We start from the raw sequence: 115343 nt of genomic DNA, 5'->3' as shown, positions 1-115343 counted from the left end.
CACGTAAATTTGCAAAGCACGCTCTTCGGGTGAAGCGGTATGGTACTTAGATAAACGGGCCTTAGAGCTTGTTCTGATCACTTCCATGCCTTGTGATTCCAAAGCCTTTTTCATCAGCTCTGGCTTTTCTGATTCAGAAGTATTGTGCTGTTCGATTAACACTTTAAATGGCTTACGTTGGGCGATTCTTTGCGCCCAAGGGTTTGCGACACTTCTTAAGTGTTCGTGCAGGCGGTAATCGTTATAGTGCGTGTACTGCTCGATATCCCCAGGTAAAACGAAGGTACAGTCTGGGGATGTGAGATAACGATTCAGCATTTCTTCATAGATAATGCTTTTGTGATGGCAATACACCATTAAATGCATGTGATGGCGGGAAATCAAAAAGTCATCGAAGGAATAAAGCGCACGGCGGTTTAAGGCTAGGTACATTCTATTGTCGCGACGGTGGAAGGTCAGATTCTGAATCAACCAAGCTACGTCGATCTTGCCGTAGTTAGTTCCACAGAAGTAACTGTCTCTTTCAAGATAGTCCATGCGGTCCACATCAAGCTCGCTAGACACTAGCTGACTTAGTACCGGTCTAAAATCAACTCCACCATCGATAAAAAAATCATCAGGGCAGTGCAGGGCTTTATCAATTAAGCAGGCTACGTGAATAGGTTGGATGTCCGTGAACTGCTTCGAAATTGTTTCAGCGATTGTGGAATCAGTAACGTACTTAATTGTGTAGTCTTCGTGATTCGCGCGACGGTTGTGGTTCATTACCGTATGCGCTTCTTCGCCATACTGCTCTTGCTCTTTATAAAGCTTGATATTCAGCTCTGAAAGGTGAGGCATCACTTGTTCAGTGGTGTGGCTTAGTGGCCCGTGGCCCACATCGTGAAGCAAAGCTGCTAAACGCAGAACTTGGCGATAGCGAGTTTTCACAGAGGGTTTAGAGAATGGATAAACTTTAAAAATAGAATCAAAAGTTTCACCAGCAAGATGACCTACGCCGACAGAGTGAATGTAACGATTGTGTGTGGCACCTGGAAAACTAAATTCAGCATAACCAAGTTGTTTGATTGCGCGAAGACGTTGATATTCAACTGTATCTAATACAGCCACCTCTTGATCAGAATAAAAAATTGAACCATGAACAGGATCTCTGATCTCCATAACGTCCTCCGCGAGTGCACCAGTGAGATATCTGGCTTCATAAGACTATGTCAATTAGGTTGCAAGGGCAAAGAACGGTGCTCAATGAGGCTTTCTATATATAGTGTTGGTGGGTTTTACAGGATCTACATCTAGAGAAAACCGCAGTTAAGGCTTGATTCCCACAGAAAAAGTTTTCATTTTGAGAATTTTTTTGGGGGATTTGATACACTATTAGAGTTTTTGAAGTAGGCCCATAATCCCTCGTGATTTCGGTATCTTAACTTACTTAAGCGGGTGTTTCTGAAGTGATTTTGCACCTGGGCCTCGGCCCAGATTTGTAAAAAAATGAGACGTATCACTTTAGGAATTTTCAGACACACCGATCAGTACAGTAAGCAACCGCCCATCAGCACCAAGTAAGGTGCTCTGAGTTTCAAGGATCGAAACTCAGCAAATCTTCAAGGAGGAGGAATTATGGGTTTACGTATTAACACGAACACTGCTTCGTTAAATGCTCAGAGAGTTCTCTGGGGGACGAAGATCGGTCTAGATAAAAGCATGGAAAAGCTTGCTTCTGGATTCCGAATCAACAGAGCCGGTGACGATGCCGCTGGTCTAGCGATCTCTGAGAACTTAAAAGCTCAAGTTCGCGGTCTTAAACAAGCTTCAAGAAACGCCCAAGACGGTATCTCTCTCGTGCAAGTAGCCGAGGGTTCGATGAACGAGATCTCTTCGATCTTGATTCGTTTAAGAGAATTGTCTGTACAAGCCGCTTCTGACACCGTTGGACCGACAGAACGTCAGTTCCTAAACGTTGAGTACGATCAGCTTGTATCAGAGATCGACCGTATCTCCGAAGGCACAGAGTTCAACGGAACTCAGTTGCTAGCAGGTGTGGGTTCTATCCTGGACTTCCAGGTAGGTACTAGAAATAATCCTGAAATCGACCGTATCTCTTTCGACGCATCAAAAGCTGACGCTAACTCAGCAGCACTTGGTGTAAACTTGACGTCTGTTGCTGATAAAGCTTCTGCACAAAATGCACTAGCAGCAATCGACCAAGCGATCGTAAGTGTTTCTGCGATGAGAGCAGACTTCGGTGCGATCCAAAATCGTCTTCAATCTACAGTTTCAAACATTCAAGTGTCTGTAGAGAATATGTCAGCCGCTAACTCTCGTATCAGAGATGTTGACGTAGCTGAAGAGACGTCTGAAATGACTAGAAATAATATCTTGTTGCAAGCAGGTACTAGCGTACTAGCACAAGCCAACCAACAAGCTAACGTAGCACTTGGACTCTTGAACAAATCGTTCTCTTAATAGGGGAGTCTCCGGTTAACTCCGGAGCGCCCGACTACTTGACTGAATGATTTAGGTTCATGATCTAATCTTCAATGATCAGATCACCCTCAAGTGTACCCGAGGCTCTACGTGTAATGTAGAAGCTGACAAATGATCTCTGTTTCCTGCGAGTCAAACCCGCCGAGCAATCGGCGGGATGATTAAGGAAAATGGAAAATAGATCTGGAAAATGGATTTGTCTTTGCGACAGTCTTTATATGTTCGTGGACTTGTTTTTGAGACTCTGACTGGAGTCGGTGAGTGGAGATATTTCACTCTGTGGTTTAGAGAATTTCGTTCTCTGATTGTGTTATAAACATCGTTCTTGATGTGTTTTTCTTTTTGTTCTTTCGTGCGCACTTCGCACTCGTTCTGCAAAAAAATTTCCTTCAAATAAAAATAAAATAAAAAATAAAAAATCTGGACTCGAGCAGTTGTTTGTTTTTTCCGAAAAGTTAAGTGGAACTATGTATTGCAAGTTCCGAAATTTTAATTAACAGGTGCACGGATCGCGCCTAAAGCCAATGGATGGCAATTTTTCAAGGAGGAGAAGAGAGTATGCAGGGAGGATAGAATGGGATTAAGAATCGGTACCAACGTGGCAGCATTGAATGCACAAAAAAATCTGTACATGACAAACATCAATGCTAACAAATCAATGGCAAGATTGGCTTCAGGAATGAGAATCAATCAAGCAGCAGACGATGCCGCGGGACTTGCAATCAGTGAAAACCTCAAAGGTCAAATTAGAGGTATTCGCCAGGCAAACAGAAATGCCAACGATGGTATTTCACTTGTCCAAGTCGCTGAAGGTAGCTTGAACGAAGTTTCAAATATGCTCATTCGTTTAAGAGAATTGGGTGTACAAGCTTCATCTGACACGATTGGTGAAACAGAAAGAAAGTTTTTGGATGTTGAGTATCAACAATTGAAATCTGAGATTCAGCGCGTGACCGAATCAACTCAGTTCAATGGTTATGAGTTACTTAACGGTACTGGCGGAAACATTGATATTCAAGTGGGCGTGAACAACGACCCTTTCCGCGACAGAATCAGTTTTAACTCCGGGGCAGCCAATTCATCAATTGAGGCTTTGGGATTAACAGCTGAATCCGTCGGAACGAAAGAGTCAGCGCAACTAAGTTTGAATACGATCGACAGTGCAATGACATCGATCAACGCGATTCGCGCGAATTTCGGTGCCCTACAAAATCGTCTAGTATCAACATCGAATAACTTGTTGATCGCGGATGAAAACTTGTCGGCAGCAAATTCTCGAATCAGAGATACTGATGTCGCAGCAGAGACGTCTGAGATGACAAGAAATAATATCTTGTTGCAAGCAGGGGTTTCAGTGCTTGGCCAAGCTAACCAAGGACAACAATTAGCTCTTAAACTATTGGGCTAATTAGACAGATTCTTCGAGGGCGGTTTCTAAATGGAACCGCCCTTTTTTTATTTTTAAGTCTTAGATTGAAAATTTCAGTTCCAAATTGGATCGCGCAGCTCGCAATTTAATAAGATTGCAAATACGAAATTAGGTATCTGAGGTCCCATCGAATATAAACACTCCTGTATAAATACATACTTTAGGAGTTATTATGAAAACGCTTATTTTCGCAGCGGCACTTTTACTTTCACTTTCTGCCCAAGCCCACGATCAAATCACAACAGTTCTTTCATGTACGCAAATCCATTCAACGGCTGATAACAATTTCGATCTTGAACTTCAAGAAGGCGGCATCGCTGGATTGCTAAGAATCGTTATAAAAAGATATGGTGTGGGATATAACTCGACCGAAACACATTTTGTAAGACGCGGAATTTCTTTAACCTGCGTAGGTTGCCCTGAAGTTTACGAAAACAAAAATATTCAATTCATTTATAGTCCTTTATCAGGTCTTGGCGATTTACGAATTAAGTATGAAGCGGGCTTTGTAACTGAAGAACTTATGTGTGCAGAGGCCGTTACTTCTCAAGCTCCAGCGTATAAATAGTTGACAGCGTTTTTTCTCGAAGTCTTTAAAAGACCAACTTCCCCGTGAAGTTGGTCTTTTTTTTTGCTCGCTCTTTGAATAAAGATGTTTGAGAAAAACTCGGTGGCCGGCAACCGGACAAGTGTCTTTTTGAGTGACAGTGCCAAGTTGGGCCTCCAATTTGAATTATTTCTTATTACGAATCAGTAGGTGGAAATTATTTTTTTGCTCACTTATAAAAACTCTCGAACGCAATTGTTCATAACTTTCAAGAAAAGGAGTTTCTATGAAAAAAATGTTTTTACCTGTCGTGATCACTTCAACCCTTATCGCGAGCGTCTCATTCGCTTCACCAATTAAATGTTATTCGGTGAATCGCCCCGTGGATGACGGTGTTTCCGTCGACGTCATTGAAGGTCAAGAAACTGTGCTAACGGTGCACCACCATGGTTTCTTTGGAAAAAGAATGATCGGTCAATACCTAGTACATAGAACAGTAGGGCTTACAGTTCTTGGTGCTGGTGTGAATTTCGTAAATGAAGAAAGTGGTGTGAATCTTAAAATCAGCCCAACTGTTTATTACTCAGCACCAACCAGTCAGCGTCCAGCAACATTGGTTGTTCAAAGTGATGATAAAGAAAAACCATATCGCACAGCTCTTATCTGCAAGGGCTTAATTCCAAAAAAAGATTCAGAATCAGATCTTAAGTAATTATCTTTCGATCGCCGCTGTGATGTTTTCCCAAAGCACAGGGCTTAATAATTCAGATCCAATCATAAGGACGGGTTCAGCATCCTTGGCCCGTCCTTTTTTTGCTTCCGTGGGCACGTGTCCTGTGCCGCCATGGTTTTCTAACCAAGATTTTCTCATAGCTAAAGAGTTAGAAACAAAAAGGTGGGGATAATCCTCAAGTTCTTTTTTGTTGGCTCTGCCGTATTCAAAGGTACTTAAAACAGCAAAGTTAGTGTTGGATTCAATTTTTTCAAGCTTTTGAAATCCAAGCTCTTCAAGATATTTGAATTTCTGACGTCCAGGGGTCTTAGAAGTGAAAATCAAATCCAAATTGCCCGAAAGAAAATTGGCTTCTAATTCATTTAAATCAAAAATATCCAAAGTAATTTTCTTTACGCCCACTTCTTCAAAACACAGTCGGCAAGTTTTTAGTGCAAAGTCGGAAAGACCTTCTAAGGTACCGATATGCAGTTCTGCGACCATTTGATTATTGCTGATACCTTGCATTTCAAGTTCAAGGCGACGGATGGATTTTTCAAAGATCTCTGCTAATTGAAAAGCCACGCCAGTCCAACCCGATTTGCGCTTTGCTGAACGATCTAATAAAACAATTTTCAATTCATCTTCGATCTTAGCAATAATTCTTGAAAGCTGCGGCTGGCTTAAGCCGACATGCAGGGCCGCCGCCGAAAGATTTTTAAAATGCACAGCTTTAGATAAAACGCTTAGTTCATAATACAGTTGTTGCACTTAAAATCTCCGTTAGGGTTTTCGAATGTAATTTAGAAAAGCAATCATGCCTAAGGTCATAGCGGTCACATAGCCAATAAAGCTTAGCGTAGGAAATCCAGCTATATGTTCGCGGGTATCATGTACAAAAATATAAGAAGCACTTAAGATCAGCGCTGCAATGATAATTCCCAGGAACAATAAGTTTGATGAACTTTCAATGGACCGTTTCAGCTCAATGATTTCACCAATCTTAAGACGGAACGTGTGGTCGGGGCTGTTTATTTTGCGTAAAAAGAAAGTCAGTTGCCGAGGAAGAGCATCAAAAAAGCTTTTTGATTCCCTGGCCACTTGGGCCATGTCGTTAGCGATCCGTTGGGGACCATATTGTGTTTTAGCTAACTCGCCCGCGTATTCAATCGAGTGTTGCAGAAAATCGAAGTCATTTAAAATTTTACGACCCATGCCTTCAATCGAAACTACGGATTTAAAGAAGAGCATCAGATCCGTCGGTACTTGTAGATGGTGACTTGCGGCGATTCCTGCGGACTTCATAAGGATCTTACCTAGGTTGACGTTTTTAAGGGTCAAACCAAAGTAAGGTGCGATCAGTTCTCGTAAATCTTTAGCGAACATATCGACATTCACCTTGTCAGTGAAAGGGGCTAAGTCGACATATTCATAGGCTAATCGTTCATAGTCTTCTTTAGATAAAGCCAAAAGCATATTAGCGATTGCTGATTGAGTTCGAATATTAAGTCGTCCCACCACGCCAAAATCGATCAAGCCGATTTGATTATTTGGCATGATAAAGAAGTTCCCTGCGTGAAGATCGCCATGGAAGATACCATCTTCAAAAACCATTTTTAGGTAAGCTCTTAATCCACGCCGAATAATCTCGTTGGGATCTGTGTTTTCCTGGTTAAGCGCACCATCTTGGGTCAGAGGAATGCCGGGAATCGCTTCCATGACAAGGACTCTTTCGGTCGTATAGTCTAAGTAGACCTTGGGAACTTTAATATATTCCACAGCCGCAAAGTTTTCTTGGAAGCGACGGATGTTGTTCGCTTCAACCACGAAGTTCGTTTCAAATTCCAAGGTTCTAAAAAACTCATCGACGATTCCACGGGGATTGTATGGTCGAGTTTCAGGCATGTACGTGATTAAAAGATCTGCTAAAAGATAAAGAACATTCAAATCATCATTGATAGTTTGAATAATGCCGGGACGTTGAACTTTAATTACGACTTCTTCGCCGGTTTTTAAGCGGGCCTTGTGAGCTTGAGCGATACTTGCAGAACCTAAAGGTTCTTTATCAATGAAGGCGAATTTTTCATAAAGGCTTTCACCGAATTCGTCTTTTAGAACCTCTTCAACCACGTTGAATGAAAGCGGTTGAACGCGATCGTGCAACTTTTCAAATTCAAAGACATATTCTTCAGGAACCAAATCGGGACGGGTGGCAAGCAGCTGACCTAATTTAACAAACGTCGGACCCAGCTCTTCAAAACTAACGCGCATCCTTTCTGCCATCGACAATTTTTCGATGTCAGCGGATGCGCTTATTCTTTCAATGATAAATTTACCGAGCTGAACCTTTTCCGCGACCTGGTGAAACCCGTGTTTTGCGAACACCCCTACTATCGTTCTTAGGCGTGCTGCGTTTTTTAGTGTCTTTCCGATCTGGGTTCCGGTCTTCAGAGGTGTCATAGTCCTCATTATCTCGGAGTTTAGACTTTTCGGCAAATATCAATTTCTTACTAAGCTTTGGCTTGTCCTTAGCAGAGGTTTCCTTGCCAGTATTTTTAGCCACTTCTTTACGTTCTTCACCGTTGTTTTTGCGATAAGCATCTGGGCCTAGAATCATTCTTAAAAGATTTTCATCTGGTTTGCTTTCGCGATCTTCACGCGGTTCAGGTTTAAGACCCATAGATCGATGTGCTTTTTCGATTTTTTGTTGTTGGCCCCGTTCTTCTTGTCGTGAATCGCGGAAGAAAGCGGATTTTCCACCCTTACCGTGGTGTTGTTGTGGCTCACGCTCTTTGTTTTTTCCAAAACCAAGTTTTTCTGGGCCGCGACGCTCTGACTGACGACGATCTTCGCCAGAACGGCGGTCTTCACCGCGACGTTCATCACGGTGACGTCCTTCGCCTGGTTTACCAGACTTTTTCCCGCGAATTTCTTCATCTTTACGATGCAGTTTCTTAAGGAAGCGACTTGCTGATATCTCTGCAGAGGTTTCTTTTTCATAGCCTCCTTTGCGAGCTTCTAAACCGGGGATTGCAAAGTTGATTTGCCCTAGTTCTGGATCAGCAGCAGTCACTTGAATTTTGATGGCATCACCGATGTTGTATGAAAAACCTGATTTTTTAGCTACCAAGCGCAGACTTTCTTCATCGAATTCGAAACGTTCGCCACCTAAGTCTTCTAGACGAACTAAGCCGTCAATATCGTATTCACGAAGTAAAACAAAGATACCAAACTTAGCGACCGAGCTGATCATTCCATCAAACTCTTGGCCCACAAACTTTTGCATGAAGCGGGCTTTTTTAATCGACTGAACTTGGCGTTCGGCTTTCGTTGAACGTTGTTCTGCTGCTGATAAAATTGTACCGGCACTTGCTAAGTCATCTTCACTCATCAGTCTGTACTTCGAATTCGGCATCACCTGATTCTTGATAAGTCTATGTACAATCAAATCAGGATAACGACGGATCGGCGAAGTAAAGTGAGTGTAATCTTCAAAGCCCAAACCAAAGTGACCCACATTGTTCATGCTGTATTTGGCTTGGCTCATCGCTCTTAAAGTTAAGATATTTAAGATCTGTGCTTCAGGACGGTTCTCAAATTCTTCAAGAGCTTTGGTTAAACGCTTTTGCAATTTACCTTGGCCCAGTTTGGTTTTACCGCCAAAGCTTGCCAGGTATTTTTCAAGCAATCGAATGGCCATTTCATTCGGAGGTTCATGGATGCGGTAAAGGGCTGGGATTTCTCGGCTCATTAAGAATTTAGCGACGGCGACGTTGGCCGCCAACATCATTTCTTCAATCAAACGGTGAGAAAAAAGTCGTTCCGAACGTTGAATGTCAATAGGAACGCCAGCTCCATCGATCACCAGTTCTGTTTCGGGGATTTCAAGATCTAAAGATCCTTCTTTAAATCTTTTAACCATTAAGATTTTTGCTAGATCCGACAGGCGAAGAATATTTTCTTTAACGTGGGCGAATTTTTCAATATCGTTACCGTCGATAATTTCTTGGGCTTCACCGTAAGTTACTCGCGCCTTGCTTTCCATCACACCTTCGTAAAAGCGCGATTTTTTCATTTCGCCAGTATAATCAAAAAGCATCTCAGCAACTAAGCATAGGCGAGGTACGTGGGGATTTAACGAACACAGTCCATTACTTAGAACCTCAGGCAGCATCGGCACCACAAAGTTTGGGAAGTAAACGGATGTTCCACGTTCGTAAGCGTCTTTATCAATGGCGGTACCAATTTTTACGTAATGGCTTACGTCAGCGATTGCGACATATAATAAGAAACCTTCTTCGGTCATTTCCACATGAACGGCATCGTCGAAGTCTTTGGCAGTAGCTCCGTCGATGGTGATAAGATTTTTATCACGCAAATCGACGCGGTCTTTAAAATCTTTTTCATCTGGAAGTTCGCTAAATTCTTCAGCTTCTTCTAAAGTCGCGCGAGAAAAATTCTGTGGAATATTATTAGATAAAATGACTCGTTTGATGTCCGTTAAAGGATCTAAGGCATCACCGATGACTTCAGTGACTTTACCGGTGAACGATTTTCCTTCTTCGGGATACGTAATGATTTCGGCTGCAACTAACTCTTTATCTTTGGCACCTTGGGAATCTTCAAGTTTGATTTTAAGGTCCTGGCCCCAGCCTTTTCCTTCATCACGGATGGCGCCGATTCTGTCGTTCATTTGATAAAAACGGCCTACAACAGTTTTAGTTCCTCTAGAGATAATTTTAACGATTTCACCACGGAAACGGTCCGTTCCCTTTTCTGGAAAGACTTCGATGGACACCTTGTCGTTCGTCATCACGCCTTCCATGCTATGGCGTGGGATATAGACATCAGGATGTTCTACGTCTTCAGGAATAAAAAAGCCGAATCCGTCTGGATGTCTTTTAATGGTGCCGTTCAGGAGTTGTTTCTTTTGCATCTTCTAGTTGTTCTTCCTTGTGAGGTTCGCAGGACAAAGCCTGAAACATGCCTTCCCGGCATTACCAATAAGACTAACACAACTTAAGAAGTGGGAAAAAACATTATTCTCGCAAAGATTTCTTAAAAAAAGATCTGCAGCGAAAAGGCGGTTAACTTAAACACTTGTGATTAATAGAAATTTATCGAACTGAAAAGGCAGGCGGTAAGAAAACTTGAAAGGGGACACTGGGCCCCCTTTCACCATTTTTAGAAGTAAGCTAAGCCCGTGATTGAAAGGACGCCCGCGTCTTCTTTCATAAGAGCCACCCCGTCTTCATCAGGGAAGATCATTTCGTTGGCTTTATCTTGGCGATATTCCACGTAAACATTTAAATTTTCTGATACTGCGATTTTGTCAGAGACTGTGATTGAATTGATCTCGTCTGCAGGCCCGTAGCCAATTTCATTTGCGCCGCGAACTTGTTCATAACGGATACCCAAGTTGTGTTGACCTAATCCATAAACCAACCATAAAGAAGTCGAATCAGCCCAGCGTGTATGGGCTTCAGCTTCAAACTTTGAAGTTTTAGATTCGTATTCAAGTGCTGTGGTGAAGTTGTCAGCTAACTTATAAGAAGCATAAACGCTGGCAGCAGATTTGTCTTCTTTGGCTCCGCTAACGGCATTTGTGTCAGTACCCATTAAGTAACCCGCGAATAAAGAAGCGCGTCCCATCGTTTGGCTAACTGAAAGCTCTGTTGTTTTTGTAGTTTTGCGATCATCGCCGTAAGCTACGTACGGAGCTTTATTATAGGATGTCAAAGACACCGTCATATCATTATATATGTATTTGGCGCGCACACCTTCACCAAAGGACGGAACAATTTGAGAAAAAGCAATAGTCGTCAGATACATCAAGTTGTCCATACGGGTGGAGGATTCAAAACCTAAAGTAGTTAAAAATCTTCCGAAGCCAATATATAGATAGCTACTAGGCTTATAATAAAGTTCGATCTGCTCAAGGTTGCCGAAGTTTGAATTTTCATTTTCAGTGGGTGAAGTAGCATATTCAGTCGGAGAAAAAGCGATACGAGCCATAAAAGCCATTTTCTCGGTTTCTTTAGACAATAAGATTTGTGCCTGGTTAAGGCTGTAAACTTGATCGTCGCCGGCACTCGAATTCGGAAGTGAATCATTGCCAGGTGTAAGCATCGAATAGTTAAGGGCTGCTTCACCACGGACAGTAATACCGTCAATTTCTACAGCTTGTGCAATAGATGTCGTACCAAGAAGCATCACTATTAATAATGACGTATTAAATAACTTGTTCACGTAATCTCCTTTAATTCATTTGGAGCGCTTAGTGTTAGACAAAATTAGGGGCAAGGTCTAGCTGACTTGTTACATAACTTCGAAGATGACTAGACCTTAATCCAGTGAACGGGGTTACTTTTGCAAACTCGCGTCAATGTCCAAAATAAACCGGAAAAGTGGACCGAAAAAAATAAAACCCCGTCAAAAAAACTTAATCAAAGAAAAATTTCCCGTGCTTCATTTGACTTAACGGAAATCCAAGGCTGGTGCGGTTTTCATGTAATTATAGAGCGAAAAAAATCGCGCTGAATTTTTCAAAAAAACTTACTCAAAGAATTTTTTTTCGCGAACGCTTTTTTTGCGATCAAAATTGATGAGATTGGATCGAACAGAGGTACGAAATTTTTTTGTTGTTGATCTTAGGCTAGGTCGTCATTAGCATTTTTTATGTACAGGCTTAGAACCTTTAATGGATTAAAAAATATGCGGCCGCAAGGTCGCAAAGAAACGAAAGGATGCAACAATGAAAAAACTTTTAGTACTAGCAGCTTTGACAGTTGCGGCTACTCCTGCTCTTGCTTCTAAAGCTCGTTTGACAGCTTTGGGCAATGCAGCTCACTTGATCGATACTCAAACGATCTTCGTAAACTCTGCAGACATTCACTATCTTGGTGATTTCGCTACTCTTGAGTTCGGCGCTGCGAACAATGCAGGTGCTGTACCTCACGCTGAAGGTGGATTCGTAAGATCTTCTGCAATGGGTAAATGGGGTGCTTACCTTGGTCGTCAAAGCGCTACTGTTAGCGAATTTGTAAAAGCAGTTAATGACAATGCTTTGGTTGGTCCAGACCTTTTGAATGAACAAAATGCTCTTGATCTAATGTATGGTACTGAACTTGCTGGTTTAAAATGGGGTTTCGGATTCCATTACTCTGCAGCTAAAGATGAATCTGATGCAGCTGCAGGCAATAGAAAAATTGGTACTATGGGAGCTTCTGCCGGTGTTAGAACTGACATCTGGGATGCATACGTACGTTTCGGTTTGATGGGTAAATCTGAGAACGATCTTGCTCCAGTTGCTCCAGAACTTGAACAAAAAGGTCTTATCGATCTTGGTGGTGGTTACTGGATGGATTCTATGTACGTTTATGCAAAATACCTCACAACAAAAGGTACTTTGACCGCTGGTGGAACTGACACTGACATCGAGAAAAACGAATACTCTATCGGTGCTATCGATACAGTAAAAGTTGACGGTGGAAGCTTCTTCTATGGTGCTTCTTACGCTTCTTCTGAATTGAAACAAGGACCTGCTACGAGAACTGCTACTGGTCTTCCTGTACTTGTTGGTATGGAGCTAGATGCAACTTCTTGGATGGTTTTACGCGGTTCAATCAAACAAACAGTTCTTTTAGGCGATGTTAAAGACGACGCGAACGATGGCGATACTCAACTTCTTAACGACACTACAGTTGCTGCGGGTGCTGGTTTGAAATTCGGTAAATTGACTCTTGATGGAACTCTAGCTGGTTCTACAACTGGTGATGTTAACGCAAATACATTGCTAGCTAACGCTTCTATGACTTACATGTTCTAATCGGAACATCTAAGAAATTAGAATAAAGAAGCCCAGGGTAACCTGGGCTTTTTTTTGCTTTTTTTAAAAGGTTGAATTGCTGAAAATAGGTCATATGCAAGGCGGAGGTCTTTACCGCAGCGAAGCCGTGGCAGCGCCACGGCGGAGAGAGGACAAAGGCCGACAACGCAGTCAGATGACCTATTTGCAGCGATTCAAAAGGGAAAAGCCCAGAAGTTGGGGGAAACTCCTGAGCCTTTTTGGGGGCTATTCAAATATTCTGTCTGCTAGAAATTAACGAACACCAGCTTTAACCACTTGTTTGTCTGTCTTAACAGCGTAAGTAGCTTTTGTAGGATTCGTGTTAGCAAAAAGACCACCGTTGCCTTTGTGATCACATTTCGTAGTCGCGAAAGAAGTTGAAGCTGTTAGTGCGATCATTGCTGCAGTGATGATTTTTGCGAATGTCATTTTGAACTCCTTCGTAGCAAACGGTATATATATCCCTAATGCTATGACCGTGCCGAAAGAATCGTTTCATTCTGGGAAAGGCCGAACCAGATATCGCATAGTTAGCAGGGCTAAAACACCCTGATGCCAAAGTGTGCCCTTGGGCGCGCGCGACTGTCAGCTTTCTAACAGAAGGATCGTAGATTATGCGCCAACATCTTTTACCTTTGGGTTTGTTATTGATAGCAATGCTTTCAATTCAGTATGGTGCTTCGATTGCAAAGCAATTCTTCCCACTTGCAGGTGCCGCCGGAACCACTGCTTTACGCGTTTCATTTTCAGCCATCATGTTATTCATCGTCGGCAGGGCTTGGAAACATAATATTTCCAAGGGAAACTTTTTTATCCTTCTCGCGTATGGTCTTTCCCTAGGTTTGATGAACCTGACGTTCTATTTTGCCCTAGAAAGAATTCCTTTGGGAATTGCAGTGGCGATTGAGTTCATTGGTCCATTATCAGTAGCAGTTTTAGCTTCTAAAAAGCGAGTGGACCTGCTTTGGGTCGCCTTGGCAGCCCTAGGAATATATTTAATTCTTCCAACATCAGAATATAGCGGAAGCTTAGATCCCATCGGCATCCTCTTTGTCTTATGTGCAGCTCTATTTTGGGCGCTTTATATCGTATTTGCCAAAGCCGCAGGTAAGCACGGCTCTAGTTTGCAAGTATCAGCATGGGGAATGGTGTTCGCAGCACTTTCAGTGTTACCCTTTGGAATCTTCTTAGAAGGGGACAGGATCAAAAACCCAAGCCTGTGGCCAATGGGTTTAGCCATCGCTTTATTATCAAGCGCCATTCCCTATTCGCTAGAAATGAAGGCGATGAGAAATATCCCCGCAAAAACCTTCGGCATTCTAATGTCGCTAGAGCCAGTGGTCGCAACAGTAATAGGAACTATTTTTTTAAAGGAAACATTAGAACCGATACAGTGGGCTGCGATTTTTTGTATTGTTATAGCTTCGGCAGGAACTTCTTTAAGTCATAGTTAGAATCAAAGAAATTTGATAACAGCTTTAAATTTTTCAATAACTTCATTTGGGATCGAATCGCATTCTTTATCTAAAATTGCATTTGCATTCCTGCAAACAATCTTTTCGGCAAAATCCGTGTTCGATTCTAGTATCTCTAAAGAGTCTTTAAAGCGCAGCAGATAGGTTAATCCTGCGTGAGTTAATGAGATACCAAAATGGTGATCCAAGTTTTCAAACTTTTTATCCGTGAAGTTTCGCATCAACAGAAGACGGCCGCTTAAACGAACAGAGTCTTCACCCAGTGATCTGGTAAGATATACAGAGTTATCGTCAGAAAAATTTAGTCCCAAGATTTCTTCTTCGAATTTGAGATTAAAAATTTGAGAGAGAATTTCATAGCTACCACGTTTTCTTTCTAACATTTTTAATTCATAATCCTGTAATTTGAATTCATTAAACAAACGCGTAAATCCAGTAACTGTATTGCTTCTAAGAAGTTTATAAAACGCCAGTAAACTGTTGAGCTCAAAATCATAAAGCGAAAAGCGGTTAAGCTTCGACAAGATATCTCTAGTTTGGGATTCATTGGGGATGACGTCGCTTTTTTTGAAGTATTCCAGTAGTGATGAGCATGTATCCATTTTAAAGCAATTATTTATCTCTTGTGATGAAAATATGTGAAGAAAGAGACGCGCACTGCTTGTCGATACGAAATCTTTTAACGGATAATCTATCTTTTCTGCCATAGCTAAAGAATAAAATTTATTCTCGGCCTTAGGAAAAGCAACTTCACCTAGTTTGAACAAGTTTTTATCATTTCTTTTTACGGCAGTGGCAATGATATGACCCAAATTAATCGATGATTTATCTTCGTTGTGAATTAGAAATCCCGATTCAATTGCACTTGCCACGTATGATATTTCACTTGGATGGACAAGTTTGGCATATATCTGTCGTTGATATACTAAAGTGCTTGCCGGAAAAGTGGTTTTGCATATTTGTAAAGTCAGTGAAGTAGCGGCGCCCAGTGAGCGAGACTTAAAAATATTTTTCAGATGATCTTCTTTACAGATCTCGGCTAAGGACGTCTTTTCGGATAAGCGGGAAAAGTATTGTTCATACTGATTAAGCGTTAATTCGTCTGTTTTGGCGAACGGAAATAAGCCTGAGCTCAAAAAATCTTTATTAAGTATCTTTACGTTGTTAAGTTGATTAAAGGTTAAGTTATTTAAGCTAATTAAATCTTGGTTAATAGCTTTATTCTTAAACCCGTATTCTGTTGCCCAGTTCAAGAATTTATTCAGATAAGCCTTTTTTTGTTCAGATGACATAGTTTCTGAAACTAAAAAGAGCGATCTTAAAAGGTTAGTAAAAACCTTATTGTGATAAGGGAGTATATTTGATTCGTTGGTTTCTTTTTTAAGAAGTGTCCAGGATAAGCAAAGGTCGCTCTCAATTTGGCTCGAGCTTAAGCTTAGCATATCTCCGTTGGTATCTTCAGAAGTGTCCTCGTGACAGAATTCCGGCAAGGTCTCTTTTGTTTCAAATTGGTGTACTGTCGCATCAGATTTGTTAACTGAGTCTTTTTTGAATGAACAAGCCCCCATGGAACCCATGTAGATGAGGGCAATCAATAATGAGAGCTTGTTCGTGCGAAGCATCTTTTATTCCTGAATTTTGCAGTCTTGCTGATCTACTTTAGCAATTGAGCATGCAGTTCTTGCTAAAATTTTTACTTGCTCTAAAGTCTCATCGACTTTTAAACCATCTGAATCTGCATTAAGGTCTTTAGCTAAGATAGTAGCTTCTTCCGTAAGCTTGGTGATTTGTCCAACTGTAGAAGTTTCGCCCTCTTGGTATTGAAGATCAGCTAGGTCTTTAAGGCCTTCCATCAGTTTAATATTATCTTCGATTTTATTAAGCTGAACGGTGTTTATGATTGCTAATTGATGAGCATGATCGAATTCATCCATCTCTTCAGCCATCGCTTTAACGGAACCCAAAAGCATCACGATTGCCATTGCTAGCATAAATTTCTTTTTCATAGTCTCTCCTCTATGGTTTTAATCCGAAGACTTGAAATGCGAGATTTATGCCCGGGCGGGCTGCAATATAACCCGGAAGGTAGTGTCTAAGAAAATGACAGCGGCCCTACAAGGGCCCAAGACTCACGAATTAAAGAAGTGCGTAGTTTCTTACATACTTACGAAATTCTTGTCTTAAGGAAATCGCAGTTAACCAGGAGTTTGTGACTTGTTCTGGAGTTTTTGCATTTTGCGCCTGAACTAACAACACAGTCGCATGACTTAAATAGTGCTTTAGGTTTTTTTGATGGCCCGGTTTGATTTTGATTTTTTTCACTTCGTCGACAAAGTCGCTGATCTGCGCAGTCATCATCAAAGTGTCGTCATATTCGTGAGTTGCGGCTTTTTCAAAAGGATTGTATCCAGGTCGCGAGGGATAAGCATGGGCTGCAGGTAAAATTGCGCAGCTAAGTGTAAATAGAAAAAAGAGATGCATGATTTTGTTTCCTTGTATCAGCGAACGTACCGTTTAAGGGACGGCCTAACTAACAAGAAAACAAAATCTTGTGAAGAAAAATTAACAGCGAAGCTTCATTCGTAATGTAACCGCCAAATCTTTTCTTAATTCATTTCAGTGACGTAATATTAGGGAGTGCCGCAGACGCTAAATCGGACTTCTTAAATGATTTGAGTAAAAGATTCGTTTAGCGGTATCTGCTTGAGCAACGAAGACTTTAGGTCTCGGCCTAAATTTAAATTTGGCTTTTCTGTTATACCGAGAACTTAATTTGCTGATCGCTTCCGCCAATGCAACATCACCTTTGTGTTTGTGAAGCGCATGTTGTCCTAAAGGATTATAGTAAGGGCGAATGGGTTTACCGTCTGCCATCGAGAAAAGTACAAGAGTTGTAGCTAAAACAGCAAATGCAAAACGTAGCATGGTTTTGTTTCCTTTAATTAATCCGCCCCAGTATATGGGAAGCCTCTTAACTGACAAGGAAACAAAACACTGTAAAGAAAAATTATCACAGAGTTTTCACTCGAAAAATGAACTCTACTTCTTTTCTTCTTTCACTTCAGTTGGGTAGTAATCTGGAGCGACAAAATCCACCGTGAACGGATATTTGTAGGATTTGTAAGCTCCGATCTTAGGACGACCTGCTTTTACATAAGCTTCATCCCAAAGATTTGCTAACAACACAGAAGCGCGCGCCATTTCAGTGACAATAAGTGGTTTCATCTTTTTAAATGCCACTTGGGCTGGTTCACGTTCAGCTGCAGTTTTAATCTCCATGCCTTTTTCTTTTACCAAGGTAGATTTCTTTTTGATCGGATCCATTTTCAAAATCTTTGGGATCTCTTCAAAAGAAATTTGGCTTAGAGCTTTCATTTTTTCAACTGCAGTCGCAGGTTTTAGGAAGCTAGGATTTTTCATCCCCCGCGCTTCTTTTAAAATCAATGCTTCAAGATCGCCATCGAACTGACCAACAACGGCATCTTCAAAGTAAGCATGGATGCCACCGTGACCCACAGCATATCCATCATAGTCTGCGGAAGTGTGAAAGGGTTGAGCGTTATCACCAACAAAGTGACCCATCAATCCCATCGCCACAATCATGTCATATGAAAGTTTGTTGTAAGGAAGTTCATTGTTCTGCTCTTCCTTAAAGTTTGCTGGGGCCACAGCCGAAGCAAAACCTTTTGCAAGGCCTTCAATCATCCGCATGAACTGATCGGCTCTCCACCAAGAAGAACCAAATTCGTTGGGGATGGATTTGATAGTAGAGCCATCGTTTTTAAATTTATTGGGTCTGCCTGTGAATTCATCAACGATCTTTTTATAGTCCGTCGGAATGTCTTTCACTTTTAATCCAATCACTTCAATATCAACAAAGTGCGTAGGATTACCAAGTTTGTTCGCTTCAGAACCCAAACTTTTCCAATAAAAATCAGGCATGTTGCAAAGGTGCCCCATCATCTGTGGTTTGTGCTGAAGGTATTCTTTTAAACCTGGCTCTTTTACCAAAAAGCTAGCAGCACTGCAGATCGAATGATGACCGCGGCCACCCCAGGCAAAAGCTTGTGATGAAATCAAAAGTGCACCAACAATAATCAAACTTTTCATTTGAAACCTCTTTTAAAAATCTTCTTTACCTAACGCTTTAGGTGCACGGCTTTTTCCAATGAATCCAGCAAGCGCCACAATAGTTACTAGGTATGGAAGAATTTGAACAAACTGAATCGGAACTTTCATATCGCCAATGGAAACACCCTGCAGGCGGATTTGCAAAGCATCAGCGAATGCAAATAGTAAGCAGGCAGCCAATGTTGGAAGCGGCTTCCACTTTCCAAAAATCAAGGCCGCCAACGCCATAAATCCACGGCCCCCTGTCATTAAGGGTGAATAAGAAGACGCTAAGAACAAAGATAAACTTGCGCCACCCCAGGCAGCAAAGGCACCGCTAGCACAAACACCCATCCAGCGCACTTTTCTTACACTAACACCACTTGCTTGCAAAGCTTCCGGGTGTTCGCCGGCAAATAACAACCACAAACCAGAACGGGTTTTATAAAGCCAGAAAGCAATAAGTAGAACCAAAGCAAAAGCCATTAACACAGGTTCAAATGCAAAACGGTCTTCAACTAACAATGGAGGAGTAGATCCGGTAGAGCTATAAAAAATTTTAGTCAGAAAAGGAATTAAACCCATTACCAATAGATTAAACGCCATACCTGTGATGATTTGATCTGCTTTTAAAGTGATCACAAAAAGTCCATACAAAGCACCGATAGCTAAGCCAACAATCAGTGCTGTACCCCAGCCTGCCCATGCAGATGCATAGGTGTGACCGACAGCTGCGCCAGCAAAAGCGCCTGCTAGCATGAAGCCTTCAAGGGCGATATTCACAACACCGGAACGCTCACTCATTAAGCCGCCCATCGAAGCAAAAATCAAAGGACTGGCAAGTCTTAAGGTCGCAAGAAACAATGAAAGAATCAGGGTCATCATTTCCATACTAACTCTTTCCCTTTTTCTGCTTCCAAACCCAATAACCTTGAACAGCGGCTACGGCCAAAATAATCAAAGCCTGGATGATACGTGAAAAGTCGCGAGTGATAGTCGTTGTTTCAAGATCCAAATCCGAAGCGCCTTTATGAAGGGCGCCCATTAAAAATGCCGCCACCACGACCCCTAAAGGATTATTGGCAGCCAATAATGCCACAGCAATTCCGATAAATCCGTAATCAGGCGAAAAACCAATGCGATACTGACCAGCACTGCCAAGAACTTCAGAAAGTGCCACGCATCCCGCCAAAGCACCTGCTGCAGCCATCGCTAACATTTGTACTTTCTTTTCAGAAATACCAGCACGATGGGACGCTTCAGGGTTAGAACCCACAGCACGCAATTCAAAGCCCCATGTGGTTTTCCAAAGGAAGATCCACATAAGCACCGCAAAGAAAATAGCAAAACCCAAAGACGCATTCGCCGGAGTATCCGGGAACAAACGCGCAATCAGGTCATAATCTTTAAACATATAATTCGCAGAAACCATCGCTGTTTCAGGATTTTGTGAATGCGGATTAGGAATAATATTTAAAGTAAACCAGCTGGCCAATCCCGCCGCGATAAAATTAAGCATGATCGTGATGATCACCTCATGACTGCCACGGTATGCGCGCAACCATCCGGCGATCCAACCCCACAAGGCACCAGCAAATATAGCTGCTACGAAAGCCAGGATCGGCGCCAAAGGAAAGGGTACATTCGGGAAAAGTACACCCATTGCGGCAGCCGTTAATACGGCCATCGTCATCTGCCCTTCAGCCCCGATGTTAAATAGTCCGGCATGAAAACCCATCGCCACCGACAGGCCGCAAAATATTAACGGAGTCGTATAAGATAACGTCAGTCCTAAATCATACATCGATCCAAAAGCACTGCGCATAAGGATCATAAAGATGTCGAGAGGGTTTTCGCCTGCCAACAAAGTCAGGGAAAGCGCGACAACTAAGCCGATGACAAAACCTAGGATGCGCTTCATTGCAAACCACCCATGGCCTTACCTAAAGCGATTTCATCAAACTCATGTCGGTTAAATTCAGCAACCAAACGGCCTTTGTATAAAACTAAAATACGATCAGAAAGGGTCATCAATTCATCAAGCTCTGAAGAAATAAGTAAAACCCCAGCCCCTTCATCACGGGCCTTACGAATTTCATTGTGAATGAATTCGATAGCACCAATATCCACCCCACGCGTCGGTTGAGCAGCAATAATGAAGTCCGGTTTTTGCGACAAAGCTCGGGCTACGACAAGTTTCTGCTGATTTCCACCAGACAACTTTTCAAAAGGCAAAAGTGGATTGTGGGGACGAATATCATAGGTGTTCATAGCTTCTTGAGTTTTCGCTATGATCTGTTTACCTTTTAAAAACAAACCTTGGGCAAATGAAGGTTTACGTTGCTGACCCAAAATAAAGTTTTCGTAAACGGGGCGCGACGGTAAAACACCAAAACGCAATCGATCTTCCGGAAAAGATCCCAAGCGACCGTGCAAAGCGACTTCACCTTGAACAGCAGTTTTCTTTAACTTGTGACGATCTAAAAGGGCACGGATCAAAGCGTCTTGGCCATTGCCTTCAACACCAGCGATACCGACAATTTCTTTTGAACACACAGAAAGATTTAAATCTTCAAGAGTTTGTCCTGCAATATTGGCATTTACGTTTTGCATTTTTAATAGTTGCACAGTGTGAACTATTTCTGACTTACGCTCTGAAGGTTTTTGCAGGCGACGGCCCACCATCATTTCAGCCAAATCTTCAGATGTAGTTTCAGAAGTCTTCTTATTGCCAATCACACGACCCGCTCTAAAGACTGTGACGAAGTCTGTAAGATTCATCACTTCTTTAAGTTTGTGTGTGATGATTAAAATGGTCTTACCTTGATCGCGTAACAAACGCAGGTTCTTGAAAAGATCTAAAACTTCTTGCGGAGTTAACACGGCTGTTGGTTCATCTAAGATTAGAATTTCTGAATCCTGAGAAAGGATTTTTAGAATCTCTAGGCGCTGCTGTTCGCCAACGGAAAGATCTTCGACCTTGGCGTTAAGGTTCATGTGAAAACCGTAGCGGGCAGCGATGCCATCGATTTTCTGCTTTTGTTCTTTTCTAGGTAAAAGTGAAAGCGGCGAACCTTTTTGCTGAAGTAAAATATTATCTAAGGCCGAAAGCGTTTCCGCCAACATGAAGTGTTGGTGAACCATGCCGATTTTAGCGGCCATAGCATCAATCGGGGATTCGAAGTGGATTGCTTTTCCGTGAACCAAGATTTCGCCACCGCTAGGACGATACAGTCCGAAAAGCATTTTCATGGCGGTGGATTTACCGGCACCGTTTTCACCCACGATGGCGTGGATGGTGCCTGGCGCTACAGAGAAGGAGATATCCGCATTGGCGCAACAGTCGCCAAAATATTTGGACACTCCTTTAAACTCTACAGCAGGAATCGTCATGATTATTTCTTTTTGTAGTAATCAGGAACTTGGATTTGACCTGCGATGATTTTCTTTTTCAGGTCTTCCACTTTTTTCTTCATATCAGCAGTGATCAATTTTTCGTTATGTTGATCAAGAGTGTAATCAACACCTTTGTTCGCTAGACCGAAACGAGAAATGCCGCCCGTGAATTTGCCTTCTTGAGTTTCTTTAATCGTATCAAAAACCGCAACGTCCACGGCTTTCAACATACTAGTAAGGATAATCCCGGGTTTCATCCAGTTTTGGTTTGAATCCACACCGATCGCAAATTTCTTTTTTTCTTCAGCCGCATCGAACACGCCAGAGTTTGAAGCGCCTGCAGCAACGAAAATCACATCAGAACCCGCAGAGTATTGAGCCAATGCTAGTTCTTTTGCTTTTGCAGGATTGTTCCAAGCTTCACCAGTCACACCGATATAGTTTTCAGTGATTTTGATTTTTGGATTGATGTGTTTAGCACCCGCTGCATAACCCATAGCAAAACGGCGGATCAAAGGAATATCCATTCCGCCGACGAAGCCAACTGAATTTGTTTTTGAAGCCATTGCCGCCAACGCACCAACAAGGAATGAACCTTCATGCTCTTCAAAAAGAAGCGAGCGAACGTTTGCCGCATCGACTTCACCATCAACGATGGCGAATTTTACTTTTGGGAATTGAGCTGCGATTTTTTTAACAGCATCTTTTTGCGCAAATCCAATACCGATGATCAAATCAAAGTTTTTTCTAGCAAACGCACGGTGCAAGTTTTCGATCGCGTTTGTATCTGTCGCTTCGACATATTTAAGGTCAATTTTTAAATCTTTTTCAGCTTTTTTGGCGCCCAGGTAAGCGGCAGAGTTAAAAGATTTGTCATCTTTTCCGCCTTTATCTAAGACCAGGCCTACTTTTAGGGGTGCTGCGATGGATACGATGCTGAATAACATTATTAACAAGGCAGTAAGGGTAAAATTTACCATGGTCGAACCCCCATTTTGACGCTTAACTTTAGTGATAATTAGCACGGATTAAGCGGTTGATTTTACAAAAACTTTTTTAAATTTATGTGGGCAGAAGGTAAGGGCCGAGACTTTTTGAGTCAAGTCAAACCTTTCTATGTTAAAATGAAAGCCCGTTACAAGTCAGTTATGTCTAAATTTCAATTAGGCGGGTGTTTAATACCAGGTTTAGGATGGCTTAAACATTTAACCCAATAGAAAGAACTCGGAGGAATTAGAGTATGGAATCTCAGACAATACTCAACGGCGGAGTAAACTCCCTTGGTTTTATGGGTAATCAAAACCTAAACATTCCGAACACTTCAAATGTTCCCTACGAAGTGATTCATCTTAAAGAAGAGGAAATGATCTTCAAAGAAGGTGAACCTGCGAAAGGACTTTATTATGTTCAGTCCGGATGCGTTAAGGTTGTTGTTAACCGTTCACACGCACGGGGCCGCACAACGACAAACGAATATGTCACTAAGCTGGTTTCGCCTGGTGAATATTTTGGATACAAGGCGCTAGTTAAAGGAGCTACGACTTCTTGCCATGCAAAGGCAGTGAAATCGACAGTACTTTGGCTATATCCTCGTGAACTAATTCAAGTTGCTATGGCACAAGCAAGTCCACTTGTTAAACTTCTTCTTAATCAAGCAGTGAACGACCTTGAGTCTTTTGAAACTATCAGTCAGTTGCACTATTTAGCCTCTGTGCAAGAACGCATCGCTTATCAACTAGTTTTGCTAGCTGATAGATTCGGCGTTCAAACACCGAACGGAATTTCTCTGAACTTAAAACTGACTCGCAACGAATTTGCTCAACTAGCAAGTACGATCAACGAATCACTTTCTCGTCATTTAACAGAGTTTAAAAACGAAGGTCTAATCGATCTTAACGGTAAAGAGATCATCATCAAAAACAAAGATGGTTTGATGAGAAGATCTGGAAATTTCTAAAAAAGGATTTTTTCTTTTAGAAATCAAAAAACCCACGACACCATCGTGGGTTTTTTATTTTCATCTGACACTTTGAGGTGTCGGTGGAGGTACTTCCTCATCGTCATCATCAAAGTCGCAGGGTTTAATGCGGAAATAATTTTGCCTTCTGCCATTGTCGCGGCAAAGACCTGCCTCTAACGGTCTTTGGAAAAGTTCAATTGCTCCCGGTGGAATGTATCCAAAGCGCGGAAAAATTCCGTATCCACCATTTGGCATTGCCACAATCATATCATTAGGAAATTGGCGTTGCAGACCCTGGCAAATTTGCAGCGGATCAAACGGCATCATCACGCGAATTCCGGCAGTGGTTTGCACCGGGACCCCGCCGCGCATCACTGCTTCGCCAATAGAATAAGGCATTGGATTTAGATAAATATCAAAAAAGCATCCAGGTCCCGTATATCCAAAACCTAATTGGTGAAGTGAAAGTCCTTGGGACAAATCAGTAACAGCATGAAGCAAATCAATTCGAGTCATGCGCGGTTCATTGGATTTTAATAAAGCAAAACCTGCGGTGGCGATGGCGGCAGCGACTGAATTGTCTGCAGCATAAGCAGGAATGTTGATGACGACATCTGGATTATATCCAGCACAAGCAGGAATTTGAGCTGAAGCGACAGTCAAAGCATTCGCGTGATAAATGGAATTATACGAATGACATCCGGGCAGCGCATTCACCAAGATGATTCCTTGTCTGGTCAGGCGATTTAAGTCGTCGGCAACAGCGTTGTGATCAAAATAGCCGTTGTTGTTCCAAAGCTGCGGCAAAAGGACTAGATCGATTTTAGATTTTAAAATTTCTTGGATAGCGACACGAAGACTTTGATGGTCACGAACCTCGTAAAAATGAAAGCTAGGTTCCCATTGTGGGGAACGACTATCATCAGTCATAAATGAAAAAATAAGTTGGCTGAGGTCGGAACCACGCTGAGTGCGATCTAAAATCGCAATTTTCATTCTACGTCCTGAATTGTGACTTCCGTAAAATTGCGTGAATCCTAATTCACCTTTTAGATAATCATAAGGGTGCCTGTTCGGCAGGGCAGAGGCGAATGAGCCGAGTGAAATAAAGCTTAAGAACAAAACAGCACTTAGAAGCTTTTTCATTTTCTTGCCTTTCGTAGATAGAAAAAATCTTGGTAGCCTTTTATTCAAAAAGTGCAGCTTTGTCGGCGCAAAATACTGTGTTTTTTGAAATATCTTGACGCAAGGCGAGTCTCAAAGGTACGGCACCTACATGGAACCCATCGGTTATTTAGAATCTTGTTTTCGTGATAAATTCGGCACCCCGCGCCAGCCTGGCTTAGTTAAAAAAGCCTGGGCACGCTTGAAGATTCGCGCCGATTTGCAGCCGGAAGAATCTCTTCAAGGTTTAGAAGGTTTTAGTCACGTTTGGTTGATTTGGGTTTTTCATCAAAATAAAGTGGCGCGCTTTCATTCAAAAGTTCATCCGCCGCGTCTGGAAGGCAAAAGTATGGGGTTGTTTGCGACTCGCAGTCCCCATCGGCCGAATCCAATTGGGCTTTCATTAGTAGAACTTGTAAGCGTAGAAAAAGATGGAATCGTGATTTCTGGGGCCGACCTTGTCGATGGCACACCTATTTTAGATATAAAACCTTACTTGCCAGAAATTGAATCTGTTCCTGCAGCAAGAACAGGCTGGTTAGGGGAGGTTCAAAAAGAGCCTATAACTGTTCAGTTCACCGAAAAAGCCGAAATACTAATGCAGCAGTGGGAGCAAAGAAACGCAGACAAAGAATTGCGTGAAATTGTGATTCAGACTTTGCAATTGGATCCTCGCCCTGTCGTTTATCGTGGTTATGAAGAGGGAAATTCGCCTTACCGCAGTGAACACGCTGTGCGTTTATTTGATGGCGATATCCATTTCAAGTTTGAAACGCCCACCTTAGTGAAAATCTTCGATATTCTTTTTACGCATAATTAGTTGCTGTTGCCTTTTAATTGCGCACCTTGCTACAGTCCGTGGTAACCGCACTAAGGGAGGAATTCGTGAGATCGACGGAAACTGTGTCTCATTCAGAAAACAGCACTCTTCGTAAAGTTCCAACACTCAGCCTTGCTAGTTACACAAAAGGTTCAAGTGAAGAACGCGCGAAATTTATCGACAACCTTTTCACGGGCCTAAAAGAATATGGTTTCATTATTCTTAAAGACCACAACGTAAAAGCGGCTGACCTTCATAAAGCTTACGACATTCTGAAAGCTTTCTACTCCCTTCCAACTGAAGTAAAAAAATCCTACATTTCTTCCACTGCGGGTTTCCAACGTGGATACACTCCATTTGGTCAAGAGCATGCGAAAGATTCTCCAGTTATGGATCTTAAAGAATTCTGGCATGTGGGGCGTGTTCTTTCTGAAGGTCATGCTTTAAAAACCGTTTATCCTGAAAATGTTTGGCCAACGGAACTTCCTGAATTTAAAACTCACTTTACGGCTTTATTTGATGCTTTAGAAGAAGCAGGCTCTATCATGCTTGAGGCATTAACGATGCCATTAGAAGTGGATAAAGATTTCTTCGCTCGCATGACCAAAGATGGAAATTCAATTCTGCGTCTTTTGCACTATCCGCCAATTCCTGAAGGTGTTGACCCACGTTGCGTACGTGCAGCAGCCCACGAAGACATTAACTTTATCACAATTCTGCCTGCAGCAACGGCTTCGGGTCTACAGTTAAAAGATCGCGATGGCACTTGGTTGGATATCGAATCTGAACCAGACACATTGATCGTTGACGTGGGTGATATGCTGGCGCGTTTGACGAACGATGTATTGCCGTCAACTACTCACCGAGTGATCAATCCCCAAGACGGTAAGAACGACAGTCGTTTTTCAATGCCGTTCTTTATGCATCCTCATCCAGATGCTTTGCTTAGCTGCTTGCCTTCTTGTAAAGGGACAGGTGCTAAGTACCCTGATATAACTGGACATGACTTCTTGATGCAGCGTTTGCGTGAGATTGGCTTAATTAAGTAGGACCAAGATTGTCACCTAATCTGAAATCACTTCAAGAGGGGGATCTGAAAAGATCCCTTTCTTGCATTAAGGGGATGAGGTTTAATAAAAGGACCTCAAGCTTTCGCATAATGGGGGGATGTCATGCGGTACTTTGTTTTTGTTCTAACTTTGCTTTGCGCTTTGTGGTCTTTTGAAAGCCAAGCATTCGCCGAACCTGCTGGGAACGATGTTAAAACCATCAATTTAAAAATTCGTCCTTTATCTTCTGGGCAGTATGAATATTCATATGTGTGGAATGATTTAACTGAAGAAGCTCATCTGCGAATCGGCTTAGTTGTTGAAAGCATCGATACAGTACTAAAAGAAAAAACAATTTCTTTTGCTTCAGCAAAGGAACTTACGTTGACCGCCCTTGATGCACCCAAATGGGTTGAAGGCTGCAGTAAAGTTCATTCGTGGCAGTTTGAATATCAACCCGGTCTTCCGAATTATTTGATGCACCTAAACCTAAAAGGTCGCAATTGCAAATGGGTCGCAGAAGTATTTGATATTTTGCAGATTCGTCTAGAATTTCGTGGTGTTTCTGTGGACGACGCTGTTCCATTTGACGTCAACGCGAATATCAGTCGATAACTAAATGCCTATGAATAAAAAGAAACATGTTTTAATAGGTCTTATTGCTGCTGTGATCCTGATGGTTTCGTTTTGTCACTTTATCGGAGATTCTGAATTTCCGATAAGTGCACTTCTAAATACTCCCGGAAGTAATAATCAATTGAAGGTAGGTAAAGCGCCTCCTCCACCGCCAGATTTTGGATCCGCTGCTGCGGGATTTTTACCCACGAAGATGGAAGATTCTGAAAAGTTCGCATTGTTGCAAAAAGCTTTTAAAGACATGGGCCAGTGTCTAAAAATTCAAGTAGAGGAGTTAGATCCCCAAGTAGAAATTAACTTGGAATACATGACCAACGTTCTTACTGCACCTTTGGGAGTGATCTCTGCGCAAAACGAAGAATGGCGCGCGACAGACCTACGAACTAAAGAAGGCGAAGTTCGCCGCATTTATCTTGAAACCATTGGAAATGTTTCCGCAGAATCGCAAAGAGCATTGAAGTATTATTCAATGTCGCCTGATGGTTCAGAAAAAGAAATCCCAGTAGAGACAGAACTAAGAGTGAATCCATCAGATACAGTAATTTCTGGCTTAGAAGCAGATGGTACCGTGACGGATCGTTCCGTCAGTCGTCGTATCGTGTTTAATTCGGGCGACGAACTTGTATTGGTAGAAAAAAATGGAAAGATCTTTTCGTTTTCAGTGCCCCATGAAGGAAAGACATTTAGTTGCACAGGTGTTGATACCGGCGTGAACTTTAAATGCGAATGTAAGTAATCGGCGGACGCCGGCAGAGCGCAAGCGGCTACAAGCCGCGAAGCTGAAGCTGAATTGAATTAAGAATAAAAAAGCCTCTAAGTCATCCTTAGAGGCTTTTTGTTTTTTTTTGAAATCTTTAAATCTACTGGAAGCGAGTCAAAGCATCGCGAAGTGATTCAAGCTGCAACTTCGAAGTCGCTAGAAGCGCTTTATCAGTTGCTACAACGTCTTCGTCGGCATTCGCTAAGAACTTTTCGTTAGAAAGTTTTGCTGACAACATAGAAATATCTTTTTGAAGTTTATCGATCAATTTTGTGATGCGTTTTACTTCTTCATCAAAATCAACCAATCCTTCAAGTGGGATAATCACTTTTACTGCAGCATCTTTAACAACAACTGGTGCCACGGCACATTTCATCAGGTTGCCTTCTTCGCCGATTTCTAAGTTTTCCACACGGCCCATCGTGATGATAGCTGTGCGGTTGTTACCCAGAATTTTTTGCGTTTGATCGTTCGTAACACCCAGACGCACGTTGATTTTTGTCGCTGGGCTGATGCGGTTTTCGCCGCGGATATTACGAATACCTGCGATCACTTCTTTTACCAAGTCGATTTCAAGAGCAGCTTGTTGCGATCCCAATGCCAAGAAATCACGATCATTACGCGTGTTCGGGTATTGGTCTATGATACAAGCAGCACCTTTGATTGGAAGTTTTTGGTAAATTTCTTCCGATATAAATGGTGCAAACGGGTGCAACAGACGCGTGATACGGTTAAGAACTTGCGCGATCACTAGTTGTGTCGCTTTTTTCTCTTCCACATTTGTGCCGTTCATAATTGGCTTCGTGAACTCAATGTACCAGTCACAGAACTGATTCCAGATGAATTGATATAAAGCTGTGGCCGCGTCAGAGAATCTTTCGCCTTCCATTGCTTCTTCAACCTCTTTCGTCACTTCAGCAAGCTTCGTGATGATCCATTGGTCAAACACGCTGATGTCAGCTTTGTTCGGCAACGCTTTTACACCTTCTGCCGGCGCTTGGAAGTCAGAAAGATTTGTTAATGCGAAACGAGCCGCATTCCAGATCTTATTCATGAAGTTACGATAACCTTCTAAGCGTTGTTCGCTGAACTTAAGGTCTTTTCCAGAAAATAAGTGGGCAGAGAATGTGAAACGTAAAGCATCAGCGCCATACTTTTCAATCATCTCTACGGGGTCCACCGAGTTACCCAAAGACTTAGACATTTTACGACCTTGAGAATCGCGCACCAAGCCGTGGATATAAACCGTGCGGAAAGGAACATCGCGCTTAAATTCAAGACCCATCATGATCATTCTAGCAACCCAGAAGAAAATGATGTCATGGCCAGTAACTAGATAGTTCGTCGGATAGAAAGTCTTAAGGGTTTCAGTTTCATTTGGCCAACCCATTGTAGAAAACGGCCATAAAGCAGAACTGAACCATGTATCAAGAACGTCTTCGTCTTGTTTTAAGTGAGTACCACCGCACTTTTCACAGGCAGTTGGATCAGTTTCACTTACTGTTTGATGTTCGCACTTTTCACAATACCAAACCGGAATACGGTGACCCCACCACAATTGACGCGAAATACACCAGTCTTCGATATTGTTTAACCAGTGAAGGTAAACCTTAGTCCAAGATTCAGGCTCAAAACGGATAGTGCCACTTTCAACCACGCGTTTAGCTGGGGTTGCAAGCTGTTCCATTTTGACGAACCACTGTTCAGATAGAAACGGCTCTACCACCGCGCCTGAACGCGAGCAGTGACCTACTGAATGCAGATGTGGTTCTTCTTTTTCTAACAAGTCTTGGGCTTTAAGGTCTTCAAGAATTCTTTTACGAGCTTCTTGAACTTTCAATCCTTTGTAAGGACCGGCGTTTTCATTTAGCTCTGCTTTTTTAGTCAGGATGTTGATGAACTCAAGGTTGTGGGATTTACCGATCTTGTAGTCGTTAAAGTCATGGGCAGGAGTGATTTTCACTACGCCAGAGCCAAATTCTTTATCTACGTAAACGTCAGAGATGATTTTTACGCGTTTGTTGATCAATGGAATAAGCGCATATTTGCCAATCAAGTGTCTGTAGCGCTCATCTTCAGGATGAACGCAAAGAGCTGTATCGCCCAGCATAGTTTCAGGACGAGTCGTCGCTACAACTAGGTGACCAGAACCTTCTTCCAATGGATATTTAATATGGAATAAAGATCCCTTGATTTGTTTGTGTTCAACTTCCAAATCAGAAATCGCAGTTTCAAGAGGACCTGACCAGTTCACAAGTCTTTGCCCGCGATAGATCAGACCTTTTTTGTGAAGGTTTACGAAAACTTTGCGTACGGCTTTAGAAACACCTTCATCTAAAGTGAAAACCGCGCGATCCCAGTCACAAGAATCACCAAGTCTGCGCATTTGCGAATAGATACGATCACCGTATTGGTGTTTCCACTCCCAAATTTTATCAACGAATTTTTCACGGCCCATATCATGACGATTTAAGCCTTCTTTTTTGATCTCACGCTCAACCACGGATTGAGTTGCGATCCCCGCATGGTCCGTTCCAGGCAACCACATCGTGTTGTAACCATTCATTCTTTTCCAACGAATCAAAATATCTTGGATCGTGTGATCCAAGGCATGACCCATGTGTAGAAAGCCAGTGACATTTGGCGGAGGTAAAATAATTGAAAATGGAGGCTTCGTAGATTGATCCTGAGCCTTGAAATAACCAGAGTTTTCCCACCACTGATAGGTGCGGGTTTCAACATCTGCGGGATTATAGCGATCACTTAATTGTTCTGACATGGGAAGTCCCTCTTATAACTCAGGCGAGGGTACCAAATTTGGGGCCTTTTCGGTAGCTGTAATAGGCTTAAGCTTGGCTTAATGTCTTAATGGAATAGCGGTCTTAACGCTGCGTCCTGAAGGTCTCGGATCCGAGCATATTAAGGCTTTTCAAAGAAAGTGCGGACTGGGCACAATAAACATATGGCACTTTTAAGCTTAAAATTATTCGCAGCAGGTTTATTTCTTTCTCAATTCAGTCAGGCAGGAACTTTGCCCGATTATTCGCAACCAGAATTACTGGCACGTGCGCACTATAAAAGTACTTATCAGCTTCCGCCTTCAAGTTTCCTAAACAACACCTCGCCAGTTATTAATAACAAAGGGGAGGTGGCCTTTAAAGTTATGGCTGTCAACGGGACTACCGATCAGGCGTTATGGCTTAAAACCCAACACGATTCTGCAGGCAAAATTATTTATGTGGCCGCGAGTGATAAGTTTGTGACCGATCCTGGGATCAATGATTTGGGACAGGTGACCTACAGTCCCTTTAATGATGGTTTTAGTGACGGACTTTTTGTTTTCGATTCCCGCACAGCAAAAAGCGAAATGAAGGTGTCAGGTCCGGATAATAAGATATCTTATTTTGGTTTTGCACAAACCTTCACCGATGGAACAGCTGTTTTCAGAGGCCTGACTAGCGAAGGTGATCGCGGTTTTTATGAAATGACATCGTCATTATCAAATTTCGCGATGGAAGGAAAAACGTCTTTCGGTGTGGCAGCCTCTTACCTTTTTAGTCCGGCGATGAATGAAGCAAAACAGTGGGCCTTCAAAGTTCGTCACGGTGGTAATGGCGAGTGGGGGGATGACCGACCTGATCGTATTTATCTTCTGACCCCGGTTGCAAACGGGCATGATGTTCAAATCATTGCTGAAGATAATAAAGCAAATGCGGCTTCACCATTTTCGGGATTCGGTAACTCTTTAGGCTTAGCAAAAAATGGATTGGTTGTATTTGTCGGTCACGATCACCAAGGGAAAAAATCTTTGATTGTCTATGAAAGTGGCCAGTTAACAACGGTGGTCAGCGAAGGAAAAGGTGGAATTTCTGAGCTAGAATTGTTTGCGCCAAAAATAAATTCGTATGGAGTGATAGCCTTTCGTGCAAAGAACGAAAAAGGTTTGCGCGGAATTTATATCGCATCAAAGCAAGGCGTAAAGCGATTGATTGGCGAAGGCGACAGCATCCCTTCGGATTTAGGAGATGCAAACATTATTTCTGATCGAAATTTTCCGGGCTTTGCAGGAAATCTGGATCTAAATGAAAGTAACGAATTAGTTTTTGCTTGTGTGCTAATTGATAGCGCCGGCAAAAAAATATGGGGCGACGCTGTTTATAAGTTAGCTCCTAAAAAACCTTAGGATTTAGTTGCATATAAAATCTAATACTCTCGCTTCACCGGGCCGGCCTTTCAAAGGCCATTCAAGCGTTTTTAAGGATTTGTTGTTGAACGTGTAAGAAGTCCCGCTACCTTGCCAAACTAGTTTTGCTCCGGCTGCTTGATAATGAACTGAAACTTCTGACGAAGGGGCTCTAGGGCAATTGTTTTGAAAATAAACTTTGATTGCTAAGGCAGTGTTTATCGTCGAAACCGAAATACGTCGTATTAATAAACTTGTTTAAGTTAAGCCATTTTCAAATTCAACATGTTCGGTCCCAGTGATATTTTTTCTAAAACTCAGCTATCAGCCGGGCAGTTCTTTCTCAAATCCGGTGGGCGGGTTGTCCACCTTTGGGTTTCATAAGCTATTAATAACACTTAAGAATATTTCCCATGGATCTTCGGACAATTCGGACATCTAGAGTCCCCGATCGAAGACTCATTTTCCAAAAAAAAATCGTTTTGAAATCTCAAACCATTATAAATTCTATTTGAAGATTTTTTCCCGCGGTCCTGGAGTTGCAAACCTTATTTTCGGGGTTTTGAAAAACTAAAGGTTAGCTGAAACAAGATGTTTCGGGGGAAAGATGCGTTTAACTAGATATTCACTTTCGCAAGTTATTTTCGACCAAAATCTTCATACATATGTCGCACTTTTATTGAATACCAAAACAGGGATCCAAATCAGTTTGGATCTAGAATCCTATAAAGAACTTCAGGCCGGAAGCTTTGAATCATTGGCGCCAGAGGTTCTTAGCAATCTGGAACGTTACCAATTTCTTACTTCTGAAACTCCTGATCAGGAGTTGTTAAAAATTATCAGTGAAAATCAAGTTGAAGATAATAAAGAAGAAACGTTGTACGTGGTTTTGCAGCCTTCATCTTGGTGCCAGTTAGGTTGTGTGTATTGTGGGCAAGCTCACTCTAAAGAAGGCAAACTTGATAAGGACGCTATTTTATCTTTTATTCAGAACAAAATCCAAACTCATCAGCCCAAAGAGTTGGTTGTTTCCTGGTTTGGGGCTGAACCTTTAACAGCCGTTTCCCGCATTGTTGAAATTGGCAAAGAACTTAAATCCCTGTGTTTAGAAAAAGGCATTCGCTTTCGTTCGAAAGCCACGACAAATGGGGTTAATCTAAATCGTAAGAATATGGATCTGCTCATTGAGCATGCTAACTGTAATCAATATGAAATCACGTTAGATGGAACGGCGGAGTTTCATGATCAACGACGTTTTACTAAATACAAAGGCCCTAGCTTCGACGTCATCTATAAGAATTTGAAAGATTTGCTGTCTGAAGAAAAGCCAACAGCTAAATTTATCATTCGCTGCAATGTCGATAATGAAAATAGAGAAGGCGTTCTGCCTTTGATTAAAAAATTGCACAGTGATGGCTTGCATAAAAAAATCTGGCACTTCTATATGATCCCGGTTCATTCATGGGGTAATGACGCCCACACAAGATCTTCTTCTTTAAAAGAATTCGCTGACTGGGAACTGGGGATTTTGATGGAAATGATTCAGTTGGGATTTCCGTCAAATCTAATTCCAAAAAGAAAAAAACAGCTTTGTCTTGCGTCTTCAAAAAGTGGGTACCTGGTGGACCCTTCTGGTGAAGTCTTTGGTTGTACGGAAGTTTCCCTTGTACCAAGTTATGAAGTCGCTGGAAAAAACATTCACAGCCTTGGGAATATTAAGGATGAAGGCGCTGGAATTATTCCGAATCTAAATAAATTCAGTCATTTTTATGACGAAGTCATTGCTGGTGATTATGGATGCAAAGAATGCTTCCTGCTTCCACTTTGTGGTGGACGTTGTCCAAAAGAATGGGCCGAAGGCAGGGCCGCTTGTCCTTCTCTAAAAATGAACATTCAGGAAAGAATGTTGCTGCAGTATTTGCAGTCCAAAAAATACTTCCCGAAAAAAGAGGCGGCCGTATGAAGACCGCCCAATTGACGAATACGTTCTTTGTTCCAAATAAAGACTATATTAATCTTGTTTCCTACACGACATGGATTCAGAAGCTGCAATGTGGCTTGGATCAATTCGAGTTTATCTTTAGACAGAAAAATTATTACCTTTCAGATGCAGACCTAGAGTTCTTCTTTTCATTAGGAAACAACCTTTCGCTTTTGCTTTTTCACCACGGAAAAAAGGATCTATCGCGCGCGCTTTGTCTTGGTATTTTGCGTTCCTTTTCTGCCAGACACTGTACTGATGGCAGAGCGTCTGCCTTGGCTTTGCAATCTTATGTGAATTTGGTTCGTCAGGGCCGGCATGAAAAACAGCTGGTGGCTTCTGAAATTGAAGCTACCATCGGGGCAGTGATTAACGGTTATAAAGAGCTGCCGCTTTTTGATTCAGTTTATGATTTATCAAAACTGACTGATCAAGAAGCGTATAAAACCTTTTTGCGGTCTTTGCGGGTCGATCTTTTAAAAACTTTGCTGAATGAATCCACCTATAAAGTTAACAGCGAAGTTTGGAACTGGGTTGCGAAAAAAGAGGACGCATTACTTTCAGAATTTTACATCATCCAAGATCAAAAAAAGGGCTGTTATGAAAGTGCCCTAGAAAAAAGTTTGCTGATGTCGCAAAAATCACAAGGTCTTGTTCTGCATGCAGCAATGCTAAGAATGGCGACGATTCTAAAGGCCGATGGGTTTGATGAAGAGGCTGAAAGTATTGTGACAAAATTGCTTTCATACTATGTGCACACTGCTGAAATTACTGCTCAGAATTTTGAATTTGCACTTTTATTAAATCAATACGTATTAGATTCAACCAGCTTAGATTTGGTTTATGAGCTAACCAATAAGAATTTTAAGTTTGCAGAGACTGAAAAAAATGAAGTGGGAATGCTTACGACTCTGCAAATTTTTAATGCGGCAAATTTTGGTGATCTTGATTCTAAGACTTTATTACTACAATTAAGAAATCGCACAGGCTATCAAAACTTCCGAGATGCGAAGGCGCCAAATTCTATTAACACATTTCAATTAGAATCAATGATGGAACATTTCTTGGAGCTTATTCCAGCGTTGCTGCAAAAGCTGCAACCTCAGTTTCAAGAAACCGAAAGTTCGATGCTTACTTTTTAAAAACAAATTTATTCAGGAAATTAATTCTGGATAAAAACACAGGAGGAACCATGAACAACAACGAAAACTCGCGTAAGGATACAATGAAAAAATTGGCTTTATCTGCGGCCATGATGAATGTGTTGCTTGCCTCAAACGTTTCGGTAGCAGCGGCTAAACCCGTCATAGCAACCGAAGAAGATAAACAAGTTTCATTTGAAGTAACTAGCACTGCAGGCGCCCAAGAAGTTGAATGGTTCGACTCGGGTTGTGTCAGCAACAGCGGTTGCGGAGCAACTTAGTATGAAACCAGTAATTGCTAGCACCCTTCTATCTTTGTTGGTTGGAGTTAGCACTGCTTGCGCTGGGACTTCGGGAAAACTGGCTAAGGATGTCACGAATCTAAACGACCTGAATCATAATGGCGTTGCCGAAATTCAAAACGGCAGCGTAAAAGGTTCAGCTAAAATTCGTGGGCGCTTAATTGCAAAGGATGTGCAGTTTGCAAAATCCTTAGACGTTAATGGTCGTGTTGAACTTGATAAGTCTCAAGTTGCTGAATCATTAAATGTCGATGGTCGCGCCACTTTGAAGGATTCTTCGGTGAGAGGTGAAAGTTATTTCCGCGGTGTCGCTATCTTAGAGCAAAGTCATTTGCAGGGTGCGGTGACGATTCGTGGAGATCAAGGTTCTAGCCTTCGCAACGTGACTTTGGATTCGTCTTTAAACTTTTTAGGGAACGAACTAGAGATTACGGGGAAGTCTTCTGTCAAGAAGATCGCAGTTGATCCAAGTCCTGAACATCCCCTTGGACCTATCATTCGATTGGGTGCTGATGTGACAGTGGATGGAGATATCGAATTCCGTTCTGCCCCAGGAAGGGTTTACGTTTCACCAACGACTGTTATCCGCGGCAAGGTTATTAAGGGCGAGGTCCTTCGCTAACAAGACTTCAAAAAAAGAAAAGGGGCAGCACTTAAAGTGTTGCCCCTTTTTTTATATGTGTCGTTCGATTCAATTACTTTAGGAAATCAGCCATCAAACGAGCGCCAACAAGGACTTCTTGTTTGATAATGTCGTCGCCTGTTTCTGGTTGCAACGTCACTTGATTCGCAGCTACGTGATAACGGAAGTTCGTGTCTGTGTATGGTTTATACTCAAGTACCAAACCCATGCCCATGAACTTGTTAGTTTGGGTTCCTGCGATTTCAAGTTTTTCTTCGGAACTGGTAAGTTCAATGCGTGGAACCCATTGTTCCCAGCCAGAGTATCCAATTTTAGCTACGATTGAGTTTAAAGCGTCTTTAGTGTCGCCCGCATCAGAGTTTCTTTCAGTCATTAGGTAATCAACAGTTACACTGACTGGTTGTGAATTCCACATCGCGCCCACGGCGATGAAGCTGTGTTTATCGTCAGTAACACTCGCATTCATCATGTGATAGCTTAAATTGAACATAAGTGCTTTATCCATGAAGGCACCCTTCCAAATCGCGCCCACCATGGATGTGTTCTGAGAAAGAGGAGTTGTTGCTTCTTGGTTTGTCTCGTTAGTCGCTAAGATATGCAAAGTTTGGGTTTGGTCAGCAAAAGAGAAAGTCCCTTTAACACCAGTCATATATAATAGATTGGTAGTTCCTAGGTTTTGACCAGCCAACGCTCCAGCAGGGCCCGTGCGAGTGTAGAATTCAGAAGTTAGGTATAAATCTGCACCACTTGTCGCGCCTTCAAAGCCGCCAAATTCAGTATTAAATTTACCGGCGCTTAAAGTGAACATGTCGTTCATTTTGTGCGAAAGATAAGCGTACTCTAATGATCTTTGGGTAGAATCCGTGTTAAGTTGAGTCGTTGATTTATTAAACGCCCAACGCACACGCATAGATAAATCTTCAACAACTTTCGTTTGGAAATCCAAGCGTCCTGTTTTTAGGTAAAATTTCGAATAGCTAGGTGTAGCTACTTCGTCATTATATGTAACGCCAGAATAATCCGCGCGCATATCTAAGTTGATTGTTCCAGCTTGAGCTGTTGCTGCAAGCGCAGTTGCAATTGCTGTGATGAAAAACCTTTTCATTGTACATTCCTTTTCTTAAAAGTTTTTTTCTGGATGAAATAAGTATTGTACAAGCACTTGGTAGAGCCAATTAAGGTTTGGTTGTTTTGTCAAAGTCCTGTTATTTTATTGTTGCCGCTCTGTCAGGATCTTTGCGTATCCGCCATCAACATAAAACGCGTTGGTGTAGCCAGCTGCTTCAAGACCTTCAATTACCTTGGGTGATTGGGTCCCATCTTTATCAATAACTACAACCGCGAAATGCATTGGCAATTTTTTTTCGTTAATAGCTGCGACAACCTCGTGTGGTTGCAACACCACCTTAATATTATCTACATGCATATTTACTAAACTATTAAACCACGATTTGAAATCGAGCTCTTCATTTAGCATGACCAGAATCATGGGAATTCGATTTTGCAAAAGATTATTGAACTGAAAATATCCAATAGAATTAAACGCCATTTTGCTCTGCTCTTCCGTGTTCTGGGATGTGATTGTAAATATTAATAACGAGGGCTAACCCTGCAGCTGCCAACAACCCTGACACCCAAAAAGGGGCAGTCATTGCAACGTAGCCGTACAAAGCGCCGCCAATGGCGGGACCGATGATTCTTCCTAATGAAGCCATGCTTTGAGTAACACCCATTGCGGCCCCTTGTTCTTTCGAATCAGACAGCAAACTGATGCTGCCTAAGATGGATGGATTTGAAAGGCCATTTCCTAACGACAAAAGCGTCATTGCTAAAGCCATCATCGGAATATTTACCGAAACTGCAATGCACGTGAGTCCTGCAGCAAAAAGAGCCAACCCCAGTCTTAAAACTTTGCGTTCACCCCATTTTGGCAAGAGCCTGCGAACTAAAAAACCTTGGGTGAAAACGATGATGATCCCGATATAAGCAAATCCAAAGCTGACTTGTTTGATATCCCATCCGAACTTTTCACCCATAAATAGAATCAAAGTTGCTTCCATTGAAGACATCGCAAGCGAGGTCAGCAAAAACACGGACATCAATGTGCCCACGGTTTTTACGTTTAGATAGTGCCACATCACAGAGAAACGTTTTTTCTTTTCAGCCGATTCACTTTTTTCAGTTAAAGATTCAGTTAGAAACTTTAAACCAAAAAGGAAGTTCGCAAGGCACAATCCTGCAACCCAGTATGCTGCAAACGAAGTGTCAAAGTGTGGTTCTGCATTGATGGCATGCCCCCATACGGCAAGGCCACCACCAAGGGCAGGACCGAAAACGAATCCTAAGCCGAAAGCAGCGCCGATAAGGGCCATGCCTTTGGACCGTTCATGTTTTGGAGTGATGTCAGAAATGTAGGCTGATGCGGTGGAAAGACTGGCACCAAAAAATCCTGCTAAGATGCGCGCGATGAAAAGCCATTCTAATGTGCGAGCTTGGGCAAAGATAATGTAAGAGATTGCTTCACCGACAAGACAGAACAGCAAAATGGGACGTCGTCCAACGCGATCACTAAGGCGTCCCCAAAAAGGAGAAAATAGAAACTGCATTAACGAGTACACAGAAAGCAACAGACCCGTTTGTAGCGCCGTTGCGCCAAAATTGCGGCTAAGAAGGGGAATGATTGGAATTACGACCCCAAAACCTACAAGATAAAGAAAGACGGTGAAAAAGATGATAGCCAGGCGCGATTTGTTTGATGTGGAAGTCATAGAGTTGTTAATATTAGGAAGTTATGAAAATAGCAAATAATCTTCAGCCTTGTAAGCTTCTCATTTTAGGTCTTTTTTTAAGTTCTAGCCCAGTTCTCGCTCTTGATAACTACAAAGAGTTTAAGCGCGACACGTGGGAGTTTGAAGCCTCGACTCAGTACTTCAGCTCCCAAGCCAATTATTCTTCTGGTGGCGAGAATCAAACCCTTTCAAGCGGGAATAGTTATCAACTACTTGATTTCACTTTTGCGACTCGTTATGTGCCGAAAAGTCGCTGGTCTATGTTTGCTTGGGCCAATGTTGGAAACTCTGAAAGTAAAAACAGCGTGGCTACTCGTACAAATAGTTCCTTAAACGAAGGGGCTGCAGGGGTTGATTTTTTACTTTATGATGAAAAGTTTCAGTTGATACCAGAATTTGTCGCGCTGATGCCTTTTGAAACCATAGATCCTCTTTCTGATGCCGTTGCTAATTCCGAAGGTGTGGTTCAAGTTAGATCTCGTTTGATCGCGCAAAAGAACTTTAATGCTTTTAAGGGTTACGGCTGGCTGGGTTTTACTTATCGCAGTGACGGGCGTTCATTTCTGATGCCTTGGGGAGTGGGTGCTCAGTTCGGCAACGGTAAAATGAAATGGGGCGCTGAAATTTTCGGCTATCAAAGTGTATCTGAAGATTCCAATGCCACGGATTCTGCCGTGCGCACGGCTTATATCAATGCTGTGAATGCCGGTTCATTCAAGTTTTACTCTCCGAACCCTTCGTTGATTGATACTTTGGGATATGCGACGTGGGCGCTATCAGAAAAATGGACTTTGCAAGCTAACGGGGGCGTGACTTTAACAGGAGCGAACTCTGCAGCAGGTTTTCATGTTGGCGGATTCATTCGATATACTTTTGATATGACGGATGGCTATGTTCAAGAGCCAGAGCGTATCGATGGCGATTTAAGTTCGGAAAAGAAGGTTCAAGAATTTAAAGAAAACACCTCTGATGAAATTGATCAAAGTCTTTTTGAAGCTCGTCCTACAAAACGACCGCGCAAAAAGAAGCCGCAGATCAGTGACGAAGAGCTGCAACAGCGCGAATTGCAACAGCAACTTGATAACACTGAATTTGAAGTGGAATTAAAATCAAATAAGAAAAAGAATCGTCCTTAAGATTTTTTTTACGGACATTTAAAAAGAGCTCTGGCCTGGGGCTCTTCCAAACCTTGAATTTCTATGACTTTATGTCTTCCCGTTTCGCCTTTAATTAAGGTGATATTTCTTTTTGCGACCTTTGCTAATTTAGAAAGAAATTCGATCAGGGCCTCGTTGGCCTGTCCGTCGACGGGTGGGGCGGTGATTTTAATTTTTATTTCTTCGTTGTGGGGACCGACGACTTCATTTTTAGAGGATTTGGGCTGAATAAAAAGGTGGAGCCGAACTCCACCTTCTATTTTTTCAATCATGATTAGGAAAACTACTCTGCTGAAAGCGGAGAAATATTCGCTGAGCGACCTTGGCCATTTCCGTTCTGAATGTTGTGATTCGGAAGTTGAGCTTGTGGCATGTACTTTTCGCCCTGCTCAAGCAAAGACAAATGCGCTTGGGCCAAAGCTTTTAAGTTCGCTTCAAACTGCATTCTTACGCGCTTAAGATCAGTGACCTCTTGATACATCTTCTTCAGTGAATCCCGAGAATCACGAGTGATGATTTCTGATTTTTGTTGGGCATCAGCAATAATAAGTTTTGCCTCACGCTCTGCATCTTGGCGAAGTCTTTCAGCCATTTGAGTTGCGGTTGCAATTGTTTCTTTTAAAACTTGGTCGCGATCTTTGTATTCAAGAAGGGAAAGTTCTTTTTCGCGAATGCTTTCTTTTAAGGAATTGCGTTCTTGAATTAGAGATTCCATTTGTGCTGCAACTTGCTGAAGGAAATCCATAACCTCATCAGCATCTAGTCCCATCATCTTTTTACCAAAAGACTTATGCGCGATATCGATAGGAGTAATTCTCATCTTGTTCCTCCATGAACATTATGGATTAAGGATAAAGGCCGAGTCTGTACCAGGGCAAGGTTATTTGATTTCTCTAGCCATTTCTTTGTTTCTCATCGCAGCCTTTTCAAAGCTAATGCGAAGAGCGCGTTCGATCTCTAGTTCCCTCATAGACTGAAGTCCAGCAGCGGTCACACCTTTTTTCGATGTCACTCGGGCTTGCAGATCTTCAACGCCTTCGCGGGCTTGTGCTGCAAGTAAAGATGCGCCAACAAAAGTTTCAATGGTCATCACGCGGGCTTCTTCCACTGAAAAACCGTGCTCTTCAATCCAATCCTGCCAATACATCATCATTTCAAAAACAAATCCCGTTCCACTAGAACAAGAAATCATCAAGGCTTCAAACTGATCTTCATCAGTGACTTTGATAATTCTGCCAAGCGGGGCAAACAAGTCTTCAACGGTACTTTCTAAAGCGTTGTCTTCGTCGTCATTTAGCAAGTATCCAATCACTCCGCGACCGATCAGCGAGGGAGTGTTTGGCATGACACGGGCAAGGCGGGCCCCTTGAATATATCTTTCTAGCTTTTCCATGCGAATGCCCGCAGCCACACTGACGACAATCTTGTGTTCGTCAAAAGCGCGGGTCACTGGTTCTAAAGCAAGCAATAGATCTTGAGGTTTTACTGCCAGGATAATGATATCGCATTTATCAATAAGCTCTTCATTGCTTCCAAGAGCGTTAATTTGATAGGTCTCAACTAGTTTTTGTAGCTTTCCTTGGGATCGATTCGTTGCAAAAATATTTTTTGCAGAAATGCCCCCTTCGATAAGTCCTTTGATCATTGCCTGCGCCATGTTGCCAGCGCCTAAAAAACCGATTTTTTGTGATTTCAAATAGGGGTTCATTTTACTCCCAGAGCTGTAGCTTAATCCTACATTTTAGGGGGACGTTCGCCAAACAAAATAGTCCCAAGACGCACAATGGTTGCTCCTTCAGCAACTGCCACTTGATAGTCATGGCTCGTGCCCATTGACAGCTCTGTCAGTGGGTGAATGGACTGGTTGGTTTGCGCACGTAAGATCTGCAGCAAATCGCTGAGTTCCCTAAAGTAAGGACGGACTTCATCGGGGGTTTCGGTTAATGGGGGCATGGTCATCAAACCAAAAATATGAATTTGGGGTAAAAGAACAAGCTCTGGCCAATCTTTTATTAGCTGGTCTTTATCAAAACCAGATTTGGTTTCTTCTTTAGCTAGATTCACTTGGATTAAAATATTTTGATCCACGTTCTTTTTCTGGCATTGCTGACTGATGGCTTTGGCAAGATCCAAAGAATCAACAGAATGGATAAGGCTGAATTTGCCAGCAACGTACTTAGCTTTATTTTTTTGAAGATGGCCGATCAAGTGCCAGGCGATATCTGGAAGGTCAGAAAGAGCCTCCATTTTGTCTAAGGCCTCTTGCACATAGTTTTCACCAAAATGCCGTTGGCCCTGTTGATAGAGGCTGCGAATTTTTTCGGCTGGTTGCAGTTTGGAAACTGCTAAGACCTGGCCCGGGGAGCATTGCTTTTGAATATCCGCTAAATTCATGCCCCCATGCTAACAGAACTAAAATGGAAGGTCGATAAATTGTGGCGCTTCAGCATTAAGTAATTTTGCATATTCAAGGATGAATTGTTTGTGAGCTGATACAGAAGTGAATTCACCGAAGTGTCTGCAATTTTCAGAATCTAAAGTGGGTCCACGGGTTGCACCGACTAAGACAAGTCCTTGAGTGCTTTCAATGTATGCGGGTCCGCCAGAATCACCTGCACATGCACCGCCATTTTTTTGGTCGATAGTAAGAATTCCATTTTCAGTTTTTGCTAGCGGAGAATACACAGCATCTAATCCCGTTCCCATCTCTGGTGGATCAGACAATTCGTTGGTCATTCCATAACCAGCAAGTAATAAGTTCTGGCCAGAAGGTAACAGGCTCTAAATTGAATGTCTTAACAAAACTTTTCGATAATAATTTTGTAAGTTTCAAGAAGTAAAATTTTTAAAGACCTACAAAGACAGGAAGTTCAGCCCCATCAATGTGAGCTGTATCCAAAATAAATTTTTTAAATTTAGAAGCAAAAGTGTATTCCCCAAAATGGCGGCAGTCATTTGCTCTGCCGTGGGCACCACGAGTGATTCCGACGACGATCAATCCCTTTGAAGTTTCAAGAAAAGCTGGGCCACCGGAATCGCCGTTGCATGCACCTTTTGCTGATGTTTGGTCTGTCACAAGAATAGTATCAACTGTCTTAGCCAACGGGACTCGTACGTAATTCATACCCGTAGCATAAACTCGCGGCTTTAAATCATAAGTTAAGCCAAAACCTGCCAAAAGAAGTTCTTGGCCATCGTTAAGAGTTAATCCTTCTTCTAGAATAGGAGCGGGTTGGGCGGACTCAGGGGCGAACTCTGCTAATTTAATCAAGGCGACGTCATTTAAAGCAGAAATGGGAAAGCCGTTGTCATCATATATGGTCTTGTATTTGCCGTGCAAAACGAACGACTCAACTTCGCGAAGCGTGCCTTCTTCCATGGTCTTTGGAATGTTTGTACCAAAACTTACAATGATCTGTTGTTCGGCCGTCGTCGCAAAACAGTGTTGCGCGGATAAAACAAGATTTTTAGAAATTAAAATCCCGGTGCAAAAAGGCGTTAGGTTGCCATCAATATTCACCAGTAAAGAAACTGTAGAAGCCGTTACAGCATCAGTTTCGGTCGCGGCCTTTCCACCAATGATAGATGCATTACCATATTCAATTCCTAGATTGTTTTGTGAAGTATTTGGTTCTGCGCAAGCAGCAAGAATCAATAAAGCTAAAGCTAAGAACGCTTTTTTCACTCAGCACCTCGGGTAAATAATCCACGGGCACTTTACCAAAGATCGTGAAAAAAATCCCAAGTACTTTAGAGTGTCGAACTTCTAGACAGCATTTTTTACCTGACTATCAAGAAACTAAACACTTACGATTCTGCGATTTCGGCGATCAATTTTTTTACTAAACTCACGGGTAATCCGACGACATTGTCGAAAGGGCCAATATAACGCTCAACGAACTTACCGCCCAGGCCTTGAATGCCGTAAGCACCGGCCTTATCCATGGGCTCACCACTATCAATGTAGGTCCAGATTTCATCGTCGGTTAAGTTTTTAAAATAAATTTCCGTTGTCTCAGATTGAGACACTTCCCTCTGGGTTTTGCTATCGATAAGGCAGACGGCCGTGATGACATCATGCTTTTTCCCAGACAATAGTCGTAAAATCCGGTAAGCATCGTCGCGATCCTGAGGTTTGCCTAAGGGGCCCCCGCCAAAAATCACTTCAGTATCGGCAGATAAAACCAAAAACTCGGAGCTTCGACTGGACTTAAGTTGGTCAAATGCCGCCCTCGCTTTACGTCTAGCAATGTCTAAAATCTGCTCGCTCACATTCAGGTTTTTATTAGGAATTTCCGATACTTTAACTGGAACCACGTCAAAGTTGTAACCGGCTTCTTTTAGAAGTTCACGACGGCGTGGAGACTCTGATGCCAAAACAAGTGGTTTCATGGGTTTACTTGAACACAAAGAGGCGTAGATGGGAAGCGCAGAATTAATGCTCATACTAGGATTGCTGCTCGCAGGAGTGGCGGTATTCCTATTTGTGAATTCCATCTTTGCAAGTAACGCCGGTAAACAACAGCTTTCATGGGCGAATAACGATGAGCCTGTGAAATCTAAAAATGCCATCGTGAATTTTTCACGTCCACTAGTTCACCAATTCACATTGCAGCATGCTCTGCGTATTCGCAATGAAGGTTATCGCAAAAGAGTTCGTAAATACATTCTGACTTCCGGTCTTTCGCGGGAATTGAATGAAGATGAATTCATTGGTTTGCAACTGCTGTGGGGCGTGATGTTCCCGGTGTTCTTGTTGATTATGAATTTCTCGCTGCAATTGGGTCTGCCGCCAGCGATGGTGTTAGGTATGGGCTTGATTGGTTTTTATCTTCCGCAAATCCATGCGAAGGGTGAAAAGAAGCGCCGTGAACTTTCTGTGCGTGGAGATCTGCCATTCTTTATTGATCTTTTAGCTTTATCAGTTGAAGCCGGCTTGGATTTCTTTTCTGCGATTCAAAAGATTGTGGATAAAGCGCAAAACACAGACAGTGTTCTGGCTGATGAGTTAGGAACAGTTTTAAAAGATATTAAAATCGGTGCTTCTAAATCACAGGCTTTGAAAGACATGGCTGAAAGACTTGATATGAATGAAATCACCAGCTTTGTCGCCGTCCTAGTGGATGCCGAAGCAACGGGTGCAAGTATTTCTCAAGTCTTAAAAGACCAATCCGTACAAATGCGCTTAGAGCGTTTCGTACGTGCGGAAAAAGCTGGTGCCAGAGCATCGCAAACAATTTTGATTCCATTGATGATTTTTATTTTACCAGCGGTGTTTATCATCGTTTTCGGACCGGTTGCCGTGTCCTTTATGTACGGGAAATAGAAGATGGCAGTACTTAAGAACTTAACAACAAATCAAACCTTAGTGCCGCAGTTAAGTGTGGCTAGGACCTTTTGGTCACGAGGTAAAGGATTGTTAGGAAGATCTGCATTGCCGCAAGAAGAAGCGCTGTGGATTCATCGCTGCAACAGCATTCATACGTATTTTATGAAGTTTTCAATTGATTGTGTTTTTGTGGATAAAAATCTTCAGGTGAAAGCCATATATCAAGATGTCAAACCTTGGAGATTGGTGGCGCCAGTGTGGGGCGCAAGTTCAGTGATTGAATTAGCAGCAGGGACTGTGACTACTATGAAAATCAACGTAGGGGATCAACTTTATGTGGGCGCTTAGGATACTAACCGGCCCACAAGCGGGTCAGATTATTGAACTAAAAATGGGTCGCAACCTGATTGGTCGCGCGCCTCAGTGTAATATTAAACTGATCAGTCCGGGAGTTTCTAAGGAACATACCGAGATCAATGTTTATCCAGATAAAATCGTTATCACGGATTTGAAATCAAGTAACGGCAGTTACATTAATGGTATTCGAATTCAGAACGGCATCATGCGGTTAGGGGATAAGCTAGGTATTCATGACATCCTTGTGGATGTGATACCTGCTCCTGAAATCAGAAAAACACAAGCTCCAGCTCCTTATTATGGTGGTGCTGCTGCTCCGCAAATGCCACAACCTATGCACATGGGGATGCCTCATCAGGGAATGCCGCAAGGAATGCCACAACCAATGGCTTCCGCAAATGCAGGCCCGATGCCGGGGCCAGCACCTGCATATCAGCCTGGTGGCTTTCAAGGATTAATGGCCAAAGCCCAAGACTATTTAGACCGGGTGGCGTTGCCAGGGGTTTATAAGCTTCCGCAGTATGCGGAACTTAAAATGGTTCTATTGGGTTTTGTGGTTTTATTTATTTTCTCAACCACACTGCTTTCGATGATTCCGATGGTGCAAATCACCAGAGCCAGCATCATCAATGAAAGTAAACGTCGTGCAGCCTCAATTGCGCGAACAGTGGCGACGATCAATCAAGCGGCTCTTTTGCAAAACAGCTATTCGTCATTAAGTACGAATGCCGCAGAATCTGAAGATGGCGTTAAGCAAGTTCTTATCGTGCAACAATCGGACGGTATGATTTTGGCGCCCGCTTCAAGAGCAGGAACAACGCCGGATTTACCATTCGTGCATTCCGCGCGCAGAGAAATGCGCCCGCAAGCCGTTGAGGTTGATTCTTCGACTATTGGTGCAAGTTTCCCAATTGGGTTGTTTGATCCAAATACGGGTGAACAATCAGTCAAAGCCCATGCAATTGTATTGTATGACATCGGAAGCTTAGCTTTTGATGATGGACGGGCTATCAGCTTGTTTATGCAAACTTTAGTGATCGCCTCTTTGATTGGGTTGGTGATTTACTTCTTTATGTACAAGCTTATTGAGTATCCGATTGTCAGCTTAAATGCCCAATTAGATGCCGCGATGAGAGAGAAAAAAGACAATACTGAAGTGAATTTCTTATTCCCTCCATTCCAAGCCTTGGTTGGAAACATCAATAGCTTGCTGACCCGCTATATTCATGGCGGCGGCGATGATGGAAATGGCGCTAACAGTTTTGTGAACAAAGACGGCGAGGCTGAAAACCTAGTTCAGCTAGTGGGTTTTCCATGTATTGCGATTTCCCGTGAAGGTCGCATTATTGCTTGCAGTGCTTCGTTTACGCAAATTGCCCGTGCTGATATTTCAGCTCTTCAAGGGCAGTTGTTTAAAGCCATTCCTGATGTGGCTTTACAACAAAATATCGAAGGTCTTTTAATAAGAACCCGCGAAAACATGCGTGCCATCCACACGGATCAATTAGAGTTTAGCGGACACTTATGTATTCTAAGTTGCCAGGCTATTTCTTCAACAGGGCATGAGCCAGATTATTTTGTAATCACGGTATCTCCGACTGAAGGGGGCTCTTGATGAGTGCTGCTCCGCAGGTGAAGGATACCTTGAAATTTGATATCGAAATCGTGGCAGGACCGCACACGGGTCTTAAAGCGAATTTCTCTAAGGCTTCGGTCTCTATCGGCCGTGGCCCCGAGAATGATATTGTCCTTTCTGGAGATCCCCGCGCCAGCCGTCAGCATGCTGAAATCAAGCAACGCAGTAATGGTGAATTTGTTATTGTGAATTTGAGCCCGAAGAATTTTGTCATGCTTAACGGACAAAATATTCAGTCTGAAATTCTCACTAACGATTCAATCATCTTGATTGGTGATTCTGAAATTCGTTTTAAAGTGGAAGTGCCAACGCCAACGGTACCGCCTCCAAGTGCGGCGCCAGTGTTTTCAGCGCCGACTCCATTTAAGCCCCAGGCTTCGGTGCCACAAGCACCGGCTTATCAAGCGCCAAGACCGATGCAAACTCCCGCAATGCCCCAAGGTGGTGTGCCAGGAATGCCAAATCCTTCTTTTCCACCAGCGCAACCGGTGGGTGGGTATGGTGGTTACCAGCCACCTCCCCCTGGACCTATGCCTTCTGCGGCAAGGGGATCTTCAGGTGGTGGGTTGTTAGAAAATCCAAAAGCGCGGTTTTATGGAATCATTGCCATCCTAGCGTTAGTTGGTTGGTTCTTAATGTCGCCATCTAAAAATAAAGACAATAAAGATCCGAATGCGATTCGGACTTCTTCAATCACTATGCAAGATGTGGCGGCGGCAGAAAAACGTTCCCAAGAATTGCTAATAGTGAAAAAGGAAAAATACGACTCGGTTCAATACCGTCGTTCGCAAGAAAACTTTATTAAGGGCTTCCGCGACTTCCAGCAAGGACAATATGCCCGGGCTCGCGAAGCTTTTCAGGTGGTTTTAAATCTGGACCCTGACAATGAGTTGGCAAAACGCTATTATCATTTGTCGAAGATTAAGTTTGATGAGTTAGTGAAGTTTAATATGATTCAAGGCAACCGCTATAGAGAGAAAAAGAACTGGAGAATGTGCCAGTCCAATTATTCTAATGTCATGACGATGCTTTCAAATCGTCGTGATGATCCTAGCTATAAGGAAGCCAAACAATTTTATGAAGAGTGTACATTGAACATGGAGGGCAGATTCTAATGGCTCGCCTCAAAGTACGCCTTCGCGGCAAACCAGTTTACGATATCACTTTAACGGAAGACCGCGCTTACGTGGCTGGCCGTAAAGAGGATTGCGATATCGTGTTGCAACCTGAAAAAGGCATTTCCCGCGAACACTTTAAAATTTCCTGCGTCAATGGATCTTGGAGTGTTGAAGTCGTTTCCCGCTATGGTGAAGTCATTTATAACGGTGAACAGGTTCAGCAATTTGAATTGCAACATGGCAGCGGTTTTAGTCTGCCGCCGTATGAATTTGAATTCCTAGTTTCCAGTGGTGATGATGTTCCTGTATCTGAAGCCCAAGTTCAAAATTCGAATCTTCCGGCTTTAAGCGGAGATCATGAAAGTTTTGAAGGCAGTGAAGAAAAAACTGTGATTGGGGCAGCGCCTTCTGCTGCTTATATAAAAATCACAGATTCCCAAGGCGAAACCAAAGAAATGATCCGTCTGGATGCAGGTGAGTCCTGGATCGCAGGCCGTGAATCATCTTGCCATATTCAAATCAAAGACAGCCGAGTTAGCCGTCGTCAGTTTGAAATTCGCAGAGCTGGTTCGCAATATGTGATTATTGATCTTGGCAGTGTGAATGGAACTTTGGTGAATGGAAATCCTATTTCTTCCTCAGATCCAACACCGATAAAAAGTGGTGACGCGATCAGCGTGCTATCGAATTATCTTTATTTTGAATTGCACGATGCAAATTTCCAAAGTCGTTTAGAGATGGTGAATGTGCCACCTCCAAGTTCTTTGGTGTTAATGCCTAATGATCCGCAACAATCCATGGACTTGATGCCTTATCAGCAGCATCACGGTCATGTGCCAGTGCCATATCAGCCGCAAATGCAATATCCAACAGTGGGTGGCGCAACTGGTGCTGTAGGAATGCCAGAAGCTAAAGGCAAATTTGATTTTGAAAAAAACCGTCCTAAGATTATTGCGGGCGTTGTTGTGTTGCTTGCTGTGGCTTATTTATTCAGTGGTGATGATGGCAAAGATAAAGTTCCAGCCAATCCTGCTGCTGCCGTAGCGCCAGGTTCACCGCAAGAAATTTTTAATAAGTTAAAACCAGAACAACAAGCCTTGGTTCGTCAGCGTTATAAAGATGCAAAAAATCTTTATATGCAGGGAAAATATCAATTAGCCCAAGATGAAATCGTCAAGATTCAAGAAGTGGTTCCAGACTTTGAAGATATCAAGGAAATTGAACGTCTTTCTAAGGAAGCGATCTTTATCCAAGAACAACAACGTCGTCAGGAACAGATTGAAAAAGCCAAGGTAGAAACTGAAGAAAAAATTCAGGCGCAAACCACCGAATGTCAGAAAAAGATCAATCCAACGGTGACCATGCCTGAAATGGAAGAATGTCTATCTTCCGTTCTGCAATTCAATCCAGAACATCCACGTATCCTGGATTTGAAAACCCAAGTTGAAAGCATTATTGCGCAACGTGAAGCCAAAGATGCCGAAAGAGCCGCTTATCAGGCTTTAGTCAGTCAAATGCGCTCTTTATACTCTCGTGCCCAAAAAGTTCATCAGGCGGGTAAACCATTGGATGCCATAGCTGCTTATCAAAAAGTATTAGCGGCTAAACTGCCAGATCCAAGTGGCCTTAAGAATGAATCGCAACGAAGCATTGCTTCGATTCGTCAAATGATGAATTCAAAAACCGCAAAGTTTCAGGCAGAGGCAGATCGCGCCTATCAAGCGCAAAATTTAAAAGGTGCCATCTTGGCTTTACGTAAAGCCCGTGCCATGGATCCTTCAAATCCAGAGTTGCCTGACAAAATTGAACAATACACTTTAGAATTAAGAAAACAAATGATGTCCATTTACCAAGAAGGCATCTTGGAAGAAAGTTTTGGTAACGTCGATGGAGGAGACTCTAAGGCTGGCGCCAAAGATAAATGGCGTAAGATTTTAGATTTAGATGTTCCAGACGGTGAGTACTATAAAAAAGCTTACATCAAGCTTAAGAAATACGGGGCGCTATAATGAAGCTGCAAGAGCGTTCTTACAGTACAAAAATCCTGCGCCCCAAGCCGCTAATCTATCAAGAAGACGATGGGTCTTTGATTGTAATTGCTACTTCCTGGGGGCAGCCAGAACATGCTCAGCGCGCTTTAGATGAAGTCGTAAAGTACGTTCGCGCCGCCCAATCTGATGTGGAAGTGACTTCACCGTTTGAATTTCTAAGCTGTCTGACGGATGAAATTAATTATGTGCGCACGGGTATTCTTATTGCGAATGATCTGCTTTATCGTGGTGAAAACAAAATGGAATATTTTTCGGGCGTAGAAATTTTGGCCATTTTTAAACGGGGTAGCCAGATCGCTTGGGCTCAGGTAGGCGCGCCCACTTTGATGATTCAAAGAAAGAACCGCGGTTTGCAGGCGCTTTCGATCGGGACGGATCTTTCAAGTGAGTTTCCAGATCAGAACTTACCACCGTTACCGTCGCAACTTTTGGGATTAGAACCTACTTGTTATATTCAGTGTGGTCACACCCATGTGGTTGAAGGTGATCAGTTGGTTTTATTGGCAAGCTCGAACGTCGCAACCTCTTTATGGTCCAAAGATTCCCAAGATGCAGACCTTTCCACTATAACCACAAGAATGATTCAGGATGACCCTGAAGCACCATTCTGGTTGGGCCTTGTTTCCGTAGACTAATTTTCATCACTCTGCAGCGATTTATAAACTTGATTGCGCAGCTTTGTATATTCCGGCAGATGCAAGGCAAGTTCCGTGCGGGAAGGGGCAAGAACGTTTTCCCTTGCTGTATCCCAGATCATCACGGCTGCTATGTTGGCTTTTTGAATCTGTTGATCAAGCATGTAGTTTCTAAAGGAACGTTCAAATTTCTTTCTTTGAACTTCTTTATTCAGCCCACGGTCTTCAGAACGAAGCCAATCCACGTATTCAAGAAAAAGCGGATCATTACAGCTCTTAAGCTGTTCAGCTTCTAAAGCCGGAATTGTCAGTAAGTTAAAACAAGGATCAAACCCTTTACTGGGCTTTGCGCCTTGATTTTTTTCGCCCACATACGACCACGTATAAATACGGTGTTTGTTTCCAAGAGATCTTAATGTGTCCCAGTCTTTCTGGTTTAAAGCTATCTGCGCCGTCCAATTCAATAAATCCAAACTGCGCGGAAAATTTCTTGAAAGATTTTTAAGATCTTTTAAAAGAGCGGCTTCTTGATCAGGACGCATCCACCGTGAAAAAGACAAACTGAATTTACCAAGCCATTCGGCTTCTAAGTTTGCAGAAGGTGGAAGCTGATTCTTTTGCAGTAAAGACTGCAATTTTTCGGTCGTAGGTAAAACGCTTTCTTGCAATAAAGGTAATGGGTTTACTTCGAATCGATCTACTAGCGTATTGTATAACAATGGCTTTTCGTCATTAATGTATAGGACATGACTTGCAATAGCGGCAGATCTTAAAGGCCCCGCCCGGCGCCACAACGGCCAGCCAGATTCCAGCAGTAAGGGACGATCTTCAGACCAATTGGCATTGGGAGTTTTTAAAACTCCTGAAAGTGAATGCACCGGAAAGGAAGACCCGGGGGTATCAACAATAGTTTCCCCTAATAATTCAAACAATGTTCTGCCAACATCAACTAAGCTGACGTTTTGATCGACCTTCCAATGAATGGCTTGATCGCGCTTTTTGGCTTGGGATGGTTTTATGAACAAGGCAATTTGCGTATTTTCACCATGCAGATTTATCGGGGATAGCTCTTTATATCGTGGGCTTGAAGTGTGCCCGTTCAAACCAGCCAAGATAATCGTGGTCGAATCCCAGCGGTTCATTTGTTTAAGCTGAGTAAATAAATCTGCCAAGCTTTCATCAAGCTCGTCACGCTGACTTTCAAAACTTAAGTTTCTGGTTTCACCTAAATCAGTCACAGTTTCAGTAGTAGTAAATAATAAATCCGGAACATAAAGAATACTAAGAAACGCATCGCCATCAACGTCACTATTCAGCCACTGGATAAACTCTTCTGTATTCTTTTTGAAAGGTCTAAATAGACTTTTAAAATTAGGCAGAACGTTGTCTTCGAAAAGTTCAAAACCTTGATTTAATCCAGAGCGACGAAAGATCGGAGCGCCCCCAGAAAAGAAACTTGTTCGGTAGTCCTGCTTTAGGGCAAGTTCGGATACTAATTCAAACTCAGCTCCTAGACCTGGTCCCCCGTTATGACGAACTTTATGTTGATGGGGATACAAACCAGTTAGCAAAGATGCCAAAGCAGGAGAAGATAATACAGAAGGTGTGAAGGCATGCGTGAAGCGCACAGACTCGTCACATAGAATCTTAAATCCTGATTTTGCCTGTTCATCCTGACTGCAATTCACATCTGTGATCGTCAGTTCATCAACGGCGATTACTAGGATAGAGTTTTTGTCATTTGTCTTGCAAGACAGCTGGACTAAACTCATGAGAGTCAGAATAAGAATGAAAATGATATTCCGCATACCTTGACCAAATGTAATGGTTTTAGTGATAATGGATCAATAAAAAGTATCAGTCAAAGATTTGGAGGAAATCACCAATGTTCGCAGAAAAAATATTCGCCGTAGCTCACTTAGCCGATCAAGCTGTTTTGTGGGTACTCCTAATCTTGAGTGTCGTTAGTATCGGAATGATTTTAGAGCGTTATTTTGTGCTTAAAAAAATCTTTGGTGAATCACAACGTGTACGTTCCCGCATCAGAGTCGCTTTGCAAAGCAACAGCCTTGAAGACGTCGAAGACCTTGCAAAAGATATCAATTCTGTTGAAGGTCGTGCAGCAAGTTATGCTTTAAAACACATGCGTGATTCAGGCAGCAAAGGTTTGGCTGAAATTTTTAATACATTTGCAGCCAATGAACGTCCTGATCTAGAAAAATCCTTAAGTTTCCTGGCAACCATCGGCTCAAATGCCCCCTACATCGGATTATTTGGTACAGTTCTTGGTATCATGAAAGCGTTTAATGATCTTGCGACAGCGCCAGAGGCAGGACAGCAAACAGTGATGGCGGGTATTTCTATGGCCCTAGTTGCAACTGCAGCTGGTCTTTTTGTGGCGATTCCAGCGGTGGCTTTTTACAACTATTACAGCCGCCAAGTTAAATCGATCTTCTTAAACCTAGAAAGCGTTAAAGAGCTTTGCTTAGCATACGCTAAGAAAAAAGGTGTGTAGTAATGGGTTTTCACAGTGGACAGGATAACGAATCAATAGCGGACATTAACGTTGTCCCATTGGTAGATATCATTCTGGTGGTATTAATCATTTTCATGGTGACTGCGCCAATGTTCATGAAGCCCACCATCAATGTGAACCTGCCAAAAGCAGCCAGTGGTGAACAGACTGCGCCAAGCAAATTGAATATCGCTTTGACGGCCGACGGAAAAATTAATTTAAACGGCACCTTTGTAAATGAAGAAGAAGTTCGCGCAAAAGCAATTGAAGAAGTTGCTAAGAATGCTGAAGTTCAAGCGATCATTTCTGCAGATAAAGACGTTCCCCACGGTAAAGTGGTAGGGGTGTTAGATGTGGTTAAAGGATCGGGCGTTAAGAAATTTGCGATCAGTATTGATAAGAAATAAATTTCAAAAATGACGAAATTAAAAAGGGCTCTTAATGAGCCCTTTTTTTATTGTCTTACCCAAGCACAACTGTTCGATAGTAATTTTAACTTCTTGTTGTGGCATTCAAAAGTGATTGCGCCCTGGTATCTATAACCATTTCCGTCATTATAGCGGTTGCCGTAATAGTCTTCCCAATTCGGATTCGGTTGCTTCGTATGAATGCGTGGGATGTCAGTACGACAATTAATGGTGATCTTTTCCATGTAAGCCAGCGTGCGTGGGATATTATAATCATAAAGTTTCGTAATATCCCGAAAGCGGTACAGGATGTTGTAGCTATCATAGCTTTGGTGAAGCAAAAATTTTCCACGGGGACCATCAAAATACTCTGTAAAGAATTGATATCCCGAATCGTAGGTTCCGTTTGTATAAGTAAAGTAAGAACCGCCATCACAACCCACAGCGGGCTCTTGAATAGCGACCCGAGCTAAGGATGATTTTAAGGTCGCGCCCCCAGCATCTTTGATTTCAACGTAATAAGTTCCTTCTTTTCTGTATGTGTCTGCATAATCAGACAGGGTGGAATATTCATTTTGACCACCCTCTATTAACTTCCCGTTTAAATACCAATGGAAGGTATACGGAGATTTTCCGCCAGCAACATCAACATGCAAATCAAATCGAGCGCCTTCGTTAACCCCAATACTTTGTGGTTGTTCGACAATTCTAAAAGTATTGTTATTCGTGTTTCCACTGCTTGAGCCAGTGTTTGGGCGACCCGAACCTGTATTCACAGCTCCACTGCCCACGGATATTGCGCCCCCCGATGAAGCACTCACTGAAGAAGCACCGCCGCCCGAGGAGGAGGAGGAAGACCCACCGCTAGCACCTTTACCGCCAGCGGAAACACTGCCGCCCGAACCACCGGGACGCTTATCCCAGATAGAATTTTGGGCTGAGCTTGAACTCAATGAAGTTTGCTCTTCTTTCGCGCAAGAAGAATCGCCCTCGGCACAAGTCGAGTCAGGATTTGCAGGAGCACAATTTTGAAAGCTTAAAATGGTGAGGGAAGCGATGATAAGCGCTGAAAAAAGGCGAAAGTTTCGAATTCTTTTAAGAATGCGTCCCTTCATAGTGATTCCCCTCCGATTCACTAGACTTAAATACGGAAGAAATGTGGAAAACCTTGAGCAAAAGATGGCTTGAGGGGCAAACCAATCTCAAAAAGAGTCACTAAAGTCCTGCGGTAGGAAGCCGATGTACTTATTATGTTTAAACGCCCTCCAACGGACACCCATTTTATTCTTTTAACTTTAGCGCTTGTGTTAGTGATGGCTGTGCCGACTTTTAATACTCTCGTTAGTAATGAAGAAATCAGTGAAGAAGACGTTTTGATGGTTTCAACGACTTTAGCGTCGCGTACACCAGCGAGTGTTCCTGCGGTGGCCCCTATGAAAGTGGAATCCGCTTTATCAAACCTGACTGCTTTTGACTTAAGCTGCCCGAAGCCGGGGCTTGAGGCTATTTCCGTTACTGGAAGTTTTGTGCAATTTCAGGGTAAAAACTGTTTAAAAAATTATAAAGACGGCGACGTAGAGATCGTTAATAAAAGCAACGGCTACACCGCTTCTGTCTTTAGCCGCGGAATTAACAAATACCAAACCGACCTTATTCAGTTGCAAAAGGGCGAAAATGAAATCGCCATTCGCTACCGTGAAGGTTCCGGAAAAGCTGTAGAACAGATCATACGCGTTCGTTCATCACAGATTTAATTCAAACATTTCAATCGCTTAATGCATCCTGCCAGTGGAGTATCAATTAAATTGATCTTCTTTGGACCTGCCTTTAAGTTAGCCCCAAATGATACTTGAAGGACTAATGCAACCAGTGGATTTGAAGAAACGTTCGGACATTCATTATGCACGTAAGATCTGGCATATGTCGGGAGTCTTTACGATGTTCCTTGCATATGTGTATCTTCCGCCTGCTGTGTCCATGATTATTCTTGTGGCCGCATGGTTGATGTTCGTTCCTTTCGATTTTTTGCGTCATAAATATCCAGCTTTGAATGATTGGGCTGTTCACGCCTTTAAACCAATCATGCGCCAAAGCGAGGTGAAGAAACTAGCCGGCACGACATTCCTTCTTTCAGGTGTGCTTATCGTTGATATTCTTTTCCCACGTCAGATCGTCGCTTTGACTTTGTTATTCCTAGCATTCGCAGATCCCATCGCTAGTTACTTTGGTATTTTGTACGGCAAAGATAAAATTTTTGGGCATAAATCAATTCAAGGTTTTATGGCTGCATTCTTTGTGTGTGCTGCGCTGACTTTTGCATATTTGCTTTATCATAATTATCTGATGGATCGCTTGATTGTGGTCAGCTTGTTTGCAGGCCTTGTTGGAGCTTTTGCAGAGCTTATTCCTATCGGAAAACTTGATGATAATTTGACCTTGCCGGTGATGAGCGCTGTAGGTCTAACGATCCTGTTTTATTTCTTTGGATTTTTTGCCATTGTCGGATAGTCTTCTCTAGCTGAAAAACCCCTTTTTTAGCAGGGAGACTAGAGTGGCTACCGAGACACAAATCGATAAAATTGATGCTGATGATGCCCGCGCACAACGCTTGGCGATGTATATCTATATCCTTCCTAACTTGATGACCACGGGAAATTTATTTTCCGGTTTCTTTGCAGTCATTCAAGCTATCAAAGGAAACTTTTTGTTTGCAGCTTACGCGATTGTCGTTGCTGCCGTATTTGACCAACTTGACGGCCGTTTGGCTCGCTTGACTCGTTCAACAAGTAAGTTCGGTGCTGAATACGATTCACTTTGTGATTTAGTCAGCTTCGGAATGGCTCCAGGTGTAATGTTGTACCTTTGGGCTCTGCAACCATTTGGCCGTTTAGGTTGGGTGGCGTGCTTCCTTTATGTCGCCTGTGGGGCTTTGCGTTTGGCTCGTTTCAACGTCCAAGCTAACGTTGTAGAAAAAAACTACTTCCAAGGTTTACCAATTCCGATGGCAGCGGGTATCGTTGCTTCCTCCATTTTGGCTTTCCAGGATTTAGAATTAGAACCCATGGGAAATTATGGTCTTTTGATCATGACAATTCTTTTGGCGTTAGTGATGGTTTCAAACTTCCGTTTCCGCAGCTTTAAGGATCTTGATCTTAAAGAGCGTCTGCCATTCCGCTATTTAATTCTTGGTGTAGGTGTGATCGTTATCGTAGCACTTAGACCAGAGGTTATGCTTTTCGTTCTATTCATGGGTTACGCTGCTTTGGGCGCAATCTTTGGAGTTTTCAAACTTGGTAAAAACATCCGTAAAATTAAACCAAGCGTTTATGCACCGGCATCGGTTCATGAAAGCGACTTAGTCCTTGAAGAAGAGGAAGAAGAGGTTAAGAAAGATGACAAAAAGAAAACTTAAGGTCGGAGTAGTGGGCGCAACCGGAATGGTTGGCCAAACGTTCATGAACATTTTGGCAGAGCGCGACTTCCCAATTGCAGAGTTGCGTCCTTTTGCATCTGAAAATTCACTAGGTAAAAAGATTGAGCTTCAAGGTCAGCAGTGGCCTGTGCAAATCCTTAAGGATGGCTGCTTTGATGGTCTTGATCTTGTGTTCTTTTCTTCCGGTGATGATATTTCTAAAGAGTGGGCGCCAAAGGCCGTGCAAGCCGGGGCGTTTGCTGTAGATAACTCTGCGGCCTTCCGTATGGATCCTGAAACAGTTCTTGTTGTGCCAGAAGTGAATGGCCATCTGGTGACGAAGGATTCCCGTCCCCAAGTTATCGCAAACCCAAATTGTTCAACTATTCAATTGGTAGTGGCGTTAAAACCGTTGGCTGAAAAATTCGGACTTGAAGAAGTGCGCGTAAGTACATATCAGGCGGTGAGCGGTGCTGGTCAAGGCGGCCATGATGAATTGATTGAGCAAACTTCGAATCATACAAGCCAAAACCATCAGGCTAAAACTTTCCCGCATACGATTTTATTTAACTGCATTCCACAAATTGGTTCTTTCAATGATGAAGGATACTGCAGTGAAGAAGTCAAAATCATGAAAGAAACCCGCAAGATCTTGGGTCAAAAAGACCTTAAGGTTTCAGCATTCACGGTTCGTATCCCAGCGTTGAATGCACACAGTGAATCTGTGTGGGTGACTTTAAATAAAGAAGTCAGCCGCGAAGAAATGATCAAAGCTTTGGGCGATTTTGAAGGCATAGTTTTGCAAGATGAACCAAAGAAAAGCGTTTACCCTTTAGCACGAGATGTATCAGGTAAAGATCCGGTCTATGTAGGCCGAGTTCACCGCGATCCTGAAAACCCAAAAATGTGGTTGATGTGGGTGGTTTCTGACAACATCCGTAAAGGCGCTGCTTTAAACGGTATTCAAATCGCAGAAAAAATCTTTTTTAGCTAATATTCTTGGGTGCTTTGACATCAAGTAGCTTGCGTGGTTCGATTAAGTCTATGGCTCTTATTCCACGGATTGGATTTCAGAGATTTTTAAGCGGTTTCGCTATCGCAGGCTTGATGTCAGTTCCAGCATATGGAGCGACACTTGTTTCTATTGCTGGTGCTTCGGCGACGGATCTTACGACTGCAACTAAACCGATAATTTATGCGGGCATGACTGCGGGTTGCACGGGGGACGGTGAAACAACCTGTGACAGTTGCACGGGGGTAGAACAAACCACTCCCATCACCAGTAAGCTTTGGACCTGCAATAAAGAAAATGTTTATCCGAATCTAAAATTGACGATCACGATGACTTCAACTGCAGCAGCAACGTCATCGCCCTACATTAAAATCAACGACACCACGTTCACTCCAAGTATCGCACAAACCTATGTTGATGGAACTTTGATCACTCAGATCACATGGGCTGAACTGTGCAACGCTGCTGGAAAAAATTCTGACTGCACCGGTGGAAGTTTTTCGATCGAGATGGATGTAGGCTTAGAATCTACTGCCGGTACAACGACAACAGATTCTTTGCCATTCAAAGTGACAGCGCGAGTGGCTGCGACGGACGGCAGCGACTGGCTTTATACAGACTGTAATACTGCGGATTCAACAAGTAACAGTGGGTTCTGTCATTTCAAAGTTTTTCCGGGTGATGGAAAAATCTATGCTGACGAGCTTGCAGTCGATCAAGGTTATCCTTCCACTCCTGCTTCTGGTGTCACATATTCGAATGTCGTATTTTTCTATGAAGAACAAGCGGATGGTGAAGCTGATACGGATACAATTGCTAGCATTTCAAATGCCTCACCTTCTTTTGTTGTGGGTGTGAACACGGCGGGTGCTAAAGTTCAAGACAACCGTATTGATGGGCTTATAAACGAAAAACGCTATTGCATGGTGATGGCCAATAAAGATGTCACGGGAATCATTTCTTTTTTCACTCCGATTCCGGGAACATCAGGATCACCAGTGACAGCTAATGAGTTGTGTACTGAGCCCGCACCGGTGATTGGTTTATTAGACGATAAAAATTGTTTTATCGCTACGGCGGCTTTCGGCAGTGACATGGCGCCTGAAGTGCAAAGTTTCCGCGATTTCAGGAACCAGTATCTTTTGACCAGCAAATGGGGAACTGCTTTTGTAAAGTTCTATTATAAGCACAGTCCTTTTTACGCCAATTTGATCGCTGAAAGTGAAATAGCAAAAACAATAGTCCGCGCAGCACTATGGCCTTTATTATTTTTCGCTAGGATGAGCGTTGCCTTAGGGTTTTTCACAAGTTTGATTATCTCGTTGATCGTCGGACTTTCACTTTTTGAAATGTATCGACGTTTGGTATTTAGAAGATCTTACAGAGGTGAGCTATGAAAAGCTGGCAAAAGTATTTGCTGTTAAGTTTCACCTTGCTTGCTTTTCAATCAAGCTTTGCTCAAGACGATGAAGATTCAGCACCCAAGGAAGCCCCCTTTGTTGAGGAAGACAGCGAATTTGAAGATGTTTCTTCTGAAGAAGAACCGGTTGATTCTTTAACAATTGAAGATGAAGTTCAATCGGCTGATGTCATTGAAAAACAAGAAACTAAAAAGGAAGCGGTTAATTTAAATCAGCAAGCTGATCCTGATAAGAAATTAGAAGAAGAGCTTTCTTTAGACCCCGAAACGCCTGTTGAAGCCGAAGCTGAAACTAAACTTGAACTTGAACCTGAACCTGAAGTTGAATTCGAAACACCGGTGGAAGCCCCCGTGGTGGAAGTCAAACCGTCCCCCGCACTTCAGCAAAGTCCTATGGTGCAAAAATCGGCAAAAGGCGGGGTCGAGTATATTCACCATCCCCAGGCAGCCCAAGGTTTATTGGCTATCACTAAAGAAGGTGCATACATCTATAAAACCAAGGAAGAAAGAACCTATAATCAAACAGGTGCCTTCCGAATGGGGATGATCAATCCACCTCGCATTAGTTCTTCTAATGAAAATATTAATTTTAATAACATGTATTCTAGTTCGCAACAGCCCATCGTCAGCTTCGATTTTGAATGGCAGCCCTTTACCACCTATGGAAAGTTAGGCTTGCAGGCGGGTTTTGGATTTTTAGTCGCTTACGGTCAGGGAAGATTTGTTGGCGGTTCAATGGATGGCCAAGAAGCCAAAGAAGAATACACATTCATAGCGGTGCCCTTAAATTTAGGTGTTGTCTACCGTTTAGAGTGGATGAGTCGTCAGTGGTTTGCCCCGTATATTAGCGGCGGCGGAACTTATATCGGTGTTGCTGAAATCAGAGACGATGGAGCGTCACCGAAGGCCGTGGGAACTCCCGGCGCTTATGGCGGCGGCGGAATTTTATTTAATATTTCGGCTTTGGATCGCGAAACCGCATTCACATTAAGTTCTGAATACGGCATCAGCAATTTGTGGGTGTCTGCAGATTTTAAGCAATTGCAGACCTTTAGCGAAGACTTAGATTTCAGCTCCAGTATTCTTGGAGCTGGAATCGTGGTCGATTACTAATTACTGAGCAGGTTGGCAAGATGCAGAGTAGATCACACCGTGAAGAAGACGAGTGTGAGAGATTTTGCAAGACAAACCTTGCTCAGCACAGTTGTAACGGATTACAGATTGGCCTTTGTCGTTTTGAGCAACTACGTTGTTTTGGTCACACCAGCTAAGGTAAGTAACGTCATAGTCTTGGTGGCCATATCCTTCAGAAGTAAGAGCCATTGCAGATGAAGAAACAAGCATCAAAGCAGCGATTAACATTTTCATTTTATACTCCAGTATATTTAATTTTTAAAAATTCAAAAAAAACCTACTTCGACAAAGTCGAAGTGCAGGCATACTACTTAGCTACGCAACCTGCGAAATGAGTGATTCTGTTATGACGTTGGTGAGCTGGGAATTGTTGGCAAACCAAACCTTGAGCAGCGCAGTCTTCAGAAGTGTGGTTCACTCTGTTGATTTTTACATCGCCATCACAGTAGCTAAGGATTTCGATGTCGATACGGTCGAAGTCTGGACGAGTAGAAACTAGGTCAGAGTTAGCCATTGCAGTTGTAGAAACCATCATTAATGCAGCGAAAAGAGCTTTCATTATTTTTCTCCTGTTATTATTTATTTTTTATGGGGCAGAGAAATACGGCTAAAGACAAAATTCGTCAATAGACCGTGAAAATTGAATATGTAAAGAAGATTGACACCGCAGTTGCCAGCGGCTTTGACGGAACAAATGTGTGTGATAAAAACGACTCTGATTACTCTCGGGTAACAATGTAAAATTAAACCTGATTTATTCAGAAGCGCCTGGCGAGTTTTAGTCTCCAGGTCACTCCTGAATTAAAAATTTTTTTTAATTTGTTCTTACGTTGACCAGAACTCGGCAAGAAGTCGTACCAGAGTTACAATAGTACATTGACCAGTACAAAGCTTCATACCGGTTGGTAGAGTAGCCTACTCCCCAAACTGTTCGATATGTTTTGCTTACCGCCAGGGCAATGTAGTTATTGTAGCCGACTACACGCAGTTGGCAGTAGGTGGCAGCACAATAAGAAAGCGCGGTGCTTTCAGCCTGGGCACGGGTAGACCATCCGTATGAATATCCGTAGCGGCCTGTAACCGTATCATAGGCGATGGCTCCCCAGCCCGCAAAAGCCATACTTGAACTGAACATGATCATCAGTGAAAGAATCAGTTTTTTCATATGTCCTCCTTGGAAAAACCTGCGCTCAGTATATTCCGGCAAAGTATTCAGGGAACCTAGGCGAGTGAGTAAAATCAGAAACTTTGAAGTCGAGTCTCAGTCGGGTTTGTTGCGAAGTTTGGATGCACCAGTCAGTTTTATTACCAAGAAGGTTTTTCCTGGTCCCTTCAAGGAATGAATCTATAGATGCGCTCATTTTAGGTGTGTGTTAAACAAGGGGCATGAATACAAAAGTGCGCTTCACGGTCGCCTATGATGGAACCGGCTTCTGCGGTTGGCAGAAACAAAAACCCGAAGACCAAATCTCTGTAGCTCAAGTTATCGAAGAAGCTTTACAGAAAGTCTTCGCTGAAAAGATCGTTTTGTTTGCGTCGGGCAGAACCGACGCGGGCGTGCACGCTTTAAATCAGGTCTGCCACTTTACTACTTCAAGAAAGTTAGATCCGGCTAAAAAATGGGATTTTGCCTGGGCTTTGAACTCTCAGTTGCCGGCCTCCATAGTAGTGAAAAAAGCTTGGATCGCTCCTGAAGAGTTCCATGCGACTTTGTCAGCGACTCACAAGACATATCGTTATTTGCTAATCAATCAACCTCGCCCCAGCGCCCATATGAACCGTTATGCGGCTTGGGAAAGAAAACCTATTGAGCTTTCCCACTTGCAGGAAAGTTCTAAGTTTCTGATTGGTGAACATGATTTCAAAAGCTTTCAGTCCGTCGGGACTCCGGTTAAGGACACCATCCGCGAAATTTATCAGGCTGAATGGGCCTTAAGAAAGCCAGGCGTATTTCAGTTTACTGTGACGGGAAGTGGGTTTTTAAAACAAATGGTGCGAAACATCGTTGGCACTGCTTTGATGATTGAAAAAAAAGGCCACTCCCCAGAAGAAATGGCTAAAATTATCGCTGCCCAAGATCGCAAGAAGGCTGGTCCCCCAGCCCCGGCTCAAGGGCTTTACCTGATGAAGGTTTATTACCCTGAAGAGCTTAACAATCAGTGTGTTGAACTGTTTCCAAATTAATGGCTATTGCAAGTCAAATTTCGCGTATAAACTCTCTTGATAACGTCTCTTCCGGTAAAAGTATAAGTTTTGAAGTTATAATATTGGTCTCCGGCTCGCATCTGCTTTTGACCGGTCCACGAAAGTGTTCTGCCTTTTGCAAAAGTATGTAGCTCAGAATTCGCGTCAACAACCGCAAGCAGTCGTGTTTCACCGGGTTGAATTGGTTTCCAAGAATCACTTTGAACAGAAAGATTCTGTTTAGTTTGAAAATACGTCCAAGTATTAACTTCTTGGTAACAGCTGTTCCGAGCATAAAAATTTACAACAGTTTCCTTACTTTCGGTCGATGCTGTCTCAAAAGTTTTTGGCAACTCATTTTTCCAGGACAAAATTCGATTATAAACATCTTGGTCGATTATCACTCCACCATTCGGGTCCCAGTTTCCTGCTTTTATTTTGGTTCCCCAGTCATAAATACCGTAGATAACTTCTTTGCCATCGCTTGCTCTAATCCCCTTGATGCCACTTCCTGACATGCCTGGCCATGTGTCGCAGTAGAATTTCCATTGGGTACCGGCGATTTCAGCTGGGCATGTTACTTTCCACATGGTCCCAAATTCTTTGTCTGACGGATAACCAACTAGGGTTACATTGTGATCCTTCATGGTGGTGTGAACATCAAATCCCGACCAGCCTACTTCGTCTCCAACAGCGACTTCTAGAATTATTACGGCATAATCAAAGCTATAGTCTTTTCTAAGGTTATAATATTCCCTAGGGATGTAGATTGTTTTCCAACCCACAGGATTATAGGGCAGGTTTCGATTTCCCATTCGGCCTGGAAAGAACTGAATGTTTGTAGCCCAGGTCCGATTGTCATCATCAAATACGCAATGAGCCGCGGTCAGCACCTGTTTTGGCCCGATGAGCGTTGCAGAGCAGTTGCCATTATCAGTCGTAAGATGTCCCACTGTTCTTTGAGGATAGTTGGCACCATCAAAAATTTGCCCCCGCAAATATTTTCCTGGTAGGCCCCACTGAAAGTTTTCCATTTCAACTGGAAGAGATCCATAGGATGGTTCGGAGTTCCCTAAAGGGTTCAAAGCAGAATTTTGGGAGTAAGAAGAATTCGACAGCAAAAGTAACAGGGCAACCAATGGAAGGATTTTTTTATTCATTACGGCTCCTTGAAATTGATGCGATGTATTAATGCGTATCCTAAACTAACTCAAGTTTTTCCTGAGAGCTTATGGTTTTTTGGGGGAGTTTTGAAAAAATTAGCGCCGGTCAGGAGGGTTTTGCGAAAAGGTATTATTCCCGGTCAGGACCTTGACATTGGGTGTAGAGAACTCTAAAACATCCCTTCCCGCAAAATAGTGTAAGAGCCCGTTGTTAAACTCAAACATATTTTTGCCGAGCGTGCAGACGGTAAAACTACACGTTCACAATGAAACTGGAGAACCCAAAATGAAAACTTTCAATGCAAAAGCAGAAGAAGTTGAAAGAAAATGGTGGATCGTTGATGCCGCTGACCAAAAGGTCGGTCGTGTAGCGACTACTATCGCAACAATCCTTCGTGGAAAAAACAAAGCTATCTACACTCCTAACGTTGATACTGGCGACTTCGTAGTTGTTATCAACACGGACAAGATGGAGCTTTCTGGAACTAAATGGGATGACAAAAAATATTTCCGTCACTCTCGTTTCTTCGGTTCTTTGAAAGAGATGACAGCAGCTCAAGCAAAACAGAAAGATTCTACTTTCATTATGCACGAAGCTGTTCGCGGAATGCTTCCAACAAACAAGCTTTCTCGTCAAATCATCATGAAAATGAAAACTTACCCTGGTGCTGAGCATCCTCATGCTGCTCAAAAGCCAGCTCTTTACACACTTCCTTCTAAGAAGTAATAGGAGATAAACATGGCAGCAGCAGATAAATTCTATTATGCAACTGGAAGAAGAAAAACGAGCTCTGCGCGCGTTTTCTTGAAGCCTGGTAAAGGCACTATCACAATCAACGGAAAAAAATCTGATGATTACTTGAGCCGTATGCAATCACGCATGGTGATCGTACAGCCTCTTGATCTATTGGGCCAACTTGGCAAGTTCGACGCTAAAATCACTGTTTCTGGTGGTGGTGAGTCTGGACAAGCTGGTGCAATCCGTTTGGGTATCACTCGCGCGTTGATCGCTTTCAATGCTGAGTTCAAAGGAACTCTTAAGAAAGCTGGATTCGTTACACGTGATCCTCGTATGGTTGAGCGTAAAAAATACGGTAAAGCCGGCGCTCGTCGTAGATTCCAATACTCTAAGCGTTAATTCGCTTGGTACTTCATACCAACTTTGGCGGCTTGTCCGCCGAAGCCTTGGCGAAGGTGGAACAAGAAAAGGGAACTGCAAAGTTCCCTTTTTTTTTGGTTATTTTTCTCTCGAACTCTCCTGTTCCATAACTCTCTTTACGAACCTCTCGATAATATTTTGTCAAAAGCGCAGTACAAAAGTTGTGTTTAGTTTTTCCGCAAAAATGTAATTCTACTTTTATTGCTCGCATTTCATGCTGGTGTTAGACCCATTATAGGGGGAACGAATGAGATTTGGCATTATCGTCTGTATGTTGCTAATTGTTGCCATAAAATCTAATGCTGGTGCCACCGGCAATTCGGGAAAGACGGGAACGATTCAAGAAGTGCTAGAGTCTGAGTGCAAGATGAAGGCAACTGATGAAGAAGCGTTGCTTTTGATTCGCGCGCTATATTTGACTTGTGTCCCGGGAACAAAGGTTTTCTTAGATGAAAACTGTGAAGTGCGATGTTTGAAATCCAGCGACCTGGTTGGGCGATAAAAAAAGGCTCCTCTAAGGAGCCTTTTTTATTTTTAGGATACCGATAGGCATCCTATCTATCAGAAAACAATAACTACTTAGTGCAGTACAAAGGATAGATGTTTCCTTTAGCGAACAAGATGCCTTGGAAAGAACCATCTTTTTCAGCGTTCAAAGTTAGGAAACCAGTGTTAGTGATAACACCGTCATTTGGATCTTGAGCAGAATGATCTGTCAAAGCCATCATTTGCAAGAAACCGTTAGCCAATTGAGCGTCTACAGTCCCTGGATCCATTTGTGCGAAGAAATCAGAGCCACCGCTTTTTTCGCTTAAAGAAGCGATGATGTAGTCTACAGATGTATCATCAGCTTTGGTTACAGTTAGAGTTACAGAGTTTGTGTTCGATGGAACAACACAGTTGAAAAGAGTTGTGTCTGCCATTGCAGAAGAACCGATAAGAACCAAAGCTGCTGCGATTAGTTTTTTCATTTTTACCCTCCCAGGTGTATTTCGCACAGGAAGGCTATTTCAGGGCAATTGGCGTTGCAAATCAAATGCGATGCAATAGTTGCACTGAGTCTGAAAGAATTAGACATATAGCCGTGGAATTGCCTATGCTTAAGGGATGATCGCTGTAGGACACGTTTTTGGATAGATCATGATTAAAAAGCTTAAGCTGATACATATCTTTTTTTTGAATCATGCTGTCACCACTTTCACCTTATTATTGGTCATGGTCGTGTATGGGGTTCATCTTTTCGTTTCTGAAAGACAGAACATCAGCGAACGTATAGAGCCGATTCTTATCCGTGAAGCTGATTTGCTAAATGCGGAAGTTAAATTTTTAGAAGATGACGTCAATCGCCTAAAAAATATCGTCGAGTTCTTTGATGTCATTCCGAAAAAGAATCAGCGCCAACAAAAGTTCATGGAAGTCGCAGCGCAAAGTTTTGCTGATCATCCCAATCACTATAACGCTTTTTTCGCCTTCGTTGGCGATAAGGCGCAGAAATATTTCGGTCATCCAGCTTATGTTTTCACGGTGAAGCGCAATAGCGATAATACAGGAATTATCACCAAAGAATTTCTTGATACAGGATTTGAAAAAAGTCCTGAAGTGCCCGAAATGCAATGGTGGTGGGGCAATGTGAATAAGCCTGGCGTGAACTTTACCGATTTTTACTTCGATAAAGATTATACAGAAAAGCTTATGTACAGCACGACGGTTGGGCTTTTTAACAAAGGAAAGTTAGAAGCTGTTGTTGGTATTGATAATCTTGTTACGGATATTCCTCGACGATTGAGTGATTTTAAGTGGGGAGCAACGGGTGGAATTCTGATCGTAGATAATAAAGGTCGTCCCATTTTGCCGTTGGCGACCAAGAATCTGCCGCTTTTGGGGTTTTCATATTCCGCAATTGCAAATTATCAAGCTTACCAAAGGCTTCCGAAAACTTCGAACTTGGTTTTCTCTGTTCAAAATAAAAAGCTTCAAGAATTTGCCGGCGTTGACGGAAAAACTTATTTAACTTACGCAACGGCGATCAAAAACCGTCCTTGGAATTTAGTGATGTATCAAGAAAAGAGCGAAGCCTATGAGGGCCTTTACTGGCGCCTTTTCGTTTTAGGTTTTGTAGCGCTTGCGGCTTATGGACTTTTAAGTCTGACTATCTGGCTTACAGGTCGCTATGTTTTAAGTAAAGAACAAGCTTCATTTGAAGAACTAAAACTGCAAAGAGACCGCGCTGAAACTGCGACCAAAGCAAAAACATTGTTTCTTTCAACCATGAGCCACGAGATTCGTACCCCGCTCAACGCGATGTTGGGATCTGCTGAACTTATGGAAGAAACCGATCTGACAGAGGAACAGGCAGAACTATTAACAACCTTAAGAAGTGCCGGCGATACCCTGCTGGGAATGCTTAACAATGTTCTTGATGTGTCGAAGTTTGAATCAGGTCACCTGCACCTGGAAAAAAGGGAATTTTTGTTAAGTGATGTGGTTCGAGAGGTCGACGCTTTGGTTTCACCTGTCGCTTTACGAAAAGGCTTAACCTTTACAATTCATGGGCCAGAGTTGGATCGGTGGGTGATTGGTGATTCTTTAAGATTAAAGCAAGTGCTTATGAATCTGTTAGGTAATGCCGCGAAATTCACTGACAAAGGTAAAATTGAACTAACCATTCAACCTTACCTTGGCAAGAATGGCTCGGAATATTTCTTGTTTGAGATTCAAGATACTGGTGTCGGGATTGCGAAAGAAAATCTTAAAAAAATCTTTGATGAATTTGGTCAGGAAGACTCGTCAGTTACCAGAAGATATGGTGGCACCGGTCTGGGTTTAAATATTTCACAAAAGATTGTTCGAGCTATGGGTGCGGAGCTTTACTGTGAAAGCGTTCAGCAGCTGGGTTCGAAATTTTACTTTTCGATTTTGTTGTCAAGTCGGGTGGCTCATCCCTGGGAAGTGCAGCGCCCGATTGCTCCCGTTGAATCACACACCTTGCAAGTGAAAAAGTCAGTGACACAACGACGGGTTCTAATTGTGGATGATATGGAAGAAAATCATGCACTGATGAAGGCCTATTTAAAGCGTCTTGACTATGTTGTTGCTGATTCGGCTTACGACGGTTTTGAATGCTTAGAGAAATGTCATAAGTTTCAATATGATCTAGTATTTATGGACGTACAGATGCCCCGCATGTCAGGCCTTGATACGATCCGCAAGCTTCGCGATATCGAGCGTATCTATGAGCGTCCCGCTGCACCCGTGGTGGTTATCTCTGCCAATAGCTTTTTAGAAGATATCGAAAAAAGCCTAAGCGCGGGTGCCAATGATCACTGCAGTAAACCGATTCGTAAACAGACGGTATTTGAATTGGTGAATAAATACTGCGTATCTCCTGCTGAGACAGAGGCTGCAAACACTTAAGACAGCGTTAAGTTTCTAACAGCTTATCCCGATATTACGAAGGTCTGAGGGCGGAACGGATCTTGCCTTTATTCATTACGAGACGTGATTTTTAGGGGGAAATGTGAAAAGACTATTGGCAGCCGTATCGATGCTGTGTCTCGTTTTGGGATTCCAGAATTGCAGTCAAAGCTCCTTGCAGGGGAGTGCCGAACAAGCTAGTTCGCAGGTTGCTATTTCAGTTCCCACTCAGAGTGGTGAGTCGTCATCTCAGACGGTCACTTATATTGAAGTCCCTAATATTTCAGAAGACTCTTCTGTTGCCCAAAAGGCCGCGGAGCTGACTCCCTATCGTTTGGTTGTATCCGTTGATTCAGGTACCATTCAATTAATGGATGACAGCAATAACGTAATTGAAAAGCGTTGTTTGGATTCTAGCCATCTTAAAGAACTACAAACGATTCTTGCCGGTTCAAGCGTGTGTGCAGTCCAAGCGTCTTCGGCAGATGTGTGTGCAATGAAATATACGCCGGGTTATGCTTCCCTTTATGCCAATGAAAAACGCATCAACCTTGGAGAGCAAAGAGATTCTTGCGGCAATGGCAAGAAAGACCTTTGTGGTGGTTTAGCAAACGTTTTTCAAAACTACGTAAGCTTTCTGCGTTCGAACTGGTCTGAAATGAATTGCCAATAATTCCATTCCTATATTTTGGCGCTTTGCATTTCTGTCTTCCTTGATCGGTTCTTGATCTGGTAGGCTTTTTTGCATGGTGCTTATTAAGTTTTTACTTTTGTGTTCATCAGTCGGCTTTTCGCAAATCGCTAACTACAATTCTATTATTCTTGGTGATCGTGCTGCGGGCATGGGTGGGGCCGGGACCGCTTTAGTTGAAGATACATCTTCATCAGCGTTTTATAATCCAGCTACTTTAGCGCAGTCGCCGGGTTCTGCTTTTTCAGCGGCGGTGGGAATCTATAAAAAATATGATACCCAATATGGTGGAGAATCCGATTACACAAAAACCCCGTTAAAGGTAAGCACTGGATTTTTTAGATCTTTACCCGCTTCAACTGGAAACTTAATTCGCAAAGACGATTTAACTTTTGGTTTATCGATTGTCGTTCCGGAATATGAAACCTTCAAAGGTGACTTAAATTCAACTGACACGAATACAACGACCTTGGCTTTTACCGATGAATCGTTGTGGGTGGGCGCTGTTGTTGCGAAAAACATTTCACGCACGCAGAGCTGGGGATTAACTCTGTATTATACAGCCAGGAATTTTATCAGATCTGTTCAAGACAGAACTTATCCCAATGCGACAGAAGCGATACTTTTTAACTCTGAAGAAACGTTAGTTGAAAATGCGATAGTTCCAGTACTTGGGTATTTTGAACAAACAGGGCTTGGAAATTTTGGTGTGAGTCTGCGAATTCGCTCTATTCCAATATCATCTGAAGCTACTTATTTTGAATCGCTAACTCAGACCAATCCTTATTCTAATACAGAAATTAATGAAAATGACTTAGAATCTTCGATCTTTATACCGACGAAACTTTCTTTAGGTTATTCTCGGGTGTTTTTTACTGACCTGTTACTTTCTACCAACGTGGATGTATATGAAGGGTTTAAGCATGAATCTTTGAATTTAAGTGGCAAAGGTTCTGCGATCACTCGCGAGGTGGTCGGGAATATTTCCATCGGGATTGAAAAGCCTATTGTCGATTGGTTCAAGGTTCGGGCGGGTCTATTCACTAACTTTTCACCTTATCCTGATCCCGATCCCAACTTACAACAGTTCCAAGGGGAACGTTTAGATCAGCTTGGATTCAGTGCGAATGCCGTATTTATTGCTGACAATAAAATCGGGTATACCTTCGGTGGTTATTATATTGGCGGTCGAGGCAAAGCCATCGAACGAGTGAATCAGAATTTCAGCGTGATCACGAAATCACAGCACGTGTTTACAATGCTAGCTGGAACTCAATTTTACTTCTAATTTTTCAAGAGTAAAAAAAAAGGAGCCGAAGCTCCCTTTTTTATTGAAGTCCTACGATGGACTTCACTTTGTCGAAGGCTTGCGGAAGGCTTGCGCGGTTTGGAGCCGCACCTTGCGCAAAGTCTGGTCTGCCGCCGCCTTTTCCGCCCATCAGGCCTGCGACTTCTTTTAATAGGTCACCGGCTTTTACTTCGCTTGAAAGCTCTTTTGAAACGCTCACGATGATTGGATGGGAAGCTTCACCTTGTCCAACAACCACCACGATGCCGTTTTGGATTTTGTTTTTAAGATGATCAGTGACTTCTGCCAATACTTGGCGGTCATCCAAAGCAACATCTGCCAATACTAGTTTAGCCGAAGCACCCGCTTTGGTCTTAAACGTCAAGGCTTTCGCTGCAAGATCGTCAGCATTTACTTGGCCGCCTTGCAGTTTCTTCATTTCTTTTTCTAGTTGTTTGATTTGATCTTTCAAACCTTCAACTTTAGAAGCCAGTGTCGCTGTTTCGCCAGTCGCTTCTAAATGTTTAAGGTAGTGCGGGCTTTTTTGTAAACCTGCTGCTGCTAAAGCTTCGTCAAAGTGATTGATCGAATTCATCGCATAGCGAACAGCGCCGTCACCAGTGATCGCTTCAAGGCGACGAACACCAGCACTGACGCCAGCTTCAGAAACGATTTTAAACATGCGGATTTGTGAAGTGTTCTTCACGTGGGTTCCTCCGCAAAGTTCGCAAGAAAAATCACCCATTGTAAGAACGCGCACTTGATCGCCGTACTTTTCACCGAACAAAGCCATGGCACCTTTAGAAACTGCCTCTTTGTGGTTCATGATTTCAGCTTTTACTTCTAAGCCTAAAGCGATTTGTTCATTGACCATGTCTTCGATGCGTTTAATTTCATCAGAGCTTAGTGGTTTATTGTGGGTGAAATCGAAACGAGTTTTCTGAGCGTCCACCAATGAACCCGCTTGAGTCACGTGGCCGCCTAAAACCTTTCTTAAAGCAGAGTGTAACAAGTGAGTTGCAGAATGGTTGCTCATGGTATTTCTGCGATCTACCGAATCAACAGAAGTATTTACTTTGCTGCCGACTTTAAACTGACCTTGTTCTACTTGCACGTGATGTAAAATGATATCATCGATCTTTGTAGCGTTAACCACTTTCGCTTTTGCAGTTCCATCAGTGATGTAACCATGGTCACCCACTTGACCGCCGCCTTCGCCATAGAAGGAGGTTTGATCAAGAATCATGACGCCAGTATCGCCTTCTTTAAGGCTGTCTACGACTTCGCGACCGTTTGATAGATTCATCACTTGGCCAGAACCAACGATGTCAGCGTAGCCGGTGAATTTAACCTGCTTACCTGCTGCCACATAGTCTTTTGCGAATTTAATCAAGTGCTGTTCATCAGCGTCCATGGATTTTCCTTTCCATGATGCTTTCGAACGGGCGCGGTTGTTTTCCATTTCTTTTTCAAAGGCTTCTTCGTTCACTTCAATGCCGTGTTCGTTGGCGATGACGCGAGTTAAGTCAGCTGGGAAACCGTAGGTGTCGTACATTTTAAATACAACTTCACCAGTCAGTTCTTTTACGCCCTTTGATTTTGCGCGACTGATTTCATCCATCAAGATCGCAGTTCCCTTATCAAGGGTTGCGATGAAGCGTTCTTCTTCGTCACGGATGGTAGAAAGAATTTGTTCGCGGCGCTGTTTTAATTCTGGGTAAACATCGCCCATGTGCTCGATTAATGCTTCAGCCATGGCTGGCATAAAGGATTTATCTGTTGAAAGCTTACGACCGTAACGGATCGCGCGTCTCATGATACGGCGAAGAACGTAGCCACGGCCTTCGTTTGAAGGCAAAGCTCCGTCAGCGATTAAGAAAGATGTTGAACGAGTGTGGTCCGCTAGAACGCGAAGAGCAGATGTTTTTTCAGCTTGTTCAGGATTTTTAGCTAAAACTTCTTTGTCGTTCACGTATTCGATGTTCGCGATCTTACAAGCGCGATCAATCAACGGCATGAATAAGTCAGTGTCGTAGTTATTAAATTTCCCCTGCATGGCTGCAACCATACGCTCTAAACCCCCACCGGTATCAACCGACGGCTTTGGAAGCGGAGTCAAAGTGCCTGGAGGATTTTCGAAGTACTGCATGAATACTAGATTCCAGATTTCTACGAAGCGGTCTTCACCGGCAGCGATGCCTTTGTAAGGATCAGCGATAGTTCCTGCTTTTGGACCGTGATCGTAGAAAATTTCTGTACAAGGACCGCAAGGACCTGTGTCGCCCATTTTCCAGAAGTTATCAGCATCAAAGCGGAAGATGCGGTCTTTTGGAATGCCTTCTTGAGTGTGCCAGATTTCAGCTGCTTCATCGTCAGAGATATGAACTGTGACATAAAGTTTTTCTTTTGGAATGGCTAATTCTTTTGTTAAGAATTCCCAGGCAAAACGGATGGCGTCTTTTTTGAAATAGTCACCGAAAGAAAAGTTACCAAGCATTTCAAAGAACGTGTGGTGACGAGCGGTGAAACCGACGTTTTCTAAGTCATTGTGTTTACCACCAGCACGCACGCACTTTTGCGCAGTCACGGCGCGAACGTAGTCCCGTTTTTCAAGACCCAGGAAAGTATTTTTAAATTGGTTCATACCGGCGTTTGCAAAAAGCAATGTCGGATCGTTTTCCGGAATCAAGGAAGATGAAGCCACGGCGGTGTGACCGTTTCTTTTAAAATATTCAATAAACTTGCTGCGAACTTCAGAGCTTTTCATAAATAACCTTCCTCACGGTCTCGGAATCAAATCCGCGGGATGCGAGCATGCGGGCTACGCGTGCTTTTTCTTCCCGGGAGTATTCAAAATCTTCTTCATACTTATTTTTGACAATCGCTAAAGCCTTTTCAAGCTCCAAGTCACGGTCACTTTCAACAGCTGGCAAACCTTTTTCGCGTAAGTAGTTGTTGATGTAGTGAATGCCCTTGCGTCGGCGATGAAGCATATCAGCCATGCGATAGGCAAGATCGGTGGGATCTCCTATCCATTTGTTGTCTTTGGCATAGTCGATGGCTTCATCGATGATTTCGTCTAAGGAATCCTCGTCAGAAAATTTCTCGCGCAGTTTTTTGCGCAATTCCTTTTCTGAGTGGTCCCGCATAGCGACCAAGTCCATGACTTTTCTTTTGGCTGCTTGACGGGTTTTTAGAGGATCTTTAGTGCGCGACATCCTCAAGATTATTACTCTGTTTTTGATTCCTTGCGAAGAACAATTTCGGTCAATTCACAATATGTGCCCAGGCGTAATCGGGGGCCCCAATAACCAGTTCCCTGATTGACATAGAGCTGCATCCCATTAATGCGATAAAGTCCTTTGGCGTAGCGTTCAAAGAACACAATCAGCCAGTTCCATGGGAAGAATTGGCCTCCATGGGTGTGGCCTGAAAGCTGTAAATCAACTCCAATCATCGCCGACTTCGAAGCAAGTGAAGGCTGGTGGGAAAGCAGTATTTTAAAATCATCTGGTTTTAGTTGCGATTGGACTTTTATAAAATCCGGTCCCATTTGGCCAAAGTGAGTCGCGGCGGGATCCGGAATCCCGGCAATTTGCAGGGTTTTGCCGTCTTTGCGAATTGCAGTGACTTCGTTGATCAAGACATTAAAGCCAATATCGCGGAAGGCTGTTAAACCTTTTTCCGCGCCCCAATAGTATTCGTGATTTCCCGGCACGTAATAAACTCCGTGGGGGGCCTTCAAGCCGCCCAGGGTTTTTAATTCTTCCTGATGCTTTTCTGCAAAGCTATCTAGAATGTCTCCGGTAAACACGATCACATCGGGTTTTAGCTCTAGCGTTTTATTTACTAATTTCTTTACGAACTTTTTAGGCAAGCTCGGGCTTACGTGCAAATCAGTGATGTGCACGATGCGCAAGTTATCAAACTCTGCAGGAAGATTTTTAAAATAAAGCGGCACTTTTTTTAGTTTCGGGCCGACTTTAACGACAGTGTTACCCAAAGCAAGCATTAGCACCGGTAAACCTAGTAAGTATCCTGTCGCCGTAGAGCTATAAAGCTCTTGCGTGTTTAACAATCCGAAGAGATTGTCAGCCAAGGCAAAGATGTCCCTAAGCAAGACCAAGGTCACCAGAAAGTTTATATAACCCATCACCGTTAGTGAGAAATTTAAAAGCGTGTCGCGCCATGGCTTGTGATCAAGATCCTTTTCTTTCCAGAAAAATAAAAAAGTACCAATTACCAGAGTGAAAAGAAGGGCTAGGAATGAAATTAAAAGACTGCGTTTCGCCCAGCTGAAATCGGTGTAACCAGTCAGCTGATGAGAAACATAAATGAAGATTCCTAGAATAAAAGAGGCCGCGACGGTGCGAAATATTGCCATGGCAAATAAGTAACACGCTTAGCTGCTTTTGCACAGTCCAATGTAAAAACACAGATCGGCGTCGCTGGGTTAAGAATGTTAATCTTAAGTAAATCGCTGGAGGTCTTCTATGAGCTTTCGCAACGAATTTGAACGGGCGAGGGATTTTCTAATCTTGCACAGAGCAGATTATTCCTATGCCTATGAACATTTCCAGTGGCCTCAACTTGATGACTTTAATTGGGCTCTGGATTTTTTTGACCCCATGGCAGAGGGTAATAAAAATACTGCTCTATTATTGGTACATGCTGATGGTACTCAAGAAAAATATACTTTCGAGGAGCTTTCTGAACGTTCCAACCGTGTAGCGAATTTCTTCATAAGACATGGAGTTCAAAAAGGTGATTCCATCTTCTTATTAATAGAGAATGACGTGGCCTTATGGGAAATCATGTTGGCTGCGATGAAAGTCGGTGCGGTGATTGTGCCTGCGAATCCTTTACTTTCTCAATCAGAAATCAAGGATCGTCTGGATCGGGAAAGAGTCAAAATCATTGCTACCACTAAACGACACACTGAAAAATTCTCTGTAGCCGGATCAGACATTATGCCACTTGTCGTTGATGGAGAAATTCCAGGTTGGACGACGTATGGTGAGCTTTATCGTGAAAGTGCTTATTTTGAAGCGCCTGTAAAAACTAAGGCCACGGATCCATTATTTAGATATTTTACTTCCTCTAGTTCGGTGAAACCAAGAATCGTTGAACATTCCTATGCTGGTTTTCCAGTTGGGCATTTGTCGACGATGTTCTGGATGGGTCTTCGTCCCGGAGATGTGCATCTGGGCATCAATTCTCCTGGCTGGGCGATGCATGATTGGAACAACTTTATTGCTCCATGGAATGCAGAAGCGACGATTTTAATTTTAAAGCATGAACGCTTTAATGCAAAACTCGTCTTGGATGCGTTAAGTGAGCATAAGGTGACGACCTTCTGTGCTCCGCCAACAGTTTGGAGATTATTAATTCATGAAGATCTGTCTTCATATAAAGGACATTTGCGCGAGGCCTTAAGCACCGGGGAAAATCTGAGTGCTGAGATCATCTCTAAAGTTCATAAAGCTTGGGATGTGTTCGTGCGTGATGGATACGGCCAGACTGAAGTTGCAACGGTGATTGGTATTCCGCCCGGGGAAACAAGCAGTTTTGGCACATTAGGTAAGGCTTTGCCGGGATTTAAAGTTGAACTTTTAAACTCAGCCGGTGCCCCATCTGATGAAGGTGAAATTGCTATTAACATTGAAAATCATCCGTGGGGACTGGCAACCGGCCTTGATGCTGGCACAGGATATTTACGCACTGGTGATGTTGCTTACCGTGATGAAGACGGAAATTTCACTTATGAAAAACGCCTTGATGGAGTGTTTAAATCCTCTGACTACCGCATCAGTCCGAACGAAATTGAAAGTGTTCTAAAAGAATTTCCTTCTGTGCGTGAGGCTGTGGTTATTCCAAGTCCTGATCCTATACGGGAAGTAGTGCCTAAGGCAGTCGTCGCCTTAGTGAAAGGTGCTGAACCAACAAAAGAAATGGCTTTAGATATTATGAATTTTGTGCGCACGAGACTTTCTCCTTTTAAACGAGTTCGCCGCTTGGAGTTTATGGAAATTCCCAAAAACACCTTAGGTGAAGTGCAAAGGGATGAGCTTGTAGCGTTTGAGAAAAAACGCAGACTTGAAAATGAAAAAGGTCCTTACGAGTTTTGGGAAGAGGATGCAAAAATCATCTTACCTGAAGCCTGGGCGCAAGAGTTACCGTAAGGAATTCAGTGCAAAGGATCTTGTTGAAAATGGATTGGGGAAACTCAATCCATTTTCTTTTTCTAGCGTGTTTGGCAGGGGGCTACGTAAAGATTGTTTCCAAGCAGTAGCTGAGTAATAGTTCCTTGGCCATCGTGAGTGAACTCTATCCAGTGATCATAGTAGTCGCCGAGTTCGATCTTTACTTTCTCTGCTAATCCTGAATACGTATTTCCGGATTTTTTTACGCCGTATTTAGCAATGTCGGGTATTTTAATATTCAGTCTTCTGCCGCTATCGAAACCGTTTGATGAATAATCGATTTCCAAAGTTTCTACCCACTCTTTACCAGAAGAAAACTTGCGTAATTCGCGCGAGCTGCGGGTTTTAATTGTGCATATCAAATGCTCTGCTAATTTTCCTGTCGCTAATGTTTTACTGACAAATTCAAACATTTCACCCTTTAGGACTTTTTTAACCTTTGGATCATCATTGATCATGGGTTGAGCTGCGACCAATGAGTCAGCTAGATAAACCAACGTTGCGATAATGACCATCCATCGTAGCAAGAGTCCCCCTATGCCTGCTAGGAAGTGCAAGCTGGTTCAAAATAGGCGGAGGATTCTTTTAAGTCGAATTGCGAATTTTGATGGTTACTATAAGACTTTGTTCTGACGCTTCTCATTTTGTTTTGCATCCGCTCTGGGTAAGGCCTATCCAAAAGGTATGAGAAATTTCTTAAAACAGTTGGCGACCTTGTTTGGTGTGGGTCGATTTCCTAAAGGGCCGGGGACTGTAGGCACTCTTGTGACTATTCCTCTGGTTATTTTGCTCGCACAGGCAGGGCCGTTGGTTTACATGGCGGCGATTGTTTTGCTGCTCCCGGTCGGTATTGCGGCCTGCGAATTTTATGAGCAAGACAAGGGCGGCCACGATCACAAAGAGATCGTAATTGATGAGGTTTTAGGATTTTTGATTACCATGGTCTGGTTGCCAATGACGTGGCAGGCCATTTTAATCGGCTTTTGCGTGTTCAGATTGCTGGACATTACAAAGCCTTTCTTCATAGGATATTTAGATAAGAAGATCCAAGGTGGACTTGGAGTGATGGCCGATGATGTTGCTGCGGGGATAATAGCAAGCCTCATCATGCAGGTTCTGTACACTCAAACCAATTGGTTGGGTTCTCAAATTCTGGTACCATAAATGGTATTGAATAACGAGAAACTTCAAGAACTCATTCGATCCCTTCGCGACCAAAAACTCACTGTGGGTTTTGCGGAAAGTTGTACTGGAGGTGCACTTTCGGCTTTTGTAACAGAGCAGCCTGGCGTATCTGACATCTTTTTGGGCTCTGTGGTTTCTTACTCTAACGAGGCGAAGGTGGATCTTCTAGGGGTCCGTCGAGACACTCTCATGAATGAGGGTGCGGTGAGCGAGTTAGTCGCTCGTCAAATGGCGCAGGGAGTGCGTCGACAGCTGAAAACTGACTGGTCTGTGGCAATCACAGGTGTAGCAGGTCCGAGCGGTGGAACGACCGCAAAGCCTGTAGGTACCGTATGCTTTGCCATTGTTGGACCAAGCTTTGAAGACTCACGAAAAGAAATATTTTCGGGAGATCGCAAAGCCATCCAACAGCAATCCGTAGACTATGCAGTTCGTTGGCTGTGTGAAATTCTCGACAACAATTAAACGGCCCCAGGCCAGCGACATTAACAAATAAAAGAGTTGTAGCGGGTGCTACAAGAGAGGAACACAGATGGCAGGCGCTTCTGTAGACAACAAAGCAGCGAACAATGAGAAAATGAAAGCCCTTGAGTTGGCGGTATCTACTATCGAAAAACAATTCGGTAAAGGTTCCATCATGCGTTTGGGTGCAAACGACAGTCTTGTAAAAGACGTTGAAGCAATCAGCACAGGTTCTTTGAGCTTGGACGTTGCTTTGGGTATCGGTGGTCTTCCAAAAGGTCGTATCATCGAAGTGTTCGGCCCTGAATCTTCTGGTAAAACAACAATCGCTCTATCAACTATCGCGCAAGCTCAGAAAAAAGGCGGCGTGGTTGCTTTCGTAGATGCTGAGCACGCTTTGGATGTTAACTACGCTCGTAAATTGGGTGTGAACACTGAAGACATGTTGATCTCTCAACCAGACACTGGTGAACAAGCTCTTGAGATCGTAGAAACTCTAGTTCGCTCTGGCGCTATCGACGTACTCGTTGTCGACTCCGTAGCAGCTCTAGTTCCTCGTGCAGAGATCGAAGGCGAAATGGGCGACAGCCACATGGGTCTTCAAGCTCGTTTGATGTCTCAAGCTCTTCGTAAATTAACTGCAGCTATCAACCGTTCAAACACTCTAGTTATCTTCATCAACCAAATCCGTATGAAAATCGGTGTGATGTTCGGTAACCCAGAAACGACTACGGGTGGTAACGCTCTTAAATTCTACTCTTCAGTTCGTTTGGATGTACGCCGTGTGGGCGCGATCAAAAACGGTGAAGACGTAACTGGTAACCGTACTGCGGTGAAAGTTGTTAAGAATAAAATGGCTCCTCCGTTCACTAAAGTTGAATTCGACTTGATGTACGGCGAAGGTATCTCTGAAGAAGGCGATATCTTGGATCTAGCAGTGACTGCAAACTTGGTTGAAAAATCAGGTGCTTGGTTCTCTATGAATGGCGAGCGCATGGGCCAAGGCCGTGACCAAGCTAAAAACTTCCTTAAAGAACACCCAGAATACAAAGTTGAACTAAGAAACAAAATCTTAGCAGCTAACGGTATCGGCAAGCTTTTGGTTGAAGCAAATGGCGCTAATGGCGAAGACCACGAAGGCGTAGAACCAGTCGAAGCCGAAGAAGCAGCACCAAAAAAAGCTAAAAAGGGTAAACACTAGTTTCCCAAATAAATTTAAAGAAATAAAAAACCCAGAGGGTATCCTGTGGGTTTTTTTATTTTTATGAGACACTTTTTCTAACTGAAATTCTGCGAATCTAAGCGCTGATGAACCTCTATCTCGGAGCTCGAAACTTCAACCTGAGTCATCTTTCCTAATAAAAATGAATACTGTGGTTGAACGTGGCCAAAATTAACTCCGAACACGCATGGCACCCCAACCAGATCTGCAATCTCTTTAAAAATCGAGTGATCATAAATTGATGTCGAGTACTCGGTCGGACAAATTGAGCCAAAGCAGATCAGATTAGTATTTTTTAAAGTCCCTTTTAATTTTAAGTAATAAAGCATGTTTAAAACATCGGCTATTGGCGATGACCACTCCTCCAAAAACAAAATATTTTTTTGCTGCAAGTAGAATTCGTTTAAATAATGGGTTCCGCATTGTCTCAAGAAAATCGAAAGGTTTCCACCAATAGCTATTCCGCAGAATTTACGAGTAATGTTAGTTTCTAAATGAAATTCTCGCGGAGAAACTGAAGGACGAACATCTCTAAATCTTTCTTTAGAAAACCAATCCACAAACAAGTTCTGTTTTTGCGGTCGCCAGAACTGAGAGTGAACTGTCCTATTTATGGTTATGGAATGAAGCAAGTTAGAGTAGGAGTCCCATGTGATTGACTCGACTCCTTTTGATTCTGTGAAATCAGGAAGAAACATGGGGCCATGTATGGCGTGAACTGGAGAATGCATTAGAGCGAGTAAAGTCGTTGTAAGATCACTATGCCCGCTTAGCGATTTAACACCAACTTTAATTAATTCCTTAACTTTATCGATGTGACGAATTGCTTCATATCCCCCTTTTAGCGCCATAAGATGGTCATCTTTTTGGAATTTATTACCGATTCCAAGAAAGAAAGCGTCGCTACTCAGACGTTTAAGTTGAAGATCGCCAAGGCGTTCTAAATTTTCATCTTTCGACTCAAACATATCAGTGACTTTAATTAGACCTTGAGATTTCATACCCTAGTCGCTTCCAGAATTTGCTTTAACCTAGCGAAACGTGCCAGTCCTACTGAGTAGGTGATATGGAAGTAACTAAAATCCATCGATTCTAATTTTCTGAGTCTGGTCAGTTGTATGTGTCCGACTTCGTAAATAACAGACTCTATATCAACGTAAAGTAACAAGTCACCCTTTGAACTGGTCGAGTGAAGACACCGAACAGATGCATTTCCCAAGAGGATACTAAGTTTAGACATTAGAGTTTGTACGATAAAATTTAAATCAACTTTGCGAGTGAAGCAACTTGCGCCGATAAATTCAAACTCCGAAAACTGGTTTCTGCTCGGACGAGTCTTCATATCACGAACTACGCGACACGAATAGACATAGGATACCTGGGGCCTACCTTCTGAAAGCCATAAATTCTCGATAAATTGTCGCGGGTCTGACATCAAATGGTATGTCTTTTGGAAAGCTGTGGTGATGCTGAAAATTTTATACATTGAAGCCGTAGAGTCGACCGGTGATAAAAGTAATGGAAGCTCATAAATTAAGTTCGTTTTAAATGCCTCACTCAATAGAGAGATAAGTTTCTCGCGCAACTCTCTTCCTTTTGGTGTCATAATAGCTCCGCCAGCGCCGGCCCACACTTTAAAGCAGTCCACTCTTCATCTCCGCTACTAATCGAGTTAAAATCTCCAAGTTTTGTCGTAGTTCATCAATAGTGTGTTCCGAAGGTTCATGTTTGTTGATTCGACTAATAAAAGATCTTGTCTTTTTTGCTTGCTGAGCGATCATTTCCCAAACTAGATCGTGAGTTTCAGGGTTTTGACGAAGCATGGAAACCGCACGGAAATCGGCCCTCCACTCCTCCTCATAATTGGATTGAAGTTTCGGTAAGCAATGACTTAGTTCATGAAAATAAACTAGCTGAAGCTTTGCTTTTTCTATTAATGCGCTTTTTGTAAAAAGGGGATGGGCTATTTTAGTGTTCAACAGAATAAGACGGCGGTTCACAGTAATTCCTTCGGCAGGAATAGATGCAGCATAAGTCGGAGGTTCGAAGTCTGGTTCGCCAAATGTGGATTTGTAATTGATGAATAAACTGTTTAGTTCAGCTGTAATCTCGCGTAGGTTCATGAGATTTCCTTGGAGCGCTTAACCGCAAGTACAAGGATCACGGCGAAAGGTAGTAGAAGTGTCGCAAATGCAGATGTTGGACTATCATTGAATAGGGCAACGGAAGAAAACAGGGCTAAAATAAAACTGGAAAACATCTCTGATCCGGTAGATGTAAGAGAAAAAAACTTTGCGCTATTTGATTCGTCTGTACACGCCCTGTAGGATTCCCCCATAACAATTGCACTTCCTGCGACTAAGGAAATTTGGAAACCACAGACAGCAAAGATAAAGCTGAAACTCCAAATGCTCATGCAGAAAGTTCCGAATGCAAATAAAACAATGCCCACTCCAAGAAATAGTTGCGCTTTGTCGGTACTAATTCTGTCTAAAATATAAGAAACGACAAAGCTCGCTGCAAACCCGAGTGAAGTAAGTAGGCCGAGTGCCCATTTAAGTCCTCCAGCTTCTGCACTTAGTTGCCAATATGTTATATAAATAGTAAATCCCACACCTGATAACAGATTTAGAAAAAGTGCCCATCTGAAAGCGCCGTTTTTTGATGCTTCTACTAAATAGGACAAAAGTGGTAGTGGATTAACAACTTCAATAATCTTCTTTGAAGATCTCCATTTTATATCGGACACAAGCAATCGCTTCGTGCTTAAAATCGCACATGAGATATAAACTAAGGCGCTAATTAGAAAAATGTGATGGCTTTGGTTGAAATATATTAAACTGGAAGCAATTATCATTGCTAGAACGATTCCACTTTGGCGCACCAATTGTCCTCGTGTGATAAATCTTTTTATTAGTTGGTCCTTATCAGAATCACCTTGAATGCTATCAAAGACGAATGCCGAGATAGTGCCTGATAAGCTCGCTAAGCCAAAAGCTTTTAATCCAAGCGAAGCGATTAAGAAATGTTTTGAAGGAAGTAGCCACAATCCGACCATTGAGAAAGCTAAACAACATGTGCCTATCGCCAGAACTAGAAGCTTATTAAAATGATCCGCGAAGTGAGAAGTCGGGTAATCTAGCAGAGCAATCAAGATACACCCAATACTCATTAGCCAGGCGATGCCATTATTGTCGATTCCTAGACCGTTTCTAATATGAATTATTAAAATTGGGCTAATTATCATATCAGCAAACGCTATTCCAAAAATTAAGAAATATGCTAGTGATAAGGCACTTTTTGTTTTTTTCATAATTCCTCCTGAATTCGGTTCAAGACTTCTTCTGGATTTTGTGTCGGATGAGAAGTAATCCACTCGTGAGCAAGCGCAAGTCCAGCGCCATATCGAATCGAGAAAACCGGGTTGATATAAATATTGTTTATCTTGTTGTATACCCACTCAGTATTTTTATTAAATCCTAGATAAAATTTCACAAGATCACTTGGTTTGATTAAACCCTGAATCAATTTAAGAACAAAAATGGTCTCAATCAGCAGTTCTCGAACGCGTGTTAGTGCTCTTGGTCTCTGGTCAGGCGCTACATTCTTTAATTCATAATAGGTGGCTAAGCCCTCAATCCAACACGGGTTAAGACTGTCTATGTCCGTTTCTAAGATGCCGATTTGTAATACATGTCCCGGATACCATTCATGATGTAAATGTGAGAGCAAGAAATTATCGTTCCGAACGAGTATTCTATTCTCTACAAGTGCCATTCTGTAATCAGTAAGAATTAATGATGATTCTTCCGCAAAACACATCCCAGGTAATTGATGCTTCAATTTGTTGCCTTCAATATCCGAACGGAATTCTATTTGTTCAATAATCAACTTATTGAAATCAAATTTCTGATTCAAATTGTAAAACGGTTCTTCAAAATTCCATGACCGAATAAGTTGTAGGCATTTTTTCGTAACTTGTTCGGGGTCACGGAGCCCAAATTCCCAAAGACTACTACGTAGATAATCTTGTGTTTGTTTGCGCCACCTTTCCCAGTCAGACGTGGTAACGATGCAGGCACCAGTTCGTACTTTGGGATGCCAGTCTCCAAAGTCATAGAATATGGACCTTTTTTCTGCAGCTGCTTCTTTTGAAGAGTGAGGCCAGTCGCGCAAGCGCATGAAATCTAAATACTCCTGAAAGGCTTTGTTGTTCATATCAAAGGCCAGCATCGATTTCTGTAACAAGGCAGTTTTGGTAAAAGATAAGCTATGATGTCTTTCCGGCGAGATAAAAAATCTTGAAAATTAAAGTTATTCAAATCACCAAGAAGATATGCATCTGTCTGGAGATGAAAGCATGGATATATTTGAGACTTGGCGTTAATCATAATAGATTTTGTTAGGCTCTTACAGGTGTTGGGTCTCCTAATTGTACTCGAGTTGAAATTATCTACGGGGTGCATTTGAAATAGAAAACTATACTCTTTTGCATATTTTCTCACTTCGTCAATTTGGTCTTTATTTCCGTTGCTTACGGTCATTACAATAGTTTTCATAGGAATACGCGAAGCTCGAAGAAGCTCTAGACCATTCAGAGTTTTTCTATGTAACCCCCTTTGTTTCTCATGATAAGATGACGTTATGCTATCAAGACTGACGTGAACCTCATCAACATATTTTTCTAGCATTTGAATGGTTGTTGAACTTAATAGCGTCCCATTTGTCATGATTAGAACGTGTGGCACGAATTGCCTTACGGTCTTAAGCAGATCTTCAATTTCTCGATGTAGAAGAATTTCTCCACCGCTTAAGCTTACCGATTGAATCTGCAGATTTTCCCCAAAAGACTCGAAAAAGACTTTCAATGCAGTTGGTGAGATCCGACTTGAGGAGCGAGATAATTCACCCTTTTCATAAAAGCAGTATTTGCAATGAATGTTGCATACGGAATTGATTTCTAAAAAAAGTGTATCAATATTTATCAAGCTTTTTTCCTATTCTGTGTTGTCACTGAATCAGTGACAGCCAAGCGATAGAATTGGCACTTGTTATCGATTGCGCTACTTGGTCCCGTATTGCCAAGAGCTAGCTCAAGTCCACAAGCGCCCCCACATACACTATGAGCGATACATTGTCGACATTCTAGCGCGAAGGCCTTTCTACGGTTTTTGAATATTCTTGCTTTGTTAATGTCAAACTCGCTCATGCCCTGGGTGAGATCTTTGTGATCATTCCAGTTAACGATACAATTACTTATGCGACCTTTGGGAGAAATGGAAATAGCCATTCCAGAAAGCGAAGTACATGGTCCAATATTAGGAATTTTTTCGGATAACACGTAGTCAACTTTGTCGAGTTCGCTTGCAAAGTCGAAACCTATTTTTTCTGCTACTTTTCTCGCTGCTTTTAGACTTTTGTAAAGTAGCGTTCCATTTACCTCCCAATCACCTTTACCTGGTTGGGGAGAATTAACACTCAATTGTTTTACCCCAATAGATTTAGCGAATGCTACTAACCGGGGTAAACGCGGAAGAGTTTCATTCATAGGGGTATACAAGAGATTAACTGCGAAGTTATTTTCTATTAATTGCTGTATGCCTTCAAGAGTAAGCTTAAAAGTGCCGCGACCACTTATGAGAACACGGTACTTATCGTTCAGCTCTTCTAAGTCGGAATCAAGGGATAGTGTGAAGAGAATTTTATCTCGATGCTCTTCAAATGCTTCAAAATCAAGGCGTCGTACCAGCGATCCGTTACTGTTTATTTCAAAACGCAAATTATCATAAAGAGGAGAGTTTTTGAAACGCTCTAAAATTCTTTGAATATAATGGCGCTTTGTTAAGGGTTCGCCACCAAAAAGCTGCAAAAGAAGTCCCTCGGGATCACCATAATTCTCTAAAAAGTCACAAACTTTATCGATATTTTCCTCAGGCATGTCTACTAGTTTCGCGTGTTGATCCATCACGAAACAGTACTTACATCGAAAGTTGCATTGTTCAGTAAGGACGATACGAGCACGCGTTACCAGAATATTTTTCTGAATATAGTTTCCAGTCACTTCGTGCGCGTGTTCGAATGCTTCTTCATAGGTCGTATTTTCGACTGGCTCCTGGTATTTGATTTCGAGTGTTATTGGATTAAAATAAAAATCTGAATTTTCGTCTTTAATATGCTTAAACATTCTATGCCTCAAAGTTAGGGGTGCCGGTAACCGACACCCCTTATATTCTGACTAATTGCTTTTCTCTTGTTCAGTTTCAGCAGTTAGTTCAACTTCAAGTTCTGCAAGCAGTGCTTCAAGTTGCTCTTGTGATGAAATCTCAACGGCTTCTCCCTCGGCTGAAAACATCACTGCTTTTTTACTTCGAAAACACAATTCTACTTTTTGTTTTTCCTGTTTCTTCATAGGCTTCCTTTCCCCGTGGGCTGACCACGTTGCGAATGTTTCTGCAAAGGCTGGTCCCATATAGAAAATCCCCAAAGGGGATATAATCGATTTGAAGCGCAACGAATTTACTAAATCTAAAATTAGGGTATTCATTCTCAGAATTCGGATGCCCGGAAGCTGAATAGGGCATGCCAAAGAAGCGGAATATGGGCGTAATCTCACCAGTCTTGGTTTCTATAGGGTAAGTAACCCGGGATCAGCCATCTTTAATCTTGTAAATATGCGCTTTAGAATTGTGCTTCTATTTGAAAATGCAACTTTTACGTCGCTTTTCTAATGTAAAGGGCATGGTCGGAATTATAAGAGCAATGATCGTCGACAAGTTAGTTGCAAATACACCGTTTATTTAAGGAATGTACTACGGGCAGTTGGTCCAGCGCAGACGGTATTTTTGTGACAGTCTTCCGTCGACAGAGTCGACGGCGATTTGACCTACTTTGCTGCCTCCCGCTTTTTTAAGGTGCAGCTTAGTGGCTAGGACGATGACACTTCTTTCTTTCATTGGTTTGCAATCAATCGTCAAAGGTGGTTCGTTTGATCGCAATGCTGTCAGTACGAAATTTTCGTTGATAGGGCCCTTCCATCTTTCATAACCGAATTCAGCAAGGGCGTGTTTGTCAGATCCGTTGCCTGAAGTGACCTTTACTTTTTGTGATCCAACTACCCCCGGGTCTAAATACACGTAGCCGCGGAAATCGACTTCTTCGATTCTAAAACCCATTCGCAGAGGTTTTTTCAAACGAATGCGCACTTTGCATTCCGTTGATGCCTCGGTCGTATCAGCGCCGGCTGTTATGCTTAAACGATCATAAAGAACCGTGAAACTTGAAGCATCCGGAGAGATCTGTACGGCAACACTTCCTTGCGGGCAGCCCTGGCCAGCAAGCTGCACTTCTTCGATTTGCAGTGATTGCGCTAAAGTTGCACAAGAAAAAATCATGCTTGAAAAAATGATCAACGATTTCATAGACGCTCCTTCATGTCGGGACACCATCCTGAAAGCAAAGCAAACTAAATGCCAGTGACAATGGAGACAGAATGCCTCCACCGTCACAGTTCAATAAATTCAGACAGATAACGCGGTATAGACTGGAAAAAGTGCCAGGCACCTTTTTAGGAGATGACGCAATGTGGACGTAAAAAAGAATCAGGCACCTTTAGTATTTTTGGCCGGTGACTGAAAGGCTATCTACTTCGCAGGCAGAGGTGCCTGTGGAGGTTAGGTAGGTTTTGATTTTTAGTGTTCCCGTGCCAATGACCGACGGGAAAGAGTTGATGTTTGCAGCCATGGTGCTTGAATCGTTGGCTGTTGTAGAGTCTGTGGATGCAGCCCACGTGCTGCCGTTCCAGTAATAAAAATTTGTTCCATCGGGGCTTAATGCGTAAGAAGAGCCATTGCTGCAGCCATTGGCACCTAAGGTTGCAGAAAAGCCGTTCGTATTAATAAATACATAAGCAGAAGTAACCGATGCGGCACTGGTCGTTATAGATTCGTTAGCAGAATAGTGATTCGGTCCCACCGTCACCGACTTAATTTCAGGTGAACAATACGAAGCTGCCGAACTGTAAGTACATCCCGTATTGGTATCGTCACTTTCAAGAATCGAGCGGTACTGGAAGTATCGGTTGCTTGAAAGTGAAAGAGCACCAAAGTTGCTAAACACCATCGATGAAGCAGAACCACTGATAGTTCCATCAGCGACGTTGTTGGTCGTATTAAATAATTCCGAGAAATATGTGCTTGAAGTGTTATCAGGACCCTTCCAACCTTGGCTGTTTCCGGCTTGATCCGAACAGTCGTTGTTAGCACAAGTGCGCACCTGGTATTTGATTCTGTTTATTCCGCGACGGTACAGTTGATGAATTTCGGCTGCCGATAAAGTTCTTTTCCAAATCGCGACTTCATCCAGGTTGCCGTAAAGGGGGTTATTTCCTGAAGTATAGTTACCAATAATAGCAGCGCCCGATCCTGGGGCATTCAAGGCCGCCGTTAGACAACTGCCATTGGCAGCCCCATTTATATAAAGTTGATAGCAGCTGCCATCATACGTAACAGCAACATGGCTCCAGGTAAACGTGGGTAGTGAAGACGTTGACCAATGATACACGCCGCTAGTGCCGTAAAAAATGCCAAGCTTATTACCGTTTCCAAAACCAAAAGCAAAAGAACTTCCAGTTCCCGCTGAATTGATAAGGCACAGGATTCGCGATTCAAGATTATTAATAATGTAGCGGTGGGGGAAAACCCACGCGCTCATTGTCGTAGTTTGATTGGCAGCTGAAACATAATCGCTACTTGCTGTCGCTGAGATTAATTGACTATTTGAATTGAAGGCCGCAGCTCTGCCAAATCGGGCATTCGTAACATTACTTGCACCCGTTGAAGTCGCATGACGATTGTTTCCCGAAGAATCAAGAACATCCGCTGTACCCGGGCCAGCCCAAGAGGCTTCGTCAAAGTGCCATAAACCGGCAAGGTCCGTACCGTAGCCAGAACCTGTGAATGAAGAATAGCCTGTGGTACTTTCATTAACAGTTTTACTTGGAAGCTCTTTAAAAAATGGCATCGTTGTAGCTACATTTATATTTGTCCAGTTCGTTAAACTTGAACCTGTGGCTTGCGCATCCATGATGCGCGATAAAATTTGCCCCGAATATTTAGCTTGCTGACGGAAATAAATACTTAAGATTTCAGTATCAGTTAAGGCCGTGCTCCATAGTGCGACTTCATCGATGTTGCCGTTAAAGTAACGGTCGGTGCCGTTACGGCTGCCGATAGAAAAAATTCCGCCGCTAGTAACGTTGACGCCCGCTTTCGTTGAAATATTAACAGTTCCTAAAACTCGGCCGTCTTGAAAGACTGTGGCTAATCCATTAGTACGATTAAATCTTGCGACTATATGATGCCAGCGTCCGTCGTCGTATTTTCCTATAAGGGTCGCCGACGTAACTCCATCAAGGCCCACCGTCAAATAGTTGTGTTGAGTGACGGTATTTGAAGTAATAGTACCGCTGACAGTTCCAATGAACCAACCATCATCCGCACCGGCACTGCTTTTAGAAACAATGCGACTGTTTTGGTGTGTGGAAGTTTTAATCCAAGCCGAAACAGTCAGTCCACCAGTTCCGATGTCGTGTATATTTCCGCCAGAAAGATAATCATCTACGCCATCAAAAGTCAGACTTTGATTGAACTGAGAACTTGCATACGCCATTCCGGCCGTAGCTGAGGAAGTTAAATTAGCGCCAACAGTCGCTGTAATGGTGCTTGAAGCAGCAAGAGCACCAACAGTTCCATTCAAACGCCAGTAGCCAACAAGATTATTCCAGTCAGGCCCCCAAGTGGCATCAAGCTGAGAGTTGTTGGTTGTCGTATTTAAGCGTGCCACATTCATAGAGGAATCCCATTGCACACCAGTTAAAACAGCAGGGGAGCCAAAGCCTGTATCTGAATCATCACTATCTACTTGCGGAGCAGGCTTTAAGCGCGCATATCCAGCAGAAGTGACTTCTACGTTAGTTCCGCTGCTTGATGTGTAACTAGCGGAAGTTCCCGATGTGAAAGGAATGCTTAAAGTAAAGTTTTGATAAGAAGCCGCAGAAAGTTCGTTCGTAGAAACGACGGAACCATAGGGGTTATTAGCGCGACCACGGAAATAGTAACTTGTTCCTGCAGCAAGATTGACAACTGCTGGTGAAGTAACCCCTGTGCTAGCGGAGGCGTATGAATCCGCCGCTGTCTTTGACGAAGTATCATAGATGGCATCGTAACTTGTGGCTCCTGCTACAGAGTTAAATGCTAAAGAAAGGGTGCCCACGCCAGAACTAAGTGAGGTCGTGGAAAAGGCGCTAATCGGAATTCCAACCGCTTCGGCCGTGGCATTAACCGAACCTGAAGAGTTCACAGCAGTTACCATGATATAGTAGGAGGTCCCACCGGTAAGGCCACTGACTTCATAGGGAGAACTTGCTGCCGTCGAAGCAGTAGATGAATAATTTCCCGTCGAAGTTCCGTATTTAACAGTGTAACTTGTAGAGCCCGTTGATGTGCCAAAAGCCACTTTAAGTTTATTGCCAGTATCTACGGTGACGCTTGAAATTGAAAATGCAGAAAGGGGAGTCGCTGAAGCTTGCGCCGTTGAGCTTGTTGTCGCAGTGACATTGCTTGCTTCAACCATAAAATAATAAGTCGTTCCAGGCGTAAGGGAAGAAATCGTCGTCGGCGAAGTCGCTGAAGTTGATACCGTCGTGCCAAAAGTCCCAGAGACCGTTCCATATTTTACTGTGTAGCTAGTGGCTTCGCTTGAAGCATTCCAAGAAAGCACTACTGAAGAAGCGCCGGCCACTGCACTGGCAATCGTGAATGCACCCGGAGCAGGTGGATGAATCAGAAAACTATCAGAGGCAGAAGAAATAGCACCTGTCCCACTTGAAACAAGCGTATTTTCTTTAGTTGCCGTTATAATTTTACCAGAGCCTTTTGTGTTAACAGAAATATTTGTGAATGTTGCCACTCCGGCAACGGAAGTGATCGTAGTTGTTCCCGCTAAGGCACCCGTGCCTGAAGAAAGTGACAGGGTGATATCAGCTGTGGCATCCGGGCCCGAGGTCACCATATTTCCAGCAGCATCTTTGATATGCACAATAGGCTGGCTTGGCAAGCTTACACCCGGGGCAACATTCCCCAAAGGTTGAGTTGCAAACACTAATTGAGAAGCAGGTCCGTGGGTCACGGTGACCGTAGGATGTGCGCTCGTAATAAGTTGTCCAGCGATGGCAGCACGAATCGAGGTGGCTGTTCCCATAACACCGCCAGTAAACGTCGCCGTATACGTCCCATCACCGTTATCAGTGACTGCGCTAAACGTACCAGTGCTTGTTCCACCATTTTGACTGAAGGACACGACAAAGCCGCCACTGGTAAGCGGGTTTCCTGACGTATCGTAGGTGTGAAAAGTTGCGGTGACAAATGATCCCGAAGTTATCGATGCAGCCGAAAGACTGACGTACGAATGAGCAAGTGAATAATTACCCGGCAGTACTTGAATAGCAGGTGCCGTTGAAGTCAACGGAACACCATCGACAGAGGCAATGATATTCGTTGGTGTGCCGGCATTCACTCCAGCAAAGGTCGTAGTGAAAGTTCCATCATCGTTATTAATGACATCACTAAACAGACCAGTGCTGGTTCCGCCTGAAGTTGAAAAGGTGACGGTGGGGTTGCTGCCTTCGTACCAAAAAACTTGGCCATGCTGATCACGCAAAGCCAAAGTTAAGGTGATCGCAGTGCCTGAAAGCAAACTACTGTCAGAAGCAACAACGGCACTTTTACTTGGTGAAATCGCAATTCCACCAAGAAATGATTCGTCGATCGTTGAACTAGATTTACAACCGGCTAAAGCAAAGACTAAAGAAAGAAGTAAGATGAATTTCATCGTTCCTCCTCTTTAAAGAGATCTATACTGTAAGTTAGAATTCCAAAGACGTTGCTTTCGCCGACATCCATGAAGGACGTGTTCTGCGTTCTTTGTTTGTATCCTAATTCCGCTTTCAATTTTGAGTGGCGAAGACCCATCGCGGCTGAATAGGCTTGGCCACTTTCAATCGTGTAGGTGTCAGTAGATGAAGGACCTAGGTAACTATAGCCCCAACCGAATTCAAGTTGGGTTTTTCCTTTTTTAAGCAAAGCTTGCTTAAAGGTGATTTCGGCTTTCGGAACACCTGCAATATCTAAAGAAACCTCCGTCGCAGAAACACCGTGCAAAAAAAGTTCGTGGGAATAACCAAAGTTAAAACCCAAGCGCGAGTTTGCAAAAATATTTTTGTTCAAAGAAAACTGCAATGCCATCAATGTCTGATTGGTATTGCTTAGGGTTTTTGAAGAGCTTGTTAAAGGAACAATACCAATGCTGCGCGCGGAAAAATCAAATGAAGTTGAAAATGAGTCGCTCCACAACTGAAGCCAGCGCATTCCTGCAGTAAAATCCTGTGATGAGTTTAAATCTGCCTTTGAAGCACTTGTTTTATCAGTGGCATTGATGGAGGAGAATTGATAACCACCAAAAAATTCGGCGCGATGATTGATTTCTTCCTCCTGTTCTTTAACCAATAGGGAAGGCAAGCGACGACTTGGATCTGGTTGTGTCTGAGGAATAACTATCGGAGCAGGTTTCTGCGCAATCACTGTATTTTCCACAACAACTGGCTTTTTACCCACGGCGGATTCTGCAATAACGACATCTTTAGAAACGATTTCCTGAATAACAACCTTTTCATGGGTTACTACTTCTGAAGTCGGTTCTTCGGTTTGCGCAGGAATTCTTTTTTCAACGACAACATTGGTTACATTTGCCATGGCTGCAGTAAGATCCGTACCCCATTCAGGAATGCGAATCTCTACCCCAGTCAGAATTTGATTTTGATCAGCAATGAAGGGATTTACTTTCAACAAGCGTTCAAGGTTTTGGCCAGCACCATAAGTGTGACCACCGCGAATACGGTCAGCAATTTGTGATAGTGATTCTCCATCTTTAACAACATACGAATGCAATACAGGTCCCTGTGCTTGAGTAGCACATGAAACGAACATCATGATTGCTGTTAAAATTCGTTGTCTTTGTCTCATATCGAAATAGAAATCGCGAAACCCCTTCGAGATAACTCTTCGGAATTTTTCTGGTAATTCTGAAATTTTTTGGTGATTGCGCAGACTTAGCAAATGTTTGAAAGGCTTTTGTCCATGAACTCCAGCGTGTTTAGAAGCCGCGCCAAAGCTCATATAATAAATTTGGAGCTCGAATTGTTACAGGAGTGTGAAGCAGAGTCTCAAATTCTAGCGAAAACTCAAGGAACACTGAGTTTCGGGCAAGTACTCTTGGCCATAGAAAACTTTGTTTTTCATAAACGAATACTTGTGTGGCTGGTGAGTCTTTAATTTAGCACCTGTAAAGCGATAAGCGACCACGGTTTCTGCGAAATCCTCTGACGGGTTTTCCATCCCATATTCTGAAACGGCTTTTGATGGATCTATCAACTGATACTGAGTGTATGAAATTTTATTCTTTTGAGCTTTATACGCTTTCCAACCAGCTACTTTTAACCATTCTTCGGAAACGTCTAACTTTGATTTGTATGAAAGTGTGTGTCCCAACTCATGCAAAAAAGTTTGCTGACGTTCCGGGAAACTAAGATCATTCCAGGGATCGAAAATTTCAATGCTTGCGTTAGCAATGACCATCGGGCCAAATCCCATTCCACGAGTGAAATGCACCAAGCGCTTATTATAGGAAACGGGATAAAGCGATAGCGGATAATCAAACAGAGCCTGTAAAATTTCGTTCAGCTCATCACTGTGCCAAGCGGATGCATACTTGGAACGAAGGTGAGAACCATTAAAACCGAAAGTTTTTAGCAGATACAGAAGCTGCGGTCCTTCCGTATTTCCATAGATTTCTTTTACTGCGCACAAAACCTTATCGCAGTTTGATGAAAAATTAAGTTCCGGTTTATCTCGTAAGCTAAGATCTAATTTGTGAAGATCGGTAAAGAACTGAACCAAATCAGCTTTTTCATTTTTGAAGGTAATACCGTTTACTTTTTTTGTAACAAGTAAACCGCTTCCCTGTAAGGCCGTTAAAATTGAATCGGGACTTGGCGGGCGTTGGGTCTTGCACGGGGCCTGCATGACATCAGTGGCACTGGCTGCCCACCATTCTAAAGCTGGCGCTGCTGAAACTTGAAAGGTCAGCAGAAGTATTAGAATAAAAAAAGGCCCGCGAAAAATCATGGGCTTAAATGCTAATAAAGCCCTGACCAAGTCAAGGCTGAATCATTTATTTGGAAAGATTTAAGGCATCTGCAACTGCCGCCGATTCGTTGATCACGCGCTGGCTGATCGCCTCATCGGGACCAAAATATCCAAAGGCACGGATAATTTGCGTGTGGCTAATACGAGGGCTCACATTGCTTAAATCATGGCGGGGATTTTGATAGGCATTGCTATCAAAAACCGAAGTATGGCGTAAATCTGGGCGGTTGTTTTCAAGCCAAACGCGAGCAATCTGCGCCACATGACAGCTTACGCAGTCCATGTTTTCAGGATTGAAAGTATGAGGGTTTTCGATTCTGTACATCGCTCTAAGTTCTTTTTCTAAAACCGTCGTCGTTTCTTTGATCGCGCGGTTAGAATCCAAGATCGTTTTTACGAAAGAATCTTCACCAGTTGGAGCTGGAGAGATATTTCCACGTAAAAAGTGATCCGCCGGAACAGCAAAGTTAATGAAAGCTTGGGAACCACGATCCACGCGGGGGATCTTAGCAACTTTAAGCTTCTGATTTACAACTTCAAAGCCAGCAAAAGCCCACATATCACCAGCACCACGAACCACCATCACAGTGACGCGGGAAAGGTTTTTAAGGCCCGCATATTTCAAAATGATTTTTTGGAAAGCGGCCATAGCGGGACTTGCAGTGCCATCCAAAGCCCACACGGGATGGATTTGCAAAGGAAGGCCATCAGTTTTAACTTTAAACTTGGTTTTCCAGGCTTCGATGTCTTTTAGTACGTTCTTAAATTCGCCTTCAGTCAGGACATAAAAGCTATGAAGGGCTGCATCTTCGGTCTGCACGATATTGCGCGGACCTGGTTGCAACGGTTGCCACACAAGACGAATTTGAAATTGGCAGGATTGTGGAGTCGGCAGTGGAAAACAAGGGTCAATACGCGCGCCCACAACTCGCATCGCATCTGCAACTTGGTCTTCTGTCATCACCGGAGTTAGCGGTGGGATAGTGAACATGAAATCTCTTGGAATCAGTGGGCCACCAACACCAGTGGACTTAAGGTTTAACAATTCAGTATCATTTAGATGCTTCGGTAATGGGAATAGGTAAGATACGTCGTTAAGATTCCAACGAGCTTCACCGGCTTGAACAAGTAACAATGTAGATAAGAATAGAATCAGTTTTTTCATCGCAGGCTTTCTTCTAGTTGCAAACAAGTCCTGGCTCATTTCCTTCATTGATGAATTTGAAATAAGCGCGAACATTTAAGTCATTAACAAATAACTGGCCTGTGTAATGAGTGAACTGACCATTTTCAGTTTGCGGATAAAGTTTTAGGTAAACCCCTTCAGCATCACCGCGCAGATCATTTGTTCCTCTAGATTCAGGGGATGTGCGCACCGTCACTTCATAGGCCTGGCGGGAATTTTTCTGAGTCACTTTCAAAACGGCGCTGGAAGTGTATGTACCAACAAAGGGATTTAAAGGATCAATGTTGCTAGAAAAGCGAACTTGAACTTTAAAATCAGGATCAAAACTTGGAACACAAGTAATTGATGTCACTGCAGACGCGAAAGCTGGTGTTGCCAGTAAGGCAAGCATGCAAAAAAATGATTTCATTGGACCCCTCTTAAAAAGCAGCCTCTTTTAAGCTAAAGGTTGTTTGAAGGGCAAAGAAATTACCGAAAAGAAAGCTCATTGATAACGGAACGTCGCGGAAATCCTGCGTCAAAACAGATAAGCCGCCTTAATTGCAATAATTGGCGATAGACCGTTTCGAGTGATGTCATCCGCAAGATCTTTTTCCGTTCCATCAATGGCCTGCTTGATCGGCGGAGTTTCCTCTAAGTCATCAAGCCCGGTGTCGATGTCTACTTTTGTACTAAGAATTTTCATGATGCCGAAAGAAAAATCCATGTACAGGCGATCATGAACCACCCAAGTGTAGCCAGTGTAAAATTCCGTGAACAGAAAATCAGAATCGATATCAATCTTGGCTTCTAAGCCTAAAGCATCCAGTACTGTTCTTAAGTCAGAATAGTCTTCCCCCGTGGCTGCACTTAAAGCTTCGTCGACATCAACTCGTCCTGATGAGGTGAGTGACATAAACGAAGCGCCAATATGCCAACCCGTACTTTCACCAACACGATAATTAAAATCTCCGCGAAGCATTTGGTTTTTTTCAAAGATATCTTCGATAATTCCTTGCATGTGGGGATTGTTACCGAAGTAAGCGACAGCACGCCCGATCAGCGTGCGGTAGTAGGGTGGCATATTCCCAGCTTGCAAAGAAAATGTGGCTCTTTCCCCGTGAAGCATAAGACCGAAGCCAGTGAAAGTGGGTGCGGAGGTGTTAACTAAAACACCGAAGCGCCAATCTTCAGGACCCCTTGTCGGCGTGCCAGCAGGAGTAACTGGTGGAAGAGTCGTGTCCGTGGGAGTACTCGGAGATGTGCTGGTGTCCAAGGTCGTCGGTGAGGACTCCACGGGAACTGCAGTGGAAGTATCAGAAGTCGTAGATGTTTCCGTCGTTGTCGAAGTTTCAGTTGCAGTACCAGTACTAGTTTGAGCAATAACGACATTTGAAAAAAATAAAATTAATACAACAGCACTTTTAAACATTCACGCCTCCGCAAAAGTAAAAGCCTCAAAAATTTTTTGAGGCTTCGGTTCACTGCCTTATTTAGTTTTCTGGTGTCGACGGTGGGGGTTCGTTGGGTTGTTCTTCGGCTTTGTGATTTACAAGATAATCCCCTATGCTATTAAGCATATCTACGGTGCTTATCAATTCTTGATGGATTTCAGGGTCATCGTTTAAAAGCTTCTCAAGGTAATTTTTAAGTCCTGACTCACCAGAATGAAAACCTTTGTAAAGTGGATTTAACCCAACCAAAATTTTTCCTGCAAGGCCGGTTTGTGCTGCTGACAGTTGTGTGCGAATCGAGGTGAACTCTACTTCTTTTGGATCTAATGATGCTGGTAGTTTGCTGAAATCAATACGCGCATTTAAATGCATGCGTGCCATAATGACATTATCATTCACATCTTTTTTGACATCATCCATTGCAATATCAAAGGTGATAGCATCGCCATATTTCTTTCCGTATTCAGCAGCCATTTCGTTAGCGATTTTTTCTAGTTCATTCGCATAAAGATTCAAAGTGTTTTGGCCGAAGGTTTTTACCAAATTCAATTTTAAGAAAAGATCGCCTGTAAACCATGGCGCTGAACCATCACCATAGTGATAGGCGGCGTTTTGCAGATTCAAGATCAAATTATTATCAGGACCATCCTTCGTAAGTATTCCAGAAATTCCCATATCGATGGTTTTCTGGTCGTCCAAATTTAGTTCCGTAAAAAATAACTGCATTACAGTGTTGCCACCGTTAAACGGCGCTACAATGCCGGCAATTTTACGGTTTACTTCTTCTTTGGTGATAACGATAGCGGCAATAGCAATGGACGAAGTTAACAAGATCGCCGGAACGATCTTTTTTAGGATCGGTTTCATGGGATTCTCCTCTTGTTTGGACGGTTTATTTAGTTTCCGGCAAAGCTAACTAAACACAAGAGGCTGATGTAAAAAACAGTGAATCCCGCACATCTTAAGCGGGCATTAATTTTTGACAAAAATTCTGAAGGGCATCTGAATATTCGCCCAGGTCTTTGATCACAGTGTTGGCGAAATTCTTAGAAGGCTCGACGTACTGGTTGTGCATCGGGCGCACTTGCAGTTCGAATTGTTTTTTAACGCCTTCAGGGGTACGACCACGTTCATTCACATCACGGTGAAGGCGTCGTTGAAAGCGCAATTCTTCAGGAGTATCAAAGAAGATCGACTCATCCAGTTCACAACGCACTTCCATGGAATTAAGGATTAAGATTCCATCAACCAGAATGATCTTTGTGGGTTTACACAGGATCGTTTCCTTCTGGCGAGTGTGGGTCTTGAAGTCGTAAATAGGAATTTGCACGTCTAAGCCCTTACGAAGTTTCTGAAGGTCCTGTGCTAAAAGAGTGAAATCAAGGCTGCTAGGGTGGTCGAAGTTAACAGAGCCGCCATCTCCATCAAAGCGATGGGATTGGTCGATATAATAGTTGTCCTGGTAAATGATGGTGCAGTTGTCACGGCCTAATTGTCTTTGCAAGTCCAAAGCAAAATGAGTTTTTCCTGAACCACTTCCGCCTGCAACTCCGACTATGTACACACTCATGGGACCTCTGCTCCGGCGCTAGACCGGAGCGGGAAATTAATAGACCTATTTCGTTTGGAACAAGCGGTCTCCGGCATCGCCAAGACCTGGTACCAAGTAACCTAGTTCGTTGATTTGCTCTTCGATATTAACGGTATAAATTTCAACGTCAGGGTGGAAGTGCAAAATACGCTCTAGACCGGTTTTGCTGGCAAGAATACTGATCACTTTAATCTTACCAACGCCATAGTTTTTTAATCTGTCTATAGCTGCCACAATAGTGTCGGCAGTGGCAATCAAAGGATCACAGAGTATAATTTCTTTATTCTGCACGTCCTGAGGCATTTTGAAATAATACTCAACTGTATTATGAATGAATTTATCGCGGTAAATACCGATAAATCCGGTGCTCGCGCGAGGGATCATTGAAAGTACAGCGTCTAGCATGCCGTTACCTGCACGCATGATAGAAACCACTATAGGTGGTTTTACGATTCGCTCGGCCATGGTCTTCGCAATCGGAGTTTCAATCGCGATGGGCTCTAGGTGTTTCCAGTCGCGCATAGCCTCGTAAACAAGAATTTTTGAAACCTCTTTTACGATCTCGCGGAACTCATGGGAATAGGTGTCCTTGTCACGAAGGTAGCCTAGTTTGTGTCTTAATAGCGGATGGTCGATAACTTTTACTTGATTCATAAATACTCCTTAAAAAACAGTTCCGTCGCTTTCGATTTTGAGGGGAGGAGAACTATCTGCGCGCAAAGCTTTCGCAGCTTTACGACCGGCCCACCAGGTGCCGCCCTCAAGAACCTTTGCTAGCGGGAATTCTGCATCAGTTTTGTTAAGTTTATTTCTAACTTTGTCGCCGATACGGTCTAACAACGAAACCGTCAGGCCACGCCATTCAATGATTAATTCTGAATCGGGACGGTGAGCTTGTTCTAAAAGTTGTTGATCTTTTAAAGTGATCAAACCCAAATCCAACAGAAGTCCACCGTTACGGTATTCAGCTAAGCCCGTTAGTTTTTCAACGCCAGTCAGTTGAAAGCCTGCATCCATCAATGGTTCCATCAACGAATAGCTCATCCATTGTGAAAGTTTGTGGAAAGCAGCAAGGCCCCCTGGAACTTTTGAATAATTCCAGATGTCGCCTAGATTTATAGAGCCAACCTTCACGCGACCTGGCCAGATATCTCCAAGACCATCAAGCACTGCACGCAATACTTGTGGACCCGTTAACGACTTGCCATAACGTTTGTGAAGGTAATCCACTAAGCCACCAGGTCTGCCGCCGGGGAATAATTCTGGTTTTGCTTGAATAGTTTGTCCTAGGTTTTTCAACAATGACAATCGGCCTTGCACGCCCACTAGTGGATTTTTATCGCTGACTTGAAAAGCAGCTTCTAAAGTGTTTTGTGAAAGGTTCTTTAGACCTTCTGCGGTTGCTTTAAAAGGATTGCTCTTATCGCTTGATAGGCTTCCATCTATGAATAGATAAAAGCTTGCTACGCCCAAACCTTCAGAGCGGTTGAATGACTTACCGCTTGAAGCTTCTTGGAATGACCAAGAGTTACCAGCACCCGCATCCAAAAGAACAGAGGTGATGACTAGATCAAACTTAGTGCGCGCGATTTCTAATGGATCTTGCCCTTGCAATTTAGCTTCTAGAGTTTTTACGCGATCAATGCCGCCCACGCGGAAGTGACCCCAGCGAGAATGAAATGGAATTTCAAGGCTTGGATAGTTATCACGGATCACATCCACCACATAATCTACAACGTGATTGAATTTATCTGGATGATAAGTGAAGTGAGTTTGGCCTTTTTCAGTCAGTTCAAAGATTTTTTCAGCACTTTGGCGGATGGCCAAAGGCGAAAGTAAAAAATCCAAATCTTTTTCTGTGTACGTGTGGTTACTCATCGATCGGTCTTCCTTTAACAGCCGCTAGTTCTGCTTCTGTTTTTTTCGCGCCCGGATTGAAATAACCCTTAGCTTTTTTAGCTTCGATTTCAACTTGAGCATCTGGTGGAATAAGGTTTTCAGGAATAGAAATACGATTTACGACTTCAATACCGCTTTTTACGATGGCGTCGTATTTCATATTGCTCATCGAATGAAGGTTGTGAATTTTTGTGATTCCGAAGAAATGCAAGATATCTGGCATCAATTCTTGGAAACGCGCATCTTCAACACCCGCCACACACTCAGTACGGTGGAAGTAAGTTGCGGCGGAATCCCCACCCGCTTGGCGTTTACGAGCGTTGTAAACTAAGAACTTAGTTACTTCACCCAAAGCGCGGCCTTCTTTACGATAATAAGCGATGATACCCACACCCCCACGTTGTGCGGTTCTTGCGGCATCTTCAATTCCGTAAATCAAGTAAGGACGGCACGTGCAGATATCAGAACCAAACACGTCAGATCCGTTACATTCATCATGCACACGGCAAGTAAGTTCAACATCTGGCTTTGCAAGATCTTGTGGGTTACCGAAGATGTAAACCGTCGTGTTACCGATAGGTGGCAACATCACTTTCAAATCCGGGCGAGTCACAAGTTCAGGGAACATGCCGCCCGTTTCTTGGAAAAGGATTTTTCTTAGTTCACCTTCATCAACGCCCAAACGTTCAGCGATACCCGGAAGGTACCAAACGGGTTCAAAAGCCACTTTCGTGATTTTGATATCTTTGTTTTCGTTAATGATCTTTCCGTCGATTTTCAGACGGCCTTGATCTACCGCTTCGTAAATCTCAGGAATTTGCAAATGGGCTTGTGTCACCGCCACTGTCGGGCGCACGTCATAACCGTCAGCAAAGTATTTTTGGAAGTGGATAGGTACGTCAAAACCCCAGGGATCAATAGAAACCATTTTCTTTGCATCAAACCAAGAAGCGTGAGGTCCAATTTTAACCGGGCTTTCTGTATTGTGAAGGTCAGGCTTGTGGTTTGTTGCGTATCTTCCTTGAGCAATCGAAAGGGCGCGGTAAACCGTATAGCTACCGCTGTGAGTTCCAATGGCGTTGCGTTTTGTTGTATCAGTTAACGAACCAATGACAGGACCACGTTCTAATGCAGTGGCAGCGCCCCATTTGATTGGCAGGCTGTCTTTGTAAACTTGGCTGTTATGTGATGTTAAAATGACATGTGATGATCTTTTCATATCGACCTCTATTATGACATCCAGTTGTTATCTTCTTGTTTTTCCCATTTCACGGTGACCTTTTTCACGTTTGACCAGAAATCAAGTGACTGGTGTCCAGTGATATCACCGTGACCAAACTTCGACGCATTCACGCCGCCGAATGAAAAGGGCTCGCGGGGAACAGGAACGCCGACGTTGACCCCTACCATTCCGGTAGAAGCCATGCGCACGACTTTTTCAGCCAAGTTTCCGCTGCTGGTGAAGACCGAGCAGGCGTTTCCATACTCCACATTGTTTTCAATTTTCATTGCTTCAGAAATATCGTGGCAACGCACGATACTTAATACCGGTCCGAAAAGTTCAATCTTCGCGACATCACTTTGCGGATTTACGTGATCTAAGATTGTTGGACCAATCCAGTGGCCTTCTTCCATTCCAGCGGGTGCCTTTGCTTTTCTGCCATCAAGAAGAATAGTGGCACCTTCTTTTTCGGCTTGGTTGATGGCTTTATTTAAAAATTCCACTTGGGATTTAGTGATGATAGCACCCATGTCTTTACCAAGAACAAGAGAGCTTGCACGTTCAACAATTTTTTGAATGTGTTTATCAACGTTACCTACGGCAAGCAAAACAGCCGCCGCCATACAACGTTGACCCGCACAACCCGTGAAAGAATCACTGATGCCGATCCCAGAAAGCTCAGGATTTGCGTCAGGTAAAAGGACGATGTGGTTTTTAGCTCCGCCTAGTGCCAAAGCTCTTTTACCTTGGCGAGTCGCGCGTTCGTAAACAGCTTGCGCCACTTTTGTAGAACCAACGAAGCCCACAGCTTTCACATCTTTGTGATCGATGATCGCTTCAACTGTTTCTTTTCCACCTTGAAGCACTTGGAACAAACCATCAGGAAGACCCGCTTCTTTTAAAGCCGCCGCAATCTTCATTGAAGTGAGTGGAGTTTTTTCGGAAGGCTTCCACACGTAAGCATTACCAAGAGTCAAAGATATTGGAATCGTCCACATAGGTACCATCGCCGGAAAGTTAAATGGAGTGATGTTGGCGATAACTCCTAAAGGCTCGCGACGGTATTCACAAGTTACACCTCTGGAAACTTCGGACTTGCCACCAAGATCCATGTTTTGCAAAGCGATGGCGAACTCAAGAACCTCGATACCTTTTAAAAGGCCCGCACGTCCTTCATTAAAACTTTTACCTGACTCAGAACTTTTCAAATGAGAGATTTCATCTAAATCGCGCATCAAAATTTGGCGCAGATTGAACATCACTTTCGTGCGTTCTTTCATTGGCACTTCGGCCCATTCTTTTTGCGCGGACTTCGCAGCGGCAACCGCTGTCTGCACATCGTCAGCAGTGGAGTTATGGAACTCGCCGATTTTTTTCCCAGTGTAGGGGCTGATGATATCTGATTTTAGGCCACTGCCTTTTTGAAATTTTCCAGAAACAAAATTCTGGCAATCGATGACTTGAGTTGGAATTTGCACACTCATATTTTCGTCCTTGGCAAAAAAGATCCCTCTACTTCAACAATGCTGGTGTGTAGAAAAGAAAAGTAAACTACGATGATTGCGCAAGCCTTGTGTTTTGCCAATTCAAAATGAAAATTTATCGTCTTCTTAATGAATTTTGCAGCGGCGCGTGGGGCGAAATTTCCGTCTCAGACTGAGCCGTTTTTAGCTCTTTCTGCTCCTATCCGATAAGGCTCATTATGAAATACCTACTCTTGAGCTTTTTTATTTTTGGTTTTTCGTCGGCAGCTTTTGCTTACTCTTGCAAAATCGATCAGATCAAACAAAACAATCCAAAATTCTGCGACGACCTTCGTGAAGAAACGCCGATGACAGATGCATCCATGGGTGAACTTTTTAATGAAGTTCAAGATTCCATGAAGGAATTTATTTTAAAGGGGCGCACAGTGGATCAACTTTCCCCGGAAGAAAAATCCATCTATGCGCGCATTAGTACCGTGAAGTTTTCAAAATTTACTAACTGCGGAACAGATCCCCAAGGAAAACCTTCAGTGAGTGCTTCGTACAGCACAACAGACCATTCTGTAACTTTTTGTGAGGGCTTAAAAGATTACCCACTTCCTGCTTTAGTCACGATGATTGGCCATGAGATTGGTCACTCTGCCGATTCCTGTGCTGTTCAGTGCTACCATCTTCATGCGCAAGATCGCACTCGCTTACGTCTGCCGCAGGATTTTTTAAACAGTCCAGATAATGATCCCGCTTTGCAAACAGAACTAAGAAGTTCACGTGAACCAGTTTCAATGACAGCCAGACTTTTAATGTCCCGCCCAGATATCGTAGAAGGCTGGCGCAGTCAGCCGGGTGTGACGATCAATGAACCGATGCCTTTAAATCGATATCCCTTAAACCGCGTTCGTCGTTGTTTGATTGATCAAGATAAAGTGTGGGAAGCACCAAGCAATGAGGCTTCCCATCAGATCGCGCAGCACCGTGATAAGGATCCTGGCTGCAACAGTCATTCTGACTATGAAAGCATGGCCGACGTGTGGGGCGCTTACTCTTTAGGAAAGTATTTTGAAAAGCATCCAGAAAAACGCGGCGCTGTCGCTTTAGGAATGTTTGAAAGTCGTAAGAAGGAATTGTGTTCGCCGAAAGGTTATCCAAGCACGGTGGCGCGCTTAGAGTCTATTTGGCTTGCGGTACCGAGTGTCGCTCAAGCATTAGGTTGTGAATCGGTGCCGGAAAGAAGCTGCATGAGTCATATTCCATTTCCTGCGCCAACGATTGCACCAACAAGTAATCCTCGTATCAGTTCGCCAGGCCGGGGAGTTGCACCAGGAGCGCGGGACGGCGGAGCCTCAAGGCGAGGCCCCGGGGTTCGTTAGGCTTTTAAGGCAGCGCTAACATCGTCCATCATATCTTTTGGTTCGTCTTGAGGTGCATAGCGCTTCAAGACTTTGCCATCACGGCCGACTAGAAATTTCGTAAAATTCCATTTGATCATTTCAGTGCCAAGTATTCCGGGTGCACTCTCTTTAAGATACTGAAATACAGGTTCTGCATTAGAACCATTCACATCGACCTTCGCCATCACTGGAAATTTCACGCCGTAATTTAATTGGCAGAACTCTTGAATCTCTTCGTCTTTGCCAGGCTCCTGGGCGCCAAACTGATTGCAAGGAAAAGCAAGAACAGTAAAACCTTGCGCTTTGAATTTTTCATACATCTCTTCAAGACCTGAATACTGAGGAGTGTATCCACATTTGCTAGCGACATTCACGACAAGCACGACATTGTCTTTAAACTTTTCTAAGGGGACTTCAGCACCAGTGGCAGATTTCACAGTGAATGAGTGAAAATTTTTTGACATCTTTTTTATCTCCGAAATTTTTCGAAAGTGTTCCCCAAAATAGTAGTTCTTCGAGGAGAAATTGTCATTATTTCTCGTGGTGAGACGCGAATATTTCAGTTCTGAAATATTGGGGGACCTCATAACTTCATGATAAATTCTTGTAACTTTCTACAGGATTACCCAGGAAAAGCCGATAATTACCTCATGAGTATCTGGAAAGTTTTTGTAATCTCATTACTCCGTATACTACCTTTCTTGGTGTTGACGCTCGCTGTTTCAGTGAGTTATTCAACTATCCCAACGGTCGAATGTGCAGATGCTGCAAATCCTGCACAATGTGTAGCTGATTCTCCGCCGATTTATATGCCGGCAACTCCTCAGCCAACATTACCACAAACAGGCCCGGTTCCGACGTCACGTCCTGCAAATCCCGGATCGACCGCATCTTCGAATAACAATAGAAATAATTCTGCGCCAAGATCAAACTCTGCACAGTCATCGGGGCCTAGCATGTCCCAACAATGCCAGGCTGAATATCAAAGCTATTACGATGAATGCAGTAAGGAAATTGAATCCACATCTTATAGCTGTGATGAAAAAAACGATCAGGGCATGACAGGTGTTGCTGACAGTGCTTCGCAAATGGCTTTGATGTTAGGTCAGCAAACTTCTTCAAATGTACAGGCGGCTTGTGGGCAGATGGCTAATTTTTCGCAAGCAGCGAATGCCGCTGTTGCTGCTTATCGCATTAACTGCGGCAGCGCTATCAGCAGTTGTAAATCAAAGTGTAAGTTGATTGAAGAATACGTGCGCGGGAATCCTTCTTGTGGTCCTTATTTCTTAGGTGGAAATTCTTCGTCAGTGGCGGCCTTAGCGCATGGACAAGACTTAGCAAAAGGATGCAATAACTTTGATGCAAAAATGAATCAAGCTCAGCAGGCGATTCAGAACTACGGTAATACCGCGGCAAATGCTTCTCAGTGTGAAAACTTATCTAAGGGTGATCCGACCACGGCGTCCCCTGAGTTATGTAAGACAAATCCTACGGCACCAGGTTGCGTAGCGGTTGAAGCCGTAGATTGTAATAACCCCACTATAGCGACCACCAACAAAGTTTGCGTGTGTGCGAAAAATCCGTCGGATCCGATGTGCTTCAATCAACAGAATTCTGCGGGCGGAGGTGCCTTAGCTAATTCTGGGGGGATTGATTCTTCCTCACGAATGGGTGCATCTTCTAATAATAGCGACATGAATTTTGATGGCGATATTCCTGGGTTACCAAGAATTGACCAAGCAGAATATTCTTCAGGGGGACCTGATGATGCTGTTGATGGCCGTCAAGGTAACGGGCCCGGTATTGGGGGCTTCGGAACTGGCGGTGGCTCTGGGATCACAGGCGCCGGTCAAAATAGCAGTGAAAATTTAGATAGAGGTGTTGCTGAAGCAAGTGGCGAAGGTGGTGGCTTCTATGGCGGCGGTGGTTTTAAACCCAGCAGTTCAAGCAGTGGTGAAGGTGGTGGATCGGGTGGATCAGCCGCACCAGGAAGTGCTTCAGGAAAAAATGCAGGGCCACCTGATTTAAGGCAGTTTCTTCCTGGCGGCAAATTAGATCCTCGCTCGATGTCAGGATTGTCGGGGCGTGATGGCATCACGGGACCGGGGTCCGATATCTGGCAGAAAATTCAAAATCGTTACCGGGTGTTGAGTCATACATTAATGCCTTAAGAAAGATAGAGATGAAGTTGATATATCTTAAACTTATATTTTTGTTTTTCGGATTCTTACTTCCATCAGTAAGTTCTGCCCAGGCTTTGTTAGGTCAACAGCGCTGTATGCCAGCCTTTAATGATTGTAAAGAGATCCATAACCGCAAAAATGGTAAACCATCGACATGTACAGCAGCTTACAATGAATGTTTAGTGACTGAAGGTGGAGCTGTTCGTCGCAAAGATGGAACTTTTAAGCAAATGTACCATACATCCAATCCTGATTTTTTAAGATGCAAAGCTCAAGGGATAAGACCAGCGACTCCAGAGTTTGATGTGTGCATGTTCGGCCGAAAAACAGTTCCTGTTCCTACTCCACGTCCTAACCCAACAATAATGGCAGAATCCGCGGCGCCGGCGGCGAGAAGAACTTGCAGTCAAACTTGCGAGCAAGGTGAAACTTGCGCAACGTTTGGTGTAACACCTCGTTGCGTACCGATTTCAATGGTTGATGAATGCCATGGTGTAGGTCCCCAACAGCCAGCAACTTTTGATTCCTGCATCGACTATAGAATGAGCATGATTGATGAGTGTGAAACTCAGTATTTAAGTTTAAGTCAAGATTGCAGCACAAGAGTTGAAGAAACAACGGCAAGCTGTGATGAAAAGAATACTCCAGAACTTAATAGTGCTTCTGATCTTGCGTCCCAATTAACTTTATCTGTGGGACAAGCAAGTATTCAAAATGCCTGTGGTGAAATGGCGAAAGTTTCGGTAGCGGCTAATGCAGGCCTTGCTGCTTATCGCACCAACTGTTCGACTTCCATCAAAAGCTGCAAATCAAGTTGCACGAACTTAGTAACTTACGTTCAGCAAAACCAACATTGTTTTTCAAGAACTCCGCAAGCGGCACAAAACGCAGAAACAGTCGCTAAAAGCTGCGATATGTTTGAGTCGCGCATGAATGAAGCACAACAAGCCATTCAAAATATCGGACAAACTGCTGCCAGCGCAACGGGATGTTCGGATGCGACCTTTGGCGGTCGTGCGGAAACGGCTGCACCAACCATTGATAATTCTTTTTCAGATGCCCAAGTGGATTGTTCAAAGCCGGAATCGTCTTCTAATAAAGTGTGCGTGTGCGCGAAAAACCCGAATGACCCGATGTGCTTTCAAACGCAAAAAGGCAGTGGATTTAGTGCGCAAACAGATGGTGGGGCAGATTCATCAAGCCGCTTGAAGGAACCATCCGCAGACGGAATGAACTTTGATGGTGATTTAGAAGGACTCCCTGCAATAGCTCAAGGTTCTTATTCTTCTGGTGGTGATGGCGACGCCGTCGAAGGTAAACAAGGTGGCGATGTCGGTTTAGGTTCCATGGCAGATTCAGTTGGCAACGGTACGGGGCCCGCTGGTGAAGGTGATGGTGCTGCCGTGACCGAAGAAGGTGAATCTTCTGGCGGTGGTGGATTTTTTGGTGCTGTCGCGGGTCTTTTCAAACCTTCTGCAAGTGAAGGATCTGGAAGTGGCGCCGGTAGCGGTAACCTGAATGACGGCAAAAATATGAAAGGTGCGAAGGGTCCAAACCTTCGCCAATTCTTACCAGGCGGGAAATACGACCCACGTTTAAGAGGAATCGCAGGGGCTCAAGGTATTGATGGGATTACGGGGCCTTCTTCTGATATTTGGAAGAAGATTCAAAACCGCTATCGCATTGTTTCGCCAAGTTTAGAACCCTAGTGCTTCAGAATGAAACACCTTAACTTTTTGTAAAGTTAGGGTCCAGTTGTTCCGATAATTCCCTTATGGGAATGATGTTCAAAAGCGTTTCGTTTATTTTAATCTCTCTCTTTTTTTTCTCTGTGGCACAGGCATTCCAACCTATTTTGAGCGTCGCCGATTGCCGTAATGTTGGAATGACATGTCCAGTAGGAATGGCGTGTAGCGCGGTTGATGCTGAACGTTCTCGCCCTTATGAATGTCGTCCTGTTCCCGCGGCAGCACCCCGAGCTCCTACTTGTAAAGAACAATTTACTAAGCTTCTTGAAGAATGCACGACTCAGTTAGAAAGCACCGCTTATTCCTGTGATGAAAAAAATGACCAAGGCATGTCAAGTGTTGCAGACAGCGCTTCGCAACTAGCATTGATGATGGGGCAACAAACATCAGCAAGTGTGCAGGCTGCGTGTTCTGGGATGGCTAATATTTCTCAAGCCGCAAACGCAGCGGTGGCAGCTTATCGTATCAACTGCAGTAGCGAAATCTCTACGTGTAAAACAGTCTGTTCAAAAGCAAAAGCTTTCGTTGCCGCCAATGCTCGCTGCCTAGGTGCAGATGGACAACACGTGCTTTCTGCATTCAACGCCCAAGCTGAAGGTGAAGCAAAAAAATGCGACGCCTTCACAGCAAAAATGGAACAAGCAAATCAGGCTATTCAAAACTATGGAAATACGTCGGCTAATGCTTCTCAGTGTGAAGAGCTGACTTCGGGTGATGCAACGCCAACACCTGAATTTTGCGCAGCGAATCCGAGTTACCCAAGCTGCACTAACTTAGCGGCAGTAGATTGTAATGACCCAACAATGGCATCCACCAACAAAGTCTGTATTTGCGCGAAAACACCCAATGATCCCGCATGTTTTAATGCGCAAAAAGCGGGTAGCACTTTAAGTGCCCAAGCTGGCGGACTTGATGCTTCTTCCAGATTGAATGCTGAAAAAGGCGAAGGTTCCCTGTTTGATGGTGCCGATCTTGGTGGTTTGCCAAGTATCGCGCAAGGTTCTTTCACGCCAGGCGGTGGTGAAGGTGTAGATGGTCAACAGGGAAGCGGAAATCCTGTCTCTGGTGGATCAGGAGGCTCTGCTGGTGGTGCAAATTCTGGCGAAGGTTCTGGGGGATTGGAAGAAACTAGCACTGATGTTAACGGCGGCTTTTATGGTGGCGGTGGCGCTCAATTTGGATCAGGCGGAAGCAGTGGATCTGGAGATGGTGATCGCGGCGTTGCTGCTGTAGGACCTGGCGGTGCGCCGGGGGGGCCTGACTTAAGAAAGTTTTTACCAGGTGGACAGTTTGATCCGCGTAAAGGTGTGTCGGGTATGAATGGCCGTGATGGAATCACCGGCCCTAATTCAGATATCTGGCAAAAGGTGCAAAACCGCTATCGGGTGATGGCACCTTCGTTATTGCCTTAGACTAAATCAAAGCATGTAAGGATTCGATCACCTGTTTACGGATAGGTGCATCGACTAGGACAGTCACGCTCATCGCACTCATCATCAAGCGGTGGGACGGCAATTCTTTTTCAGCCAAAATGTTTAAAATATTCTGAGTGATCTCTGGCGAAGTGGCGCCTGTGCAAGTCAGGGTTACAGTCGAAAAATCATTTGGTAAAAGGGTAAAGCGCTGATGATTTGCCAAATCCTTTTTGATCGCCTGAACGATTTCAGCGGGGCCCGTTAACAACATCTCTGTTTTATCCGCATTCATTTCGCACTGTAAAAGCTGCGGGAAGGCGATTTGCTTTTGATCAAACAATGTTTGCAATTCTTTAAGTGCTTTCGCAGGATTTTTTTCTTTGCAAAGAATGCCCACAACAGTTTCATGGGAATTCAAAGACAGAGCTTTACAAGTTTCAAACATATTCAATCCTTTTTTCACCAAGGTGCCGTCGGATGTTTTATTAGAAGCAGGTCCGATGTACAAAGTGACGTTGCGCTGTTTTGCTAGTTCCACAGAGCGATAGTGCAAAACTTTGGCGCCCCAGAAAGTCATGTCCATCATCTGATCGTAATTTAATTCCATCAAAGGACGGGCTGACTTCACGATATTTGGATCAGCCGTAAATACCGCAGGAACGTCTTTTAAAATTTCACAGCGCTCAGCATTGAAAGAAGCAGCCATCGCCACAGCCGAAGTATCAGAACCACCGCGACCCAACGTTGTGATTTCTTTTGTTTGCGGTGACACGCCTTGGAATCCCGCAAGAATAACGACTTGGTCTTTCTTTAAAGATTCTTCCACCCGAAACGGTTTTACATCTTTGATAAAAGCATTGACGTGGGAATCATCAGTAAAGATTCCGGCCTGGCTTCCGGTGAAGCTGATGGCAGAACAACCTAAGTCATTCAACGCCATAGACATCAAAGACATACTGATGCGTTCACCGACGGTCAAAAGCATATCCATTTCACGACGGTGAGGATGACCAGAAACCTGGTTCGCAAGATCAATCAAAGAATTTGTGGTTTTACCCATGGCGCTGACGACTACAATCAAAGAATTCTCATTTGATTGTGCGCAGACTCGAGAGGCGACTGATTTGATTTTTTCTGGATCAGCCAGCGTGGCGCCACCGTATTTTTGTACAATCAGCGGTTTCATTCCAATGCAACTTTCCGATTTATCTGGTGCACGTACGAAGAAACAATTCTTGATGCTCCTTTAGGAACTCGAATGAAATGCTTCTCGACCTGACGAGGAATGTAACCCAGATACAGCTCGGCGTTCAAATCTTTTAATGACTTTCTGGTAACTCCCAAATGATCGGCTAACGAATTAAGTTCTACACCGCCGGGCACCAACACAACTTCATACTCTAAAGGATCCATTTTTTCTAAATCTCTAAAGCCATAAAGATTCGGAGCTTTGGCAATCAGCATAGCTGCAAGAATCTTTGGAACGTAATCTTGGGTTTCTTGTGGAAGTGCGTTGAGCTTAATGAGTGTCCAGTAATCTTTGGTGCCGTATTTTTTTATCTGACGACGAAGACCGTTTTCACCCATGTTGTAACTCGCAGCGACCAAGTACCAAGAGCCAAATTCACCGTAAAGATCTTGGATATAACGAATGGCAGCTAAAGTACTTTTCTTTAAATCGCGACGCTCATCAAGCCACCAAGTTTTATTAAGTCCATAGCGGGAGCCTGTCGCTTCAATAAACTGCCAAGGGCCCACAGCATCAGCAGTGCTGATTGCATTCGGAGCAAAACCACTTTCGATCATCACCATGTAAGCTAAATCTTGCGGAAGACCCGCGCGTTTTAATTCAATTTGAATAAAGGGCATGTACATGTAAGAGCGTTGCAGCCACTTGCTGAACCACTTTGAATTTTGGAAGTAAGAAACCCACTTGCTGACTTTTTTATTGTAGGTGACTGGTAAATCAAAAATAAGATTGTCTGATTGAACGTGGGTGGACTTTGCGGTGAGCGTTTTTAATTTTTCTTTTAAGGTTTGCGCTTTATGGGCAGGTTGGGCTGCTGTTGACTGCGCCAATGCCGCTTTAGGATTGGTTTCTGCATGTGCAAATGAACTAAAAAATAAGATAAAAATAAGCGCTGCCCACGTTCTCATAAGCCTAATTATGAAGCCGATTCTTTGACACTGTCGACAAAGATCTGACAATTCCCTGGCACCATCGACGAAGGTCAATCCACGGCCAAATCGCAAAAAACTTGAGTCCAAGTTTTTCCTTCGCGATGAAAGTCGAGCCAGGAAGGTTTTTCCCAGACTAAGATCTGCTATGTCAAAACATGGCACACGCCTTGCTGCTTTACAAAGTGTGGAGGAGTGTTCATGGGGAATAAAGGTATCTATACAGCCTTAAGTGGCGCAATGGCGCAAAGTACGAAGCTTGATACTATCGCCAATAATTTGGCCAACGTGAACACGCCAGCCTTTAAGCGTGATCAACAACTCTTTCAAGAATACTTAACGGCTAACGAAAAACCTCCGCAAACAACACAAATCCCTAGAGATGTCGCAGCTATCGAAAGCTTTTATAACATGCAAGGTGGCGACAAAAGTTACGTTGATACCAAAGGAACCTTCACTGATTTTTCGCAAGGTGGACTAAAACCAACAGGTAACAGTCTTGATGTTGCGATTGATGGTAAGGGCTTTTTTGAAATCGCGACACCAACAGGCGTTAAGTTAACTCGTTCTGGTAACTTCACTTTAGATGGCAACGGCCAATTAGTAACTAAAGAAGGTCATCCTGTTTTAAGAGCAAGTGCACCTGGTGAAGATCCTGCTGGTCGAGTAATCCGCGTTCAGGGGAACGGTGCTATTTCAATTGCTGATAATGGTGATGTTTTTGAAGGTACCGAAAATGTCGGCAAACTTTCTTTAGTAAACATCAACAATCCAGATTGTTTGCAAAAGATGGGTTCGTCTTTATATGGCTTTAAGCCAAATATGACTCCAGAGATGACCAACATTGCTAACCCTAGTGTGAAACAAGGTTTTTTAGAAACTTCAAACGTCAATATCGTGCAAGAAATGACGGATATGATCAGCACTCAGCGTGTGTTTGAAAGCACGCAAAAGGCGATCAGTGCTTATGATCAGATGGCCGACAAAATGGTCAATGTGATTGGTAAAACGAACTAATAAATAAACCTTCATCATGATGATGGAGGATTTGGAAGGATTCCTGAATGCTTAAGAGTTTGAATACAGCAGCGACGGGTATGGCGGCTCAACAGACCAATATGGATGTTATCGCCAATAATATCGCCAACGTTTCAACCAATGGATTTAAAAGATCCCGGGCAGAGTTTGAAGACCTTATGTACCAAACTCAAAAAGAACCTGGCACAGCTTCAGGGGAAAATGCTTATTCACCAAATGGCGTGCAAACAGGTCTTGGGGTGCGCACAGCTGCAATTCAAAAAGATTTCGCAGGTGGCAGTGCTCAAGTAACTAAGAATCCACTAGATCTTCAAATTGAAGGCAGCGGTTTTTTCCAAGTTCTAACTCCAGATGGCCAAGTGGGTTATACTCGTGATGGCGCTTTCAAAAAAGATCCTAACGGCCGTATCGTTGATAAAAACGGTAACGTGCTTCAACCAGAAATCACAGTTCCACCAGATGTTGCAGGTCTTGAAATCGCTGCGACTGGCGAAGTGCGTGTGATTCAAGGTTTGAATGATGCTCCTACAACAATTGGACAGATTGATATCGTGAATTTCGTAAATCCAGCGGGTCTTAAAGCCATGGGTAAAAACGTATTCACGCAAACGCCATCAAGCGGTCAGGCCATTGCGTCTCGCCCTGGTTTGAATGGCACTGGTTACTTATCTCAAGGTCAGCTTGAAGCAAGTAACGTGAACATCGTTGATGAGATGGTGAACATGATCACTTCCCAGCGTGCTTATGAAACGAACTCTAAAGTGATTCAAGCTTCAGATCAGATGCTTCAATCCATTAATAACTTGAGATAATTGATGAAGAAGCTGTTTCTTTTTGTCTTTTTAATTAACCTTCAGGTCTTTGCCAGACCTGAGGTGACTATTCCAAGCAGCGTTGAAATTTCTCAACGCCAATTGATGCGTCTTAGTGACATCGCTGAAGTGACTAACGCCAATCCAGAATTGTTGTCCTTTTTAGAAAGCATCGTAATCAGAGAAGATGCCCGTGAACTACTGTTATCGCAAAAATTGGAATCCCAAGAAATCTTGAAAAAAGTTTTTGCGGCAATGAAAAGTGAGCCGGGACTTAAGAAACTAAATCCGTCTTTTAAAATTCCTGCAGAAGTGCATGTGGCGTTTTCACAAACCCCAATTTCGCGTCAGGAAATTGAACGTAAGCTTTTAAATAACTTAAGAACTCGCTGCAGTGAATGTGAATACAAAGTCACAATCCAAAGCACTCCAGTACCCTCTACCAAACAGTGGGAGCTGGATTTTAGTGAACTTACGGGCAAAGGTGGCTTTTTGCTACCAGTGCGTGATGGCGATCTAAAGCAGTTAAAATGGATTTCTGGAACAATTCGTGTTTCCCAATTAACCCCCGTGGCCAACCGCTTGATCTTACAAAATGAGCGGGTGCAGCCAGGTGATGTGCGTATGGCAATGACTGATGTCACTTATTCTAAGGACACGGTATTGCGTATTGAAGACATCCAAGGGCAATTGGCAGTTCGTTCCCTTCCTCTTGGAACTCCTGTGTGGAGTTCTGATCTCAAACGTGAACCGGCAGCTAAGAGAGGACAAATTGTTAAAGCCATTCTTGGCGACGATAGCTTTGAAGTTAGCGTCAACATGCAGGCTGAAGACAACGGCTTTGTCGGGGATCTTGTCAAAGTTAAGAATTTAGAAACTCAAAAAGTTCTATCCGGCATTGTTATTGAAAAAGGTGTGGTGAA

The 115343-nt window shown here is 43.2% G+C and carries 110 protein-coding genes (2 of these 110 only partly in view); 49 read left to right on the top strand and 61 right to left on the bottom strand.

Annotated elements, in window-relative coordinates; genetic code table 11:
* Nucleotides 1–1161, bottom strand: partial view of an HD domain-containing protein gene (locus MNR06_RS09990; RefSeq protein WP_243535601.1) — the 5' portion only. Its footprint begins 159 nt before the window's first position; the window shows 1161 of its 1320 coding nt (coding positions 1–1161); the start codon lies at nt 1159–1161; the stop codon falls past the left edge of the window.
* A 456-nt stretch (nt 1162–1617) separates the two neighbouring features.
* On the opposite strand from MNR06_RS09990, the gene MNR06_RS09985 reads away from it, so the two are divergent.
* The 4 genes from MNR06_RS09985 to MNR06_RS09970 all read left to right on the top strand — a co-directional run bounded on the left by MNR06_RS09985 (nt 1618) and on the right by MNR06_RS09970 (nt 5172).
* Nucleotides 1618–2463 carry a flagellin N-terminal helical domain-containing protein gene (locus MNR06_RS09985; RefSeq protein ID WP_061834647.1) on the top strand — a complete coding sequence of 282 codons (846 nt, stop codon included), beginning with the start codon at nt 1618–1620 and terminating at the stop codon, nt 2461–2463.
* Nucleotides 2464–3058: 595 nt separating this feature from the next.
* The gene (locus tag MNR06_RS09980) at nt 3059–3892 is read left to right on the top strand and encodes a flagellin N-terminal helical domain-containing protein (RefSeq protein WP_243535599.1); all 834 of its coding nucleotides are present in this window, start codon (nt 3059–3061) and stop codon (nt 3890–3892) included.
* 193 nt (nt 3893–4085) lie between these two features.
* On the top strand, nt 4086–4481 hold the full coding sequence (locus MNR06_RS09975; protein WP_243535597.1) for a hypothetical protein: 396 nt from the start codon (nt 4086–4088) through the stop codon (nt 4479–4481).
* A gap of 265 nt (nt 4482–4746) precedes the next feature.
* A complete protein-coding gene (locus tag MNR06_RS09970) occupies nt 4747–5172 on the top strand; it encodes a hypothetical protein (RefSeq protein ID WP_243535595.1) in 426 nt (141 codons plus the stop codon).
* Here MNR06_RS09970 and MNR06_RS09965 read toward each other — a convergent pair whose 3' ends face one another.
* From MNR06_RS09965 to MNR06_RS09950, 4 genes are all read right to left on the bottom strand, one after another.
* Nucleotides 5173–5943: a LysR family transcriptional regulator gene (locus MNR06_RS09965; protein WP_243535593.1), complete on the bottom strand. Its 771-nt coding sequence runs from the start codon at nt 5941–5943 to the stop codon at nt 5173–5175.
* Nucleotides 5944–5955: 12 nt separating this feature from the next.
* Complete coding sequence (locus MNR06_RS09960) at nt 5956–7455, bottom strand: ABC1 kinase family protein (RefSeq protein ID WP_243535591.1); 1500 nt, start codon at nt 7453–7455, stop codon at nt 5956–5958.
* A gap of 49 nt (nt 7456–7504) precedes the next feature.
* Nucleotides 7505–10108, bottom strand: a complete 2604-nt coding sequence (gene rnr, locus MNR06_RS09955) for a ribonuclease R (RefSeq protein WP_243535590.1) — start codon at nt 10106–10108, stop codon at nt 7505–7507.
* Nucleotides 10109–10356: 248 nt separating this feature from the next.
* Nucleotides 10357–11421 carry an outer membrane beta-barrel protein gene (locus MNR06_RS09950; protein WP_243535588.1) on the bottom strand — a complete coding sequence of 355 codons (1065 nt, stop codon included), beginning with the start codon at nt 11419–11421 and terminating at the stop codon, nt 10357–10359.
* 505 nt (nt 11422–11926) lie between these two features.
* Between MNR06_RS09950 and MNR06_RS09945 the strand changes: the two genes are divergently transcribed.
* Nucleotides 11927–13000, top strand: coding sequence for a hypothetical protein (locus tag MNR06_RS09945; RefSeq protein WP_243535586.1), 1074 nt, complete (start codon nt 11927–11929; stop codon nt 12998–13000).
* Between the two features lie 273 nt (nt 13001–13273).
* Here the strand turns inward: MNR06_RS09945 and MNR06_RS09940 are convergent, their stop codons facing one another.
* Nucleotides 13274–13450 (bottom strand): hypothetical protein, encoded by a 177-nt coding sequence (locus tag MNR06_RS09940; protein WP_243535584.1) that lies wholly within the window; start codon nt 13448–13450, stop codon nt 13274–13276.
* 185 nt (nt 13451–13635) lie between these two features.
* On the opposite strand from MNR06_RS09940, the gene MNR06_RS09935 reads away from it, so the two are divergent.
* Nucleotides 13636–14475, top strand: a complete 840-nt coding sequence (locus MNR06_RS09935; RefSeq protein ID WP_243535582.1) for an EamA family transporter — start codon at nt 13636–13638, stop codon at nt 14473–14475.
* A gap of 2 nt (nt 14476–14477) precedes the next feature.
* Here the strand turns inward: MNR06_RS09935 and MNR06_RS09930 are convergent, their stop codons facing one another.
* From MNR06_RS09930 to MNR06_RS09890, 9 genes are all read right to left on the bottom strand, one after another.
* On the bottom strand, nt 14478–16118 hold the full coding sequence (locus tag MNR06_RS09930) for a hypothetical protein (RefSeq protein ID WP_243535580.1): 1641 nt from the start codon (nt 16116–16118) through the stop codon (nt 14478–14480).
* A 3-nt stretch (nt 16119–16121) separates the two neighbouring features.
* Nucleotides 16122–16502 (bottom strand): hypothetical protein, encoded by a 381-nt coding sequence (locus MNR06_RS09925; RefSeq protein ID WP_243535578.1) that lies wholly within the window; start codon nt 16500–16502, stop codon nt 16122–16124.
* A gap of 130 nt (nt 16503–16632) precedes the next feature.
* Entirely contained in the window at nt 16633–16977 is a 345-nt protein-coding gene (locus MNR06_RS09920) for a hypothetical protein (RefSeq protein ID WP_243535576.1), read from the bottom strand.
* 168 nt (nt 16978–17145) lie between these two features.
* Complete coding sequence (locus MNR06_RS09915) at nt 17146–17421, bottom strand: hypothetical protein (RefSeq protein WP_243535574.1); 276 nt, start codon at nt 17419–17421, stop codon at nt 17146–17148.
* A 114-nt stretch (nt 17422–17535) separates the two neighbouring features.
* Nucleotides 17536–18606: a phospholipase C/P1 nuclease family protein gene (locus MNR06_RS09910; protein ID WP_243535572.1), complete on the bottom strand. Its 1071-nt coding sequence runs from the start codon at nt 18604–18606 to the stop codon at nt 17536–17538.
* Between the two features lie 12 nt (nt 18607–18618).
* On the bottom strand, nt 18619–19497 hold the full coding sequence (locus MNR06_RS09905) for an ABC transporter permease (protein WP_243535570.1): 879 nt from the start codon (nt 19495–19497) through the stop codon (nt 18619–18621).
* Nucleotide 19498: 1 nt separating this feature from the next.
* Nucleotides 19499–20527, bottom strand: coding sequence for an ABC transporter permease (locus tag MNR06_RS09900; protein ID WP_243535568.1), 1029 nt, complete (start codon nt 20525–20527; stop codon nt 19499–19501).
* The gene (locus MNR06_RS09895) at nt 20524–21999 is read right to left on the bottom strand and encodes an ABC transporter ATP-binding protein (protein ID WP_243535565.1); all 1476 of its coding nucleotides are present in this window, start codon (nt 21997–21999) and stop codon (nt 20524–20526) included. The genes MNR06_RS09900 and MNR06_RS09895 overlap by 4 nt, the downstream gene beginning before the upstream one ends.
* A 2-nt stretch (nt 22000–22001) precedes the next feature.
* Complete coding sequence (locus MNR06_RS09890; protein WP_243535563.1) at nt 22002–22982, bottom strand: BMP family lipoprotein; 981 nt, start codon at nt 22980–22982, stop codon at nt 22002–22004.
* A gap of 260 nt (nt 22983–23242) precedes the next feature.
* Here MNR06_RS09890 and MNR06_RS09885 point away from each other — a divergent pair, with 260 nt between their 5' ends.
* The gene (locus MNR06_RS09885; RefSeq protein ID WP_243535561.1) at nt 23243–23959 is read left to right on the top strand and encodes a Crp/Fnr family transcriptional regulator; all 717 of its coding nucleotides are present in this window, start codon (nt 23243–23245) and stop codon (nt 23957–23959) included.
* Nucleotides 23960–24019: 60 nt separating this feature from the next.
* Here MNR06_RS09885 and MNR06_RS09880 read toward each other — a convergent pair whose 3' ends face one another.
* Entirely contained in the window at nt 24020–25108 is a 1089-nt protein-coding gene (locus MNR06_RS09880) for a hypothetical protein (protein WP_243535560.1), read from the bottom strand.
* 130 nt (nt 25109–25238) lie between these two features.
* Between MNR06_RS09880 and tsaA the strand changes: the two genes are divergently transcribed.
* From tsaA to MNR06_RS09860, 4 genes are all read left to right on the top strand, one after another.
* Entirely contained in the window at nt 25239–25946 is a 708-nt protein-coding gene (gene tsaA / locus MNR06_RS09875; protein ID WP_243535558.1) for a tRNA (N6-threonylcarbamoyladenosine(37)-N6)-methyltransferase TrmO, read from the top strand.
* Nucleotides 25947–26011: 65 nt separating this feature from the next.
* Entirely contained in the window at nt 26012–26995 is a 984-nt protein-coding gene (locus MNR06_RS09870) for an isopenicillin N synthase family dioxygenase (protein ID WP_243535556.1), read from the top strand.
* Nucleotides 26996–27118: 123 nt separating this feature from the next.
* On the top strand, nt 27119–27610 hold the full coding sequence (locus MNR06_RS09865; RefSeq protein ID WP_243535554.1) for a hypothetical protein: 492 nt from the start codon (nt 27119–27121) through the stop codon (nt 27608–27610).
* Between the two features lie 10 nt (nt 27611–27620).
* Nucleotides 27621–28367, top strand: coding sequence for a hypothetical protein (locus MNR06_RS09860; RefSeq protein WP_243535552.1), 747 nt, complete (start codon nt 27621–27623; stop codon nt 28365–28367).
* Between the two features lie 124 nt (nt 28368–28491).
* On the opposite strand, the gene MNR06_RS09855 is transcribed toward MNR06_RS09860, so the two are convergent.
* Nucleotides 28492–31170, bottom strand: coding sequence for a valine--tRNA ligase (locus MNR06_RS09855; protein WP_243535550.1), 2679 nt, complete (start codon nt 31168–31170; stop codon nt 28492–28494).
* 183 nt (nt 31171–31353) lie between these two features.
* On the opposite strand from MNR06_RS09855, the gene MNR06_RS09850 reads away from it, so the two are divergent.
* The 5 genes from MNR06_RS09850 to MNR06_RS09830 all read left to right on the top strand — a co-directional run bounded on the left by MNR06_RS09850 (nt 31354) and on the right by MNR06_RS09830 (nt 36621).
* Nucleotides 31354–32574: a hypothetical protein gene (locus MNR06_RS09850; RefSeq protein WP_243535548.1), complete on the top strand. Its 1221-nt coding sequence runs from the start codon at nt 31354–31356 to the stop codon at nt 32572–32574.
* A gap of 607 nt (nt 32575–33181) precedes the next feature.
* Complete coding sequence (locus MNR06_RS09845) at nt 33182–34537, top strand: radical SAM/SPASM domain-containing protein (protein WP_243535546.1); 1356 nt, start codon at nt 33182–33184, stop codon at nt 34535–34537.
* On the top strand, nt 34534–35697 hold the full coding sequence (locus MNR06_RS09840) for a hypothetical protein (RefSeq protein ID WP_243535544.1): 1164 nt from the start codon (nt 34534–34536) through the stop codon (nt 35695–35697). The genes MNR06_RS09845 and MNR06_RS09840 overlap by 4 nt, the downstream gene beginning before the upstream one ends.
* Nucleotides 35698–35747: 50 nt before the next feature.
* Entirely contained in the window at nt 35748–35978 is a 231-nt protein-coding gene (locus MNR06_RS09835; protein ID WP_243535542.1) for a hypothetical protein, read from the top strand.
* Nucleotide 35979: 1 nt separating this feature from the next.
* The gene (locus MNR06_RS09830) at nt 35980–36621 is read left to right on the top strand and encodes a hypothetical protein (protein ID WP_243535540.1); all 642 of its coding nucleotides are present in this window, start codon (nt 35980–35982) and stop codon (nt 36619–36621) included.
* Between the two features lie 73 nt (nt 36622–36694).
* Here the strand turns inward: MNR06_RS09830 and MNR06_RS09825 are convergent, their stop codons facing one another.
* From MNR06_RS09825 to MNR06_RS09815, 3 genes are all read right to left on the bottom strand, one after another.
* On the bottom strand, nt 36695–37747 hold the full coding sequence (locus MNR06_RS09825; protein ID WP_243535538.1) for a porin: 1053 nt from the start codon (nt 37745–37747) through the stop codon (nt 36695–36697).
* 105 nt (nt 37748–37852) lie between these two features.
* Nucleotides 37853–38191: a rhodanese-like domain-containing protein gene (locus MNR06_RS09820; protein WP_243535536.1), complete on the bottom strand. Its 339-nt coding sequence runs from the start codon at nt 38189–38191 to the stop codon at nt 37853–37855.
* Complete coding sequence (locus MNR06_RS09815) at nt 38181–39410, bottom strand: MFS transporter (protein WP_243535534.1); 1230 nt, start codon at nt 39408–39410, stop codon at nt 38181–38183. The genes MNR06_RS09820 and MNR06_RS09815 overlap by 11 nt, the downstream gene beginning before the upstream one ends.
* 23 nt (nt 39411–39433) lie before the next feature.
* On the opposite strand from MNR06_RS09815, the gene MNR06_RS09810 reads away from it, so the two are divergent.
* Complete coding sequence (locus tag MNR06_RS09810; protein ID WP_243535532.1) at nt 39434–40567, top strand: hypothetical protein; 1134 nt, start codon at nt 39434–39436, stop codon at nt 40565–40567.
* An 8-nt stretch (nt 40568–40575) separates the two neighbouring features.
* Here MNR06_RS09810 and MNR06_RS09805 read toward each other — a convergent pair whose 3' ends face one another.
* From MNR06_RS09805 to MNR06_RS09775, 7 genes are all read right to left on the bottom strand, one after another.
* A complete protein-coding gene (locus tag MNR06_RS09805) occupies nt 40576–40860 on the bottom strand; it encodes a DUF167 domain-containing protein (protein WP_243535530.1) in 285 nt (94 codons plus the stop codon).
* A gap of 11 nt (nt 40861–40871) precedes the next feature.
* Nucleotides 40872–41408, bottom strand: a complete 537-nt coding sequence (locus MNR06_RS09800; RefSeq protein ID WP_243535528.1) for a DivIVA domain-containing protein — start codon at nt 41406–41408, stop codon at nt 40872–40874.
* A gap of 60 nt (nt 41409–41468) precedes the next feature.
* The gene (locus tag MNR06_RS09795) at nt 41469–42296 is read right to left on the bottom strand and encodes a pyrroline-5-carboxylate reductase family protein (protein WP_243535526.1); all 828 of its coding nucleotides are present in this window, start codon (nt 42294–42296) and stop codon (nt 41469–41471) included.
* 26 nt (nt 42297–42322) lie between these two features.
* Nucleotides 42323–42982, bottom strand: a complete 660-nt coding sequence (locus MNR06_RS09790) for a YggS family pyridoxal phosphate-dependent enzyme (protein WP_243535523.1) — start codon at nt 42980–42982, stop codon at nt 42323–42325.
* 18 nt (nt 42983–43000) lie between these two features.
* Nucleotides 43001–43324, bottom strand: a complete 324-nt coding sequence (locus MNR06_RS09785; protein WP_243535521.1) for a hypothetical protein — start codon at nt 43322–43324, stop codon at nt 43001–43003.
* 109 nt (nt 43325–43433) lie between these two features.
* Nucleotides 43434–44273 (bottom strand): S1 family peptidase, encoded by an 840-nt coding sequence (locus MNR06_RS09780; protein ID WP_243535519.1) that lies wholly within the window; start codon nt 44271–44273, stop codon nt 43434–43436.
* Between the two features lie 122 nt (nt 44274–44395).
* The gene (locus tag MNR06_RS09775; protein ID WP_243535518.1) at nt 44396–44980 is read right to left on the bottom strand and encodes a Maf family protein; all 585 of its coding nucleotides are present in this window, start codon (nt 44978–44980) and stop codon (nt 44396–44398) included.
* Between the two features lie 28 nt (nt 44981–45008).
* On the opposite strand from MNR06_RS09775, the gene MNR06_RS09770 reads away from it, so the two are divergent.
* From MNR06_RS09770 to MNR06_RS09745, 6 genes are read left to right on the top strand one after another with little or no spacing between them, the layout of a single operon-like run.
* Complete coding sequence (locus tag MNR06_RS09770) at nt 45009–45914, top strand: type II secretion system F family protein (protein WP_243535516.1); 906 nt, start codon at nt 45009–45011, stop codon at nt 45912–45914.
* A 3-nt stretch (nt 45915–45917) separates the two neighbouring features.
* Entirely contained in the window at nt 45918–46265 is a 348-nt protein-coding gene (locus MNR06_RS09765; RefSeq protein ID WP_243535515.1) for a DUF192 domain-containing protein, read from the top strand.
* Entirely contained in the window at nt 46252–47889 is a 1638-nt protein-coding gene (locus MNR06_RS09760; protein WP_243535513.1) for an FHA domain-containing protein, read from the top strand. The genes MNR06_RS09765 and MNR06_RS09760 overlap by 14 nt, the downstream gene beginning before the upstream one ends.
* A complete protein-coding gene (locus tag MNR06_RS09755; RefSeq protein WP_243535511.1) occupies nt 47889–49025 on the top strand; it encodes an FHA domain-containing protein in 1137 nt (378 codons plus the stop codon). The genes MNR06_RS09760 and MNR06_RS09755 overlap by 1 nt, the downstream gene beginning before the upstream one ends.
* A complete protein-coding gene (locus MNR06_RS09750) occupies nt 49025–51037 on the top strand; it encodes an FHA domain-containing protein (protein WP_243535509.1) in 2013 nt (670 codons plus the stop codon). The genes MNR06_RS09755 and MNR06_RS09750 overlap by 1 nt, the downstream gene beginning before the upstream one ends.
* Nucleotides 51037–51714: a hypothetical protein gene (locus MNR06_RS09745; RefSeq protein WP_243535507.1), complete on the top strand. Its 678-nt coding sequence runs from the start codon at nt 51037–51039 to the stop codon at nt 51712–51714. Before MNR06_RS09750 ends, MNR06_RS09745 begins: the two co-directional genes overlap by 1 nt.
* Here MNR06_RS09745 and MNR06_RS09740 read toward each other — a convergent pair.
* Nucleotides 51711–53522 carry a sulfatase-like hydrolase/transferase gene (locus MNR06_RS09740; RefSeq protein ID WP_243535505.1) on the bottom strand — a complete coding sequence of 604 codons (1812 nt, stop codon included), beginning with the start codon at nt 53520–53522 and terminating at the stop codon, nt 51711–51713. The genes MNR06_RS09745 and MNR06_RS09740 overlap by 4 nt on opposite strands.
* A gap of 77 nt (nt 53523–53599) precedes the next feature.
* On the opposite strand from MNR06_RS09740, the gene MNR06_RS09735 reads away from it, so the two are divergent.
* Nucleotides 53600–54229 (top strand): MotA/TolQ/ExbB proton channel family protein, encoded by a 630-nt coding sequence (locus tag MNR06_RS09735; RefSeq protein ID WP_243535503.1) that lies wholly within the window; start codon nt 53600–53602, stop codon nt 54227–54229.
* A gap of 2 nt (nt 54230–54231) precedes the next feature.
* Nucleotides 54232–54636, top strand: coding sequence for an ExbD/TolR family protein (locus tag MNR06_RS09730; RefSeq protein WP_243535501.1), 405 nt, complete (start codon nt 54232–54234; stop codon nt 54634–54636).
* 47 nt (nt 54637–54683) lie between these two features.
* Here the strand turns inward: MNR06_RS09730 and MNR06_RS09725 are convergent, their stop codons facing one another.
* Nucleotides 54684–55751, bottom strand: a complete 1068-nt coding sequence (locus MNR06_RS09725) for a hypothetical protein (RefSeq protein WP_243535499.1) — start codon at nt 55749–55751, stop codon at nt 54684–54686.
* Nucleotides 55752–55886: 135 nt separating this feature from the next.
* On the opposite strand from MNR06_RS09725, the gene MNR06_RS09720 reads away from it, so the two are divergent.
* The 6 genes from MNR06_RS09720 (at nt 55887) to MNR06_RS09695 (ending at nt 61593) form a co-directional block, all read left to right on the top strand.
* Complete coding sequence (locus MNR06_RS09720; protein WP_243535497.1) at nt 55887–56390, top strand: hypothetical protein; 504 nt, start codon at nt 55887–55889, stop codon at nt 56388–56390.
* Between the two features lie 106 nt (nt 56391–56496).
* Entirely contained in the window at nt 56497–57144 is a 648-nt protein-coding gene (locus MNR06_RS09715; protein WP_243535495.1) for a diacylglycerol/polyprenol kinase family protein, read from the top strand.
* A gap of 43 nt (nt 57145–57187) precedes the next feature.
* Nucleotides 57188–58048, top strand: a complete 861-nt coding sequence (gene pssA / locus MNR06_RS09710; protein ID WP_243535493.1) for a CDP-diacylglycerol--serine O-phosphatidyltransferase — start codon at nt 57188–57190, stop codon at nt 58046–58048.
* Nucleotides 58029–59042, top strand: a complete 1014-nt coding sequence (locus MNR06_RS09705) for an aspartate-semialdehyde dehydrogenase (protein ID WP_243535491.1) — start codon at nt 58029–58031, stop codon at nt 59040–59042. The genes pssA and MNR06_RS09705 overlap by 20 nt, the downstream gene beginning before the upstream one ends.
* A gap of 113 nt (nt 59043–59155) precedes the next feature.
* The gene (locus MNR06_RS09700) at nt 59156–60457 is read left to right on the top strand and encodes a CFI-box-CTERM domain-containing protein (protein WP_243535490.1); all 1302 of its coding nucleotides are present in this window, start codon (nt 59156–59158) and stop codon (nt 60455–60457) included.
* Nucleotides 60454–61593 carry a hypothetical protein gene (locus tag MNR06_RS09695; RefSeq protein ID WP_243535488.1) on the top strand — a complete coding sequence of 380 codons (1140 nt, stop codon included), beginning with the start codon at nt 60454–60456 and terminating at the stop codon, nt 61591–61593. The genes MNR06_RS09700 and MNR06_RS09695 overlap by 4 nt, the downstream gene beginning before the upstream one ends.
* Here the strand turns inward: MNR06_RS09695 and MNR06_RS09690 are convergent, their stop codons facing one another.
* The 3 genes from MNR06_RS09690 to MNR06_RS09680 all read right to left on the bottom strand — a co-directional run bounded on the left by MNR06_RS09690 (nt 61594) and on the right by MNR06_RS09680 (nt 62779).
* Nucleotides 61594–61848: a hypothetical protein gene (locus MNR06_RS09690; protein WP_243535486.1), complete on the bottom strand. Its 255-nt coding sequence runs from the start codon at nt 61846–61848 to the stop codon at nt 61594–61596. It abuts the gene before it with no gap.
* A 73-nt stretch (nt 61849–61921) separates the two neighbouring features.
* On the bottom strand, nt 61922–62173 hold the full coding sequence (locus MNR06_RS09685; RefSeq protein ID WP_243535484.1) for a hypothetical protein: 252 nt from the start codon (nt 62171–62173) through the stop codon (nt 61922–61924).
* Between the two features lie 255 nt (nt 62174–62428).
* Nucleotides 62429–62779, bottom strand: coding sequence for a DUF4189 domain-containing protein (locus MNR06_RS09680; protein ID WP_243535482.1), 351 nt, complete (start codon nt 62777–62779; stop codon nt 62429–62431).
* A gap of 221 nt (nt 62780–63000) precedes the next feature.
* Between MNR06_RS09680 and truA the strand changes: the two genes are divergently transcribed.
* A complete protein-coding gene (gene truA / locus MNR06_RS09675) occupies nt 63001–63798 on the top strand; it encodes a tRNA pseudouridine(38-40) synthase TruA (protein WP_243535480.1) in 798 nt (265 codons plus the stop codon).
* Here truA and MNR06_RS09670 read toward each other — a convergent pair.
* Nucleotides 63795–64958, bottom strand: a complete 1164-nt coding sequence (locus tag MNR06_RS09670) for a trypsin-like serine peptidase (protein ID WP_243535478.1) — start codon at nt 64956–64958, stop codon at nt 63795–63797. The genes truA and MNR06_RS09670 overlap by 4 nt on opposite strands.
* 289 nt (nt 64959–65247) lie before the next feature.
* On the opposite strand from MNR06_RS09670, the gene rplM reads away from it, so the two are divergent.
* The 3 genes from rplM to MNR06_RS09655 all read left to right on the top strand — a co-directional run bounded on the left by rplM (nt 65248) and on the right by MNR06_RS09655 (nt 66622).
* On the top strand, nt 65248–65688 hold the full coding sequence (gene rplM, locus MNR06_RS09665) for a 50S ribosomal protein L13 (protein WP_243535476.1): 441 nt from the start codon (nt 65248–65250) through the stop codon (nt 65686–65688).
* 12 nt (nt 65689–65700) lie between these two features.
* Nucleotides 65701–66099 (top strand): 30S ribosomal protein S9, encoded by a 399-nt coding sequence (gene rpsI, locus MNR06_RS09660; RefSeq protein ID WP_243535474.1) that lies wholly within the window; start codon nt 65701–65703, stop codon nt 66097–66099.
* Between the two features lie 268 nt (nt 66100–66367).
* A complete protein-coding gene (locus MNR06_RS09655) occupies nt 66368–66622 on the top strand; it encodes a hypothetical protein (protein WP_243535472.1) in 255 nt (84 codons plus the stop codon).
* A 73-nt stretch (nt 66623–66695) separates the two neighbouring features.
* Here MNR06_RS09655 and MNR06_RS09650 read toward each other — a convergent pair whose 3' ends face one another.
* Nucleotides 66696–67091: a hypothetical protein gene (locus tag MNR06_RS09650; RefSeq protein ID WP_243535470.1), complete on the bottom strand. Its 396-nt coding sequence runs from the start codon at nt 67089–67091 to the stop codon at nt 66696–66698.
* A 169-nt stretch (nt 67092–67260) separates the two neighbouring features.
* Here MNR06_RS09650 and MNR06_RS09645 point away from each other — a divergent pair, with 169 nt between their 5' ends.
* From MNR06_RS09645 to MNR06_RS09635, 3 genes are all read left to right on the top strand, one after another.
* A complete protein-coding gene (locus tag MNR06_RS09645; RefSeq protein WP_243535468.1) occupies nt 67261–69534 on the top strand; it encodes a response regulator in 2274 nt (757 codons plus the stop codon).
* A 103-nt stretch (nt 69535–69637) separates the two neighbouring features.
* Nucleotides 69638–70207 carry a hypothetical protein gene (locus tag MNR06_RS09640; protein ID WP_243535466.1) on the top strand — a complete coding sequence of 190 codons (570 nt, stop codon included), beginning with the start codon at nt 69638–69640 and terminating at the stop codon, nt 70205–70207.
* 73 nt (nt 70208–70280) lie between these two features.
* Nucleotides 70281–71513: a hypothetical protein gene (locus MNR06_RS09635; protein ID WP_243535464.1), complete on the top strand. Its 1233-nt coding sequence runs from the start codon at nt 70281–70283 to the stop codon at nt 71511–71513.
* A 40-nt stretch (nt 71514–71553) separates the two neighbouring features.
* On the opposite strand, the gene alaS is transcribed toward MNR06_RS09635, so the two are convergent.
* Genes alaS through MNR06_RS09620 form a run of 3 tightly spaced genes read right to left on the bottom strand, consistent with a single transcriptional unit; the run spans nt 71554 to nt 75897 of the window.
* On the bottom strand, nt 71554–74280 hold the full coding sequence (gene alaS, locus MNR06_RS09630) for an alanine--tRNA ligase (RefSeq protein ID WP_243535462.1): 2727 nt from the start codon (nt 74278–74280) through the stop codon (nt 71554–71556).
* A complete protein-coding gene (locus tag MNR06_RS09625; RefSeq protein WP_243535461.1) occupies nt 74267–74731 on the bottom strand; it encodes a regulatory protein RecX in 465 nt (154 codons plus the stop codon). The genes alaS and MNR06_RS09625 overlap by 14 nt, the downstream gene beginning before the upstream one ends.
* 11 nt (nt 74732–74742) lie before the next feature.
* Nucleotides 74743–75897, bottom strand: a complete 1155-nt coding sequence (locus tag MNR06_RS09620) for a metallophosphoesterase (RefSeq protein WP_243535459.1) — start codon at nt 75895–75897, stop codon at nt 74743–74745.
* Nucleotides 75898–76006: 109 nt separating this feature from the next.
* On the opposite strand from MNR06_RS09620, the gene MNR06_RS09615 reads away from it, so the two are divergent.
* On the top strand, nt 76007–77695 hold the full coding sequence (locus tag MNR06_RS09615; protein WP_243535458.1) for an AMP-binding protein: 1689 nt from the start codon (nt 76007–76009) through the stop codon (nt 77693–77695).
* A 62-nt stretch (nt 77696–77757) separates the two neighbouring features.
* Here the strand turns inward: MNR06_RS09615 and MNR06_RS09610 are convergent, their stop codons facing one another.
* Nucleotides 77758–78243, bottom strand: a complete 486-nt coding sequence (locus tag MNR06_RS09610) for a hypothetical protein (RefSeq protein WP_243535456.1) — start codon at nt 78241–78243, stop codon at nt 77758–77760.
* A gap of 157 nt (nt 78244–78400) precedes the next feature.
* On the opposite strand from MNR06_RS09610, the gene MNR06_RS09605 reads away from it, so the two are divergent.
* The 3 genes from MNR06_RS09605 (at nt 78401) to recA (ending at nt 80564) form a co-directional block, all read left to right on the top strand.
* Nucleotides 78401–78880, top strand: coding sequence for a phosphatidylglycerophosphatase A family protein (locus MNR06_RS09605; RefSeq protein WP_243535454.1), 480 nt, complete (start codon nt 78401–78403; stop codon nt 78878–78880).
* A complete protein-coding gene (locus MNR06_RS09600) occupies nt 78881–79366 on the top strand; it encodes a CinA family protein (RefSeq protein WP_243535452.1) in 486 nt (161 codons plus the stop codon). It begins immediately after the preceding gene.
* Between the two features lie 67 nt (nt 79367–79433).
* Entirely contained in the window at nt 79434–80564 is a 1131-nt protein-coding gene (gene recA / locus MNR06_RS09595) for a recombinase RecA (protein ID WP_243535450.1), read from the top strand.
* A 77-nt stretch (nt 80565–80641) separates the two neighbouring features.
* Here recA and MNR06_RS09590 read toward each other — a convergent pair whose 3' ends face one another.
* The 20 genes from MNR06_RS09590 to mmsA form a co-directional block, all read right to left on the bottom strand.
* Nucleotides 80642–81586, bottom strand: coding sequence for a S66 peptidase family protein (locus tag MNR06_RS09590; protein ID WP_243535448.1), 945 nt, complete (start codon nt 81584–81586; stop codon nt 80642–80644).
* A gap of 633 nt (nt 81587–82219) precedes the next feature.
* The gene (locus tag MNR06_RS09585) at nt 82220–82708 is read right to left on the bottom strand and encodes a hypothetical protein (RefSeq protein WP_243535446.1); all 489 of its coding nucleotides are present in this window, start codon (nt 82706–82708) and stop codon (nt 82220–82222) included.
* Nucleotides 82705–83898 (bottom strand): MFS transporter, encoded by a 1194-nt coding sequence (locus MNR06_RS09580; protein ID WP_243535445.1) that lies wholly within the window; start codon nt 83896–83898, stop codon nt 82705–82707. The genes MNR06_RS09585 and MNR06_RS09580 overlap by 4 nt, the downstream gene beginning before the upstream one ends.
* Nucleotides 83895–84803, bottom strand: a complete 909-nt coding sequence (locus MNR06_RS09575; RefSeq protein WP_243535443.1) for a hypothetical protein — start codon at nt 84801–84803, stop codon at nt 83895–83897. The genes MNR06_RS09580 and MNR06_RS09575 overlap by 4 nt, the downstream gene beginning before the upstream one ends.
* Complete coding sequence (locus MNR06_RS16745) at nt 84800–85573, bottom strand: radical SAM protein (RefSeq protein WP_407933178.1); 774 nt, start codon at nt 85571–85573, stop codon at nt 84800–84802. Before MNR06_RS16745 ends, MNR06_RS09575 begins: the two co-directional genes overlap by 4 nt.
* Nucleotides 85570–86769, bottom strand: a complete 1200-nt coding sequence (locus MNR06_RS09570) for a radical SAM protein (protein WP_243535441.1) — start codon at nt 86767–86769, stop codon at nt 85570–85572. Before MNR06_RS09570 ends, MNR06_RS16745 begins: the two co-directional genes overlap by 4 nt.
* A gap of 51 nt (nt 86770–86820) precedes the next feature.
* Complete coding sequence (locus MNR06_RS09565) at nt 86821–86994, bottom strand: hypothetical protein (RefSeq protein ID WP_243535440.1); 174 nt, start codon at nt 86992–86994, stop codon at nt 86821–86823.
* A 400-nt stretch (nt 86995–87394) separates the two neighbouring features.
* Entirely contained in the window at nt 87395–88003 is a 609-nt protein-coding gene (locus MNR06_RS09560) for a DUF4360 domain-containing protein (RefSeq protein WP_243535438.1), read from the bottom strand.
* A 190-nt stretch (nt 88004–88193) separates the two neighbouring features.
* Complete coding sequence (locus MNR06_RS09555) at nt 88194–92471, bottom strand: LamG-like jellyroll fold domain-containing protein (RefSeq protein ID WP_243535436.1); 4278 nt, start codon at nt 92469–92471, stop codon at nt 88194–88196.
* The gene (locus MNR06_RS09550; RefSeq protein ID WP_243535434.1) at nt 92468–93814 is read right to left on the bottom strand and encodes a type IV pilus assembly protein FimV; all 1347 of its coding nucleotides are present in this window, start codon (nt 93812–93814) and stop codon (nt 92468–92470) included. Before MNR06_RS09550 ends, MNR06_RS09555 begins: the two co-directional genes overlap by 4 nt.
* 54 nt (nt 93815–93868) lie before the next feature.
* On the bottom strand, nt 93869–94822 hold the full coding sequence (locus tag MNR06_RS09545) for a hypothetical protein (RefSeq protein ID WP_243535432.1): 954 nt from the start codon (nt 94820–94822) through the stop codon (nt 93869–93871).
* A 46-nt stretch (nt 94823–94868) separates the two neighbouring features.
* Nucleotides 94869–96008, bottom strand: coding sequence for a hypothetical protein (locus MNR06_RS09540; RefSeq protein WP_243535431.1), 1140 nt, complete (start codon nt 96006–96008; stop codon nt 94869–94871).
* Between the two features lie 13 nt (nt 96009–96021).
* A complete protein-coding gene (locus tag MNR06_RS09535; RefSeq protein WP_243535429.1) occupies nt 96022–96438 on the bottom strand; it encodes a hypothetical protein in 417 nt (138 codons plus the stop codon).
* A 108-nt stretch (nt 96439–96546) separates the two neighbouring features.
* Nucleotides 96547–97440, bottom strand: a complete 894-nt coding sequence (locus MNR06_RS09530) for a hypothetical protein (protein WP_243535427.1) — start codon at nt 97438–97440, stop codon at nt 96547–96549.
* A 61-nt stretch (nt 97441–97501) separates the two neighbouring features.
* Nucleotides 97502–98329, bottom strand: a complete 828-nt coding sequence (locus MNR06_RS09525) for a hypothetical protein (RefSeq protein WP_243535424.1) — start codon at nt 98327–98329, stop codon at nt 97502–97504.
* Nucleotides 98330–98423: 94 nt separating this feature from the next.
* Nucleotides 98424–99032 (bottom strand): uridine kinase, encoded by a 609-nt coding sequence (gene udk / locus MNR06_RS09520; protein WP_243535422.1) that lies wholly within the window; start codon nt 99030–99032, stop codon nt 98424–98426.
* A 45-nt stretch (nt 99033–99077) separates the two neighbouring features.
* Nucleotides 99078–99707 carry a uracil phosphoribosyltransferase gene (gene upp / locus MNR06_RS09515; RefSeq protein ID WP_243535420.1) on the bottom strand — a complete coding sequence of 210 codons (630 nt, stop codon included), beginning with the start codon at nt 99705–99707 and terminating at the stop codon, nt 99078–99080.
* A gap of 9 nt (nt 99708–99716) precedes the next feature.
* The gene (locus MNR06_RS09510; RefSeq protein ID WP_243535418.1) at nt 99717–100931 is read right to left on the bottom strand and encodes a URC4/urg3 family protein; all 1215 of its coding nucleotides are present in this window, start codon (nt 100929–100931) and stop codon (nt 99717–99719) included.
* Nucleotides 100924–102171, bottom strand: coding sequence for a GTP cyclohydrolase II (locus tag MNR06_RS09505; RefSeq protein ID WP_243535416.1), 1248 nt, complete (start codon nt 102169–102171; stop codon nt 100924–100926). Before MNR06_RS09505 ends, MNR06_RS09510 begins: the two co-directional genes overlap by 8 nt.
* 11 nt (nt 102172–102182) lie before the next feature.
* Nucleotides 102183–103658 (bottom strand): CoA-acylating methylmalonate-semialdehyde dehydrogenase, encoded by a 1476-nt coding sequence (gene mmsA / locus MNR06_RS09500; RefSeq protein ID WP_243535413.1) that lies wholly within the window; start codon nt 103656–103658, stop codon nt 102183–102185.
* 218 nt (nt 103659–103876) lie between these two features.
* Between mmsA and MNR06_RS09495 the strand changes: the two genes are divergently transcribed.
* Entirely contained in the window at nt 103877–105025 is a 1149-nt protein-coding gene (locus tag MNR06_RS09495) for a hypothetical protein (protein WP_243535412.1), read from the top strand.
* Here MNR06_RS09495 and MNR06_RS09490 read toward each other — a convergent pair.
* Nucleotides 105022–105510, bottom strand: a complete 489-nt coding sequence (locus MNR06_RS09490; RefSeq protein ID WP_243535410.1) for a glutathione peroxidase — start codon at nt 105508–105510, stop codon at nt 105022–105024. The genes MNR06_RS09495 and MNR06_RS09490 overlap by 4 nt on opposite strands.
* Before the next feature lie 261 nt (nt 105511–105771).
* Here MNR06_RS09490 and MNR06_RS09485 point away from each other — a divergent pair, with 261 nt between their 5' ends.
* The 3 genes from MNR06_RS09485 (at nt 105772) to MNR06_RS09475 (ending at nt 110389) form a co-directional block, all read left to right on the top strand.
* Entirely contained in the window at nt 105772–107217 is a 1446-nt protein-coding gene (locus tag MNR06_RS09485) for a hypothetical protein (protein ID WP_243535408.1), read from the top strand.
* An 11-nt stretch (nt 107218–107228) separates the two neighbouring features.
* A complete protein-coding gene (locus tag MNR06_RS09480) occupies nt 107229–108938 on the top strand; it encodes a hypothetical protein (protein WP_243535406.1) in 1710 nt (569 codons plus the stop codon).
* Nucleotides 108939–109114: 176 nt separating this feature from the next.
* Nucleotides 109115–110389 (top strand): hypothetical protein, encoded by a 1275-nt coding sequence (locus MNR06_RS09475; protein WP_243535404.1) that lies wholly within the window; start codon nt 109115–109117, stop codon nt 110387–110389.
* 1 nt (nt 110390) lies between these two features.
* On the opposite strand, the gene MNR06_RS09470 is transcribed toward MNR06_RS09475, so the two are convergent.
* Nucleotides 110391–111578 (bottom strand): aspartate kinase, encoded by a 1188-nt coding sequence (locus MNR06_RS09470; protein WP_243535402.1) that lies wholly within the window; start codon nt 111576–111578, stop codon nt 110391–110393.
* Nucleotides 111575–112549: a lytic transglycosylase domain-containing protein gene (locus MNR06_RS09465; protein ID WP_243535400.1), complete on the bottom strand. Its 975-nt coding sequence runs from the start codon at nt 112547–112549 to the stop codon at nt 111575–111577. The genes MNR06_RS09470 and MNR06_RS09465 overlap by 4 nt, the downstream gene beginning before the upstream one ends.
* Nucleotides 112550–112771: 222 nt before the next feature.
* Here MNR06_RS09465 and flgF point away from each other — a divergent pair, with 222 nt between their 5' ends.
* The 3 genes in view from flgF to flgA are tightly spaced (at most 47 nt apart) and all read left to right on the top strand, a layout consistent with a single transcriptional unit that may run on beyond the window.
* Nucleotides 112772–113587 (top strand): flagellar basal-body rod protein FlgF, encoded by an 816-nt coding sequence (gene flgF / locus MNR06_RS09460; protein WP_243535398.1) that lies wholly within the window; start codon nt 112772–112774, stop codon nt 113585–113587.
* Nucleotides 113588–113634: 47 nt separating this feature from the next.
* The gene (flgG, locus tag MNR06_RS09455) at nt 113635–114420 is read left to right on the top strand and encodes a flagellar basal-body rod protein FlgG (RefSeq protein ID WP_243535396.1); all 786 of its coding nucleotides are present in this window, start codon (nt 113635–113637) and stop codon (nt 114418–114420) included.
* A 3-nt stretch (nt 114421–114423) separates the two neighbouring features.
* Nucleotides 114424–115343: the 5' portion of a flagellar basal body P-ring formation chaperone FlgA gene (gene flgA, locus MNR06_RS09450; protein WP_243535393.1), read on the top strand. It continues 10 nt past the right edge of the window; 920 of the gene's 930 nt are visible here — the first part of the coding sequence; its start codon is at nt 114424–114426; its stop codon lies beyond the right edge, outside the window.

The sequence above is a fragment of the Bdellovibrio reynosensis genome (genome assembly GCF_022814725.1).
In the GTDB taxonomy this organism is placed as follows: Bacteria; Bdellovibrionota; Bdellovibrionia; order Bdellovibrionales; family Bdellovibrionaceae; genus Bdellovibrio; species Bdellovibrio reynosensis.
Note: the sequence above shows the minus strand (reverse complement) of the source record. Positions and strands in the feature narration are given on the sequence as shown.

Bases quoted from the DNA above. Each gene is read 5' to 3' on its own strand.
- MNR06_RS09590 (WP_243535448.1), bottom strand. From the start codon at position 81,586: ATGAAATCTCAAGGTCTAATTAAAGTCACTGATATGTTTGAGTCGAAA.
- MNR06_RS09910 (WP_243535572.1), bottom strand. From the start codon at position 18,606: ATGAAAAGTTTGATTATTGTTGGTGCACTTTTGATTTCATCACAAGCT.
- MNR06_RS09735 (WP_243535503.1), top strand. From the start codon at position 53,600: ATGTTCGCAGAAAAAATATTCGCCGTAGCTCACTTAGCCGATCAAGCT.
- MNR06_RS09895 (WP_243535565.1), bottom strand. From the start codon at position 21,999: ATGACGATTCCTGCTGTAGAGTTTAAAGGAGTGTCCAAATATTTTGGC.
- MNR06_RS09800 (WP_243535528.1), bottom strand. From the start codon at position 41,408: ATGAGAATTACTCCTATCGATATCGCGCATAAGTCTTTTGGTAAAAAG.
- MNR06_RS09525 (WP_243535424.1), bottom strand. From the start codon at position 98,329: ATGAAACCGATCCTAAAAAAGATCGTTCCGGCGATCTTGTTAACTTCG.
- MNR06_RS09715 (WP_243535495.1), top strand. From the start codon at position 56,497: ATGCAACCAGTGGATTTGAAGAAACGTTCGGACATTCATTATGCACGT.
- MNR06_RS09770 (WP_243535516.1), top strand. From the start codon at position 45,009: ATGGGAAGCGCAGAATTAATGCTCATACTAGGATTGCTGCTCGCAGGA.
- MNR06_RS09490 (WP_243535410.1), bottom strand. From the start codon at position 105,510: ATGTCAAAAAATTTTCACTCATTCACTGTGAAATCTGCCACTGGTGCT.
- MNR06_RS09845 (WP_243535546.1), top strand. From the start codon at position 33,182: ATGCGTTTAACTAGATATTCACTTTCGCAAGTTATTTTCGACCAAAAT.
- MNR06_RS09535 (WP_243535429.1), bottom strand. From the start codon at position 96,438: ATGAAATCATTTTTTTGCATGCTTGCCTTACTGGCAACACCAGCTTTC.
- MNR06_RS09885 (WP_243535561.1), top strand. From the start codon at position 23,243: ATGGAATCTCAGACAATACTCAACGGCGGAGTAAACTCCCTTGGTTTT.
- MNR06_RS09605 (WP_243535454.1), top strand. From the start codon at position 78,401: ATGAGAAATTTCTTAAAACAGTTGGCGACCTTGTTTGGTGTGGGTCGA.
- MNR06_RS09615 (WP_243535458.1), top strand. From the start codon at position 76,007: ATGAGCTTTCGCAACGAATTTGAACGGGCGAGGGATTTTCTAATCTTG.
- MNR06_RS09880 (WP_243535560.1), bottom strand. From the start codon at position 25,108: ATGAAAAAGCTTCTAAGTGCTGTTTTGTTCTTAAGCTTTATTTCACTC.
- rpsI (WP_243535474.1), top strand. From the start codon at position 65,701: ATGGCAGCAGCAGATAAATTCTATTATGCAACTGGAAGAAGAAAAACG.
- MNR06_RS09865 (WP_243535554.1), top strand. From the start codon at position 27,119: ATGCGGTACTTTGTTTTTGTTCTAACTTTGCTTTGCGCTTTGTGGTCT.
- MNR06_RS09945 (WP_243535586.1), top strand. From the start codon at position 11,927: ATGAAAAAACTTTTAGTACTAGCAGCTTTGACAGTTGCGGCTACTCCT.
- MNR06_RS09935 (WP_243535582.1), top strand. From the start codon at position 13,636: ATGCGCCAACATCTTTTACCTTTGGGTTTGTTATTGATAGCAATGCTT.
- MNR06_RS09685 (WP_243535484.1), bottom strand. From the start codon at position 62,173: ATGAAAGCTCTTTTCGCTGCATTAATGATGGTTTCTACAACTGCAATG.
- recA (WP_243535450.1), top strand. From the start codon at position 79,434: ATGGCAGGCGCTTCTGTAGACAACAAAGCAGCGAACAATGAGAAAATG.
- MNR06_RS09550 (WP_243535434.1), bottom strand. From the start codon at position 93,814: ATGAGCTTTGGCGCGGCTTCTAAACACGCTGGAGTTCATGGACAAAAG.
- upp (WP_243535420.1), bottom strand. From the start codon at position 99,707: ATGAATCAAGTAAAAGTTATCGACCATCCGCTATTAAGACACAAACTA.
- MNR06_RS09805 (WP_243535530.1), bottom strand. From the start codon at position 40,860: ATGATTGAAAAAATAGAAGGTGGAGTTCGGCTCCACCTTTTTATTCAG.
- MNR06_RS09725 (WP_243535499.1), bottom strand. From the start codon at position 55,751: ATGAAGGGACGCATTCTTAAAAGAATTCGAAACTTTCGCCTTTTTTCA.
- MNR06_RS09720 (WP_243535497.1), top strand. From the start codon at position 55,887: ATGTTTAAACGCCCTCCAACGGACACCCATTTTATTCTTTTAACTTTA.
- MNR06_RS09890 (WP_243535563.1), bottom strand. From the start codon at position 22,982: ATGGTAAATTTTACCCTTACTGCCTTGTTAATAATGTTATTCAGCATC.
- MNR06_RS09755 (WP_243535511.1), top strand. From the start codon at position 47,889: ATGAGTGCTGCTCCGCAGGTGAAGGATACCTTGAAATTTGATATCGAA.
- truA (WP_243535480.1), top strand. From the start codon at position 63,001: ATGAATACAAAAGTGCGCTTCACGGTCGCCTATGATGGAACCGGCTTC.
- MNR06_RS09580 (WP_243535445.1), bottom strand. From the start codon at position 83,898: ATGAAAAAAACAAAAAGTGCCTTATCACTAGCATATTTCTTAATTTTT.
- MNR06_RS09695 (WP_243535488.1), top strand. From the start codon at position 60,454: ATGAAAAGCTGGCAAAAGTATTTGCTGTTAAGTTTCACCTTGCTTGCT.
- MNR06_RS09570 (WP_243535441.1), bottom strand. From the start codon at position 86,769: ATGTTTAAGCATATTAAAGACGAAAATTCAGATTTTTATTTTAATCCA.
- MNR06_RS09830 (WP_243535540.1), top strand. From the start codon at position 35,980: ATGAAACCAGTAATTGCTAGCACCCTTCTATCTTTGTTGGTTGGAGTT.
- MNR06_RS09750 (WP_243535509.1), top strand. From the start codon at position 49,025: ATGGCTCGCCTCAAAGTACGCCTTCGCGGCAAACCAGTTTACGATATC.
- MNR06_RS09505 (WP_243535416.1), bottom strand. From the start codon at position 102,171: ATGAAAAGATCATCACATGTCATTTTAACATCACATAACAGCCAAGTT.
- MNR06_RS09480 (WP_243535406.1), top strand. From the start codon at position 107,229: ATGAAGTTGATATATCTTAAACTTATATTTTTGTTTTTCGGATTCTTA.
- MNR06_RS09690 (WP_243535486.1), bottom strand. From the start codon at position 61,848: ATGAAAATGTTAATCGCTGCTTTGATGCTTGTTTCTTCATCTGCAATG.
- MNR06_RS09560 (WP_243535438.1), bottom strand. From the start codon at position 88,003: ATGAAATCGTTGATCATTTTTTCAAGCATGATTTTTTCTTGTGCAACT.
- MNR06_RS09825 (WP_243535538.1), bottom strand. From the start codon at position 37,747: ATGAAAAGGTTTTTCATCACAGCAATTGCAACTGCGCTTGCAGCAACA.
- MNR06_RS09775 (WP_243535518.1), bottom strand. From the start codon at position 44,980: ATGAAACCACTTGTTTTGGCATCAGAGTCTCCACGCCGTCGTGAACTT.
- MNR06_RS09925 (WP_243535578.1), bottom strand. From the start codon at position 16,502: ATGAAAAAGAAATTTATGCTAGCAATGGCAATCGTGATGCTTTTGGGT.
- MNR06_RS09860 (WP_243535552.1), top strand. From the start codon at position 27,621: ATGAATAAAAAGAAACATGTTTTAATAGGTCTTATTGCTGCTGTGATC.
- MNR06_RS09905 (WP_243535570.1), bottom strand. From the start codon at position 19,497: ATGGAAATGATGACCCTGATTCTTTCATTGTTTCTTGCGACCTTAAGA.
- MNR06_RS09980 (WP_243535599.1), top strand. From the start codon at position 3,059: ATGGGATTAAGAATCGGTACCAACGTGGCAGCATTGAATGCACAAAAA.
- MNR06_RS09620 (WP_243535459.1), bottom strand. From the start codon at position 75,897: ATGGCAATATTTCGCACCGTCGCGGCCTCTTTTATTCTAGGAATCTTC.
- MNR06_RS09545 (WP_243535432.1), bottom strand. From the start codon at position 94,822: ATGATTTTTCGCGGGCCTTTTTTTATTCTAATACTTCTGCTGACCTTT.
- MNR06_RS09810 (WP_243535532.1), top strand. From the start codon at position 39,434: ATGAAAATAGCAAATAATCTTCAGCCTTGTAAGCTTCTCATTTTAGGT.
- MNR06_RS09960 (WP_243535591.1), bottom strand. From the start codon at position 7,455: ATGGCAGAAAGGATGCGCGTTAGTTTTGAAGAGCTGGGTCCGACGTTT.
- MNR06_RS09745 (WP_243535507.1), top strand. From the start codon at position 51,037: ATGAAGCTGCAAGAGCGTTCTTACAGTACAAAAATCCTGCGCCCCAAG.
- MNR06_RS09850 (WP_243535548.1), top strand. From the start codon at position 31,354: ATGGCACTTTTAAGCTTAAAATTATTCGCAGCAGGTTTATTTCTTTCT.
- MNR06_RS09790 (WP_243535523.1), bottom strand. From the start codon at position 42,982: ATGAATTTAGCGGATATTCAAAAGCAATGCTCCCCGGGCCAGGTCTTA.
- MNR06_RS09635 (WP_243535464.1), top strand. From the start codon at position 70,281: ATGGTGCTTATTAAGTTTTTACTTTTGTGTTCATCAGTCGGCTTTTCG.
- rnr (WP_243535590.1), bottom strand. From the start codon at position 10,108: ATGCAAAAGAAACAACTCCTGAACGGCACCATTAAAAGACATCCAGAC.
- mmsA (WP_243535413.1), bottom strand. From the start codon at position 103,658: ATGAGTGTGCAAATTCCAACTCAAGTCATCGATTGCCAGAATTTTGTT.
- MNR06_RS09765 (WP_243535515.1), top strand. From the start codon at position 45,918: ATGGCAGTACTTAAGAACTTAACAACAAATCAAACCTTAGTGCCGCAG.
- MNR06_RS09575 (WP_243535443.1), bottom strand. From the start codon at position 84,803: ATGAACAACAAAGCCTTTCAGGAGTATTTAGATTTCATGCGCTTGCGC.
- MNR06_RS09985 (WP_061834647.1), top strand. From the start codon at position 1,618: ATGGGTTTACGTATTAACACGAACACTGCTTCGTTAAATGCTCAGAGA.
- MNR06_RS09470 (WP_243535402.1), bottom strand. From the start codon at position 111,578: ATGAAACCGCTGATTGTACAAAAATACGGTGGCGCCACGCTGGCTGAT.
- MNR06_RS09585 (WP_243535446.1), bottom strand. From the start codon at position 82,708: ATGAACCTACGCGAGATTACAGCTGAACTAAACAGTTTATTCATCAAT.
- MNR06_RS09730 (WP_243535501.1), top strand. From the start codon at position 54,232: ATGGGTTTTCACAGTGGACAGGATAACGAATCAATAGCGGACATTAAC.
- MNR06_RS09835 (WP_243535542.1), top strand. From the start codon at position 35,748: ATGAACAACAACGAAAACTCGCGTAAGGATACAATGAAAAAATTGGCT.
- MNR06_RS09705 (WP_243535491.1), top strand. From the start codon at position 58,029: ATGACAAAAAGAAAACTTAAGGTCGGAGTAGTGGGCGCAACCGGAATG.
- alaS (WP_243535462.1), bottom strand. From the start codon at position 74,280: ATGAAAAGCTCTGAAGTTCGCAGCAAGTTTATTGAATATTTTAAAAGA.
- MNR06_RS09975 (WP_243535597.1), top strand. From the start codon at position 4,086: ATGAAAACGCTTATTTTCGCAGCGGCACTTTTACTTTCACTTTCTGCC.
- udk (WP_243535422.1), bottom strand. From the start codon at position 99,032: ATGAGTGTGTACATAGTCGGAGTTGCAGGCGGAAGTGGTTCAGGAAAA.
- MNR06_RS09700 (WP_243535490.1), top strand. From the start codon at position 59,156: ATGTCAGTTCCAGCATATGGAGCGACACTTGTTTCTATTGCTGGTGCT.
- MNR06_RS09840 (WP_243535544.1), top strand. From the start codon at position 34,534: ATGAAGACCGCCCAATTGACGAATACGTTCTTTGTTCCAAATAAAGAC.
- MNR06_RS09655 (WP_243535472.1), top strand. From the start codon at position 66,368: ATGAGATTTGGCATTATCGTCTGTATGTTGCTAATTGTTGCCATAAAA.
- MNR06_RS09815 (WP_243535534.1), bottom strand. From the start codon at position 39,410: ATGACTTCCACATCAAACAAATCGCGCCTGGCTATCATCTTTTTCACC.
- MNR06_RS09680 (WP_243535482.1), bottom strand. From the start codon at position 62,779: ATGAAAAAACTGATTCTTTCACTGATGATCATGTTCAGTTCAAGTATG.
- MNR06_RS09600 (WP_243535452.1), top strand. From the start codon at position 78,881: ATGGTATTGAATAACGAGAAACTTCAAGAACTCATTCGATCCCTTCGC.
- MNR06_RS09555 (WP_243535436.1), bottom strand. From the start codon at position 92,471: ATGAAATTCATCTTACTTCTTTCTTTAGTCTTTGCTTTAGCCGGTTGT.
- MNR06_RS09540 (WP_243535431.1), bottom strand. From the start codon at position 96,008: ATGAAAAAACTGATTCTATTCTTATCTACATTGTTACTTGTTCAAGCC.
- MNR06_RS09785 (WP_243535521.1), bottom strand. From the start codon at position 43,324: ATGACCAACGAATTGTCTGATCCACCAGAGATGGGAACGGGATTAGAT.
- MNR06_RS09495 (WP_243535412.1), top strand. From the start codon at position 103,877: ATGAAATACCTACTCTTGAGCTTTTTTATTTTTGGTTTTTCGTCGGCA.
- MNR06_RS09670 (WP_243535478.1), bottom strand. From the start codon at position 64,958: ATGAATAAAAAAATCCTTCCATTGGTTGCCCTGTTACTTTTGCTGTCG.
- MNR06_RS09970 (WP_243535595.1), top strand. From the start codon at position 4,747: ATGAAAAAAATGTTTTTACCTGTCGTGATCACTTCAACCCTTATCGCG.
- rplM (WP_243535476.1), top strand. From the start codon at position 65,248: ATGAAAACTTTCAATGCAAAAGCAGAAGAAGTTGAAAGAAAATGGTGG.
- MNR06_RS09915 (WP_243535574.1), bottom strand. From the start codon at position 17,421: ATGCTACGTTTTGCATTTGCTGTTTTAGCTACAACTCTTGTACTTTTC.
- MNR06_RS09530 (WP_243535427.1), bottom strand. From the start codon at position 97,440: ATGTTTAAAAGTGCTGTTGTATTAATTTTATTTTTTTCAAATGTCGTT.
- tsaA (WP_243535558.1), top strand. From the start codon at position 25,239: ATGGAACCCATCGGTTATTTAGAATCTTGTTTTCGTGATAAATTCGGC.
- MNR06_RS09510 (WP_243535418.1), bottom strand. From the start codon at position 100,931: ATGAGTAACCACACGTACACAGAAAAAGATTTGGATTTTTTACTTTCG.
- MNR06_RS09625 (WP_243535461.1), bottom strand. From the start codon at position 74,731: ATGTCGCGCACTAAAGATCCTCTAAAAACCCGTCAAGCAGCCAAAAGA.
- MNR06_RS09930 (WP_243535580.1), bottom strand. From the start codon at position 16,118: ATGCTTCGCACGAACAAGCTCTCATTATTGATTGCCCTCATCTACATG.
- MNR06_RS09740 (WP_243535505.1), bottom strand. From the start codon at position 53,522: ATGCGGAATATCATTTTCATTCTTATTCTGACTCTCATGAGTTTAGTC.
- MNR06_RS09760 (WP_243535513.1), top strand. From the start codon at position 46,252: ATGTGGGCGCTTAGGATACTAACCGGCCCACAAGCGGGTCAGATTATT.
- MNR06_RS09650 (WP_243535470.1), bottom strand. From the start codon at position 67,091: ATGAAAAAACTAATCGCAGCAGCTTTGGTTCTTATCGGTTCTTCTGCA.
- flgF (WP_243535398.1), top strand. From the start codon at position 112,772: ATGGGGAATAAAGGTATCTATACAGCCTTAAGTGGCGCAATGGCGCAA.
- MNR06_RS09475 (WP_243535404.1), top strand. From the start codon at position 109,115: ATGACATGTCCAGTAGGAATGGCGTGTAGCGCGGTTGATGCTGAACGT.
- MNR06_RS09645 (WP_243535468.1), top strand. From the start codon at position 67,261: ATGATTAAAAAGCTTAAGCTGATACATATCTTTTTTTTGAATCATGCT.
- MNR06_RS09920 (WP_243535576.1), bottom strand. From the start codon at position 16,977: ATGCATCTCTTTTTTCTATTTACACTTAGCTGCGCAATTTTACCTGCA.
- MNR06_RS09465 (WP_243535400.1), bottom strand. From the start codon at position 112,549: ATGAGAACGTGGGCAGCGCTTATTTTTATCTTATTTTTTAGTTCATTT.
- MNR06_RS09795 (WP_243535526.1), bottom strand. From the start codon at position 42,296: ATGAACCCCTATTTGAAATCACAAAAAATCGGTTTTTTAGGCGCTGGC.
- MNR06_RS09940 (WP_243535584.1), bottom strand. From the start codon at position 13,450: ATGACATTCGCAAAAATCATCACTGCAGCAATGATCGCACTAACAGCT.
- MNR06_RS09565 (WP_243535440.1), bottom strand. From the start codon at position 86,994: ATGAAGAAACAGGAAAAACAAAAAGTAGAATTGTGTTTTCGAAGTAAA.
- MNR06_RS09900 (WP_243535568.1), bottom strand. From the start codon at position 20,527: ATGAAGCGCATCCTAGGTTTTGTCATCGGCTTAGTTGTCGCGCTTTCC.
- MNR06_RS09855 (WP_243535550.1), bottom strand. From the start codon at position 31,170: ATGTCAGAACAATTAAGTGATCGCTATAATCCCGCAGATGTTGAAACC.
- MNR06_RS09820 (WP_243535536.1), bottom strand. From the start codon at position 38,191: ATGGCGTTTAATTCTATTGGATATTTTCAGTTCAATAATCTTTTGCAA.
- flgG (WP_243535396.1), top strand. From the start codon at position 113,635: ATGCTTAAGAGTTTGAATACAGCAGCGACGGGTATGGCGGCTCAACAG.